Below are 115,343 nucleotides of genomic sequence, written 5' to 3'. Positions count from 1 at the left end.
GATGTTGATGCCATCCATTCCTTGAATGATTTGGACAACGTGTTTAAAACGATTAAGGACAACGAGCCCGGAGTGGTTCCGCTTGCTTCCGGTTTATCGAAAACGATGGATTTTTACAGGAGCTATGATAAGCTAGGAGACGGTAATGGCGTATTGCCGGGATTCGACAACGGTTTGAAATTAGTTAACTGGTATGAATCTGACGAATATGCACAGTTACTGAATAAAATGCACAATTGGTTTAAAGAAGGTTATGTTAATAAGGATGCTGCAACTACGAAAACGAATACAGCTGACTTGCTTAAGGCGAATAAGGCTTTTTCTTACATTACGATGAATAAACCCGAAATTAGAGCGCAGGAAGAGCGTCTTATCGGTCAAGAATTGGTGGTTGCAAATCTCGATATCGATGCGTATGCGGTCACTACTGATGTAATAGTCGGGTTATGGGGGATTGCCCAGCAGTCTGAAAATCCGGAGCGCGTCATGAAGTTCCTGGAGCTTATGTACACAGATAAAGACCTTGTCAATCTTATTATTTGGGGAATCGAAGGCAAGCACTATGTTAACGTATCGGATAATGTAATCAAATATCCAGAAGGCGTTGACATATCGACTGTCGGCTATACGATGAATGCGCTAACGACGAGCAATCCTTTCATAGCCTACACATTCGAAGGCCAAGATCCGAAACTCGGCCAAAGCGTTATGGCATTTAATGGTTTAGCGAATAAGTCAAAAGCATTAGGGTTTTCGTTTAATCCAAGCAATGTGCAAAACGAATTGACGGCAATCACGAATGTTACGAACCGGTACAAATCAGTTTTGGAAACAGGCTCGGTGGCTCCAGATTCCGTTCTTAAGGAATTTATTGTGCAATTGAAAGCGGCTGGCATTGATAAAGTGATTGAGGAGAAACAAAAACAGTTAGACGCTTGGGCAGCATCCAAATAAGCAAGGCGTTAAGCTTGAGCAATAAACCTTATAATAACAGCAGCAAAGTCGGGTCTACATGTAGATCCGGCTTTGTTTATTGGAGGTTTCCCGTGTAAAATGCGCAAGATTTAAATCGCTTAGGCGAAGGTGAGTTTGTCACTTATAATGTAAGAAAACAAATCAACGAGGAGTCGGAGAGCATGAAAAAGCTTACATTAAAGAGGCTTCACCTAAATTCGTTGCGAATTCAAATTACGTTAAGCGTACTGATTATGACGCTGCCTCTGACAGGAATGCTGCTATACAACAATTTTTACGCGATTGACGTTGTCCGCGAACAAGTGGCCGATTCTTACAAAAATACGTTATCGCTTTATATGAACCAGATTGATTCGAACTTGAATGATATCGATTCCTATATCAATACGATTGCCGGAACGGGCTATGATTTAATTGCGCTTAAACAGGCTGAAACCGATGATCAGTATTATATGTCGAAAGCCTATATTTTCAACAAATTATCGTTCGATATGGCTTTATTTAAATTATTGGGTTCTTTTTTTGTTTATGTCGAGGAAAGACGCGACTATATGGATGTATACGCTACCGGTGTTTCCTATGAGGAAAAGGAAATTGTGCAAGCTCATATCACGAACATGATCACTCAACAAAAATTACCCAAAGGAATTAGAACCAAAAGATGGCAGCATACCCAAATCGGGCAAGAGCATTACCTCGTTAATATCGTGAAATCAGGAGATGTCTACCTAGGTGGCTGGGTTAAAACGGATGAATTGCTAAAGCCTCTTAGCGCTCTAAGACTAGGGGAGGGGGGGACTACGCTGATTGCTGACGATCAAGGCGAGTCGATTACAAATCGCAGCCTCGTGGATAACGATGGAATAAACCTGCGGAAGAACTTAAATGAACATTATTTATCGGGATCGGATCGCAAGTACCTTGTCGTAGGGACAGAATCCTATAGAGGCAACTTTAGCTTGGTAGCGGTTATACCGGATCGCAACATACTAGCGAACCTTCCCTATCTTCAACGGCTTGTTTGGTTCATTACCATAAGCTCGTTCATAGTTATTCCGATTGGTCTTTATTTAATGAGGCAAGTTTTTCTTAACCCGCTTAAACGGATCCTACTCGCCATGAGCAGAGTCCGCGGGGGGGATTGGGGTGTCCGTGTGAATGCGGAACTCGGCGCTGAAGAATTTAAAATATTGGGATTTTCCTTTAATTCGATGATGAATGAAATCCAAACGCTTCGAGTCAACGTGTTTGAAGAACAATTGAATAAGCAGCGAGAGGAGCTTCAGCGGCTGCAGCTGCAAGTGAATCCACACTTTTTCTTGAATGCTTTGAATATCGTTTATAATTTAGCTAAAGTCAAAAACCACCAATTGATCATGGAAATGACCATGTCATTGATAAAATATTTCCGTTTTTTATTTCGCAGCAATACATCCTTTGTTAGGCTAAATGATGAGCTGCAGCACACTCGTCATTATTTGAGTATACAGGAGCTGCGTTTTCCCGAGAAATTGACATGGAAAGTAGATGCGCCAGATTATTTAACGGATATTCCGGTTCCTCCTCTCGTTATTCAGTCGTTTGTCGAGAATTCGATTAAACATGCGGTAACGATGGAGGAGCCTATCCATATCACGGTACATGTCGGTTTCGAAGATGAAGTAGACGGCTCTATGATGAAGATAAGCATAAAGGATACGGGTAAAGGATTTGAAGATAAGGTTCTTCAGGAGCTGCAGGCTGGCAAAAACATAGAAAATGAACAAGGCGAGCGAACCGGGATTTGGAATGTTCAACGGCGGCTAAAGCTGCTATATAACGAATCTGTCAGCATTTATTATGATAACGATAAGGATACAGGAGGCGCCGTAGTGGAAATCATTGTTCCAACTCAACCTGTAATGGAGGGGAAACGATGACTTATCAATTGTTGCTTGTCGATGATGAATTGCATGCTATTGAAGGAGTCAAAAGCGATCTGGACATGGATAAGCTTGGGCTATCCAGGTTATTTACAGCTTATAATATGAAACAGGCGAAAGCGATAATTGAAAGTGAAAAAATAGACATTATGTTGTGCGATATAGAAATGCCGCAAGGGAGCGGTTTGGAGCTGCTGTCATGGGCAAGGGAGCAATATCCGAATCTCATCACCATATTTCTGACGAGCCACGCCGATTTCAAGTATGCAAAGGAAGCTATCCAGTTAGGAAGTCTGGATTATTTGTTAAAGCCAGTGCTTGCGGACGAATTGGAAAATGTAATCCGCAGGGCCCAGGGCATCATTGACCATAACAGTGAAATGATTAGGAATAAACAATCGCATCAATTTTGGATGAAGCATAGATCACTTGTCATTGAACGGTTTTGGTTGGACTTGATTAATCACACCATTCCAAGTAATCCGGAAGCGATTCATAACCATGCCGAGTATCATCAACTGCCGGTCTTAGATGACGCGATTTTTTTCCCATTGTTGATTTCAGTGAAAAAATGGAATAAACCATTAAGTCGGCGTGATGAAAAAATAATGGAATATGCCCTTAAAAATTCGGCAGAAGAAATCATAACGGGCAGCCATCTGAATGGGGTATTCTTTTTTCTTGACCGCGGAACGATGATTGGGATTTTTGCTGCGGATATGTTGGAAGACGGGAACCTAGATCAGCTTCCACAGGCATGCAATCACTATTTAGATCTGTGTAGGGAGTTTTTTTATTGCAGTGTATCTTGTTATTTAGGAAAGCCTGTTGAAGCTCAAGGAATAGCAGGAATGGTTACAAGCTTAAAGCAACGCGATCGAAATAACGTAGCCTTTTACAATGAAGTTTTTCCTTACGTTGAGAGGATGGATACGAATCATTCGATCGGGCTGCCAGATTTGAATATGTGGTTATCTCTGCTAAAAACAGGGACAAAGGACGAGGCTATTCGCGAGGTAGAGAAGTCTCTCGATCAGCTGTTACAAAACCAAATCGTGGATGCCAATATATTGCATCAGTTTCATCAGGATTTCATGCAGGCGCTATATTCGTTTCTGAATATGAACGGCATTCAGGCTCATCAGCTATATGGGGATGAAGCGTCTAGAAGGCTGTCGGAGTTGGCGGGACATTCTGTGGCTGATTTATTAGCCTGGGTTCATCATACACTGGACAAAGCCGTACAGCAAACGAAAGCAGTAGAAGAAACCGAAACGGTCGTCCAGACCGTCCAACGTTATATCGACCTAAATATAGGCCATGACATGTCGCGAGATACGATTGCCAATCATGTCTATCTAAATCCCGATTATCTGTCCAGGATATTCAAAAAAGAAACGGGATACTCGATTTCCGATTATGTGTTAAATGAAAGAATCAACTTAGCTAAAGAGCTGCTATCGCAAACCAACATCCCGATAAGCTCGATTGCATCGGCCGTAGGGCACACCAATTTCTCGCATTTTGCTAGAATATTCAAAAAACACGCTGGGCTGGGACCAACGGAATTCAGGAACCAATTTGGAAAAAATGACAAATGAGCTGACTCAAAAATCAATGAAGCAGCTAGCCTTATGCTAGAAATGGCGGTACAGGGATTACTACCCTGGCACCGCTATTTTTTTTAACCATGATCTGTTCACGGCAATAGTCGTGAAAGTGGTAGATAAGAAGTCGGCTTAACGTTAGTTGAACTCACGTGAATTTCTTATGATAGGTCTATAAACAATAGACGAAGACAAGGATGTGAGTGTACATGAATCAGATTTCACCGGCGAATTCGACCGCCTTACCTCAAACGAAATCGGAAAAGAAAAAGAAAAAGTATGATTATCGCAGGTACTCGCCGCTACTGATCATGATGATACCAGGGTTATTGTATCTCTTAATCAATAACTATCTGCCAATGTTCGGGGTTGTCATTGCTTTCAAGGAAATTAACTTTGCGAAAGGTATTTTCGGAAGCGATTGGGCTGGATTAAAAAACTTTGAATATTTGTTCAAAACCTCGGACGCATTTATTATTACCCGTAATACGATTCTATACAATCTGTTATTTCTAGGTTTAGGAACGATTTTGTCTTTATGTGTAGCTATCCTGCTTAATGAAATTAAACAGAAGGTATTTCTAAGAACCTATCAAGCTATTATTTCAATGCCCCACTTGATCTCTTGGGTAATTATCAGTTATCTGGTGTATGGGTTTCTAAGCGTCGAGAATGGCTTGATCAATCGAACGATTCTTCCGATGCTCGGAATAGAGGAGGGAATCATGTGGTATGCCGAAGCGAAGTTTTGGCCTGTTATCTTGACTTTCGTGGATCAGTGGAAGGGAGTCGGATATGGAAGTATTGTTTATTTTGCGGCATTGCTCGGGATTAACGAAGATTATTACGAGGCTGCGAGGATAGATGGCGCCAACCGCATAAAGCAGATTATATACATTACTCTTCCAATCGTAACACCAGTAATCCTTATGATGGCACTGCTCCAGCTGGGAAGGGTGTTTTATTCCGACTTTGGTTTATTCTATCAGGTAACACTGAATTCCGGGGCACTTTTCGAGACAACGGCCACAATCGATACTTATGTATTTAACGGATTGATGGGAAGCGGCAATATGGGCATGTCTGCTGCGGCAGGCTTGTACCAATCAGTTGTAGGATTTGTTCTTGTCATTACAGTAAACTATCTGGTGCGTCGCAAAAATAAAGAAAGCGCATTATTCTAGGGGGAAACGACGTGAAAAATGAAAGCCGAGTCATAACATGGTTTAGTCATTCCGTTCTGATCGTATTAAGCGTGGTCTGTATCATTCCGTTCATCTTGCTGATCTCTGCGTCGTTGACGGATCAATCATCACTCATAGCGAATGGATATTCCCTCATTCCGAAAGTATTCAGTACCGCGGCTTATGAGTATTTATTCGACAGTGGATCAAATATTATTCGAGCTTATGGCGTATCGATATTCGTAACGGTCGTTGGCACAACGGTTGGCATATTCACCACCCTGTTGATGGCCTATCCGTTATCCAGGCCAGAAACGCCACATCGCGGAATTATCTTGTTTCTCGTATTTTTTTCGATGCTGTTCCACGGTGGGATGATTCCCTCGTACCTTATTTATGCGCAAATATTAGAACTGAAGAACACCATCTGGGTATTAATTGTAGCCGGGGTTCTCACGAATGGTTATTACATCATGATGATGCGAATCTTTTTGCAAGGATCGATGTCGAAAGATTTGATCGAATCGGCGCAATTGGATGGAGCGAGTGAATACCGGATTCTAGGGAGCATCATTATTCCAACTTCCACGCCAATATTAGCTGTAATCGGGCTGTTCACGGCAATCATGTACTGGAACGATTGGCAGACCGGGATGATCTATATTACGAAACCAGAATTGTTCAGTATACAGAATCTCCTGCAAAGGATCATGCAAGACATTCAGTTTATTCAATCGAATATGAGTGCAAACGCCGGCGATGCCATGTCTCAGATGCCTTCGGATACGGCGAAGATGGCGATCGCGGTGTTAGGATCGCTTCCAATCTTGATCGCGTACCCATTCTTCCAGAAGTTTTTTATTAAGGGCATTATGTTCGGTGCAGTGAAAGGATAGTGGTCTCAAGGTAAAGCAAAGTAAGAACGAACAAAGGACAGCAAGAATGCCAATCCGGAAGGAGAGGATGGTTCTTGCTGTCCTTTTCGGTTTACCGATAGGTAACTTCAAATATTAGATCTATTTTTTTAGATATATTAAATTCGCCTCGTTCGAGCTTCCACAATACAATGGCCCCGATAACACCAGCTATAAACGTATCCAACAATTCCTTAGGTGTCCTCGTTGAATGAATTTCGTTATTTTCGATCGCCTTTTGGATGAGATCGATGGACAAGCCTTCCGCATCGAAATAGGTATGAAAGTGCTTGCCCTGAAGTTCGAATTCCGCCAAGAGTAAGTGGTACATAAAATCATGTCCGACTTTTTCGATGATATTTGCGTAGTCCAGAGCATGTTTCTTTAAAATTTGTTTCGGAGAATCTATGTCGGGCTCTAGCATGATATGCATCCTAGCCTGTGAGGAGAACCAATATAATAGCAGATCGTTTTTACCTTCGAAATGATGATAGAAAGAACCGCGAGTGACCTGAAGCCGATTACATATCATGTTGATGCTGATGTTCTCATAGCCATGTTCTCTAAACATTTGAATAGCAATTTCGCACATGTTCTCTTTGGTCGTAATCATGTCTTTCAACTCCTCACATGCATTATAGCATACAAAGAAAAATAACTTCCGCTAGGAAGTTATTGGGGAGAGAGACGATTTACTCCAAAATTTCAGGATGAGCCCATTGTACAGGAGTAATTTTGCCTGCGCTCGAGCCAGCATCTATCGAGATAGCTGAACCGCTTATATAACGTGCCAAGTCGGAAGCTAAAAATAGAGCCAGATGTCCGATTTCTTTCGGATCGCCTAATCTTCCGCTTGGCGAGAATATTTTTGCATATTGAGTGACGATTTCTTCAGGTGTTTCTCCCCAGATTGAAGTTCTGAAAGTTCCCGGACAAATCGCGTTAACGGTGATGTTATAAGGGGCGTAATCCAGCGCAGCGCTTTTGGTTAAACCTACAACGCCGTGCTTGGCGGATGAATAAATTCCCATGGAGCTGTTTCCCAATATTCCGGCTAATGAAGCAACATTAACAATGAATCCCCCAGACGATTTAGACTTTAGTATGCCTTCGACTCCATATTTCGTTCCCAAGAATACGCCTCTCAAATCAATAGACATGAGTCTGTCGAACTCCGCGGTAGAATATTCGTGAATAGGCCTATTGTCGGCGGCGATGCCTGCGTTATTGACAAGCCCGTCTAATCGGCCAAATGTCTCGATTGTAAAGTCTATAAGGTTTTTTACTTCTTCTTCATTACTTACATCAGCTTTGAAGAATGCTGCATCTCCGCCGGCAAGTTTAATTCCTTCTACAACCTGTAATCCTTTGTCGGTATTGATATCTGATATAACGACCTTCATGCCATTGTCCGCATAACATTGTGAAATCGCTTTGCCGAGGCCATCAGAAGCACCTGTCACTATAGCAACTTTGCCCTTAACGCTTGAGAAATCCGTCATGAAAAATCCTCCTTTTTTAAAACATACATATGTATGTTTTTATAAGTCTAAATTTGATAGGCGTGCTTGTCAACAATAATAATTGCCATTCTGGCTCTCATTCCGAAATAGTCGTTAAAGTTCCATTGATGAAGTCGTCAAAACGTTAGAGCTGTGCAGTCATCTTACATTAGGATGGAATTACAGTTCCTTTGTAATTGGAATTCAGTTTCGATTCCAAACGGGCAACGTGCTGTAAATAGGATGAAAGTAGGGATGAATTTGAAGCTTACAGGGAAAGTGGCAATCGTTACCGGAGCTGCTTCTGGTATGGGGAAAGCCATAGCCGGGTTATTCGCAGTTGAAGGGGCTAAAGTGGTCGTTTCTGATCTTAATTTGGAGAATGCCACCCAAGTGGTGAAAGAAATCAAGGAAAAGGGAGGCGAAGCAATTGCCGTTCAAGCAAACGTAGCGATGGAAGATGATGTGCAACGTCTGTTCAACGAGACGACAAACTTGTACGGAACAGTTGACATATTAGTGAATAATGCTGGTATTATGGATAATTTCGTGCCTGCGGGCGATCTTACGGACGAGCTATGGGAACGAGTTTTCGCGGTCAACTCGACCGGACCGATGAGAACCATTCGGAAGGCGCTCGCCATTTTCTTGCCGAAGAGCGCGGGTGTCATTGTTAACATCGCTTCAGCTGGCGGTTTATTCGGATCACGTGCCGGTACAGCATATACGGCTTCTAAACATGCTGTAGTGGGGCTGACAAAAAACGTAGGCTTTCAGTATGCGAATAAAGGAATTCGCTGCAATGCAATTGCGCCGGGCGGCGTGATGACCAATATATCCGCTTCGTTAACGGCGCCAAATCCTTTTGGAGCGGAGCGCGCGATGGCGGGAATGGCAATCAACCCGCGGGTAGGGGATGCTGAGGAGATCGCTAAGGTGGCATTATTTCTAGCCTCGGACGAATCGAGTTTCGTCAATGGCACGATTATCACGGCAGATGCCGGATGGACGGCATATTAAGATGGATAAGGTCTTGGCTATAACCAAGACCTTATTTATATAAGACATTACAATAACTTTCAATCTTCTTGCCCAGCTGCCTATGCGATCCTAATCGGCGAAAGACTTGAGCCGTTCGTCCTCCGCTTGTAACGAAGACGGCATGTTATTCAGCCCGGTCAGCTTCATCGCGTTCGAGATGATTGCCATCATTTGCTCCCTCGTCATATTGTCAGCAGGGCGGAAGCTTCCGTCCTCGTGCTGGGTGGCACAGTCACGATCAGCGGAACAGCGAAGTACGGCGAGCAACTGACGGCAGATGGTAGTATGGCATCCGCTAGAATTTACAGATGTCGAGAAGCATTGGGCAAAAGACGCGGTTAACGATATGGGTTCCCGGATGATCTTAGAGGGCACAGGCTAAGGATTGTTTAATCCTGATCCCAAAATAACGCGTGCCGAGTTTGCCGCCATATCGTTCGTGGCTTGGGACTCAAATTGGAAACAGGCGAGGTTCCTTTCTCGGACGTAAAAGCATCGGATTGGTATAGCAGCGTGGTCAACACGGCATATTCGTACGATTTGATCAGCGGTTACGGAGACGGTACGTTCCTTCCGAATACGTATATTACTCGGGAACAAGCCATGACGATCATAGCCAAGACGATGAAAATTACAGACTTAAAAGACAAGCTTGCTGTCAAGTCAATAGACGAAATCATTCATCCGTACAAAGATGCAGCTAAAGTCTCCAATTGGGCGCTAAGCAGCGTTGCAGACTGCCTGCAGTCTGGCATCGTATCCGGCATGCCTGGTGCGAAGCTTGCACCGAAGCAGGATATTACAAGAGCTGAAGTTGCATTAATCATTCAGCGACTGCTTCAAAAGTCAGATCTGATTTAATAACCTCTATCCAAAATGGGTTATCCGACAACAGAAATGTTGTTGGATAACCCATTTTTGAATAGAACGATAATCAGCTGAAGCTTTCCGCTCCAACCATCAAATTATTGCTTTACAGGACACCTAATGGTGTTATATGATCAATTAGGACACTGATTGGTGTCCAATAATAAATGGATAAGGAAGATGACTCATATGCACATTCTAACCATCGTTCTACAAAGCTGGCTGCTGTTCTCCATGGCATTTTTTGGTGGAAGCAAGCTAGCGGGAGCCAAGCATCAGATCGAACTGTTTGATTCGATTAAGCTTCCTCAATGGTTCCGGGTCGTTACAGGCTACTTTCAAATTGTTGGATGTATAGGACTCATTATCGGCTACTGGTATCCTAGTGTTGCGGCTTGGACCGGAATAGGGATCGGCATTATGATGCTGTTGGCGTGCCTTTCGCATTTCAGAGTCAAACATCCGATCGGGAAAATCATACCTGCCTTGTTAAATCTAGCGATAGCTATTGCGGTAGTACTCTTATACGCAGACGAATTGCCCCAACTTTTTGGCTAAGACCAAGTGCAGTTTATCTAGGTAGAGAATGCTTGAATGGCATGCAAGCGGTTGGGAGTTCGATTCCGATAGGCTTCAATAATCAAACAATTCAACCACGTTCAGAAGAACACCCCCTATAAAGACATTGGTTATACCCTCTTGGGAAAACCGATGTAAGGATAGGGGGTGTTCTTCATTGTTTCGGATGTGTTTTTTTGTTATTTTATGAAGCCTAAGACGAATCAACCCTTGGTGCAGATTCTGTATGGACGTATCGAAATGAACCGTATTATTCAGAGGGAGTTATCTCCATTTGCTCAAATCCATTAATGGCCTGAAGCATCTCGATAAATGCTTCAAGCTGCCGATTATCCCATTGGGATATGCGTTCGTAAAAAAAGTTCTCTTTATCACGCAGTGCCTCAAACGTTTTTTTTCGTCCAAGCTCCGTGAGAGTGAGAAATATTGCCCGGCGATCATGGGGAGAGCTTTCCCTTCTAACATAACCTAAATGCTCAAGTTGCTTGACAAGACGGCTGACCGAGCTACGGTCCATTGCAGTTGAATCTGCCAATTCCGATGCGCTTGTTGGACCGTGAGCGTATAACCAACGGACGATATGGAAAGCCGCGGGTTGTATTGAGGAATCGAAATGGGCTGAAGTTCTGACATTTAGCGCATGCGCTGCACTAATGAGGGCATTAATCTGTTCGCCGAGCTTTAGCTCCAAAGGCCCTCTCGACATATCTTTATGTTCGGAATGCATAATGGCTACCACCTAACCTAGATTTTTAGAAAAACTCATTCATCATATAGTTGACATATATCAATTAAACGCTATATAGTTGATATATATCAATTATATGATTTTGGCATGACGATGTCAAAACACAAGGAGAATGAAGTTAATGGCAAATCCGATCATTGTAATTACTGGCGCTACAAGTGGTTTGGGGCAGCTCGTTGCATGTGAAATGGCTAATCGAGGCGCTCATCTGATTCTTACAGCGAGGAGCAAGAGCCGCGCAGAAGCAACTGAAAAAATGATAAAGGAGCGGGTGCCTTCAGCTCAAATAAACTTTTTCTTTGGGGATTTGTCCATAATGAAGGATGTCAGACGAATAGCTCAAGAAATATCAGAACAGTTTCCAAAGATAGACGTGCTACTGAATAACGCAGGTCTCCATGCATTTGAACAGCGAGTTACTTCAGAGGGCTTCGCAGAAATGATGGCAGTAAACTATTTTGCGCCATGGATATTAACGCATTCCTTGCGTCATTCCTTGCATAAATCGGGTAGCGCAACAATCGTGAATGTTGCTTCTGAAGCATCTCGCCGACATGGCAAATTTCAAATACCGGAGGATTTGCTTGATACAGCTCCTTTTACTTATAGAGGTTCTTCAGAGATATACGGAAAAACCAAATTGTTAAATATTATGTTTACTGCTGAGCTTGCACGTCAGTGGGAGGGGACGGGAATTAGCGTTCATGCGCTGAATCCAGGTTTTAACGTTACCGGTCTGGGGAGGGAACTTTGGTTTGCCTCGCTGCTCGAGCGTTTGTTGAATTTTTTTCGAATTGGTGATCCGCGTAAAGGAGCTGATATTATGATTCGTTTAATGACGGATTCGAAGTATCAGGCAAGAACAGGGGGTTATTATAATGTAGGATCCGGCAATCTCATCGTACCCATTAATCCTGGAGGAGATAAGGTCATGCAGCGTGAATTATGGAACGAAACAAGCGCCATTCTTCGAGATAAAGGATTTTTTGAAAGCTGATCGGCATTCCAAGATTCTACAACTTCCAAAACAATCGAGTTAGCGGCTTGGCTTGTGAATCTGAAGGGCAATGCGGATGCTGAACGAGTCTGAAAAACGATTGTGATGAAATACCTATTCAGTTGAATTGAAAAAAAGCTCCCTGCATGCAAAAACGAGCCATAGAAGCAATTCTATTGGCTCGTTTTGTCTAGGGTTTGAATGCTACGTATATCTTCAAAGAAATGACAGCCATCCTTGGGCTAGAAGTTAGCACCAGCCTCTTTCAGGCCAATCCTCGCCGTAAATGACTGGACCTGGATTGTCCTTCGCGCTTACCGCTCCCGTAAACGTTAGAAACAGACTGACAGCCAAAAACCCCGTAATCAAGCCTAGTCTTAATTTTCTCATCAATATTTGTCTCCTTTTATATGAATTTGGCGAGAAACCGTTAAAAACATATTTTAACAGGAATAGTTAAATGTTTACTAGAGTTAAATAGACCAGTACTTTAAACCCAGGGCTATAAAATATTTTTGCTGCAAGTGGTGAAAATTTACTATATGGAAGAGGCTCAACGGTGAGCTATCTCCAACTGGTCTACGTATTCTTTCGCTTCTTTAAGGCCAACGCCGCTCGCTTTTCTAAACTCTTTGATGGCTTGAATTCTTTTTCCCGAAGCAGTTAGCATACGCAATCGCTCATCGATATTTGCATGCGAACCCATGGAGAAATTACCTATCGCAAGCCCTTGCCGTATAAGCGCAATCGATTGGCAGATGGAAGTGGAAAAGTTTTGATAATGAGAATGATTATTACTATAATAAGAGAGTTGGAAGGTGCAAATAGATATGGAAGGTGAACAGGATGAGGTTACTGGAACAATTGCCACTATGGAATCATGCGGCTATAAGGGTGCTTGACATAAGGCGATCCATATTGCAGGCGGGCGAGAGCGTTCAAGGGTTTCGTTTGCCAGCGAGTGCATTCTTGTTTGCCGTGACTGGGGAAGCAAGGATTTTTATCGATGGAGCCGAACACCTCGCAGATCGCTGTTACGTATGCCATGCTGGCAAAGGCGCGACAATGGACATTATTCAAGTTGAAGAACCATTCGACTATTATTTTATTTTTTATAAAGCGGCTCTCGTTTTGCCATCGCGCAAGGAATTGTTACATGTATTCAAAAGCAATAATCCATTTCATATGCAATACGGTTTTGCTCCCGCCTATCCGCTGGCTCTCCTTACAAGAATCGAACAGATGCATGCCTATTGGCTGCTCGACGGCGAGCTTGAGCGGTTTCATGTAAGAGCCTTATTTCATCAATGGGTGTATGACCTCCTGCAGCAGCTCCATGCGCGGGAGGGAACAGCTGCCATACAGCCCGATTATGTGAACCAAACGATCCGCTTCTTGGAGGAGCATTATGCTGATCCGATTAGTGTGCAGGACCTTGCTCTAGCTATGCAATGCAATGAGAGAAAGCTGCAGCGGTTATTTAAAGCAAAGCTTCGGATAGGGCCAATGGAATATCTCATTCAAGTTCGGATGAATCATGCTCAAGCGATGTTATTGAACACGAACGTACCGCTTAAGATCATCGCAGAATCGGTAGGTTACGGAGATAGTTATTATTTCAGCCGCGCTTTCAAGAAGCACTGCGGCGTTTCGCCTCTTTATTTCAGGCAAAACCGTCGGATAAGTGCATCCTACATGTCGCGGTATTCCATTGGCTCGGCTAACAATGTCTCTTATAATAATGATTGTGATAATCATTATCAACAAGTTGACGGGGGAGTTATTGGAATGAATCGAAGTAAGAGATCGGTATTGGCGGTTAGTTTGATGTTGAGTGTGATTCTGTTGTTGAGCGCATGCTCGGCCGGAAACAGCGTGGGCAACAATTCGGGAGGGGCTAGTCCTACGGCAGCTTCTACCAATGTTTCTTCAAATACAAACGCGGCACCGACATCGCAGCCAGCGTATCCTGTCGTGATTAAACATATGAAGGGTGAAGAAACGCTGGAGCAGCATCCTTTAAAGATTGCGGTGCTCGATACCAAATTCGTGGATCAACTCGTTGCTTTAAACGAGCAGCCAGCGGGCAGCGTGAAAGCTGCGGCAGATAACTCGGACTTTCCTGCCTATTTGATGGATAAGCTTACGGACGTTAAAGTGCTGGGTACGAGGGATGAACCGAACCTGGAAGCCATTACGGCCATGGAACCGGACTTAATCATTTGTACGGAATTTCAGGAGGAGGTATACGAAAGCTTATCTAAGATCGCACCGACCATTATGCTGGACTTTAACGAGGATTGGCGGGATACACTCGCTACGTTCGGGAAAATCGTAGGGAAAGCAGAAGAAGCGGGTGTCGTCCTCGAACAATATAACGAGAAAACGACGAAGCTGAAGGCGGAATTAAAGGCGAAGCTTGGTGAGCAGACAGTGGCATTGATACGCCCGCGGGATGAAGGCATTCGCATCCACACGCCAAGCCACCGGGCAGCATCCATTCTTTACAATGATCTTGGCTTGTCTGCGCCGCAACAGGTGCTTGATGAGAAAGACACGGCCTATCAAGTTCCTTTAGAAGCGTTGCCGGGTGTAGGTGCGGATCATTATTTCCTCGTACAAGACGATATGTTCAAAGCAATCGTTGAGGAGTTCCAGCAGACGGAAACTTGGAAAAACATTGAGGCTGTGAAGAACAATCAAATCTATGATGTGGATTCGAATGTATGGATTGCTTATTATGGGCCGATTGCTATCAACATGGTTGTGGACCGAGTTGCGGAAGTGTTCCTAGGTACGCCATAATATGACCGTTACACTATCAGCGTCCGAATGGGGCGATTTAGGCAGCAGATATAATCTAACGTCAAGCGATGATGGTTTGCCCGCTGACCGCTTCATCGTATCGAGCGATTTGTTGGATCGGGACAAATGCGAGTCTTACTTGGATCAGCTTGCTGCGGAAATTGGCTCGCCTTCGAGAAGAGTGACTGCATCCATGCTTGCGAAGCGTTATGCTTTTCTAGCCGTTGCCCCTGTTCTTTATGCAATGACGGTATTGGATAAGGGCTTGGAGCTTGCACCGAGCCACTGCCGTTTGGTTTTCCCTAGCGATAGCGAATACCTTCAAAGCAAATCTAGGTTTCCTCATTTGAGCTTAGGCGGTTTGAACGTCACAGAACCAGAGACAGGGAAGCGCGCAGAATGGCGGGATCAAGTGGTGCGTCAACTATTCGGGGAGCATCTGTCCCCTTTATTTCATTCCTTGTCCATGGTTGGACATGTGCCTAGGGCAGTGCTATGGGAAAATGCAATGGTACGGATTATTCCTTTGTACGAGGATGGGTTAGAGGATGAAGAGGATCCGTTCATCTTAATGCGGCTGAATGATGATTTTAAGTATATAACAGAGACGGCATCACCAAGCTTATTCGGGGAACGTAGAAATCCACTAAAGACGTTTATCCGCGGAAAGAGAACCGATTATACCGGCAAACAGGCAGCCTACAAGCGCCAAACCTGCTGCTTTTATGATGAGATGTCTGCGGAATACTGCAGGGCTTGCCCGAAGGCCCATCATTGAAATGCATAGCAAATATTTGAACTCAGCACCCCCTTTGGGGTGCTTTTTCTTCGTGATGCGCTTTGGAATACCTGTCCTAACCGGATTGTGACGATCGCCACTAATCATATGACGGTAATTTGTTATACATTTGGCTAAGAAATTACAAATAGCCAGAAGGAGTGGGCAGGTTGCATAACGAAATGGAAGTAAAGCAATATAGCGTATTGAAAATACTGGGGCTATGGGCTTTAGTCGCCTTGCCGATGCTCGTCATTCGATTTGTTTTGATGCCGATTTTGGCGCCAATCGTCTCTTTTCATCCTGGCATTCTTTATTGGATGCTTATGATTATAGGCATGATGTGGCAGTTTGTATTATCGGTTATCATCTTGAAAAAAGAATTAGGCAATCTGAGCTGGGAGAAGCTGAAGCAAAGATTATGGCTAAGTCATCCGATTCATCCAATAACGCATAAGATCTATAAGCTTGCTTATTCATTCACGGTTCCCATCATTCTCTATGCCTTTTTCTTTGAAAGCTCGGGCTTGTTCGGATTTGTCGAAGAAACGATCAATCGCATCTTCCCGTTCATGGCTCCCAAAGATTATACGTTAATAGAGAATTTGGCTGTTCCTGAATTTATCGGCGCATGGTATCTGCTCGGTATTGCGCTTGCCAGTTGTTTATTTAACTATTTGCTTGGAGAAGAGCTGTTTTTCCGGGGCATTCTGTTGCCTCAGATGAAGGGAGCCTTCGGGCGATGGGACTGGGCAGCGAACGGCGTTTTGTTTGCTGCGTACCATCTCCATAAAATGTCGGAAATACCGTTGTTTATTATCGGATCATTATTTTACGGGTTTCTAAATGCTAAATACCGGAGTTTTTGGCCGGCTGTCATCATCCATGGCGTGGAAGCCATTCCGCTGCTTTTTGGCGTTACGGCGGTTATATTAGGTGTCTTCTAAAAGCGAACGAACCTTGAGGGACGTGCGGATTCATGAAAATTTCAACCGTTCATATATTAAGCAACCGTAAAGCCTCCGCTATTTTTTTCTACGGATTGGCATGCTCATATTCCATCCTGCTGCTGCTTTTTACGGCGATAACCGAGCTTAAGGGAATGGTGATCGTTGCCGTTCTGATCGGACTTTATTTATTCAGACACTCGGGGCTTATATTGAATGATCCCAAGCATCATCCGGTTGCAGCCGTATCTCCGATTGTCGAAATCGTGCTTCTGTTCGTTTTGTTTTTCAGAAACAGCACGGAAATTGAGAGTATCGTATTCGTTATTTTTGTAGCCGATCTCCTCCTGAACTACAAATCATGGTACGCCATCCCGGTTGCTTACGCCGGATTTCTGTTCTACACGTTTTCGTGGCCGTCAGAAGGAATTGATTTGTGGCAGCATCTGCTCAATATTTTAAGCTATACGCTGCTGGTCCTTCCGATCTGGAGCACCAAGCTATTATTGAACCAAAGGGATATCAATCTCCGGTTAAACGAGGCTCTGATTCAAGAGGCGAGAGCGAGAGAAGAGATTGCAGCTCTAATAGAAAGAACAAGGATAGCGGAAGATGTCCATGATACGGTTGGCCATACGCTAACGACCGCAATCATCGCGCTTGAGGGAGCCCAGGTCCTTTTCAACCACAAACCGGAAGAGGCGTATCGGAAAATTCTCGTCGCCAGAGAGCAGTTGAAGCAAGGGCTCGGCAATATCCGCCAGGTTGTCAGAACATTGAAAGCAATGGACGGATCTGTGGGGGATTTAGGACTTGAGCAAGCCATTCTGAAAATCATAACAGATACGGAAAACCAGACAGACGTTCACCTTCATTTGAGGTTCGATGGAGCGATCACGCTTATTTCCCTTCAGGAATATGTCATCTTCAACGTCATAAAGGAATCGATCACCAATGCGCTTAAACATGGGGAAGCAAGTATTATTGAGATTTCAGTCACCGGACAGCAGGAGACGATATACGTAATAGTCAAGGACAATGGGATAGGCAGCGATGCTGTCAGCTTCGGATTTGGCTTGCATGCGATCGAGGAGAGAGTACAGGCTATCGGAGGCCAACTGAGTGTTCAAAGCGAACCGGATAAGGGATTTACGCTTCAAGTCCGGATGCCCATTGCAAGAGGTGAGGATAATGGATAGCGATCGGAAAATGAATATCATGCTTGTCGATGATCAGAAGCTTATGCTCGAAGGGTTGGAAACGCTGCTGTCCATTCGGCCGGACATCGCCATTGTTGGGACGGCCCGGAGCGGCGAAGAAGCGATCGAGCAGTTACGCGCGGTTGTTCCGGATCTCATACTAATGGACATCCGTATGCCAGGCATGGGAGGCGTGAAAGCGACCAAAGCCATTAAGGAACTCCACCCACAGGTGACCATCCTCATCCTAACGACCTTCGATGATGATGAGTATATTATTGAAGCTTTAAGCTACGGAGCTTCCGGTTATTTGCTTAAGGACATTGACGGAGAAAAGCTTGTTCAATCTATCCGTGAAGCTATTTCGGGCAATTTACTGTTAACAGGGAAAGTGGCTCATAAGCTTGCCCGTAATATCCGCCTAACGCAACATCGCGTTGAACAAGCAGGAGAAGAGCTGGAGCTTACCCAAAGAGAGCTTGAATTGGCTAGATTGATTGTAGAAGGATACAGCACCAAGGAAATTGCCGATAAGATCTATTTGTCGCAAGGGACAGTTAAAAACTATTTAAGCGATATTTATGCCAAGATCGGAACGAATGACCGGACGAAGGCTGCCCTTTTATTGAAAAAGCATTTGTTCTAAGGTTCGAATGGGAGCTAAGCAAGCCGTGTTGGAACGTAGCGGTGACAGAAGGGGGCGGTACGCATAAACGTACCGCCCCCTTTTTGCCATTCCTATCGAATTCGAGTACGCATTTATTGGAACTTCTCCGGGAACTGCTTCACAATCCCTTCAGTAAGGGCGTCAGCAAGCATAATAATATGATCTTCCCCTTTGTCAAAGGCAATGATATCCGCTTTCCAGTCCTTCGATATCCTCGCCGTGACCTGATCCGTCAGCAATTGCAAATGGGTGTACAAAAGCTCTTGCAGCTCTTTCTCTGACCAGTTCGGATTGGCGCCGCTTAGGAACTTGGCGATATCGTCGGCGTTCCGGTGCCACTCTGCATTATATTTTTTCAAATCCGCTTGATTTCCGCTTTTTGCCGCATCAACGACTTTTCCTGCAATCAGGATATGCTCCTTCAACAGTTCAGCTAGCTTATTGCCCGCCTCTGCCCCGTAATAAGGCTTGATCGCGTCTCCGATGTCTTGCTGGTTTTGAATCAGTCTCGCCAGTACGTCCTGTTGATCCATTAATCCTGCAAGGGCGCTTACAATGTAACTCCTTGTCCAAATGGTATGATCAATCCATAGCTTTCTCAGGTTTTGCTGAAGCTGTACTTGTTTTGGCTGTAAACATGATCTAGCGTTATGCTCGGTTCCATTAGCGTGCGCGCTTAATGGGGCCAAGCTGAATGCAAGGAACATAAGCAATAACATGGACACTGGGAATCTTTTTTTCAAGTTGATGAACTCCTTTGTAGGTGAACTAGCCTTATTAATGTGGACAAAATCGTCTATTTTATTCCAAAGATGAAATCTAAATTGAATGTGACAAAAATGTAATAGTAGCCCTACGGTTTATCATCAGATTCGTACGACAGCGAGAGCTGCAAGACATACAATTAAGGTGTTGGAGCGGCCTGTTCGGTTGAACGGGCTGACTACAAACTTAATGCGGGCAAGGAGAGATTATGAAGTGAATAAGCATACGATTAAGAATAAGAAGCGAACCCGCCTTGGAATAAGCGTTCTAACGGCACTCCTGAGCATGACTCTTGCAGGCGAAGCTGGCGCTTACGCGCAGCAATCTACATTATCAGATCAGGCTTTCTCCGCCAGCGAGCTTAGCTCCCTCAGAAGCGTTGCTTCGGGGAATTTGACGAGCGGGCCGAAGGATGCCAAAGAAGTAGAGGCATTTCTTGACGCTTTTTTCGAACAAGATGCCATTAAAGAAAAAGCCAGTGCTGCCGTGGTATCTATCGTACAAGACGGGAAGGTTCTCGTATCCAAAGGCTATGGGGTCACTGATCAAAAGTCGAGGACACCGGTCGATGCCAGCCAATCCACCTTCCGAATTGCTTCTATCTCAAAAGTGTTTACGGCGGCTGCGATCATGCAGCTTGTCGATCAAGGGAAAATTTCATTGCAAGATAATATTGAAAAGTACCTCGATGGTTATCAAATAACGAACCCGTTCGGTACGCCTGTTACGATCGAAAATGTATTGACGCATACGACCGGCTTTGAAGTGCGTGAGCCAACAGATGCTAGCTATTTAATGGATTCATCCAGGCATCCGATTTCACTGAAGGAAAGTGTCTTCGACGTATTCCCGCCAGTGGTACGCATGCCCGGAGAGTCATATATGTACGATAATTTCGCATCGAGGCTGCAAGGGTACATCGTGCAGCAGGTAAGCGGAGAGCCTTTTCAGAACTATATGCAGAAGCATGTATTCGGACCGATCGGTATGGCCTCCAGCAGCTTTAAGCTTAATAAGGGATTGGTTGAACGGCTCGTTACTTCCTATGATATGGAAGGAGGCGCCCTGCCCGTATACGATTTCTCGCCAAGCGAGTGGCCAGAGGGCAGCATGGTATCGACCGCCTCCGATATGGCGCTGTTTATGAACACCTTTTTAAACGATGGCCTAACAGCGGATGGTACGAAGATCCTATCGCCTGCATCAGTAAAAGCGATGTCGGCTTACCATATCGCGATACATCCGGATTTGCCGGATATGACCTACGGGTTTGAATCGCCCGAGGCTCCGTCCCATGCGAATGATGAAGCCGTTATTTCCAAAGCTGGCGACATTCTTGGGTTCAGCTCCCTCATGTGGCTGCTGCCCGATCGCAAGACCGGCATTTTCGTTTCTTATAATGCGAATCAGGATTTGCGGCAGGATCTATTTGCGGCCTTTATGGACCATTATTTCGCAGCGGGTAAGACAACATTCGGATCGGATAGCTTTCAATCTCAATCCCAAGACGCACTAACCAAGTTCGACGGCTTGTATTCCGATTTGCGCATCAAATTGCTAACCAAAGTCGAAGCGAGCGGCAATGGGATTCTTACGGTAAGCGATGTTTCCGGAACTCACCAGCTGAAGCAGGTCGATCATTTATTGTTTGTAGATGAACTAGGCAAACCTCTTGCATTCAAGAAGGATGCCGAAGGTAACATTACTTATATGAAATATTCTAATTTATTCAGTTACGCGGCCAAAGTGAGGGTAGATCAGCAAGGTTTCCCTGATGTGCCGGTCGATCATCCTTATGCGAGCTATATTCTGGGCCTGAAGTCACTCGGTTTTTTGACGGATGATTTGGCTAAGCCGTTTTCGCCTGAACAAACCGTCACTCGAGGAGCGTTCATCCATGCGTTTAATGCGATATGGAGCATTCCGGAATCCGAAAATCCTTCCTCCTTCAAGGACACCGAACATTCTGTGTACCGAAAGGATATTCAAGCTGCTGTCGAAGCAGGCATGCTGAACGGGACGGGAAATGGCTTATTCGAACCGGACCGTCCGATTCTTCGCGAGGAAGCGACGGTCATCGTGTACCGCTTGCTGACGGGAACGGGAATTAGAGCACAGGGTTCCACGGCTAAGCTTATGCCGGGCACGTCGGAATGGGCAATTGTCGCCGTCAGCTCAGCAGTGAAATGGAGGCTGCATGGTCCAGAGGTGACCGAATCGAACGGCATGTTCGAATACGGCTCTCGCCGGGCGCTGAACAAGCAGGAGCTGGCGGCGCTACTGTTCACGATGCTGCTCCCAGCATAACGGCATGATTTTATGACCCTGAATGGCAATATAGCCATCTAGACAGAAACCTAGATAGAATCCTAAATAGAAACGCAATGCGGGATCGGGCTCGGCTGATCCAGGGGGGCAATTGTTGCCCCCCTTTTTGCGTGGAAAGAAGGAATGGTATGATGGGACCATGCGAGAGAAGAAAGCGGATGCGGCTTGAAATGGGCAGCATATGAAAGGAAGGGATCTGGCCATCATGGATTTGAACATATTTATTATCGAAGATGATGATGCTATCTATCATTTATTGAAAGAAAGATTGGAGCAATGGTCGTTTCACGTCACCAAGCCGGAGCGGTTCGATGATGTGATGAACTCTTTTATTAACGTGCAGCCGCAGCTGGTCGTCATCGATATTCAACTCCCGATGTATGACGGTTTCCACTGGTGCCGGGAAATTCGCGCGGTGTCGAATGTGCCCATTTTGTTTCTGTCCTCGCGCGATCATCCGCTGGATATGGTAATGGCAATGAATATGGGGGCGGACGATTATATCCAAAAGCCCTTTCATATGGACGTCCTGCTGGCTCAAATCAAAGCGATCGTTCGCAGGACATATGCATATGGGGAAGCAGCCTCCGATCTTATGGAATGGAATGGCTCTATTATTGACATGAAGCGCTGTGTGATCCGCAAGGACGGGCAAGACGTGATTTTAACGAAAAATGAATTTTTCATTCTTGTCGTACTCGTTCGGGCAAAGGATACAGTCATACCGCGCCATGATTTAATTCGCAAGCTATGGGATGATGAGCAATTCGTCAACGACAATACACTGACAGCGAATGTTACCCGATTGCGCCAGAAGCTGGCGGCTTTGCAGCTGGACGAAGCCATTGTTACAAAAAAAGGACTCGGCTATATGGCTGCTACGTTATGAGGGGAAATCACCTGCTGCTCCGTTACTTAATGGATAGGAAGAGCTGGCTTATTTTCTATCTGCTCTCCTTGCTAATCGTGGATTTGCTAATCTGGATCGACACTGGCATCGCGGTGGAGGCCGTCTCGCTATTATATTTAAATACGCTGCTCATCCTGTCCATGCTAGCCTTCCTGGGGTGGCGGTTTCAAAAAGAAACGAAATACGCGCGTGCGCTCGCGTATTCAGCGGAACAGCTAGAAGAGGGTTGGGTTGAAACGCTGCCGCCTGCTTATTATTATCACGAGGAGGCGACAAACAGGCTGCTTCGCTCGGCTGGCCGCTGGTACTCGAATAAGCTGTCAGATAGCCATGCTGCCCGTATCGTCGACCAAGAATACACGACGGCTTGGGTACATGAAGTGAAGTCGCCCTTAACTGCCATGAAATTGACGATAGACAGCGAAAGGAGCAATCCGGTGCTTCGCAAATTGGAATCGGACTGGCTGCGGATTCATCTGCTCATCGACCAGCAGTTATATCTGTCACGGTTACCGACGCTCGAGGCGGATTATGTGCTGGAGCAGGCGGGGATTCAGCAGTTAGCCGTATTGGAGGTGCGTGAGCTGGCTTCGTGGTGCATGGACAAAAATATAGCCATTGAATTTGAAGGGGAAGAGGCTGTTGTGATGACGGACCGCAAATGGTGCCGTTTTATTATAAGGCAAGCATTAACGAATGCGATCAAGTACAGCCCCAAAGGCGGAATGATCGTCCTGTCGACGGCAGCGGCGTCCGATGGGCATGTGAGCTTGCGGATTAAAGATGAAGGACCAGGCATTGCAGGGCATGATTTGCCGCGCATATTCGATAAAGGATTCACGGGAGGGAACGGAAGATTGCAAAATGCGGCAACCGGGCTCGGACTTTACTTGGCACAGACGGTTGCGCGGAAAATCGGTATTCGGCTAACGGTTCAATCTGAGCTGCGCGCAGGAACGGAATTAGGGATAACCTTCACGGTAAGCAATGCGTATGAAGCTGTCCAGAGGTCGTTTTAATGCACGGTTCACGCTGCGCTGGGAGCAGGGATACGTCGAGCGCGTATGACAATAATGTCACGTGAAAGCTTCTGCTTGTCATCTGATACAAGCGACCGGAATGACCTTTTTCTCTAAAATAAAGGCAAGAACAGAGTGGAGGTTATGGAGATGGCTGATCATTACATAAAAAAAACGGTGCTGCATGCCATGCAGATCCGCAAATCATTTGGTGTACGGGGCAATGTCCAGCAGGTGCTAAAAGGAATCGATCTGCGAGTCGCCGAAGGGGAATTCGTCGCCATTATGGGACCATCGGGGTCGGGCAAGTCTACATTGATCAATGTTCTATCTACCATTGATCAAACGACCGAAGGGAAGATATTGGTCGAGGATGTTGACATCTCCAAGATGAACAATGCGGAGCTCTCTCTCTTTCGGCGCAACAAGCTCGGTTTCATCTTTCAAGATTACAATTTGCTGGACACCTTGACGGTCAAAGAGAATATCCTTCTGCCCGTCTCGCTCGGCAAGATGAAGAAGAAAGCAGCGGAGGCTGAATTTCAGGACATTGCTGCAGAGCTCGGCATTTTGGAGATCGCGCATCGATATCCTTATGAAATTTCCGGCGGACAGCGGCAGCGGACATCCGCGGCACGTGCTTTGATTCATGGGCCTTCCCTTGTATTTGCGGATGAGCCAACTGGCGCACTGGATTCAAAGGCTGCCGCCTCCCTTTTGGGGGAAATGGAGCAGCTTAACCAGCAGCGAAGCATCACGATTATGATGGTGACGCATGATCCGGTAGCTTCCAGCTATTGCAGCCGTGTCATTTTCTTGAAGGATGGGATGCTCTATTCTGAATTATACCGGGGGACCAAAACGCGGCAGGCCTTTTTCAAAGACATTATGAATGTGCAGGCCGTGCTCGGGGGTGATCACGTTGACACTGTTTGAGCTGGTCATTCGCGGCATGCGGAAAAATATGAAGCATTATTATTTGTATTTTTTTGCGCTTATTTTCAGTACGACCCTGTATTATGTATTTGCTGCCTTGCAGCATGATTCTACGATAATGGCTGCAACCTTCGCGGATATTCAGTTTGCTTCGTTGTTTCAAGTATCAGGACTGCTGCTGCTGCTAATTGTGGTCATATTCATGATTTATGCCAACCGTATTTTTCTAAAGCGCCGCAGCAGGGAAATCGGTCTCTATCAGCTGAATGGCCTGACGCGCAGGTCCGTGTGGCTGCTGCTGATAGCCGAGAACATATTGCTCGGAACAGGTGCCCTCCTCATAGGAATTGGCATTGGTGCGCTAATGTCACGTCTTTTCCTGCTCATTCTGATGAAGCTAATAGGCATAGAGAGCGTAATAAGCCTTTCGTTCTCACTTACAGCCGCCATTCAAACGGCCATTGTATTTGCGTTTCTGATTGGGCTTACCTTGCTGCAAATTTTATTCAAAGTGTACGGGACATCGCTTCTCACTCTGTTCACAGCGGATCGGCAGGGGGAACATCCGAAACGGCCCCATGCGGCCATTTCCGCTATGGCGGGAATGCTTAGCCTTGCGCTAATCGCGACGGGTTATATCCTTTCCAGCAAAACACCCGGCCAAGAGCTGATTTTGCAAATGCTGGCTATTCTCGTTTCAACGATACTCGGCACCTATCTGCTGTTCCGCGTAACGATTGGCTGGCTGTTCTATCGGTTTCGCAGAAGCAGGGACGGACATCTCGGATTGAAAAACAGTTTATCATTGGCACCGGTTATGCATCGCATGAAGGAGAATGCGAACGCTTTGACGCTGATTACGGTTCTGTCCGCTATGACGCTGACCATGGTGGCAATCGCTTATTCGCTTTATTTCTCGGCCGAAAATGAGTCGCGGGTCATGCTGCCTTACGATTTCATTTTTGAAAATAAGGAAAACGACTCCCAAGCCTTCGGCAAGGAATTGGAGAAGGACGGAATTGAGTTTGTTCATTACCCAGTCGAAGCGATCCGTGTGACAGGCGTGTTTGGCAGCGGTGGTCAGGAAGGACGAAGCCTATTGCTGGTCGCAGCAGAGCAGCTGAAGGAGAGCGATACCAATCGTGTTATCCCGAAGCAAGGTGAGGCTATATGGTATAAGGGCCAGAAGAAAGCCATGAGCACCGAGCAGGACATGGCCGAGTACCCACAAGAGGTTCATATAGGTTCAGGCGGGTTTGACAGCGTTATCCATATTGCTGAAGGAATTGACCGTTATGCGGTTAACTTTCATTTGAACGGGCGTCAACTGGTCATAAGAGAAGCAGAACTGCATAAGATTCGCAAGCGGATGCCGGTTTCATCCGAACAGGAAGCCGTCCGAATAGACACCTTTCAGATTAAACATGAAAGCGGGCGCGCAGCGGCATCGCGTTTGTATGCGAAATATGCCAAATCGTACCCGGCATCAGCTCCCGACTTCTACTCGTATTATCAGGAGTCGCTGCAAAAATTCGGCTTAATCATTTTTATTGCCGGTTTTCTAGGACTCATCTTTCTTACCGCCACGGGCAGTATTTTGTATTTCAAGCAAATGACGGAGGCGGAGCAGGAGCGGGGCGTTTATACGATTCTAAGGCAGCTCGGATTCTCGGAGCGCGAGATTATGGGAGGCATAATTCGCAAACAGCTGTTTGTATTCGCGATACCGTTGGCGATTGGACTGGTACATTCCAGCTTCGCCGTGAAAGCGGCCTCCGCTCTTACGTTGTCGGACATCGCCTTCCCGGCGGCGATGGCCATGGCCATATACACGGTCATCTATTTCGCGTTTGCTATTCTAACCGTCGGCTATTATCGCCGTGTAGTTAGGCTGGCACTTTAGGCGCTACATAGATTTGTCACATTACGCACTCCTAAATCGTTATACAGGCACAAAAATGAATGTGGGAGTGAATGGTATGAAGACGTTAACCTGTATTGTCATTGGAGCGGGATACGCGGGTATCCATGCAATGAATGAAATCCGCAAAAACGTGAGCCAGCGAAACAAAAGCCGGTCTATGAAATTTATACTCATCGACAAAAATAAGTATCACCTGCGCAAGGTCATGCTGTTCAAGCCAGCGGTAGCGGATGAAGATATTTGCACGCCGCTTACCCAGTTGTTTCCTGACGGGGTTGAGCTTCTCCAGGGGACCGTTACGGAAATTAAAGCTACCGAGAATAAGCTGATTATGCATAGCCACGACGATGCCATACAAGAGCTGGGTTACGATATACTTGTCGTTGCAGCTGGCAGCGTGGCCCGCCGTCCGGATGAATCGCAAGGCGGTCTGACGCTTGCTTCGTTGAAAGACGCATTAAACATTCGGTTGGCATGGTCTGCTAACATGCGGCAAGCCGCCAAAGAATTAAATCCGATCGAACGAGAGCGCTTAATGACCATTGCTGTAGTGGGAGCAGGCATTAGCGGTATTGAAACAGCCGCTGAGTTAGCTTATCATGTTCGTACAGATGCCGAGCAGTTAGGGTTGAACCCCGACCAGGTGCGTATCCGATTGTATAATGCGCATGATCGATTATTTTTAGATGGTCCTGACAAGGTTGCGGCGAAACTTGAGGTTATCCTTAAGGAAAACGGCGTAGAAGTCGTGCATAAGCGGCGCGTGCTTCAAGAGGAGAATGGGAAACTTAGCTTATCCGACGGAACAGAGCTGCCGATAGGCTTGTGCGTTTGGACTTTGGGGTTAATTCCCAATCCAATCGTAAAACAATGGGGATTGCCGGTAACGCAAGGCGGATTTGTGAAGATTGACGCAAGCTACCGGGTACAGGGAGCTCGCGGCATTTATAGCATCGGAGACTGCGCGAAAGTGGTTAATCCGGCTACGGGCCAGACGGACGGCATGACCTGCAAGGAAGCCATCCCGCAAGCTGCCCGGCTTGGCAAAGTGGTTGCAGCCGATTTGGAAGGGCATGCTGCGCCTACGCATACGAGCTATATGGAAAGCTTCAGTATCGGTCTTGGACCAAAGAATGGATTGACGTGGGTAAACAAATGGGGGATGGATTTTATGATCACAGGCAAAATGGGCTATCGGATCAAGCAATTGGTATGGAATTTGGGCAGCTCCATCAAATAAACAATCCAATCCTAATAGAAGAGAGCGATGGAATGGAGCACTTATACACGCAGTACAAAAGATTGCTGCTATCGCTTGCCTACCAGCTTACCGGATCGTTCGCGGATGCGGAGGATGTGGTACAGGACGTTTTTTTAAAGGCTTTTGACGCGAAGCCGCAGGGACTAATCGAAGCTCCTCAAGCCTATTTATGCAGAATGGTAACGAATCGCTGCCATGATCTTCACAAATCAGCGACCAAGCGAAAAGAAAATTATTTTGGCGAATGGCTGCCCGAACCGGTGCCTACCTCAACCGACGAAACATTCGAAACGATTGCCCGCAATGAAATGTTATCTTACGGCATGCTGGTGCTTCTCGAGCAGCTGTCTGCTGCCGAAAGAGCCGTATTTGTGCTGCGTGAGGCATTTGGGTTCAGTTTTGCGGACATAGCGGCGGTCATCGACAAAAGCGAGGCAAACAGCAGGAAGCTGTACAGTCGTGCGAAAGGTAAAGTAGGTCCCTTCAATCGCGAAGAGGCGGTTGACCTGGAGTCTGAAAATACAGCATGGGTGAACCGTTTTCTGTCTGTACTCGAGCGGGATGACGTGGATCAGGTAATGGCGATGTTAGGCAAGGATGTGGTGTTGATCTCCGATGGCGGCGGGAAAGTGTTATCTGCCGTTAATCCGATCGTAAGTCCAAGTTCGGTTTCCCGTTTCCTTCTCGGGCTTGTTCGCAAAAATGTGCAGCAAGGCGGAATCTGGACCTTTACGCTTGGCGAAGTCAATGGTCATTTAGGCCTTATTATACATGCAGGGCAAACGGTCGATTCGGTCGTAATGTTCCAAGTGAAGGACGGTCTTATGCATCATATTTATATTGTTAGAAACCCGGATAAATTGAAGCATTTTTCATGAGGGCATCGATAAAGCGGATAGGTCTCGTTACGCTTTCTGTTTAGCTAAAAATAACATCCCCGATAAACCGTCCTTCCGTTCATGCAGCGGGAGGACGGTTTTTTCATTTATGCAGACCTAGCGGCGAATTTTGTTTAATGTGCTTGTCGTTGAAGGAGTACGTACGGTCTGAGGCGAAGAATATCATTGGTGAGCTGCTGTCATTCGTTGGGCGGATAGGGAATGAATGAATTGCGAATGAAGGCGAGAGCATGCTGCGGGAGTATTTTTATGAGGACTTCATGGTTACGGTTATCGTCGCAATGCAGAGAGTGCAGACATGGACGATCTAACCTGCTTGATTAGAATAAGGAGGAACTGTGTTGGAGAAAATGGATTTTTTAACGGAAGCGTATATTGCACAGGCGAACAGATTGCTGCGCCTGCCTCCAACGGTATTGGATGCGCTGTATGAGTCGGCCGTAATTGTACGGGGACATGAAGGATTGCTTGAGCTGCTGCGGCAATGCAAGCTCGATGCTTTATCAGAGACGGATGTTGAGGCATTTGGGGCAGCGGTGGAAGGTTATCCGACGTTTGTGGCGGATCAAGAGACATACCTAAGATCGATTATGGGAGATCATGCAGGCATGTTCAGCGTTATTCTCCTGCTCGGCCTGCTGGATTGGATGTCGGCTTATTATCGCTCAATGGGGATAGCTGAGGATGTTCAAATGGACACGTTGGACGATTTATTGATCTGGATGAAGCATCATTACGAGGAAAAAGGTGCGTGGGGCCTTAGCAACTTAGCCTGGCTGCTTAACCATATGGGAGGGAAGCTATACCGGCTCGGCCGGCTGCAATTTATTCGGAAAGCATTCGATCAAGCTGTTATCGGATTGCGCAATGTTAACAATGGCCAAGTCATCCTCCTATCCGAGCCGGGAATCGCTTATCGCCAAGACGGAAAAGTGGACGGCACGAACGGGCAGTGGGAAGCCGAGCAGGGCTGGACTTCCATTTACGAGAGGGCGCATGACAGATACATAGGAAACCCGATTCTACCAAGCGGCTTCGCGGAGAATACGGCTGTAACGCTATCTACCGACGAGTGGAGCATCGTCATTCAACGGGGGGATTCCGCGCTGGAAATTCACATTCCGGAGGGGAGTCCAATGACGCCGCAGTCATGCAAGGAATCGCTTGCGCGCGCAATTTCCTTTTACCACGATAGGATGCCGGAACAGTCGATTGCCTCGTTCGTTTGCGTTTCTTGGCTGCTAGACCCTCAGCTGGCTAAGCTCGTACCCGAATCCTCGAATATTTCCGCTTTCCAAAAGATGCTTCGCCTGTTCCCGGTGCGCTCGGATGATCGTGAAACGTATGAAAGAGTGTTCGGAACAAATAAGCTTGATCTATCCACCGCTCCTAAAGACTCAGGGCTACGGCGAGCAATCGTCCAGCATGTCGAGAACGGTCACCGTCTCCATGGGGGCGGCGGATTGCTGCTGACGGAAGAGCTCAGCGAGATTTAATAGAACTTGATCCAAACGGTACGTAGAGAGAGACTGAGTGGAGTGAAAGCATGTTTCCCCTATTAGAAACAGAACGATTGTTGCTAAGAGAGATTGCAATGGAAGACGCGGCTAGCCTATTCGCTTGTTTTTCCAATGAAAATGTGACTCGCTATTATGGAGAAGAAACGTTAACTCATATTGAACAAGCAGAAGCATTTATTGATTTTTTCGCAAATAGTTACAAGGACAAAAGAGGATTACGTTGGGGAATTGAACGAAAAGGATATAAGGGGTTAATGGGTACGATTGGGTTTAACGCTTGGTCCGCCAAGCATAAACGGGCAGAAATCGGGTATGAAATTCACCCCGAACATTGGAGAAAGGGCTATACCTTGGAAGCTTTAGCCAAGGTCATCTCATACGGATTTGATGAGCTTGGCCTTAATCGAATAGGCGCCGTTGTTTTTACTGAAAATGAAGCATCCCATCAATTGCTCGCCAAAGCCGGTTTTCAAAAAGAGGGAATACTGAGAGCTTATATGCATCAAAACGGTAAAGCTCATGACACCTGTGTATATTCGCTCCTTAAACATAATCAATAGAAAACAAGCTCCCGTTATGTGCGATTCGCAGATGACGGGAGCTTGTTTTAGTTATCCTATCAAACTTGAAAATGCAGCAGGCGCACCTTGTAACCATTGCAGGTTTGACTAACGTTCTGTAGGATACCGGCCAAACGAACCGCTTCTTTTGTTTGGCCGTGCCATCCCAATCATTTCGTTACAGCACTTGGCCATCTTGGATCAATCGTTCACGCAGTTGTCCGTATTGCACGGCCTGCACGCTGCTGCCTGCTTCGATCGCTAGCGCCGCAGCGGTTGCCGCGGATTGCCCGAGCGCCATGAATACGGGCTCCATCCGAATCGAGCCGTAAGCGATATGAGAGGAGGACAAGCAGACGGGCACGAATAGATTGACGCACTCGGATTCCTTTGGCACGATCGAGCGATAGCTTATCGGATAGGGGGCGTCCAGCCCGATTTGCACGTCGCCTTCATTCACGACGAATCCGTCTTTATTCACATGGCGCTGGACATTGTGCGAGTCCATGGTATAGGAACCCATTGCGACGCTGTCCGCAACGGGCGATCTGAGGAAAAGATGGTTTTCGTTCATTACGAAATCGCTTATCATTCTTCTGGATTCCCGGATATATAACTGCGGGGTCCAGTGGGCGTTATCCGTAAATTCATCCAGCGGAAGTCCCCACTCCTTGTAAAAGTCGCGAATGCCTTCAGGTATGCGCGGATGATTCTGCAGCGTCCAGACGAGACCTTTTTGATAGGCTTCATGGTCAGCGGCGATACATGCTCTTTCCGAATAACCAGCCTCGGGATAATCGTAATTGAAGCCGATGAAGTCGGTTGAAAAACCGTTGTCGTTGTTGGAGTCGGTCTTGCGGTTAGGCAGCATTCGCAATTTGAAAAAGACGGTTTGCCCGCATTCCGCAGCACGAAACATTAACTCGTATTGCCGCTCGTCGTACTGTGCTGGCTTATCGATCATGACGCGATTGCTCGGATCATCGGTTAGACACATGCGGTAGCAGTAGGCTTGCTGGCGATGGTCGCCTTCTCCGTCTTCACCGCCGGCATCCGGATTGACGCCTGGCAGCAGGCCGCTCGCTGGATTGCCTTTCACGACATAGGGATCGATGCCATTCGGCAATTGATTCTTCAAAGCGGTGGCTGTCTGAATGCCATTGTAAGACTCCCCATATACATGGCCCGCTTCACGGCCGGCAGCATAAGAAACTCCGGCAGCTTTCATGAGATCGCCTTCATAAGTAGCATCGATGAACATGCGGCCTTTAATCTCTTTTCCAGATTCCAACCGAATGGATTCGATGCGAGAGGCAGACGTTGCAGCGCCATTCGTTTGCAATAGCCGCTCGCGATAAAGGACCTCGATCGCTTCATTCTCTATCCAATCTAGAAACACGGCCAGCGCTATTTTGGGTTCAAACATCCATACGGGGTTTTGCTGTCGGTACTTCTGCCCAACTTGCTCGTAAAATGACAACGAAATGCCGCCGATTGCTGCCGTCTGGCCGAAGTCGGTATCGCCAAGCCCTCCGCTGCTTAACCCGCCAAGCCGTCCAGAAGGCTCGATGATGACAGAGGTTAAGCCCATTCGTTTGGCCTGAACGGCCGCAGCAATTCCCGCAGACGTTCCGCCGTAAATGACAAGATCGTAGTTCATCGTAAACATCCTCCAATTCGTTTGTACAAATCAATGATTCCAATTGAGTATTAATAGTGGTGGATCTTCGGGGAATGGAATAATTGTGCTAGAATTATTGTATACGAATCCGCTATGCCAAGACGATTAACGAATCTATTATGTTTGTATAAATCTACACTCGAAATCAAAGGGAGGCGATGAGCGCAAATGATTGCACTATTCGGAGCAGGTTTTGATGACCGGGATCCAAGCTGGAAGCGCCAACGATCAAAAACAACGGCATGCGCATTAGCGCTGATCATTTCAGGCAAGCTTGTTTATCGAATTGATGGCGTAACCCTGCAATTAAGCAAGGGAGACCTGCTTTTCATTCCTGAAGGAAGGATGAGAGAGGCTTTCCATTCGGATCAGGATCACCATCAAAAATATTGGGCTACCTTCGTGATGGATGAAGCGGGTGCGGGGATGCTGCCGATGCTTGATCAGCAAGTTCCAATAGTCGTGAAGACGGGGCAATACGAATATATGAAGCAGCGATTCGCGCAGCTCATTCAGCAATGGATGGGCAAGCTGCCCTACTACGAGCCAATAAGTGCCGCTACGCTAACCGACATGCTTGGGCGTATGAATCGCGAGCTGGATGCGAAGCAATACCCGTCTCCAATGCTGAAGATCGTTGCGCGCATTCAAGATTACGTGCTAACCCATTATCGCGAAGACATTCGGGTTGACCATCTGGCGATGCTTGTTGGCCGCTCGCCAAACTATGTATCTACGTTGTACCGAAGGCTGACCGGCAGCTCTTTGAAGGAATATATCCACCAGGTGAAGGTGTCCGCTGCGCGTGATTTGCTGTATCACCATCAGGTTACGATTGGGCAAGCAGCCGAATATGTGGGCTTTTGCGATCAGGCTTATTTCAATCGCGTATTTAAAAAGGTGTACGGGTTTCCGCCGTCGATCCTATTGAAGGAGCGCAACCGTATCATGAAGCCGAAAGGGGATATTTCAATCGAGCAGCATTAAAGGATAACGTTTGAGTCGTATTCGGAGCCAAGGCCGGTCATTTAAACAAGCGTGATGAACGAAACCATTATCATACTTAAGTAGCTATAAACGAAGTGGTGGAGCACCTATACTATTTGCAAATGGAAGCAAGGAGGGAAGTCATGAAAGCAATCATTTGCACGGAATACGGCTCGCCTGACGTTCTAAAGCTCCGGGAGGTCGAAAAGCCTGTTCCCGAGGATAATGAAATATTGGTGAGAGTATTTGCGACAACGGTAACTTCAGGGGATTGCAGAGTAAGAAGCTTCAAAAGCCCGGCTTTGTTCTGGCTGCCCATGAGAGCCGTATTGGGCTTCAGGAGACCGCGAAAGCCGATTCTTGGAGTAGAGCTGGCTGGTGAAGTCGCAGCGATTGGAAAAAATGTGACGCGTTTTAAGCAAGGCGATCAAGTATACGCCTTAACAGGGATGAGATTCGGCGGATATGCCGAATACGCCTGTCTTTCTGAATCCGGGATGGTAGCTAAGAGGCCGGCTAATGTGTCCTGCGACGAAGCGGCTGCCTTGGCATTCGGGGGCACAACCGCCCTTCATTTTTTTAGAAAAGGGAATATTGGCAGCGGTCAAAACGTCCTCGTTTATGGCGCTTCCGGCGCGGTAGGAACCGCTGCTGTGCAACTGGCGAAGCATTTTGGCGCACAGGTTACGGCTGTATGCAGCGCCACGAACATCGATTTGGCAAAGTCCCTGGGAGCGGATATAGCGATTGATTACAAAACAGAGGATTTTACGGAGAAAGGGGAGCTTTATGACCTTGTATTCGATGCCGTTGGCAAGCTTTCGCGGTCAGCTGCCAAAAAAGCCCTTGCTCCCAATGGGACATACGTATCCGTCGAGGGGCAAGGGATGGCAAAGGAGAGAATTGAAGATTTATTGTTAATCAAAGAGCTGGTTGAAAAAGGGGAGCTGAAGCCTGTCATTGACAGGCGTTACCCGTTGTCAGATACGGCGGAAGCCCATAGATATGTGGAAACAGGACGCAAAAAAGGAAATGTAGTCATTACAATCGTCCAATAGGGAGTTCGGCAATCAGGACATCGGCGCATGATCTCTTTGCCTGCTGGCGACGATGAAAGCAGCAAAGATTAGCAGGACGATGCCTGTAAATAAAAAACCTTCGGTGATGTTGAAGGGCAGCCATCCGAGCGTGGAAGATCCGGCAACCACGCCAAGCGAGAAGAAGGCGTAGAAGTAGCCGTAAGCTTTCCCGCGCAGCTCGGCGGGCACTGCATTGATAAGCATCGTATTGACCGATGGGAACAAAAAGGCGAATCCCACCCCATATAAGCCTAAAACAAAGTAAAGCGCCAATGTTGTCGTCGATTGGCTGATCAGCAGCTGGCTAACGCCCATTAATCCTATACCGATTGCCATCGTGTGCGATGAAGCAACAAGGTCAAAGATCCGGTTCGTGGGAAGCACGAAAATAAGTACGGCAATAATCCCGAACGTGCTCATGAGCGTGCCGCTTAATCTCGAATCGTATCCAAGCGTTTGAACGTGCAGGGGCAGCAAATACGCAATGACGCCTTGTGAAAACATTAAGAAAAAGGCACCGCCATAAGCCTTAAGCACGCCAGCATTGAAGAGAGAGCCTGTTGAGGCAGGTACGGCCGTGTCTTTTTCTTTCCGGGCAATGGCATATGTTCTAAGAAATATAGCCGAAAGGACCGAGAGGGAGAATCCTAGCAGGGCTACGCATGTAAAGACGAAGGGCACAGAAGTTTTACTGGCCATTATCCCGCTGAATGCCGGTCCGATTATGGCTGCAAGCCCGACAAAAGTGCCGGTAAAGGCGACTTTTTTGCCCTGCTGGTCATTCATAGTCGTATTGGCTGAGAATGTGAAAGCAGCGGGTACGATTAGACCGGCAACAAAGCCGTGCAGAATGCGAACAAGGATAAGAACGAGCGGTTGATCAACGAGCTGGTAAAGAAGCAGAGCGCCGCTTGACAGCACCAGACCGACCATCAATATTTTGAAAGGCCCAACTTTGTCGGTCAGAATGCCGGATAAAATATTGCCTGCCGTATTGGCTAGCGAATATAGGGCAATTACAAAGCCTACAACAAATGAACTGGCGCCGACGGATGCGGCGAATGTGCTCATGACCGGCAGCTGCGAGAATAGATCGAAAAAAGAGAAAAATACGATGCTGTATACAAGCAGCGCATAGTTGAAGGGCCTTACGCTATATTTGGCAAGCGCCTTCTTCAACTGCCAGTCCAGCAAAAAGTTGCCGAAAGGAACAAAAGCTGCAATAACGGCTGCGGCAGGCCAAAGGATGCTCCATTTCACCCGAATGGCTGCATAAAGAATAGCAAGCGCATAGAAGGTGAAAATGCCGCCGTGAATGCTGCCGACGATCGTTACTGCTTTCTCGATTCCCCATATATATTTCAAAGGCATGGCGATACTGAGCAATACTAATAATGAAATACCATCTAATAGACCCGTAATACGTAAAATGTTGATTGGATGTGCCCGCACTTTATATGCTCCTAGTTTATATTTTGGATGGGAATACTCTATTCTAACATGATATGAGGCGACTAAATACGCCCCGAAATGGGAACATTCTGAGAACTCCTTCTTTATGCGCGAAATTCAATTGCATCATGTGATTTCCAGCCGCTGCTTCTAGATGGTATGATAGGAAGCAGGGGGGACAAGCTGATGAATAATGAGACAACTAACGAGGAAATAAACGGCAAGCAAGAACCGATGTCCGAGGAGAAATGGGCCGAGCTGATAAAGGCTGTTCACCACAACGGCATTATCGCTTTAAAAATGCACTTTAACGAAGTTGAAGGGCAAGTGCTGAATATGGAAGCGTACGGCCCTGTTTTTGTTTTTCATGTGAAAGATGAATCGTCGAATGTATATGCCTGCGGCTTTTTTCTGCGCGAGTTGATCGCGAGATTCCAATCGGGCAACGCACCTGATGTATGGATGTCTTCCTTCTTCACCGATCTGATGGAAATCGAGGGTGGGAAACCGCTTCCGAAGCCGGCTGCGAGCGAAGATGAGGCAAAAGCAATTATCGACAACATTCTCGTACCGCAGTGCATCAAGGCAGTCCGTGAGGAATTTGCCCCTGAGCAGGTACATGCAGGTTTAGCATGGAACGAAGACCACGGTCCGGTCTTTGAAGCCGGCTTCCCAGCTATCACAGATGGAAATAACGTATGTGCAATTCCGTTACATTTATTGCTGACGCATTTGCAGCTGAACCGAGATCCAGCCGAGCTGCTGTTGCAAGGGTTGTACGGTATTCGAGAACAGCATGGTATTGAATAAAAAGATATGCAGCCGAGAAGCCATTCTCACAAACATCCCACGCAACCTTTAAAGGTTGCGTTTTTAATTGCATGCGCCCTTGCCAAACGATTTTGCTGCAAGCCGTTACCACGCAAAAGAAACGTTCCATCGTTGCCCCATTCGGTTCTGTTGTTGACGTCACAGAAACTAGGTTATTATAATCAGCTTATGAACATACCCATCATATCCACGAAATTATATATCCCGCCGCAGAGGCCTAAGACGGTTACGCGTTCCCGATTAATCGAAAGGTTGAACGAGGGTCTTCCTCGTAAACTGACGCTCATCTCCGCATCTGCCGGATTTGGCAAAACAACGCTGGCAACGGAGTGGCTTGCAACCTGTAAACAGCCTGCAGCATGGCTATCGCTGGACGAAGAAGACAATGATCCCGCAAGGTTTTTCACTTATGTATACGCTGCTTTGCAGACCGTAGGGGTACATGTCGGAGCAGGCTTGCTTGCCGTGCTCCAATCTCCGCAATTACCGCCAATCGAATCGATTCTCGCTTCCTTATTGAATGAAATCGCGCTCGCACCGCAGCCTTTTATTTTCGTTCTTGATGATTATCATGTGATTGATGCTCAGCAAGTCGAGCAGGGCCTTGCCTATTTAATCGAGCATATGCCGCCGCAAATGCATATGGTCATTGCCTCTCGACATGATCCTCGCCTCCCTTTGGCCCGGCTGCGCGCCCGTGGGCAATTGACGGAGCTGAGAGTGCCGGACATGAGGCTTACGTCCTCCGAAGCAACCGGATTTCTTACTCAAGCTATGGGGCTTACGCTTTCGGCGGCCCATATCAGCCTGCTCGAAGCGAAGACGGAAGGGTGGATTGCCGGATTGCAGCTAGCTGCGATCTCGCTGCATGGCCATGCCGATGCTGCCGGATTTATTCAATCCTTCACGGGCAGCCATCGCTTCGTACTGGATTATCTAATAGAAGAAGTCCTTGAGCGGCAATCACCGAGCATGCAAAGGTTTCTGCTGTGCACGGCGATCCTAGACCGGATGTGCGGCTCGTTGTGCGCTGCGGTGCTGAGCCATGACCCAGCTGCTCCGCAGCAGCCTATGCTGGAAGAGCTCGAACGAGCTAATTTGTTTATCGTTCCGCTGGACAACGAAGGGCGCTGGTATCGTTATCACCATCTTTTTGCCGATTTGCTGCGGAAGCGGTTGACCGATCATAACTATTCAGCTGACCGTAAGTTCGAGGTGACAGCAGCAGAGCTTCATACACGTGCCAGCGTTTGGTATGAGGAGCATGGTCTAGACCATGAGGCGTTTCATCATGCAGCCGCGGCAGGCGATACGGAGCGGGCAGCCCGGTTAGTAGAGGGAGCAGGGATGCCGCTGCATTTCCGAGGAGCTGCCGCTGCCGTACGGAGATGGTTGGAATCGCTGCCAGCCCAAGCGATGGATGGGCAGCCCTCGTTGTGGGTGACATTTGCATCGGTTTTATTGTTCGATAGTCAGATTAACGGCGTTGAAGCGAAGCTGCGGGCTGCGGAAGCTGCGCTGCGGGAGGCTGAGCCGAGTGCCGCAAACCGGGATCTTGCCGGACATATTGCTTCCATACGTGCCACATTGGCAGTCAGCCAGCATGACGCAGAAGCAATCATGAACCAATCGCTGCTGGCGCTGGACAATCTGCATCCGGGCAACCTGCCAGTCCGAACCGCGACAACGTGGGCGCTAGGGTATGCTTATCAGCTCCAAGGCGACCGTGCGGCGGCGAAGCAGGCTTATACGAATTCCCTATTAACGAGTGAAGAAATCGGGCATTTCATCATCAGCATTATGGCTGCAATCGGTCTAGGCAGCATACAGGAAGCGGATAACCAGCTCTATTTGGCTGCCCAATCTTATCGGAAGGCGTTGCAGCTGGCAGGAGAACCGCCCCTGTCGATTGCTTGCGAGGCGCATCTTGGGCTTGCCCGAGTACTGTACGAGTGGAATGATTTGGCTGCCGCGGAACAGCATGCAAGGCGCAGTGTTGAACTGGCGAAGCAGATTGAACGGACAGACCGGTTCGTTGCCAGCGAAGTGCTGCTCGCACGGGTGAAGCTTGCGCAAGGCGATGCCGCCTCAGCGATTGCTATTTCGGTTAATGCTGCCAAGCATCACTTTGAGCATCTAACGCCGCAGGTTGCCGGAATTCATGTGCTTGCACAGCTCCGCGAAGGCAAATTAGACGAAGCAGAACGGCTGGCTCAGACTCGGCATATTCCGGTTAGCCAAGCAAGAGTGCTTCTAGCTAAAGGGAACACGGCAGCTGCGCTTCCGCTGCTGGAGCGCTTACTCATGGAAGCTGAAGCAAAGGGGTGGCAGGATGATCGGCTTCAGGTCATGGTTTTGCAGTCTGCTGCCCTCTATGTTCACGGCGATACAAGCAAAGCCGTATCCATGCTGCGTGCTACGCTAGCGATTGCGGAGCCCGAAGGATTCATTCGTATCTTCGTTGATGAAGGTCACGTTATGGCAGCGCTGCTCGCAGAAGCGGCTGCCCAAGGGGACATAACTGACTATGTGAAGAAGCTGCTACCCTTTTTCGATGCGATGACCAAGGCGCAGGCGAACCGCAAGCTTAACTCCCGTGTTCGAACGAGACGGGTTGCCGCTCAGCCGCTTGTCGAGCCGCTGAGCGAGCGTGAAATGAACGTTCTTCACTATATCGCTTTAGGCCTATCCAATCGTGAAATAAGCGAGCGGCTATTCCTTGCTTTAAGCACGGTTAAAGGCTATAACCGAATTATTTTTGACAAACTGCAGGTCGAACGGCGAACAGAAGCAGTAGCCCGTGCGCGCGAGCTGGGACTTCTATAACGTAATGGCCAGTTGATCTCCATATCCATACTTAAGTATCTATCCTTGCAGCCATGACGAAGCTACAATTCTCATATATGGAGCAGCTGGAGCGGACCGTGCAGCGAACGCGTCTTGGTCGCTTTGCGCTATTCGGATTAACAAGCATCCGAACTCGCTCGTACAAGGGGGCTACATCATGAAGGCAATGGTATATTCGAAGTATGGACCGCCTGAGGTCCTGCGGCTTCAGGAGATGGCGAAGCCGGTACCTAAGGACAATGAGGTATTGATCAGGGTATACGCCACGATCGTAACCTCGGCAGATTGCTCCTTCCGCAAAAGCGATCCTTTTTTTACAAGGCTATCCACGGGACTTTTCAGGCCGAAAAACACGGTTTTGGGGACGGAATTGGCCGGGGAAATTGAAGCGGTGGGCAAAGACGTGAAGCGGTTCAAGATAGGCGATCAGGTGTATGCATCTACCGGGACCAGCTTTGGCGCATACGCTGAGTACAAATGCCTGCCCGAAGCGGGGGCTTTGGCGATCAAGCCTGACCATATCAGCTATGGCGAGGCTGCCGCCATTTGCGACGGCGCATTGACTGCACTGCCTTTCCTTCGGGACAAGGCTCGGATTCAAAGCGGGCATAAGGTGCTAGTCAACGGGGCTTCGGGATCAGTCGGGACATTTGCGGTACAGCTTGCCAAACATTTCGGCGCAGAAGTGACGGGAGTTTGCAGCGCTGCGAACTTTGGATTGGTGGAGGCGCTTGGAGCAGACAAACGGATTGATTACGCCAAGGAGGATTTCACGAAATCCGACCAGCGCTACGATATTATTTTTGACACGGTGGGCAAGAGCTCCTTCTCGAGGTGTAAAGGATCACTGAAGGAGCGAGGCGTATACCTCTCGACGGTGCCTTCGCCTGCCGTGCTGCTCCAAATGCTATGGACATCCAAGATCGGCAGCAAGCAGGCAAAGTTTACGGCTACTGGGCTTAGGCCGGCAAACGAGAAGATCAAAGATTTAATCTTCCTCAAATCGCTTAGCGAGGCGGGGGTAATTAGGCCAGCCATAGATCGAAGCTATCCGCTGGAACAGATGGCAGAAGCGCACCGCTATGTCCAGCAGGGGCATAAAAAAGGAAACGTGGTCATAACTTTATAACCGTTCAACCATGTCCGGCCTATTCATGTTACCATTATAAGGGTAACTAATTGATATGGAGGGATGGTTATTATGAACGCGTATCATGATGCATCCGATGCTGCGAACCCCCGGGGAGGGCTAAAGCTTGCCGATATTCCTGCCCATGATCCATTCGTTGTGGCAGACGGAGCCACGCAAACCTATTATTTATATACGGGCGGAAGCCCGAAGCTAAGCGGAATGGAGCGTTATGGCGTGCTCGCCTATAAAAGCCAGGATTTGGCGGAGTGGGAAGGACCATATGTCGTCTTTACCATTCCGGACGGTGCATGGGCGAATCCGCAGCACGGTGCTTGGGCTCCAGAGGTTCACGCATACGGCGGCCGCTATTATTTATTCGTGACGCTCCACAATAATGATAGGAAACTAGCCGGAGAGGGGTACGGAGGTTACCCGCTGCAATGGCGCGGCACTGCCGTTGCTGTGTCTGACTCGTTGGACGGGCCATTCGAGCTCGTGAAGGAGAATGCTCCGATTGTGTCGGAACAGTTGATGACGCTTGACGGCTCGCTGTTTATAGATGACGAAGGAAAGCCATGGATGGTTTACTGCCATGAATGGGTGCAGACGGGCGACGGCACGGTGGAAGCCGTTCGGCTGAATGCGGAGCTTACCGACAGTGAATCTGAGCCCGTTCATTTGTTTAATGGTTCGGAGGCGCCATGGGATAATGGCGAACATCCGCCTGACGGCTCGAAGTCCGTGTACGTGACGGACGGGTGCCAGCTGTACCTCACGAGCGGCAACCGGCTAGTCATGCTCTGGTCAACGTACGACAATGGCAGCTATGTCCAGACCATTGCGCGCTCCCAGACAGGCAAGCTGGAGGGGCCGTGGGAACAGTTGGAGCCGCTGGTTTACGACGACAGCGGGCATGGGATGCTCTTCCGAACGTTCCAGCATGAGTGGATGCTCATCCTTCATTCCCCGTTCCGGATGCCCGACTCTAGATGCAAGCTGTACGAAATGACCGATACCGGAGAAACGTTTACCGTGAAATCGTCAAGGCGCGATCTCGATGGAAGTGGAATTGTAAGCGCTACCGATTGAGGTGCGTTTTCGCCGAGGAACCATCTCATTTGAGATGGTTTTTTGCGTAAATATAAGACTTTATGGGTTTCACACGATAAACTATATTTCTATTTCTACGAGAAACGGATACCCTCCTCTTGCAGAGGACGGCGAAGCCGTTTTTTCTTGTTTTAGGGCTCTCATTTATTTTTTTTGTGTAATTCTGTGAAAATGTTAATCCTACAGGCACATTTAGCTGTGTTATAATTTTGCCCAGAGGTAAGCATTGGCAGTTTAGACCAACTTGTAGTGCTGGGAGGTACGCATGATCAGAGAAGGCCGAAATGTTAACAGGCTTATTATTACAATGGTTTTGGGAATGCTACTGCTTTGCAGCGGACCATTGTCTATCGTCTCGGCAGGAGAAGCGGTGCCAGCGAGTGCCGTGACGATCAAACAAAATGGCAAGATCGTGAAGATGACCGATCCTGCGTTCATGCTGAATGGGATGCTATATGCCCCTGCGGCACGCATTGCCGAATTGCTCGGAGCCACGTCGAGCTGGGATAAAATCAATGATGAAGCAAAGATACATACGGCATTAGGCGATACCATTATTATGGGTAACGGAGTACCCGTCGTATATTTTAACGAAGACCGTTACCGTCTGGACGGAGCTCCGGTCTTGAAGGATGGCAGATTATATGCGCCATTGCGCCAGCTGTCGGAATTACTGCACGCTGACGTTCAGCTGAATGCCGAAGCGGATGTTGTGGATTTGATCACCGTACAGCCAGTGGTTATTACGCAAGAATATGGGCTTGAAGACATTAGCAAGGAGCAAGGCAGCAGCAAATCAGAGCTATTGAAGCGAAATGAGCTGGATGGGAAGGCAGTCATCCAGTCCGGAACGAAGCTGAAGGTCGTCATCCCTTCCGTTTTTGACAAGCCGGTTAAGCCTTTTACGGAGTCGGATCTTCAGTTGCTTGCCAAGATTACGATGGTTGAAGCGGGCTATGAGTCCTATGAAGGGCAGCTTGCCTTGGCAAATGTCATTCTTAATCGGGTGAAGAGCGCAAGCTTCCCGGATACGATACGTGATGTCATCTATTCAGGCAAACAATTCCCTCCTGCCCATAACGGCTTGCTGGATAAGAGTAAACCGAATGCAAGCGTGCTGCGTGCCGCGAAGGATGCCCTGAACGGGAAAAACAATGTTGAGAACGCCGTCTATTTCTTTAATCCAAATGTATCCAAAGGCGCTTTCTGGTCAAGTTTGGATGTTATTGTGACAATCGGCCATCATAGCTTCGCAAGATAGGAAAAACCGTTATGGCGAATAAGCCATAACGGTTTTTTGTTTAATATATAAGGATGTATATGTTTTCACCTATACATGTGCTTATCTATCTCCGCGAAACGACTGCTTTTGCCACAGAGGACGGCGACAGCCGTTTACGCTTGAAAGATAGGAAAGTATATTCTTAGGCGATACATGCTCTATATTTCTCGGAATGAATCACGCCGCGCCGCCAAAGGACGGCGGAGCCGTTTCGCCTTGGCGTATAGGAAAGGATATGAGTTTGCTCTTCTCTATGCGTTTCGCCGAAACGGTGGCGTCCATAGAAAGGACGCCGTCAGGCGTTTCTTCTTAAATAATAATGTTAGCAGGTTGCTCTTATAATGGGCATCATTCCCTCATATATAACTATAGAGGGGGGAAAAGAAATGTGGATAACCATGCTCCTGCTGCTCGGCTGCCTGTCTGCTTTTATCGTGTTCAGGAAAAATACAATACCCGTATCGGACGAAACCGGTCATAGGTCGAGGAAGCTTTCCGTGATCATTCCGGCTAGAAATGAACAATTTAATTTGCCTTATCTGCTGGACTCCCTCCAGTCACAAACGTACCAGCCCTTTGAAGTTATCGTCGTGGACGACTTCTCGACCGATAGGACGAGAGAAATAGCGGAAAGCTACGGCGTCAAGGTCATTGCGGGCACTAGCCTGCCGCATGGCTGGACGGGAAAAAGCTGGGCGGTATGGAACGGTTATTTGCATGCCAAAGGAGACGCGTTCGCTTTTTTGGATGCGGATATCAGACTTTCCCCACAAGCGCTAGCGTTGTTAATGCGGGCAAGGGAGCGCTCTAAGGGAGTCATATCGGTCGTTCCGTTCCATCAAACGGAGAAGCTGTATGAGAAGCTTGCGCTCATTATGAATATATTAGGCATATTTGCGTTCACGTCCGTTTTCGAGAGAAGCAATCCTCAAAAAGGCGTTTATGGCTCTTGCATCCTAGCTTTAAGAGAAGACTACGAGGCGATTAATGGGCATGAGAGCGTCAAATCCGAGGTATTGGATGATTTGCTTATCGGATCGAAATTTATGGAGGCGGGCATTCCGGTCACCAATTTCATCGGATATGGCTTAGTCTCCTTCAGAATGTATCCAACAGGCATACGAAGCCAAATCGAAGGCTTTAGCAAAGGCGCTATTTTAAGCACGGGTACGCTTAGCCTTTGGACGGTCGTTCCCATCGCGATTTGGACGATCGGTCTCCTGCTGTCGAATGCGGTATGGCTGTTCATCAATACCCCATGGACGTTGCCGTTAATGATCGGCTACCTCATTTATATGCTGCAATTGTTCTATTTCGCTAAGTACGTAGGCGTTTTTGGCATTCTGATTCCAGTGTTCCATTTCATTTCTTCCCTGTTCTTTCTCATCGTAATGGGTTATTCGCTATATCAGGTCGTTGTACTCGGCAAAGTGAAATGGAAAGGCAGGTATGTCAAAGTAAGAGGCAGGCGGGGATCATGATGATCGTGCTGGCCGCATGCTTCTTTCTTTCCGGCTCCCTCATGTTCTCCTATTGGATCGCTCTGCTGCGCAAGAAAAACCTGAGAGCCGTAGGCGACGGAAACCCGGGAGCGATGAACCTCTGGAAGTCTGCCGGTTATAAATTTGGCGCTGCAGGCATTCTGCTGGACTTTCTGAAAGGCTATCTTCCGCTGCTGTTCATCACCGGAAGTGGTTACAGCGAAGGCATGCTAATCGTTCCGCTTGCATTGGCACCTATAGCTGGGCACGCTTTCAGCCCTTTTCTAAAGGGGAAGGGGGGCAAGGCGATTGCAGTAACCTTCGGAGTATGGAGCGCCATAACGGCGTTCGAGGCGGCGCTCGCCTATGCGATCATTCTCGCGCTGCTTGCGGCAGTGAAACGCTGGCTGTACCGCAGCAAGCGGCACTCAGCGCAAACGGACGGTTTACAGGTTGTCTTTGGCATGCTGCTTCTCTACTTCTATTTGTGCGCAAGGACGTTCCCAGCCGCGATACGATGGGTATGGCTTGGAAATATGGCCATTCTCGTATATACCCATAGGTTTGAAATTAGGTCAGGGCTGAAAAAAGTGCTCGCGAGGGGCAAGTGAGGCAAGTTAAGATACAAGCCAGCAAGCTTGATGATTGTTGACAGCGTAGGATGCTGTTCACCATTGCCGTCGTTAATCTGTGTATCACACGGTCATGGCAATCTATCACCGGGTACCGCCAAGCGGAATAAGGCGCGAGGCAAGAAGCGCATGAAGAATGAACCCAGGCTCAAGCGGCCTGGGTTCATTCTTCATGCGTTTGAGGTTTAAGCAGGTTTGGGTACCGTGCTAACGGTTCTGCGATACACGAGCAGAATATAGAGGATGTCCAGCATAAAAATCAAAACATACATAATCATGAGCAACACTGATTGCGGATCAAGCGCAAAGCAGATGACGGAGGCACAGAGCGTTCCTATCATTTTGAAATAAGCGATTGAAAGGGATTGCCCCTGGAGCTCGTTGGCTAGCAGCAGCTTAATAAAAAGGATGGACATCAATAGATTGATGAAAAAGGCCGAATAAATACCCATTTCGTCATCGAATTCAACCGCGCTCCCGTAATGGAGCAGAAACGAAATGACCAGCAAGCCGGCGACGGAAGCATAGATCGTGCGTTTGGGATAAGGTGCTTTGACATACATAAAATACTGGAGCAGGATGACGCAGTCGAGTAAAAACCAGACCAAGGTTACGATTTGTTGAAGCGGATGAAACGGCATGATGAAAGTAAGCAGGAACTCCCATGTGATGTTGGCGCAAATGCAAGCAAGCGGCATTCCGCAGAACTGATCCTTGAATCCTTTATAAATGACGAGAACGTAGGCAACTGTCCAGAATAAAGCAACTCCGAGAAGCAGAAGAAACGTGACGACTAGCGGCAATTGAAGCTCCATTGGGTAATGACCGCATCCTTTCCGGGCGTGCTTGTCTATGTATATGATACAAGCTATTCGAGTAGACCATGGCAGGAGGGCAATCTACGAGGTTAGGGCTAGTTGTGATATACTGTCTATCAGGTATACAATTACGCGGACGGTTCGTTTTCGGGGGGCAGGCAGTTATGCAAAACAATGAGCATATAGATCAGGAAGAACTGAAGGGTTTCCCTAATGGGGCAAAACTCAGCTGGGGAATCGTGCAGCAGTCTAAACGGGGGCCTAAAGGCGAGCTAAGCATCAAAAAGATAGTGGATGCGGCCGTTGCCATTGCCGACAGGGACGGGCTATCCGGCGTATCGATGAGCAGGGTTGCCGCTTCACTCGGTTTTACGACGATGTCCTTATATAGATATATTGCCAGCAAGGACGATCTGCTTCTGCTCATGCAGGATGCGGTATGCGATGTTCCGATCCCTCCTCAAGAAGAGGAAATCGATTGGCGCGCAAGCATGCGGGAGTATGTGAAGGTGTGCATTGCCGTTTTCTGCAATCATCCCTGGTTTGGCGATATTCCGATTTCAAGCGTCCCGATAACGCCTAACAACCTGCAGATCGTCGATTGGCTGCTTAGGTCCATGCGTGACTTTTCCTTGAACGACTATGAAAAAATGTCAATTCTCCTCCTGCTAAGTAGCTATTCGCGTTCAAGCGGAATCATTCAGCGCGACATGCAGCGGACGATTCAATCGGAAGGAACCCCGGATGCTTTTAGCGGTCTTAGCTACAGCAAGGCGCTTAAGCAGCTGGTTAAGGCAGAACGCTTTCCAAGCTTGCATCCTGTAATCATGTCAGGGGCATACACAGGAGAAAACGAGAGCGAGAATACGGTAGGTGATGATTTCGATTTCGGCCTAGAACGAATTCTTGACGGAATTGAGCACTATCTTGTGAGCAAGCAAAAGCAGCAGCTAGACTGAACGGAATTGGACATGCCAAAAGGGCAGTCCCACAAGCCGGCTTTTGAAATTACGGCTCCCTTTTGGTACAAATATCGAAGTCGAAAAAACCTTCAACTCCACTGTGAAAGCGGCGTTGAAGGTTCTTTGTGCATGTTATGGGGTTGGCCATTCGCCATTAACCTCTGGGTCAATGTTACAGTCAGCCTATCTCCGAGCCGTCTTCCGATGAAAGGCCCAATTAGACCAGATAAGGGAGATTAGAATAATGAATAAGCACCAGCCAATCGCAAACCAACCGCTATTTAGAATGGGGGTACCAGTAAGGAGTCCGCGAATCGTTTCGATGACCGGCGTAATCGGCTGATGGTTCGCGATTCCTTGCAGCCAGCTCGGCATGTTATCCGTTGGGACGAAGGCGCTGGACAAGTAAGGCAGGAAAAGCAAGATGAATCCGTAAGCACTAGCTGAGGAAGGACTGCCGGCAATCAGTCCGATTGCCGCGAATAGCCAAGTGAAGGAGAGGATGAACAAAGCGATGATGCCTATGGCTGCGAGCCATTCAAGCAAGCTTGCGGTCGGCTGGAATCCGACAAGCAGCGCAACCCCGACAACAACCCCTGTTGCGAATAGGTTGCGTGCGAGGCTCGCGATAACATGGCCGGTGACTACGCTCATGCTCCGAATCGGCATAGTCCGAAACCGATCGACGATACCGTTAGTCATATCCATGGACACATCGACTGCCGTACTGGATGAGCCGAATCCGGCGCAGAGCAGAATAATGCCGGGAACGACATAGTTAACGTAATTTCCGGTTGGATCAATGGACCCTCCGAATACATAGGTAAAGAGCAGCATGAGCATGACAGGCAGCATGATCGCCATAATCAATGCTTCAACGTTGCGTAAGCTATGCCGTATGCTGCGACCGATAAAGACGGCATTCGTCGTGGAAAAAGTAGCTCTCTTGATTGGGGTGCTTGCATTCATCATGATTGGGCACTCTCCAATTCTCGGGTAGTGAGTGAGATAAAGACATCATCCATGCTCGGTTTACGGATGCTTACGCGCATATTAGGCGAGAGGCTTTGCGTTAACTCGTTCAAGGTTTGGTTAATGTCCAGCAAGGTGCCGTTTGTAGCTGCGGTGCGGACTATTTCATCATTTTCGTTGCGAATTTCAATAACTTCGCCGCCGATGCTGGACTTTAACGACTTCGCCGTTCCGGTCGCAACTACGCGCCCGCTGTCAATCACGGTGATGATATCCGCGAGCTGATCGGCTTCCTCTAAGTACTGAGTCGTCAGAAAGACGGTGATGCCTTGTTCTTTCAGCTGAAGGATGATCTGCCACAAGGAGCGTCTGCTAGTCGTGTCAAGCCCTGTCGTCGGTTCATCGAGAAACAGAATGGGGCGCTTGACCACGAGGCTGATCGCAATATCAAGCCGCCTTCGCATGCCTCCCGAATAGGTTTTGACGCGTTTTTTAGCGGCTGCTACAAGATCGAAATAGCGCAGCAGCTCATCTGTGCGGCTTCGTGATTCCGCAGCCGTCAAGCCAGAGAGCCGGCAGATCATGCGCAAGTTTTCTTCGCCCGTTAATACTTCGTCGACTGCGGCAAATTGGCCGGTCAGGCTGATCGATTGCCTCACCATTTCCTTGTCGGTAGCGAGATCATAGCCGGCAATCTTTACATAGCCTTCATCCTGATCGAAGAGCGTGGATAAAATGTGGATCAAGGTCGTCTTGCCTGCTCCGTTAGGTCCCAGAAGAGCATAAATCGTGCCGGAGGGAACTTGAATGTCAATTCCGTCAAGCACAACCTGATTGCCGAATTTTTTGCGAAGTCCAATCGTTTCAATGGCGAGCGTACTCATATTTTCCTCCTCTTAAATAGTGTATTATATAAACAGTATATGATGCACTCAGTTATAATACAACTATTCATGAGAGGTGTTTTAAAAAGATCAGAAGGTGCTATAGGCTTGCAAATAATTGCTCCGTTTTCAATAAGCCTTGTTGGCGCTTCTCCAAGCTTCGATTCTCCATGCCGGTGAAGATATACCATTTGAGATTCCGTACTCCTATTTTACGAAAGGTACCGCGGAACATGATTTTGGTTATTGGATTTCCGAAAGCATCTCCGGAAACCGAAGTCGCCACCGATATTGTTTCCATGCTTCGCCAACGGGACAGTCGCAATCTGAGGAGAGCGCGGGATCTCATTCAGGCAGCTTTTTTTGATTAATGCGGAACAATGTATATTGAAAAATAATATTTGTATGAATTTACTAGATTTCTCAGTCATGCTATATTTGAACTCTGTTTGCTTAAAACGCAGGCAGCCAAGTGGCATGAAAGGGGAAGAAGCATGTTGAAAAAAGCAATCGCAATCTGGTTCGCGGCTATACTCGCTATATCAGGCTGCCTTTCTGCTTTCCCAGGAAGTTCGGTTAATGCAGAGAGCGGCAGAACGACCCCATCCGGTATTCCGATTTCTGGCCTGGAAGCTTTTGTCGATCAATACGTGGACGCTTATATCGGCGAATCAACGGTAGGAGCAGCTATTGTTGTTGTCAAAGACCATGAGGTAGTATTGTCAAAAGGGTACGGCTACGCAGACGTTCAGAACAAAGTACCCGTCAGCCCGGAGAACACCGTATTTGAATGGGGATCGATTAGCAAGCTTGCCGTTTGGACCGCAGTCATGCAATTAGCGGAGAATAACCAATTGGATCTTCAAGCGGATATTCGCACCTACTTGCCTGATCATTTCTTGTCCAAGCTCAAATATGACGAGCCTATTACGATGCTGAATTTAATGAATCATAACGCGGGCTTCGAAGAGTATATGTTCGATATGGCCTATCAATCCCCTGGGGAGGTTCGCCCGCTGGAAGAAGGCTTGCGGCTTGCTGAGCCTGCACAGGTAAGAAGGCCGGGCGAGACAGTCGCGTATTCCAATTACGGGACCTCTTTGGCTGGTTATATCGTTGAGCGAATTACCGGCAAAAAATTTCATGAGTATGTAGATGAGCATATTTTTTCCAAGCTCTCCATGCATCAATCGACCGCTCACCCAACGCTAGAGAACCGTCCAGATCTGATAGCTAGCAAAGCAAAAGGTTATCTGCACGCCGGCCCGTCGTCTTTTACGCCGGCTTCATGGAATTACATGTCGATGTACCCGAACGGCGGCAATAACGGCACGGCTGCAGATATGGCTAAGTTTGCACTGGCATTTATGCCGCAAGCCGGCGAGCAATCTCCTCTTTTCGCCCAGCTAGCTACGATCAGCGAGATGCTCTCTACAAGCTACGCGTCTGATGCAGATATGCCTGGCATTGCGCACGGCTTCTGGGAATACGCAGGCGCGAGTAAAGGAGTCGGGCATGGCGGGAATACCATCGCATTCTCCAGCAATTTTCAGCTTGTGCCGGAGGAGCAGTTCGCTGTCGTAATTCTGACGAACCAATCGGCCGAATCGTCTATCGTTCATGGCTTGATGAAGGAGCTGCTAGGGCAGCGGAGCTACGCGCAATCAGTCGAAGAAATGCCTGACCCGCAGGAGCTGGAAGGCAGTTACGTGACGGCAAGGCGACCATACGAAGGCTTTATGAACGTATATGCCTATCTCACGTTGCTTAAAGTGAGCCCCTTAGCCTCCAATGAAATACGGGTTTCGCTCGCGGGCATGAGCGCGGATTATAAGCAGGTAAAGCCTTACCTCTATGAAAAGGTTCGCGGCGATTCTTCGCTTGACGTGTTTATGCAGCTGCACTTCAAGGTTACGGATCATGCTGTTGACAAAATAACCGCTTACACAACCGAATACCTCCCGCTGCCCAAAGCTAAATCGACCCCGGTGCTTGCCGGTTATGCCGCACTTGCAGCCGTTTCAGTGCTTTACTTTGCCGTGGCGCCGATCGTTATGATTATCCAGTCATTGTTGTTTAGGAAAAAAAACCGATTGAAATCGCGGGAGCAAGCCTTATTCGGCAATATCGTTAGAGGGTTAACGTTGGTTGGAACCGGAATTATCGCGAATAATGTTATTCTAGCCCTTCGCATGCTAAGTAATTATGAACGCGCATATTCGGAAATCGTCGTTCACATTATCATGAATGATATATTTGCCGTTTTGGCTGTCTTTCTGGCAGGCTTATTGATTATGTATGGGTACAAAAAGCATCGGAATGTAACGTTTAAAGAAGCTGCTTTTGCAGGGCTATCTGTTATTTTACTGGCTGTTTTAATTGCCTTGCTCGTTATTTGGCAGTTTTATCGTTAAATTTGCGCATTCCTCTTTCGAAAGGGGACGATTCGTAAATGCAGATTACGTTTTGTACAAAAGGTTGTTTGCTTTTTATCCATTGTGTTGATTGTTTGCTTCGATTATATTGATAATTGTTCTCAATACAATCGATGAAGGGGTTTGACCAATGTACAAAAAACACGCTAGGCTTTTACTTCTATGCTTCTTGTTATTATCCGTTAGCGCCTTGGCTGCTTGCGGTTCAAAGGCTAACAACGAACCGGCGGCATCGAATGCGGAACAGCCTACCACTCGCGTATATAAAGATTTCAGCGGTCATGAAGTGACGATACCGACTAATCCTCAAAAAATCGTCATGCTCGGCGATATTCCGGGCGATCTTCTTGCGCTTGGCATTAAGCCGGCGGGCAACGATTGGCTAGGGGAGCCTTATGTTTATAAAAGTGAACTGGAAGGCGTAGTCGATATCGGTTACCCGCATAACATGGAGAAGATTATTGAGCTTGCACCGGATCTAATCCTTCAAGCGGGATACGGCGGGGATGACGAGGAGAAGATTTACCAGGATATGTCCAAAATTGCGCCAACGGTCGTATTCAACCGAGATGCAGTCACGTATGACCGGATTCGCGAAGTGGCAGACATCGTCGGCAAGAAGCAAGTGGCGGAAGATTGGATTACGAGCTATGAGAGCAAGGCGAAAGCGACATGGGACAAAATCGGCCTGAAGCCAGGTGAAACCGCGACTGTTTATCTAAGTCTGGCAGGCGATTTCTATGTCATGGGCCATTTCAGCCTGACGATGTCTTTGTATCAGCCGCAGGGCTTTAGCGCGAGCGAAAAGGTACAGGCGCTAATTGACAAGGCTGAGCCATTCTCGCTAATATCCAGAGAGGTTCTGCCGGATTTTGCCGGTGATCATGTGTTTCTGCTAAGTGCGCCAGGCACGGAAGACGAGAAAGCGGCGAAGGCGCTGATCGAGAGCCCGCTATGGGAATCCATACCCGCCGTCAAGAATAATCACGCTTATCTAGCCAGCATTTCTTGGAACGCCAGTGACCCGATAACGATGGAACGCTTCTTGGATGAACTGCCAAAAATAATGGGCATAGAATAAAGAGGAATGGGCAAGCGATATTTCAACGAAACAGTTGAATCGCTTGCCTTTTTTGTATACAATATTGATAATAATTCTCAATTAGAGGCAGGCATCATATGCAGCGTAATTCATCGAATTCAGCTTTATCGCTCATGTTCTCGCTTGCGGATTATCGGCTCCTGCAATGCGATAAACATCAACAGTTAACAATCAGTTGCGACAGGCATACGATTATTGCTTTTTCTTCGGGAGATGGCCTGTATCAGATTGCGGATACCAAATGGAGCTTCAAAGCGGGTACATGCCTTCTGCTTCCTCCGGGGAGCGAGATGGAGTGGCATGCAGGCGAATTTGGGATTGAAGGTTATGTGGTTTCCTTTGATGCATTCAGCTGGGGTGACCGTACGCCATTGCCGATTGTTGATAAGCAGTGGCCTTACTATCGGCCGCTCATTGGTTCGCCGGCATCCCGGCTTCTCGAGCCGATTAAACAGCTTCGCCCTCTACCGGCGCAAGCAACCCAGTCTGCGAGAATGCGGCAGCTTATTTGGCTGCAAGAAATGATTTGTCTGCTTCTGGAATCGAATGAGCAAGCGATTAAGCTATCGTCTGCTGAAGAGTCGGACAGGCTTCGGTTAACCGTGGGCTATTTGAACGAACATTTCTTAGAGCAAGTTACCGTCGACCAGCTCGCCCAAATGGCGGACATGGGACGTGCGAAATACAGTATGGCGTTTCAGTTGGCGATGGGAAAAAAACCGCTGGAATACTTGAATGATTTGCGGATCGAGAAGGCGAAGCAGCTGCTAGAGGCCAGTGAGCAGCCGCTTCGCGAGATCGCAAGGCAGGTTGGGTTTAACGACGAATATTATTTCAATAGGCGTTTCACCAAAAGGATCGGAATTCCGCCCGGCTTATACGCAAAGCTAAGCAGAACGCCAGCCGTCGATATCGGTGCTGTTCCGTCTGCGGTGCTTCCTTCCGCCAGGTCGAAACGGATCGTTGTGACCGGCTATACGCTGGGGGAGCTGCTGACGCTAGGAATTAAGCCTGTCGGCGCAGAGCTTACGGTTATTGGCAGACAAGTTGTATTCGGCGATCTTCTGCATGGCGTAGCCGATGTTGGGTTGTTGGGGGACCCTGCCATCATAGAGGAGCTTCGTCCCGATTTAATCATATTAGGCAGCAAGCTGCATCGCCATCATGAGAAGCTTGGCTTAATCGCTCCAACTGCCATCCTTGACAGCTATCAGCAGACCAATGCTAGGCTATTTGCAGTCGCGGAATTGCTAGGAATGAACGATAAGGCGTTGGCGTGGATCGAAGGTTATGAGAGACGATGGCAGTCGATGTGGGCGAATAAAGCTTCGGAAATACGGCCTGGAGAAACGGCTTCCGTCGTTCTGCTGCATATGGGAAAGCTTTATGTGATGGGAATGTCGGGCTTCGCGGCAAGCTTGTATCATCCGCAGGGTTTTAAGGCATCGACTGCTGCATCGGGCATACATGCCTGCGGCGACAGTTTCCGGAAGATCGAGGTGGACAACCTTGCGGAATTAGAAGGCGATCGGTTATTTCTGCTTTCGGATCCCCGGGAGATCAATAACAAACATATGCTTTGGTTAATGGATCATCCGAAATGGCAGTCGCTCGAAGCGGTTCGGAAGGGTCGGTTTCATATAGCTGACAGCTCTTGGAATTTCGATGATCCGGTTACGCGGGACCGGCTGCTGTCTGCCATGCCGAGCATTTTGCGCGCTCGTTCCGAAGACGGCGACAACGCCTCGAGCCCTTTGTTCGGCTAATAGGAATAGTAAGGATAACGTAAAACCAAGCTTCGACATGTTGAAGCTTGGTTTTTTGTGCAGCTTTGATTTTTGATATTTACATACGTACAGTATGTATGTTAAATTAGGATGAGAATATTATCTTTTTATAGAGGAGAATGAGAGTATGAGAATACACGGTTTCTATCCAGTTGTTTTGACTAAAAACGTAGCCCAAAGTACTGAGTTTTATCAGAAGCATTTTGAATTCCAATCTGTTTATGAATCGAATTGGTACGTTAGCCTTCGCAGTGGAAACGGTCATGAGCTGGCTTTGCTTTCGGCAGACCATCCTACGATTCCGGAGTCGTATCGCAAGAAAGCTGAGGGATTGATTCTGAATATGGAAGTTGATAATGTAGATAAAGAATATGAGCGCCTAATAACCGATGCGAAGCTATCGCTCATACAGGATATAACGGATGAAGATTTCGGGCAGCGTCACTTCATATTGTCCGATCCCGGTGGCGTGTTAATCGACGTGATAACAATGATTCCTCCTTCGGTCGAAGAGAGCTCCCATTACTTGGACGCAGTCTGGAAGAAAGAGGATTAGGTCTAGGAGCTGCTTCGGAATGCAGCAGAGGAAGTCTGAAGGAGACAGAGGCAGCGAAATGAAAAGAAATAAGCAGGATACGGCGATTACGATAAACAAGATTAAGCAGATTGCTCGTGAGCATTTCACCGATCATGGATATGCAGAATGCTCATTGGAAGAAATTTCAAGAAGCGCAGAAGTTACCCGTGGAGCGTTGTACCATCATTTCAATAATAAAAAAGGCTTGTTTCAAGCTGTGCTTGCATCCGTTCAGGAAGAAGTTGCGCAGCGTATCGAAGAGGAAGCCTCTCAAAGCGGGAATATGTTCGAGCAGCTGTACCTTGGCTGCCGTGCCTTCGTCACGTCAGCTACTGAGCCGTCTAATAGGCGAATCATGCTGATCGATGGGCCGGCCGTGCTTGGATGGGAGGAATGGCGAGAGCTGGACGCCAAGCAATCCATGAGACTCTTGCGCGGCCAGCTGGAACTGATGCAGCAGCAAGGCTCACTTAAAAGCATCCGGCTTGATGCAGCAACGCATTTGCTGTCAGGGGCATTAAATGAAGCAGCGCTCTGGCTCGCCCAGAAAACGGACGCGGAAGAAGCGGATTCGGCTTTGGATGATTGTTTGTATACGCTTAGACGGCTGCTAGACGGCTTGCGTTAATGGTATCGTAATTATTTTCCGTTAAATGAGAAATAAAGCAATAGAAATAGAAGGCTGCCTTTATAGACAAAGGCAGCCTTCCTTGCGCTAAATAAGCGGTTAACATCGTCTTGAACCGAGGGCCTTCACTTTTTTCAGCCATTTTTCCCGGAGCTCCGCGGTTGAAGGTTTGACGGGTCCGAGCTCGGTAATGCGAACAGGGGTAATGCCGCAGAATTGTAGAATGTTTCGCTTCATTACGTTAAGGCCGGCACGTCTGTAGATGAGCCTGTTGTACCAGGAGGGTGTATCGGAGGTGACGATAAGATGCGCGGATTTCCCGGTTAGCAGCTTATCCCATAGGCTGGAATTCTCGCGGTATTTGAAGGCGAAGCCAGGCAAGAAAACCCGGTCGATAAAGCCTTTTAGAATCGCGGGCATTGCGCCCCACCAGATGGGGTATACGAATACGATATGGTCGGACCAGCTAATGAGCTTCTGTGCTTCCAATAAGTCCGGCTCAAGCTCCGTTCTTTGACGGTACCCGTATTTCAAGTTCAACTCAAATTCAAGCTTGCCGAGGTCAATCCTGCGTACCTCGGCGCCGCTCCCCTGAGCGCCTCCGGAATAAGCCTCGGCAAGTGCCGAGCTGAAGCTTTGAGGATCAGGATGTCCGTTAATGATAAGAATTTTCGATTTCATATTTATTTCTCCTTTGTGTTTAGGCTATATATCGGGATGAACGCTGTCCATTATGCTTGTTTTCGATATAATATAGTGGTGCAACCCTACAATTAGCATAAAGCGATTATGCCAATAAATGAATGATCAACAGCGCAGAAATGGTGATGATTCGCGCAAAGGAGGAAAAAAGCTTGAAGAGCCACGGAGTCGCCATCTCAATGGTGTATCCAATCATGAAATCTATAGTCCACAAGGGATTCGAGACGGAGCGCTATTGCAGCTATGCTTCATTCGATGCAAGATTGCTGCAGGACGTGGAAGGGCGAATTGCGGGTGAGGAATTGGAGCGCTTAATGATTGCGGCAGCCGATTTCACGCAGGACGATTATTTTGGACTGCATCAAGGCGCTATGGCTGAATTCGTAGATTTGGGTATTCTAGGTTACGTTATGATGCATTCCGATACGATCGCCGATTCACTGGCTGCATATCAGAGATACAATGTCATTCTTTGCAGCGGTTTCAATCTGAGCTGGGAAGTTATAGGGGATGAAGTGGCTATAAGGTTGTATTTGGAGCATCCGGGAAAGATGTCTCGCCATTGCGTAGAGGATATGGCTAGCTCGCTTTACCGATTAATAGGAAGGCTGAGCAATCGGCGTATTCCGGTCTATGGCATTGCATTCGAGCACGACGCCCCGCCGGATACGGCACCGTATCTTCCCGTATTCGGAATGGTGCCCCAGTTCGGTTCGACGAGCAATGTGATTCGAATGGGGAAGGAAATACTCGATTATTCCGTTTTGTATTCCGATGCAAGATTAAGAAGCGTATTTGAGGCTATTGCGGAAGAAACACGGATCGAGCTGACCGAGGAAAGCGTGTTATCCGAGCAAATTGTGCAGTGGCTAAGGAAATCAATGCCTGCCTTTTTTCCTTCGCTGCGGCAGACTGCCGAATCGTTCGGGACGAGTACACGGACTCTTCAGTCGAAACTAAAGGATGAAAAAACGACCTTCAACGATTTATCCACTCTCGTTCGCAAAGAAATGGCGATGGGTTACCTGAAGAAACGCGAATATTCCGTTGGTGAAATTGCTTATGCCTTGCATTTCTCGGAGCCGAGCGCCTTCCAAAACGCGTTCAAGAAATGGACGGGGTTGACTCCAAGTCAATACCGTACTGCTATGGGCCAAGAGCAAACGAGCAAGAAGTAAGGAAGGAGCCGGATGGCTTGACGAATACAGGGAAGAGAAACGTAACTTGGCAGCAAGGCACGGTCAACCTAGACAATCATGCGTCTTTAAAAGGACATCGCGGCGGTGTTATTTGGCTTACGGGATTATCCGGGTCAGGGAAGTCTACGCTGGCAAGCGAGCTGGAGAAACGACTATTCAGGCATCATATACATACGTTTATACTGGACGGTGACAATCTGCGGCATGGACTAAACAGTGATCTTGGCTTTAGCCGGACAGACCGCAAGGAGAACGTCCGCAGGCTCGGCGAGGTGGCAAAACTGTTTGTTGATGCAGGCTTGGTCGTAATCGTAGCCGCGATTTCCCCGTTTCGGGTCGATCGGGAGCAAGCACGTACATTACTGCCAACGGACCGATTTTTTGAAGTTTTTCTTTCTTGCCCGTTGAAGGTTTGTGAGCAACGAGACCCGAAGGGACTATACAAAAAGGCAAGGGCAGCCGAAATAACGGATTTTACCGGTGTTTCGTCCCCTTACGAGGAACCGATCGACCCGGAGGTTATCGTAAAGACGGATGAGCTGAGCATCGATGAAACGGTCGAAACGATCTGGAGGAAAGCGGTGTTAAGGGGATTCGTAACATAAGGATAGGTCAGGCGATTTGGCGGGAATGGAACGTATTTCGCCGAAAAGCGCAGCAGCGGGGGGCCGATTCCCCTGCTTTAACTAAGCATCAGACCGTTTTTAGAAGTTGCTAAGCAAGTCAAGCGGCTTCTAAAGAAGCGGTCTTTTTTGTGTTCGGCAAGGGAACGCTTATCCATATGATGAGTTAGGAAGCGAGAAAGAAAGCCTTAATGAGGCCGCGGCATTATTAGCAATCAGCCTGTGCGCTCATGCAGCAGCGTAAGCGTAACCGTAATGGCATTGCTGATAAAGGAAGGCTCGGGGCGTGATTTCAGCAGCACGGTTAGCCCGATTAAGGCGATAAGCAGCGATTGCGCGACAGCCTGCGCGTTCAGCGTCTCGCTTAATTCCCCCGAGCGAATCCCGCGTTTAATCGTTTCTTCGAAGAGTGCGGCCAAATAGTTCTGATGCTCTCTAGTCAATATTTCAAACTTGGGATGATGGGGAGCAAGCTCGACCATCGTATTGATACAGAAGCAGCCACGCCGTCGTTCCATGCCGGATTCCTGCGCGACTACCTGTTCAAAATATCCGCGAAACGCTTCCTTTACGGAAGCGCTTCTGCCCAGCTGGGCCCGTGCAGCAGAAGCATGCATTTGCGTGTATTTGCGAAGAGCAGTCTCGAACAGCTCTTCTTTATTTCCGAATGCGGAATAAATGCTTGGCTTCTGGATGCCCATTGCTGCCGTTAAATCGTTTAATGAGGCGGCTTCGTACCCCTTCTCCCAGAACAAATGCATCGCGGCGTCGAGTACTTTATGCTCGTCGAATTCACGGATTCTCACCATAAGCTCACCTTCTTTTCATAACGATCAGTTAATAATGATTTTATGTGAATAGCTTATGATTTGTCAAACTGTTGACTAAATAATAACTAAAACGTATATTAATCAATATCATAACATACCGTTCGGTAAGTAATGAAAAACGATTAGGTTTTAGGGGAGTGTGGAGATTGGAATTTTCAAGTCAAAAGCAAAGCGAGCTTGATGTGCCGCCATCTGGCATGCGGGCGGCTGCGCTGCCGCGCATGCTGACATTTATGTTTGCATTCGCCGCCGGTCTTGCCGTATCGACGATCTATTTCGCGCAGCCATTGCTGGAAACGATGGCGAAGGAATTCGGCATCCCTCATTCTTCAATCGGGATAGTCATAACGGTGACTCAGGCATGCTACGCATTGGGACTGCTTTTACTCGTGCCTCTTGGCGATATGCTGGAACGGCGTTCATTGGTAATCGGCTTGCTGCTGTTGTCCGTCCTTGGATTATTGACGGCAGCGTTTGCCCATCACCTTATGGTCCTGCTGGCTGGGGTGGCAGTCATTGGCTTGTTTGCGGTAGTCGTTCAAGTAATTGTTGCATTCGCAGCTGCCCTTGCTGCTCCAGCCGAGCGTGGAAGAGTACTTGGCATGGTTACGAGCGGCATCGTCATGGGCATTTTGTTAGCAAGAACCTTTGCTGGCGTGTTAACCGATCTCGCGGGCTGGCGGTCTGTTTATTTGGTATCTGCGGGACTGATGCTAACGGTTGCGATCGTCATGCACCGAATGCTTCCGAGGCATCGCGAATACGCAGCCATGCCATTGTCCTATTCGAAGCTGTTGCAATCGATGTACCGTTTATTCATGGAGGAGCGAGTGCTCCGAATTCGCGCAGCACTGGCGTTTCTCTTATTTACCGCGTTTAGTATTTTGTGGTCAGCGCTTGTTCTTCCGCTTAGCGCTCCGCCTCATTCTTTGTCGCATAGCGCGATAGGAGCGTTTGGCCTTGCCGGCGTTGCCGGCGCGCTTGCAGCTGCGCGGGCAGGCCGCTGGGCCGATAAAGGGTACGGACAGCGAACAACGGGAATAGCGCTTGCCGTTTTAGCAGCATCATGGCTGCCGATCGGGCTAACCGGCCATTCCATATTTTTTTTAATTATCGGTGTTGTTGCATTGGACTTTGCGGTACAAGCGGTGCATGTGACGAGTCAAAGCATGCTTATGAATATTCGCCCGGAATCGCGCAGCCGGCTGACCGCAGCATATATGATTTTCTATTCACTCGGCAGCGCGGCTGGCTCCATATCCGCAACGGCGATTTACGCGCAATGGGGATGGATGGCGGTTTGCATTCTGGGCGCAGCCGTTAGCGCAGCGGCTTTGCTTTTCTGGGCTTGCACGAAGCAGTCTGAGTCTGACGGGTAATCGCATAAGCTGTTTTGCGCGCTGTTGAATGCCTCTCCGATTCTTATCTATGAATTAGGAATATTTAAAGTAAACGCTTACTGAAAAACAAGGAAAGAACGGCTATAATAGATCTATCAATCTATCAATCTATCAATCTATCAATCTATCAATCAATCTATCTAACTATCAATCTTCAATCTTCATTCTTCCAATCTTTCAATCTATCTATCAATGAATTAATCAATGAATCAATGAATCAATCAGCGAGTTAAACGAAATAGCAGGCTGATCATCGGAGCATCGGCCAACAAGGAGCGACGCTAATGGAAACGAAACGCAAGCTGGTTCCGGTACAGGAAGAGCCTTGGCAACTGCTCTTTCAGCCGCAAAAGACGGGAAACTATGTGAATGATCATAGCTTGGTAGCGGCAGCAGACGGCAGCTGGCATCTGTTTGGCATAACGAGCTTATCAGAAGGAATTAATCCTGAGCATGAGCGCTATTTCGTGCACGGGTGGGGGAGCAAACTGCTGGGCGGCCTTACGCATGAGGCCAAAACGATGGATCATGGGACGAGGGCATGGGCGCCGGGCGTAATCGGCCATGGAGGCCGATATTTCATGCTGTACGGGCCATCCCCGACGAAGCTTGCGGTATCAAGCGACCTTCAGCACTGGATGAACCATGAGCCGGAGCTGGTCGGAGAACCGCTCGAAGCCTGTCATCGCGACCACATGGTGATGCAGCTAAATGAAGAAACGTGGCTCATGTACGCAGTTGGGGTAAAAGATGGCCGAGGCTGCGTATCGGTCTTCGTCTCCAACAATATGATTCAATGGCGTTTCGTTCAATACGCGCTCTTAACGGAACAGACCGCTCCATTGCGCCCTGCTTGGGGGGCCGTGGAGTCTCCATTTGTGCTCAAGCATGAGGGTTATTATTATTTGTTCATTACCTATACGGATTGCAGCAAGGATAATTACAATGATACGGTTGTGTTCCGGTCATCCAATCCTTATGATTTCGGCACCTATGACGGAGCGGGCGGCGGATCGATGATGATTACCCAATTGTTTGGGCACGGTTCCGAGGTGCTTCTGAATCCGGACGACGGCCAATGGTATATGACAACCTGCGGCTGGCGAGGAATGGGTACGCCCCATGAAGGAGCGGTATCAATAGCCCGTCTTGCTTGGAGGGTGGAAGGCTGTCCGTGATTATGCAGCATGGAATGGATATGGCAAGTGAATTAGTCATTGTGGCATTCAACTAAATAGAAGTGGAACTGAAGTTCCTTGAAAAGCTGGCATCGGACTGGAATATGGAAAAAATGGAAATGATTCAACTTAAATAGAAATAGAGGAGCTGCGCGGTATGCAAAAGATTACACCGTTCCTATGGTTCAATGACCAAGCGGAAGAGGCCATACATTACTATCTGTCTATTTTCAAAAACGGGCGAATAATTAATGTGTCTCGTTATGGCGAGGCTGGCCCTGGACCTAGCGGCTCCATGATGTCGGGTACGTTCGAGCTTGAAGGCCAGACGTTCATGGCATTGAATGGCGGACCGCACTTTCCGTTCACGCCAGCGATTTCTTTATTTGTGAATGCTGAGACCCAACAGGAGGTAGATGTGCTCTGGGATAAGCTCTCCGATGGGGGTACAAAAGAGAAGTGCGGATGGCTGAGGGATAAATACGGTTTGTCATGGCAAATCATCCCGGCAGCGATGGGCAAGCTGCTTCAGGACAAGGATCCTGTCAAGGCGGGTAGGGTCATGCAGGCTATGCTGCAAATGCAGAAGATCGATTTAGACGTTTTAATGGCGGCTTACGAGGCAGATTAAAAGCATGCGAGTCAAATAGCAGCCGATGAGGCTGCTTTTTGCTTGTTGAGCAATCTTCCGGCTTTGTGTACGAATTGTCACGGCGGATACGCTTAATTATAGAGCTTTATGGCCGTTTGATTGGTAGCAAGCTCTTTTTATATTATAATACCTAGTAAGACGCTTCAGATTCAAATGGCTATGTCACGGTAATCATCATATTTATTTATAGATTGGAGCATTAAAATGATCTATCGCAATTTAGAGGAATGTGTCATCGACTTGGAGAAAAATGGGCACTTGATCCGGATTCATGAAGAGGTCGATCCTCATTTGGAGATGGCTGCCATTCATATGAAAGTGTTTGAAGCCGGCGGGCCTGCTTTATTATACGAGAAAGTAAAGGGCTCAAAGTTCCGGGCGATATCGAATTTGTTCGGTACGGTAGAGAGAAGCAAGTTCATCTTCCGGGACACGTGGGAATCGGTGCAGGACGTCATTGCCCTTCGGAATGATCCGATGAAGGCAATGAAGAACCCGTTAAAGCATGTAGGCGCGGGATGGGCTGCCAAAAATGCGCTTCCGTTGAAAAAGTCCGGCGGCCTGCCTGCTGCCATGCACGAAATCACCATTGCCGATCTGCCATTAATCAAGCATTGGCAGGGAGACGGCGGCGCGTTTGTGACGCTGCCGCAGGTATATTCAGAGGATCCGGACCAGCCGGGCATTATGAATTCGAATTTGGGAATGTACCGCATTCAGCTTGATGGGAACGATTACGTGCTGAATAAGGAGGTTGGCGTTCACTACCAGATCCATCGGGGCATCGGGATACACCAAGATAAAGCGAATAGGCAAGGGGCGCCGCTTAAGGTTAGTATTTTCATTGGCGGTCCTCCTGCGCATACGCTGTCTGCGGTTATGCCATTGCCTGAAGGGATGAGCGAGCTCACCTTTGCGGGATTGCTGTCTGGCCGCCGCTTTCGCTACAGCTACATCGATGGTTTCTGCGTAAGCCATGATGCCGACTTCGTCATCACAGGTGAAATTCACCCTGGAGAAACGAAGCCGGAGGGACCTTTTGGCGATCATTTGGGATATTACAGCCTTACCCATCCATTCCCTGTTATGCGGGTACATAAAGTGTATGCCAGGCAAAACGGGATTTACCCGTTTACGGTGGTGGGCCGTCCGCCGCAAGAGGATACCGCGTTTGGCGCGTTGATTCATGAATTGACTGGCAGTGCCATTAAGCAGGAAATTCCAGGCGTAAAAGAGGTACACGCCGTTGACGCCGCGGGCGTACATCCGCTGCTGTTTGCGATAGGCAGCGAGCGCTATACGCCGTACCAGCAGGTAAAGCAGCCCGCAGAAATTCTTACGATTGCCAACCGTATATTAGGAACGGGCCAGCTTAGCCTGGCTAAATTTCTATTCATAGCGGCGGAAGAGAACGAGAAGCTGGACACGCATCATGTCGAGTCTTTCCTCGGTTATATATTGGAGCGAATCGATTTGCGCCGTGATATTCATTTCCAGACGAATACGACGATCGATACCCTGGATTATTCCGGCACGGGCCTCAATACCGGGAGCAAGGTCATATTCGCCGCCGCGGGCGAGCGCAAACGAGAGCTATGCAAAGCCGTGCCCGATGCTTTAATTGATCTGAATGGATACGGAAAAGCTGCTTTGATTATGCCGGGCGTAGCAGCCATTCAAGGCTCAAGCTTTATAAGCTACGAGGAAGCGCTGCATGAGTTGCAAAGCTTATGTGATGCTATTGCGGAGAGAGGCGAGCTGCCTGCTTGCCCGCTGATCATTCTTTGCGATGATAGTGCGTTTATGAGTGAAACGACCAACAATTTTTTATGGGCTGCATTCACGCGAAGCAATCCCTCGCATGATATCTATGGCATCAACAGCTCTTATGCGTACAAGCATTGGGCTTGTGACAATGTCATTATCGATGCGCGCAGTAAACCGCATCAAGCGCCGCCTCTTATTCCCGATCCGACAGTTGAGAAAGGAATGGAGCGCTTGTTTGCGAGCGGAGCAAGCTTGGGCGGGATATTAACAAACTGATGCAGCCAGCAGGCTGCATGCTGTTCATTTAAAAGGGGCTATCCCATAAGTCAGTAGTTTGACGATGTACTATCTATGTTGTTCAGGTTAAACGGCAAACTGCACATTTAACTATTTATCTGGTTGCGATTGCTCAGGGATTCCTTTGAATCAACGAGGAAAGGCTGGAATCCCTTCACCAAAACAACCGCTGTTGCTTCTCCAGCATCATTTATATGCTCCGTTTAATAAAATTTGCTGAAGAAATCAGCAAGAGACCAAAATCAAAAACAAGCGTTGCGGAATAGCCCTTTGCAACGCTTGTTTTATGCGAATTTCTATTTATTTTTGGTTATGCGAGCTGCTTCGTCAGGGAGCGATCCCCTTCTGAGTCAGCCAATTTTATGTATTCTAAGGCCCATTGCAAAAGGGAATAATCCCCTATATCCCTCATAAGCGTACGATTTTATCCCTCTTCTCAGACACATTTCCCCCTGGATTTGGCAGTGAAGCAATTGTATTAGCTGCATGATTTATCTAAAATTTAGGTAACGAAGGGTAAGTCATAGATGCAAAGCAAAGACCGGCATGAAGCAATTAAGCTGCATGCCGGCCATTCTAATGCACAGTCGAGTTACTTCAACAACCATAGAGCAGGAACGTTGGCAGGCTCCCAGGTTGCAATGGCTGTATGGGCTTGACGGCATTCGTATACGGAGCCGTTATAGGTCACGAGCGTGCCGATTGCGTATGTCGTCCCTGCCGACCAAGCAGGAGCCGTAGAACCAGATGCCGTCGTGCCGTTAATGCTGCTAGCTGCCGATTGATTGTTTGCAGCGTCGATTGCATATACGCTGAACGAATAAGTCGTACTGGCAGCAAGGCCGGTAACCGTGTAGGAAGTTGCGGATGCAGGGACGGTAGCGGCCAATGTCGTACCGCGGTAAATTTTATAACCGGTTACCCCGACGTTGTCTGTCGAAGCGTTCCACATCAGCATTAGGCTTGACGATGTCGGAGCGCCCATAACATGCAGACCGCCCGGAGCTGTCGGAGCCTGATTATCAACGCCGCCAGAGGCATTCGTAGTTACCGTGACCGCGTTGCTCGCGCTTGATTCGTTGCCGGCGCCATCCACTGCTTTGACGTTGAAGGTATAAGCGGTATTCGCTGCTAAGCCGGTCGCTTGATAAGCGAGCGTCGTTCCGGAAACCGTAGCAGCAACATTTGCGCCATTATAAATTTTGTAGCCGGTTACGCCTACGTTATCCGTTGATGCGTTCCATGCCAAGGACACGGTTGTAGCTGTTTTGGCAGGGGATGTTAGGGATGAAGGCGCTGTAGGCGCTTGCGTATCTACTGGATTGGTTCCGCTGAAATTGACATCGATGACATTATAGAAGGCGTTAGCCGTGTCAGCTACTTCCCAAACGGCAAGAATGATATGATAACCGCTGCGCTGGGGTACATTGCAGCTGTTGGAGTAGGAGAACGGTGGTTGAGCGCCGCCATAGTTAACGGAACAAAATGGCGTAAGGTCGAAGGAATCGCGTGTCAGCGCGGCGTTCGGATTCCAGTTGGTTTTTGTAATATAGTATTTCCAGCTTGCCGTTGAATGGTTGGCTGTCAGCTTCCAAGTAAATGTATTCTGGCCGGAGGAGAGGTTCACCTTTGCCCAGCGGGTAGCGGATTGCTCATCGAGCTTAGGGAACGCGCCGTTTGCGCTGGCGATCTTGCCGTCAGCAGGACCAGCGGCAGGAAATCCTTTTGGTGCTTCTAGGCTTTGAGGCTCGTAAACGATTGATCCGCAGTCCGTATTTTGACCTGATTTACAAAGGGCTGCGCGGCTTGCAGGTCCTTCGACATATCCATGAGCAGAAGCGAGATTCGAGAATAGCGTTAAGCTAAGCGCTGCAATGAGTGCGATGGCACAGTAAGTAAAAAGTTGTCTAGCCTTCATTTGCTTGAAAGGGATGGTTGTCAATATCATTGCCTCCTTCGAAATGTGGAATTGCCGATTACTGACTGTAGCGACGTAACCAAACGGAAATGATTTTCGATAGCTTAGTAGCTTTGGTTAAAGGGGACATGACTCCTTTCTTCCCAATTTGTATATATAAACTCAAAGAGTTCATACCCGGGTTTGGTTTTAAAGGCAATCGTTTCGGCAGGATAGCGTTCAGGGGAGAGATAGGGAGTTCGTTCAGAATGAGAGCGTCAACGTGAAGGTCTGTGTTCAGTGTATAACATTTCCCGCAGAAATATGAGGGTACTTTGGATTATTTAATCAAATTTGTGATTTATTAGTTCAAAATTATGTATTTATTTTTCATGTAAATGCTTGAAACGAGCGCCACGCTTGAACAGTCAGTAATGTTGGCAGCACAAAAGCTTGCCGAAGCAAGCTCGAATTGGTCTTTTGATTATAGGTCTTTGGAAGTAATCCCCAGCCACCGCATGTTTAAATTGCAGGTGGCGCGGCGCTTTTTCGGTACTCGCCGGGCGATTGGCATACTTCGCGTTTGAACATGTTGTGAAAGGACGTCGCGCTCGAATATCCGACGCGTTCAGCAATCTGCTCAACCGCATCGTCCGTTGTTTGCAGCAAATGCTTGGCCGCGTCCATGCGAAGGCGGATCGTATATTGTATCGGACTCATGCCGGTTGCCTCCTTGAAGAAATGGCTTAAATACGAAGGGCTTGTCCATACCGATCTAGCGATCTCAGCCAGCGAAAGCGGTTTGTTATAATTCTCCGCAATGAACCTCTGGGCAAGTTTAACGGCGTTGTTGCGGTTGCTTTGCTCTTTGGCAGCGGCATGGGGAGCATAATACAAATGTCTGCACAATCGGGCAATTAGAATCGCAAGCTGCTGTTCGGCAATGAGACTAGACTCCGGAGCACCGCTGCTCATTTCCTCATACATCTCGCGAATTAATGTAAGCGCTTCCGATGAGTGGGATGGAATTTGAAATACGGCCGGCTTTTCAGGATCAAGCAAATGGTTATGTGGAAGTCCGGATAGCTGCAGATCGGAGAAGCTCAAGCAGAAAAACTCGATGTCTTCGTTAGGCAAGCTCCATTCCTCATGCCAAATACCTTGCTGGAAGAGAACAAAATGATGTTTTTCCGCTCCATAGCTTTTACCGTCAATTACGTATTTCGCTTGGCCGTCAACAATAAACAACAGTTCGGTCTGATCGGAATGGTGATGCAAGGGGTAATGCATGCCAGGCTGGGCGGAATACGTGAAGTGGGAAATGAATTGTAGCTTAGGCAGCTTCTCCATGATTGATCGATACATGAGAGTTCTCCTTTAGGAAAGCAAGAATGAATAGCTGAAATAGCAAGAAAGAGCATAAAAACCTTTTAGATTATAGGATATAGTAGGGATGTGAAATATGCAATATAAGAAGAGAGGAGATAGTTAGGATGCTAAACTTCCGTAAAAGAAAGCTGTCCGACGAGCGTTTCGAGGCCTGCTCGGTATTTGATGTCAATGGTGATGGCGTATTGGACATCGTGAGCGGGGCGTATTGGTATGAAGGTCCCGACTACGCGAAAAAGCATCGAATCTGCGACATTGCAGAAATAGACGGTTATCACGATGATTTTTGCGATTACCCTATGGATGTTGACGGTGATGGAAGAATGGATATTATTACGGCATCCTTTTGGAGTCTCTCCGTTCGGTGGAGAAGAAATCCGGGCAATACGGAAACGTTATGGGAAACCGTAGAAGCGGGTTCCACGGGACATACGGAAACGCTGCGTTTCTATGACATCGATGGATGCGGAGTTCCAGAAATTTTTCCCAATGCGATCGACGAGCCGCAAGCATTTTTTAAGCTTGTTCGCGATGCCTCGGGCAAGGGCATAGGCCAATTCACGAAAATAGTGATCGGCAGCGAACATGCCGGTCATGGAATGGGCTTTGCCGATATTAACGGAAATGGGAGAATGGATATCGTCCTGCAAAAGGGATGGCTGGAGCAGCCGGAAGATCCTTTTGCCGGACCATGGGTATTCCATCAGGAATTCGATTTAGGTGCTGCCAGCATTCCGATCCTGGGCTATGACGTAAACGGAGACGGGCTTTGCGATCTGATATACGGGGCGGCTCACGATTACGGGTTATTTTGGCTGGAGCAGCAGCTCGGGGCGGATGGAGCTCGCGTATGGAAGAAGCATGCTATCGATTTGGACGGATCACAATTCCACGATATGCAGCTAGCCGACATCGATGGAGATGGACAGCTTGAGCTTGTAACGGGAAAACGTTATCGGGCGCATAACGACGGGGACCCGGGCGCTTTCGATCCAATTGGCCTTTATTACTATAGAATTGAACAGGGGCGCTTTGAAAAGCATGTGATCGACTTTGGGAACGCGGAGGAAGGCGCCTCCGGTGCTGGCATTTATTTCTGGCTGCAGGATCTGACAGGCAATGGGTATTTGGATATTGTCGCGCCAGGAAAAGAGGGGCTTTTTCTGTTTGAGAATCTTGGATGGGAGGCCGGCTGAAATGGATAAGTTGAAGGTGGTTTTTGTTGGTACGGGCGGCATGGGACAGCAGGCACATCTCGCGAATTATGCCGCGCTCGACGAGCTTTGCGAAGTTACGGCGATCGTTGAGCCTCGCCCCATGCTGGCTGCGGCAGTGGCGGCCCGATATAACGTTAAACAGGTCTATCATGATTACGAAGCCTTGCTGGAGAAGGAGAGCTTTGATGCGATTATAGCGCCGCAGCAATACCGAAAGCATAGCATTATCATCCCGGATTTATTGCGAGCAGGCAAGCCGATTCTTACCGAAAAGCCGCTTTGCTTGACGGTAGAAGCAGGCGAAGAGCTTGTACGCATTGGAGAGCAGCAGCAAACGCGGCATATGGTTGGTTACCATAAGCGATCGGATCCGGCAATGGAGTACGCCAAAGCATGCGTTGAGGACTGGAAAAAATCCGGTGATTACGGCAAGCTGCGCTATATCCGTATTTCAATGCCGCCCGGTGACTGGTGGATGGGCGCAGACAAGCCGCTTATGACCGATGAACCTTACCCTGAAGGGGAGTGGGAGCCGTACTCGGCACAATTCTCTGATCAGCAAAACCTCGATTACGACAGATTTGTCAATTATTACATTCATCAGATTAACGCGATTCGGTATGTGCTGGATGAACCCTATCAATTAACGTTCGGGGATCGATCAGGAATTCTATTGGCTGGCGAAAGCGAAAGCGGCGTATGCGTATCCCTTGAAATGGCTGCTTACCATACAAGCATAGAATGGCATGAGACCGTATTCATTGCTTTCGAAAAAGGTTATATCCAAGTCGAGCTGCCTGCCCCTTTAGCAAGGCAGTTGGCAGGAAAGGTGTCGGTCATGACCGATAACGGTCATGGCCAGCCTGTATTAACCCAGCCGATAATGCCTAATGTATCGGCGATGAGAAAGCAAGCAATCAACTTTTTGGCTGCCGTTAAGGGTGCTCCAACGGGCATTTGCACGGCCAAAGAAGCGCTTGAGGATTTGAAGCTTGCAGAGCACTACATTCGACTTATGTCTGCATATTCTGCGCGTTGATCGATATACGGTGCCAATTGGCAAAACCTTATTATTTCGCTATGATGCGGCTCACCCGATGTGATACTATAAGACTAGCAGATCAATTACGAGAGAGTGGGTGCTGGTCGTGGTGTCACAAAGGATGGACAAACATAAATCCGGAGGCACGGGAGCCGAGAGATCTTTATCTAACAGCACAGCAGGCTCCCTGTCATCTGCAGCCGCGCCTATGCAGCAGGTGTCGGGGATGCAGCCAAGCGCACTTCTGCAATTACAGAGTAAGATTGGCAACCGGGGCGTTACGCAATTGATGAAAGCGCAATCGGGCAATCAAGCTCCGCATACGATTCAGAAAAAGGAAAATCGCACCGGCATGCCTGACGGTCTGAAGAGCGGTGTTGAGAGTCTTTCGGGCCTGGCCATGGATGATGTGAAGGTGCATTACAATTCCGCAAAGCCTTCGGGCGTAAACGCACTCGCGTATGCCCAAGGGTCGGATATACATATCGGGCCGGGACAAGAGAAGCATTTGCCGCATGAGGCATGGCATGTTGCCCAGCAGAAGCAAGGCAGGGTGAAACCGACCGTTCAATTGAAGGATGCCGCCATTAACGATGACGCTGGATTGGAGCATGAAGCGGACGTTATGGGAGCGAAGGCAGCCAGGGCGGACAGCGGCAATTAATTGTTCGTTAAACGTGGCCAGTAGATAGAACCGGATCTATTACATGGAATCGGTACATAGGCAAGAGTCTGGATTATGCATGCCGCAGCCAGGCTTTTTTTATGTTTAACCTATTGAATGCCAAGCAATGTTATCCAGACAATGCATAATGTTTCTATGAAAAGAAAATTATACAAATTTATACTTATAAATCTTTCATATGGTATAATTCTCCTATCTTTTTAAAAGGGGAGAACTACTTCGTGAATAAATTATTAGCATTTTGTGTCGCAATGTGTCTTGTTATTGCGATCCTGCCATTGCATGGGGGTTCCATTGCAGCTGCTCAAGAGGTTGGTATCGCGGATGTACAGAAAGATACGATCCTTCTTGATGACGGTTCGATGTGGGTGAGGAGCTTTGAAGGATATCAGTCTAGCAATCTTGGGATTTCGGCCATTTCCGTCAGCAATAACTCCAGTACGGGATACGGATTGACTCGAAAAGGAGAGCTTGTGACATGGGATTACGTTTCGAAGCCTACAATTATTTCTGCCCCGGCAGGCGTTCGCCAAATTTCAAACGGCTATTATTTAAAAGCGGATGGAACGGTATGGTCGTTTGCTGGCAAACAGGATAATAGATTAAATAACGTAGCCATTTTTTCGGCATCTAACAACGAGATGGCATACGTTACAACGGGCGGCGAAGTGAAATATACGGGATCCGCTAAGCCGCTAGGCACGATACCAAACTCCTCATCCATCGTAGCTATTGAAACGACTGGAAAAGGAGTGGTGGCGGTATTAGACCAATCGGGCAAGCTAGTGGTGTTCGATATGTACCATTTCGATACGAAAAGCGCTGCATTGGATATCATTCCTGAAACCTTAACGACCACCGCGGCTCATATTTCCTATACCGGCACCGGAGTGCTGCTTGTCGCTTTAAAGGACGGGACGGTTTGGAAGCCAGGCATGTATAACGATCGCTATAAGTTGGAAACGCAGATTACGGGCATCGGACAGGTTGCGAAAGTATCCGCGTTATCAAACGACAAGGCGTTTTACTTTCAACAAACGGATGGGAAATGGAAGATATTCGAAAATGGGGAAGCGAAAGCTGTGAGCATCCCAGGCGTATCGAGCTTGGAGTTTACAGTCTCGGAGCTTAATCCTTATGTAGGGGAAAGCATCCATGCTAAAATCACCGAAAAATACTCGAATGGCTCTACTAAAGCAGTGCCGCTGTCGCAGGCAACCGTAACGATTCAGAAGCCGCATTTGCTGAAGGCAATGAGTGACGGTACGTTCAAAGTACTCGGAGTAGGCCAAACGAAGGTAACGGTAACGTCAGGCAGTGCAGCCAAAACGCTGACCGTTTCCGCCAGCTTAGGGCAATATTTGACTGGCGCCAAACCAATCAATAACGTTACGTATTTACCCATTCAATCTGTATTCAAAGCGCTGGGGGGCACGTCAGTGTATACTGCCGCTTCCAAAAGCTTTGCTGTCAAAGTAGGCAGCACGACTATCACCTTGAAAACAGGTGATGCAAAAGCGAACGTGAATGGAAAGACAGTCACAATGAGCGGTGTTGTCAGGACTGATAACGGCAGTACATTATTTCCGGCAGCGCTGCTTGTTCAAGCATTAGGCGCCACTTTGAAATGGGACTCCCATTACAAAGAAATGAATATTTCCTTCGGAACTGCAACCATGACGGTACAATCGGCCGAGACGGCAAAAGTAGTTAAAAAAGAAGCACTTGGCAGCTTATCTAATTATATTGGCAAAACGTATTGGACTAACCGATTCCAGGACTGGGAAAGATTCGTCAAGGTAACCATTACGGACATCGTGCCTATGGATCACAATACGTTTGTGATTGTGTTCAAGAAGGCAAACGGAACGGTTATGAAGTCCTATACCATGGAAGACGATTATATCGATTCTGTACTTCATGATGAGCATTTTTTCACGACATATGATCCATATAAAAAGCATAAATGGTCGAGCACGACTTGGTCACAAATCAAAGCCGAGAAAGTAGCGATCGGAATGACGAAAGAGCAAGTGCTGCTGTCATGGGGCAATCCATCCAATACGAGTAAAATAAGCAGCAGCGGCCTTACGATAGAAACATGGGGCTTTAGCAACTTTCAGTACGTAACCTTCACAAACGGAAAAGTGTCAAGTATCTATACGGCCTAATAGAGAAGGCGGCACTAAGAATGATGGGAATGCAGCTTCCCCAAGGAATATCAAGAGATTTATCAGGCCGGTTGCAGAAGCTGTATTTATGAAATGGAAAAAGTGGTCGTACAGGCGTTAAGCCAGCACGACCACTTTTTTTGTATCTTCCGTATACGAAGCCGGTATTTATTATTTTACAAGGCCTTTTTCTTGCTTGAATTTCTCCCACTGCGCTTCTGTTTCCGTCTGGATTTTTTCTTGGCCGGAAGCAATCAGCTTTTCCTTATATTTCGGAAGCTCTTTGGCAGGATCAACGGAACCTGATTCAAGCGCAACCTGATACTCGTTGTTAACGGCTGTGATGTTCGCGATCTCCGCTTTAATCGTTTCTTCGTTTACGCCAAAGCCGCTTGTTGCTGGGACAATCGCGCTTTCATTAAGTGCGATGGTTCTCTCCCATGTATCTGCAGCCTGGCCTGGCTTCAAGAATGCATTGAATTGATTGCCGAATACCCAGTCGCCGTTTGGCGCATAACCGGAATCCTTGATCGGCTCGATGTTTTTATCGTCAACCTTGTTGTAGTGCTTGCCTTCGATGCCGTTGCAAATCAGGTTGTAAAGATAGCTGTCCGTATTTAGCAGGTTAATCAGCATAAGCGTGCGTTCTGCGTTTTTGGAGCCTTTGTTGATGACGTGCATAGCGCCGGCGATGCCTGTGAAGTAGCTGTCAGAGATTGGAACGTAGACGACCTCGTTGCCGCCGTTCACGGCCATTTCCCCAATTTCCCCGCCTGGCTTCGAGGTGAATTCTAGTGTAACAGCTACATTTCCTTTGCCTTTCAAGTCATTGATGTTTTGAATGATTGGAGCATCCTCGTTAATATAGCCGGCTTGGTACCAGCTACGCATATCATCATAATAAGCTTTTTTCTCGTCAAGGATTTGCAGGTTGCTAATGTACTTGAGCGATGCATCGTCTTTAGCGTAGCTAAGCGGAAGCCCTTCGCCAACCTTGGTGCGGTCCGTGAACAAGCCCCAAGAGTTTTGGGCAAGGCCGAGCGGAATGATGTCAGGCTCGCTTTCTTTAAGCGTTTTCAGGAATGGCTCGATATCCTTGTAAGTTTGAATCGTGCTTACATCCAAATTGTATTTTTCGATAAAGCGTTTTTGAATCGCCAAGCTTTTGGATTTGGCGGCAACCTGATAGATGGGGAAGCCGTATACTTTCCCGTCAACCGCAAGCATATCCGGCCAAAATTTATCAGGAATGTTAGCGCGGGCCTCCGGCGCGAACTCGCTGATCATCTCGTCCGTAATTTCTAGGTAAGCGCCTCTGTCGATATACGGCTGATAATTGCCGAGCCAGCCTTTGGAGCTCCATGCCAAGTCGAAGTCTTCGCCTGCAGCCAGCATTGCGTTCAGCTTAGGCTCATACTCGTCGAAGGTAAGGGGCTTAAGATCAACCGTTGCGTTAATTTTTTCTTTCAAATATTTGTTGACCTCATCGTTGACAAGCTTTTGGTCAGGACCTGGATTGGCAGAAACCGGGTAGATAAAGGTTAACTTGGCTTCGGGCAGCGCTGGCTCTTCTGAAGCTGTTGCTTCAGGAGATTTTTCGGCCGCGTTGCTCGGCTCGTTAGTGTTTGCCGGCGTATTGCCATTGTTGGAGCATGCCGCGATCATTGCGAAGCAAAGCATAAGCGCGAAGCATTTAATCAGTAACGCTGTTTTTGTTTTTTTCACGTTTGAACCCTCCGTTTATAAAATGTTTTTTTATATGGCACAATAGTCGCTCCTTAACCTTTCAAGGAACCTACTGTAATACCCTTCACGAAATACTTCTGAAAGAAAGGAAATATGATGAGCATAGGGCCGCCAGCAAGAATAGCCATAGCCATTCGGACGGATAACGTTGGGAAATTCGCGTACGCCAGCTTATCAGCGACCTGGGCAAGCGGTGAATTAGCTAAAAATTCGATTTGTGACAAAATTCGCACGAGCAGCAGCTGCAAAGGAATGTATTTGTCATTGTCGATAAATAACAGCGCATAGAACCATTCATTCCAATAGCCGAAAGAGATGAATAAGCCTAGCGTAGCTAATGCGGGAGTAGCCAGCGGCAAAATGATACGGAAGAAAATCCGGAATTCCTTGGCTCCGTCAACCTTTGCCGATTCAATGATTTCTTTGCCGATTTTATCGAGGAAACCCTTCATAATCATAATATTGAAAGGACTGAGCAGCGTCGGCAGTATGAGTGCGAGCAGGGAGTTCTTCAAATGCAGGTATTGCGTCATCATGATGTAGAACGGGATGAGACCGCCATTGAACAGCATGGTGAAAAAAATATAAAACGTAATCGGCCTGTTGTAGCGAAAGTCCATGCGTGAAATGGGATATGCGGTCATGGCTGTCAGAAGCAGCGAGAGCACGGTGCCGACAACCGTAATCAGTATCGTAACGAGATAACCTTTAATTAAGGGATCCGGCTTCTGGAAAACGATGCGATAAGCCTCGAAGCTCCATTCCTTTGGCAAAAATTGATAGCCGTTCTGGACAAGGCTGTTCTCAGAGGTGATTGATATGATGACCACGAGTACGAATGGAAGGGCAATCATCAGGCAAAGCACGATTAGAAAAACATTGATGACCCCGTTCATCAGGTTGAATTTTTTGGTAGTTGGCATAAATGATTCCTCCATTTTTAAAAGAGCGCATTATCCTTGTCTGTTTTGCGCACCAGATAATTGGCGGATACAACCGTGACCAAACCAACTACTGATTGCAGGAAGCCGACCGCCGCCGCGGAATTAATGTCGCCTAGCTTAGTAAGGGCGCGGTATACATAGGTGTCAATAATATCGGTTGTCGGGAAATTCGGGCCAACGTTGTTCGGTACGAAATAATGCAAGCCGAAGTCGCCGCGGAATATGTTGCCCAGTCCTAGAATGAACAATATAATGACAAGCGGTTTAAGGAGCGGCAGCGTGATCCGCCACATCATCTGAATGCGGGAAGCGCCGTCAAGCCTGGCAGCCTCGTAATAATCGGTACTGATGCCCGTAATGCCGGCATAATAGACGAGCGTAGAGAAGCCTATGCCTTTCCACAAAGAGACGAGCGGCAGGATGAAGATCCAAGGCGCCGTTTCCAAATACCATTTGTGAGGATCTAGGCCGAACCAGCCAATAATCGTATTGAGGTAGCCGCCTTTATGCTCGAGAAAGGCGTTCGTGATATAGCCGACGAGCACAAAGGATATAAAGTAAGGCAAAAACATCGTGGTCTGATAAATCTTGATGAGCTTGCCGCTTAGCTCGTTAAGGAGCAAAGCGAGCAGCAGGGCGGCTACGGTTCCAAGAATAATGTAAGACATATTGTAGAGCAGGGTGTTGCGGATAATACGGACGGCATCCTGCGCTTTGAATAGAAACTCAAAGTTATCGAAGCCGACCCACTTGCTGCCGAAGATGCCTTGATCATACCTGAAATACTTGAAGGCCAGAATGAGCCCGATCATAGGAATGTAGGCGATTACAAACTTGAATAATATGCCTGGCATGGCGAGCAGCAGCAGCTCCCGATTTTTTTTCAAATGCTTCCATTCCGAGCGAAGCCATCCGGGCTTGCTCTGTTTGCTTGCTGCCTGTAGACCCGGAACTCCCGGTTCTGTTTTGGCCACTTGTGATCTCCTCCATCTGATGCGTTCCTGTTATGATGCCAATCATGCCATGAAGCTGGGGCCGTGGGTAGAATAGGTTTTGCGAATTACTGTATTCCAAAGGTGTAAAATATTCGAATTTGTGAATATTCGTAGATATGGCGCCAAATGAATAGACCCTTTGCTCACTGCAGGCAGTGTGCAAAGGGTCTATTCGGCTATAAATAGCGGCTTATGAGATCGATTTCTTCATCCGGTATTCCTTCGGCGTGCTGCCGACCTTGCCTTTGAACAGTCGGAAAAAGTAGCTTTGGTTGGCATATCCGCATTTGTCCATAATTTCGGTTATCGTATAGTTGTTCTGCTCAAGCAGCATCTGTGCATGGGTGAGGCGAACCTCATTAATATACTCCGTAATGGACAGCTTATAGTTCTCTTTGAACAGCTTGCCGATATAGGCAGAGGACAGCTTGACGCTCATCGCGATGGATTGCTGGCTTAGGTTGATATCGGAAAACTTCTGCTCGATAAGCTCTTTCACCGTTTCAAGCATCATTTCGTTCCGTTCCATGTTGGCAGGGCGCTGGCCTTCGCAAATTTTGGCGCAAAGCGACAGGAGGGAGAGATACATCTCCTCTAGCGTTTCCTTCTCCTGCGTAATTTGATGGATATAATCAAGATCGACAGAAAAGTTTACGACACGGTTCTCGTTTATTTCGCTGGCTGCGTTTTTGATGACCCAGGCAAGATTGGATACCGCGCGAATCATATCGTCATATTGGAAGCCCGCGATTAGCGAAAAAGCCTTCTCCAGCTCACTGCCGGCGTTGGTCAGCTGTCCTTTCTTAAGCGCTTCGGCCAGCTTTTTCTCCGTTGCGTCTGGAAGCGAGACCTGCTTGCTAGACAGATTGCCTTTAATATCCTCCGAAGAAATAATAGCTTTATGCCCCTTTACGATCATATATTGGCTGAAACGGAGTGCCTGCGTATAAGCGGTCGACAGAAACGAATAATTGGAAATGACATCGCTAATGCCGCAGGACAATGAAATGCTGTAAAAGCGCTCGATCGTCTCTTGAATCTCTTGGAGCTTCGGCATGACTTGCTCGAACCGACTGTCCGAATCAGCCTCGTTTGGCGACAAAATAAGAACGACATGGTCACCTCTGATCTCGACGGCCTCGCATGGATAGTGGCTGCCCATGATTTCTTGCGCGATGTTGATAATGGCAAAGTTGTACAGCTTGTTGGACGCTCCTGCCATGCCGCTGCCGAAGGCTGAGTACTGATCGATCTTGAGTACGCAAACGAGCAAATGATCCTTGACCGATATGTTGAGATGATGCTTCTCGATCAGATGCTGCATGTCATGGTCGGAGAACAGCTGGCTGTCGGACAAAAACCTGCGGATATAATATTTGCTTACGATTTGCTCGGAGCTGATTTCGCTCAGCTGCTCTGACAGCTTCATATAATTGTCGCTCATAAGCAGAAGCTCATCTCCGGCGCCATTGCCGTCTTGCTTGCCGTCAGGCAGATGGGGCCGGATTCGTTTCAGCATATTTTCAATCGGATTGTACAGCTTATAGGACAATCCTACCGACAACCCGATCGCAAGCAGCAGGAACAGGCCAGAGATCAGCAAGGATTGATTGCGCGTATGGTTTACTGCTCCCATAAGCTTGTCATAGGACTGGATATATAGAATAGTCCAGGCGCCAAGGCCGTCATCCATGAAGGTAACCATTTCCTTCTCGCCGGAAAGCTGCCCTATAAAAAATCCGGAAGAGCGGGTTTCTTCTGCTTTATGAGTTTCTACAAGCGCTTTAACCTGCGTTTGAGCCTGATCGGATACAAAAGTAGCGTGAGGATCAGACGATAGCAAAGTTCCATCCTGTGTTTGAATGTAAATTTCGCCTTGATCGCGGTCGCTGGCTACGTTCATTTTTTTCAGGCTTTCGAATACCCAGTCGGATTTAATGAACAAAATTATGGCGGATTGCGTGCTTGAGAACGGTTTCAGGGAATCCGTTACGATAAAAGCAAAGGTATCGATGCGCCCTGCCTGTTGTCCGAGGCTCATCGGAATGAGGCGGTTCGTTGGCTGCGGATTTTTGCCATCCAGAAGCAGGCTCCTGATCCGCTGGTCGGTTTCGCCGCCGTCGAGCAGCAGGCTGCTGCTCGTGCCATACAGCTTCGATTGTGATTTGTTGTAGATGACCATCGAATGCAGGAAGGAAGAGCTCTCCATAATATTCGACATTTGGCGATGGCCGCGGATCAGATCCATTTTGGGCAGATCATCATTAAACATTAGCGGAATAAGAAAATGGTCGCGATAAACGAAGTTCGAAAGCCTCGTGATGATATCGTTCATGTAGGATAGATTGTACTGAATTTGCGAGAGTACCTTTAAGTTGGACTCCTCTTGAATACTTTTGACCGATTTCTCTAGAATATACGTATTGGATACCGATGATGCAACGAGTACGACTACCATGGAGCCCATGATGGAGATCATGACCCGTTGCAAATATTTTTTGGATTTATAGAATCCGAATACCTTCATCCGATCCAAGCCCCCTGTGTCTACGATCTGTTTATTGCGGACCGATCTTATCGAATTCGATATCGCTCCAACCTATAAGATAAGCGGGAGACTTCGGCTGCAGACGGTAATCAGCCTTCTCGGCAAGCATGAACGAAGGCTCCTTATGAATCGTTTCCTCGTCGTATTTGCCGTTTGCTAGAGATCGCCACTGCGCCCAGTCGTACTCCTCTCTGCCAAGAACGTCTTCGCCGCTAGCGGTAAGCGGCAGGCAGCCCGCTACCTTGCAGGGTGCGCCGTTATTCCAATAAAGGTTGCGGTCTGCAGCTGTGAATCTCACATCGCTATAGTTAACAAAATAATATAGATAGCCTGAATTGTAAATGATATTGCGCGCAATTTCGATATCCTTGTTTTCTTCGTCGGCCATTTCCTGTGATCCGATTGCCGAGATAGCTGCCGGATTCTGAACAATCAGGTTGTTAAAGATCCGATTTCCTATGCCCTTCGAGAAAATAAGCATCCAAAGCTTGCCCTCGCCTGTGCTGTATAAGCGGGTTATGACATTGTTAGTCACAGTGAAATCATCGGCTGCATCATCCAAATAAATCCCGAATCCAAAGGAGAAATGGATGCCGCTGTCATGGAGGTAATTGCTGTGGATGACGTTGCCTCGCCCAACTCCCCAGGCCTCAATCAAGCCGCCGTCCTGACTGTCTGTCATTACCTCCGAAATATCGTTGTAAGCTATGATATTGCTTTTGCTGTGCAGGAAATCCCAATGGTTCTCCCAAGTAACCGGAATGCCATATAGCTCGGCTGGCATCGCTTTATGCCGGAGACCCTTCATGGAGATGCCGTACCTAGGCATATGGGCAATGATATTGTGTTTTATTTGGTTATGTCCGCTCTGGTAAAGCAGAATCCCGCAGCCGTGACCGACGAGCTCGCCGCCATTCTCGATTCGATTATTCGTAATGGCATGGTTACCGTTGGTAAATGAAGCATCGGCGCTGTCGAATGGCCCGGTGCCAGGCGCAAAACCATTCAAGCTAATTCCGATGTACCCGAAATGGCGGATCGCGTTCCTGTCAATCGTTATGTTTTTGGCATAGCGATCCAGATAAATGCCGCAGCTTCCGGATAGCTCAAGCCTGCAGCCTGCGATTTGAATGTGCTCGGCATGATTGCAATAGACCAAGCCCTCGCGATGCGCCTCCTGCTCCACGTTGTCATCCATCATGCGGTACTCCCCGAAGAAATCGGTGCAGGTCAGGCGAAGTCCTGCAAATTGCAGATTGCGTACCGGCTCGTTGGCGCTGCTGCCATTGATGTCGAGCAGCCGCGTGATCGTCGGAGCGATAATAATCTGCTCGTTTGGATCCGTGACGCCTTCCGGAGCAAAGTAGTAAAGCGTGTTCGCAGCCGAATCCAGATGGAATTGCCCTGGCGCCCGAAGGAAGTCCAGGGAGCCTTGAAGATAGTACTGGGAACCAGCTCCGATTGGCCAGGTGGACGGGCTTTCGAACAGCAGCAGCTGTTCTTCAGGTTGAACGGAAGCGACGGGCTTCGTCTCAGAGAACCAATTCCATTCGCCTTCTCCCGGCCAGACAAACACCTGAGCACTCGCCAAGTCATAGTGGGCAGGGAGATCTTCCGAGCGATAGCGGATGCCGCTTTTGTTAGCCAGTTCATCATCAAGGGCAATAAGGCTAGCCGTTTCAAAATAACCGGCCGCGGGCAGCCTGGCCTGCTGAATGCGTTTGCCGTCGGCATACAGCGTGTGGAAACGGAAGCCCGCATCCAGCTTCGTTGACCAAACGCTTCCTTTATACGGGATCCATCCGGTTAAACGTTTGCCGCCAGCAAGAACCGCTTCTTCTCCCGGGAAAGACGCGTAGCGGATTAGGCATCCGTCTCTCCCGGAATCTCTATGGTCAAACCGGAGCGGAGAATCTAGCTCGTATAGCCCGCCCCTAATCAATACTTCTACGTCTTGGTCCATTCCATTTTGGATAAGCCGGCGCGTCTCTTCCTGCGCTTTTTTTATCGTAAGGAATGGTTCCTCTCTTGTTCCCTGCGCGTTATCGTCTCCGTTTGCCGCTACATAATAAATGATGCTCATCCTTAAAGACCCCCTATATAGAAACTGTACATTATAGTTATAAAACCGATGCAGCACTGGGTGCAAGTGCTTTCAAATAAAGTACACTTAATCGTTTTTTTCACAGTAGACTGGTGTCGGCTCCCGTGTTAACTTAACCTTCGATCGACAGAAAAGAAGGATTTCGCTTATGCCGGAGTAGCTTGCGAATGGAGGAAAAGGAAATGACAGATGGAGCAAGAAGCAGACAACATTTCGATGAAGGTTGGTATTTTCACAAAGGTGACCTGTTCATTCCTTACGCGGTTAAAGGGGGGATGACGGGCGGCTTGACCGATTGCGGGAAGCGGGAGGAAGGCGAATGGCTGGACATCGCCTATGTAGATAAGGAAGCCCAGCACATGCAGGAAGGATGGGAGAGTGTCCGTTTGCCGCATGACTGGTGTCCGGAAGGACAGTTCATCAATGATCCCGACATGGGTTCGAGAGCAGGCAGCCATGGCTATTTGCAGGCAGGAATCGGCTTTTATCGCAAACGGTTCACCATCCCGGCGGAGCAGCTAGGGAAAAAAATAGGACTCAGCTTCGATGGCGTTACGGGCAGAAGCACGGTATGGGTGAACGGTCATCTGATCGGCGAGCGTTTCGGCGGTTATACCAGTTTTGCTTACGATATAACCGATGTGCTCCGCTATGGCGAGGAGGGAGAAAATATCGTGCTCGTGAAGGTGGATGCCTCCGATCATGAAGGCTGGTGGTATGAGGGCAGCGGCATCTATCGTCATGTTTGGCTGCAAGCGACTGATACGCTTCATGTCGCACCGCATGGAACCTTTGTAACCACAACCGTCGGCCAAGGCGGAGAAGCCGTCATTTCCCTGGAAACGAAAGTAATAAACGAAGGGGAAAACAGCCGATCAATTACCTGCCGTACCGCCATTCGCGAGCGAGAGAGCGGTCGGATGGTTGCAGAGCAATCTAGCCATGCCGTTCTTATTGGATTAGAGGAAATTACGATAGAGCTTGCGATCAACATGGATGCGCCTGAGCTATGGTCGCCAGAGCATCCCTTCCTATATATAGCGACGACCGAGCTATACGAAGATGGTAAGCTGGTCGATCGGGTCGAGACGCGATTCGGGGTAAGAACGATTGCGTTTGATAAAGAGCGGGGCTTTTTACTGAACGGAAATCATTATCCGATCAAAGGAACGAGCAATCATCAGGACTTTGCGGGGGTAGGCGTTGCCATGCCTAAGGCATTGATTGCTTACAAGCTAACCCTCTTGAAGGAGATGGGCTGCAACGCTTACCGCAGCGCCCACCATCCGCCATCACCCGAGCTGCTTGATTTGTGCGATGAGCTGGGCATGCTCGTCATGGATGAGAATCGGAAGCTGGACAGCTCGGCAAGAGGCATGGATGAATTAAAAGCGATGATTGTGCGCGATCGCAATCACCCTTCCGTCATCCTATGGAGCTTGGAGAATGAAGAGGTGCTCGAAGGTACGGTCATGGGAGCCCGCATACTGCGGTCGATGTCGCAGCTTGCACATAAGCTGGATCCCACGAGACCGACGATGGCGGCGATGAACCATGGCTGGAGCAGCGGAGGTTATGCGGAAGCGATCGACATTGTCGGGTATAACTACGGTCATCGCGGAGCCGACGTGGATGGGCGGAGGAAAAATCCGGACCGGCTTATACTTGGCAGCGAATCCGCAAGCTATACAACGACTAGGGGCATATACGAGGATGACCCGGTTAAGGGCTATTGCACGGAATATGGAACGAATATCCCTTCTTGGGGCTGCAGTCCAGAGAAATCATGGACCGATGTGCTTCGGCATCCTTACCTTACCGGTATTTTTGTATGGACGGGCTTTGATTACAGAGGCGAGCCTACGCCGTACGAATGGCCGTGCATAAGCTCGCATTACGGCATGATGGATACATGCGGGTTTCCTAAGGATGTCTATTATCTGATGAAGGCGTTATGGGTCGATGAGCCAATCGTCCATTTGCTGCCGCATTGGAATTGGCCGGAGCGCGAAGGAGAGCAGATTAAGGCTGCGGTCTACACGAATTGCGAATCCGTAGAGCTGTTTTTGAACGGCAGATCGCTTGGAGAACGGACGGTGAAGCCGCATTACAGCATGGAGTGGGCGGTTGCGTACGAGCCTGGGGAGCTTACGGCAGTTGGTAAAATAGGCGGGTCAGCAGTGGCAGAGAGCAAGCGAATAACGGCGGGTAAACCGCATGCAATTCGTTTAGAAGCGAATCGTACTGCCATTAGCGGGGACGGTGCGGATGTAGCAGCCGTGAGGGTAAGCATTTTGGATATGAGCGGCAACGTGGTTCCCTACGCGGATTCATTGGTGCACTTCCAGGTAGAAGGTGCGGGTACGCTGCTCGGCGTAGGCAACGGCAACCCAAGCAGTCATGAATCAGATAAAGCAAGCAGCAGAAGGGCTTTCAATGGCCATGCGCTGGCTCTTGTGCAGGCAGGTCTTGGCAATGGAAGCATAACGCTTAAAGCAACGGCTGCAGGCCTGCATTCATCGGAAGTAGTCATTGGGGTCAGCGCCGAGTAACAGAAAACAAATGATTATTGATGCAGCAAGAGAAAGGAGAATGGAGAATGGCGGTTGAAGCGATAGAAAAATGGTTAGCAAACGTAAAGGTCGAGGCGTTCATTAGGAGATACGAGAATGCTGCGGAGCTGGAGCAGTGCAAGATGAACTTGGAGGGAGCAAACGGGAAAACAGTAACGGCCGCAGGCGCGGAATGGAGCGTAAAGCTGGATGCAAAAGGCGATCCCGAACGGTTGGAGGGACTAGAGCTGACTGCACAATTCCGATCAGCCGGCTATTCGGAGCAGACGGCTGCCTCGCTGTCGTTTCGCTTCAGCGACTGGTCAGAGCATAACTATGTGCTTGTTCCCGGTGCCGTATATAACGGCAATCGTTTCAACGTGCGCAAGCTGCCTTATGCGCCATGCTGGACCAAGCTTACGGAACGCGGTCCTGACATTCCGACGACGATTACGGATGTTCCAAGGTTATCGGCCGTGCAAGACGAAGCATCAGGGTTTCATTTGCTGACCGGTGATGCGGCGACGCCCGCAATCGGCACATTCGACGAGAAGTCCGGTACGGGCTGGTTGTTTATAACCGAGCAAGCGACGAACCTTGGCGACACCTCCATGCATATGGAGGAGAGCGAAGATCGGCATACTGCCCGAATTTCGTTCCAGGCACCGGGAGTCCGGCCTGACAGGAAGTATGAGATGACGACGACAAGCGTACCGAGCGCGGACAGAGGGCATGATTTCAAGCCTGGCGAGACCGTCGTTCTGAGAGCCAAGGTTTATCGTTTTCCATGCGATTCCGTAAACGGCTTGTTCGAGAAATTGGCTAAGGTTAGGCAGCAAGGCAAGCCGAGTTCCCCGCTTGCGCCAAGTTTGCCGCTCTCTGCTGCATGGGAAGTTCAGGAGCAGAAATATAATGCGCTGAACTGGAATGAGCAGCTTGGCTATTACGCGGTCGGGACCATCGATATGAAGCATCAGGATTGGCAGATTGGATGGGTCGGCGGCGGTATGTCGAGCTATGCGCTGCTTCTGGAGGGCAGTGAGCTTTCCGCGCAGCGGGCGCTGGACACGCTGCGGTTCATGTTCAGCAGCCAGACGGAGTCCGGCTTCTTTCACGGCGTATGTTACAAGGGACAATGGTACGGGGATGAATTCAGCGATGCTCCGGACCGGGACCATCCCGAGCAATGGCATATTTTGCGGAAGAGCGCGGATGCACTGTATTTCATCATGAAGCATTTCATTGCTCTAGGAAAGGTTATGCCTGCATTCGTCATACCTGAAAGCTGGCTTGCAGGTACCAGACGGCTAGCTGATGCCTTTGTAAAGCTCTGGAGCAGCTATGGGCAATTCGGCCAGTGGGTTCATTCTGGAACGGGGGACATGCTGGTCGGCGGATCGGCAGGTGCGGGTATAGCTCCCGCAGGCCTAGCGTTGTATGGTTCTTATTTCAAGGAGAGCGCCTATATTGCGGTTGCCGAACAGGCTGCTGAATATTTCCACCTCCAATTCACGAGGCAGGGAGTCACGACCGGCGGTCCCGGTGAAATCTTGCAGTGTCCGGACAGCGAGTCCGCGTTTGCGCTGCTGGAGTCCTATATGGTGCTGTTCGAAGAGTGCGGTGATCAGGTATGGCTCGCGCATGCGGAGGAGGCTGCGCTGCAGTGCATGAGCTGGTGTGTTTCCTATGATTTCCGTTTTCCGAAAGGCTCAACCTTCGATCGGCTCGGCATCCGCACTACGGGCTCAGTCATTGCGAACGTTCAGAACAAGCACAGCGCGCCAGGCATTTGCACATTGTCCGGCGATTCGTTGTTTAAGCTGTACCGTGCTACCGGCAAGGGGCTATATATGGAGCTGCTTAGAGAAATTGCCGGCAACATGGCACAATATTTGTCGCGGGAAGACCGACCGGTTAAAGGCTGGGATGGCGATGACATGCCGATTGGCTATATGAGCGAGCGGGTCAACATGAGCGATTGGGAAGGACCGGCATACGTAGGCGAGGTGATTCCTTATTCATGCTGGTGCGAGGTGTCTCTCATGCTCTCTTTTGCTGAGCTTCCCGGCATCCATGTGAACAAGAAAAGCGGTTATGTGACTGTCATTGATCAAGTGGATTGCAGTATTGAGGCTACGGGGCAGGATGAATTAAAGCTTACCATTCACAATAACACGAAGTTCCCAGCACACATTAAACTGCTGGTGGAATCAGAGGATGAGGCTAAGCAGCCGCTCGGCCCATGCGCCTCCGTATCATGGAAACGGATTTCCGTGCCTGCGGGAGAAACGTTAGCGCTTATCCTGTAATATTTGCGGTTATTCGAAAAATGTACAGCTGGATTATACATCGTTTGGCGAATTGTACACTTTGATTTTCAGTACGTATTGGTCATGCTGAGAGTAACTGCAGCATTCACTCGGCGAGTCGGCTTATAGCTGGAAGCCTTTCATATGAAAGGGTATCCGGCTAAGCCGGCTTCATCATGAGCAACCATCCTGCCCGTTAGCAGCCATGTCCTGTGAGCGCATGCAATCTGAAATGAGAAAGGAAGATGAATGATGCCAAGCAAGCCCAAAAGTAAACGCATTTCCAAAAATAACAAGCGGTTCATAAGCTTGTTATGTACGGCAACACTGCTGCTGCCTGCATTGCCAATCTCTACCGCTTATGCTTCTTCGTCATTAGATGTAACCGCTTACGGAGCGAGCGGGAGCGATGAGCTCGATGATTTGGCTGGCATTCAGGCTGCCATTGACGGCGCAGAGGCTGGCGATACCGTTGTTATTCCGGCAGGCACCTACTACATATCCGATACGCTCGAAAGCAAATCGGATATTAAGCTGATCGGGGAAAGCCGCGATACGACAATCATCAAATATACGGGTGATTCCGTTGGGTATTTGATATCGTTAAATGGCCGGAGCCATGTTGAGGTGGCGCAATTGACGCTCGATGGCAATGGGAACGCCAATGCCGATGGTGGCATCATCGCCGACGATACGGTTTCAGAGGGCAACGGGGGACATTACCTGCACCACAATCGCATTATGAATATGACGCGGGCCGAAGGTTTTGGTCCATTCGGAATTCTCGTAGCGCATAACGACAATGCGGTCATTACGGACAACGAATTCAATGATATTGGCGTAGACTCGATGTGGGGAGCGGGAATGCGGGTTGGCTATGATTCCAATTATCCGACTATTATTCGGAATACGATAGCGGATACCGGACGCGGCGGCATCTTCCTGAATGATGGCGTGGAAGGCGCAGTCGTCAGAAACAACGTTGTGACCGGTTCCGGGCATACGGATCATGGCTTATCGATTGAGCTTCACACCAATGTAAACCATTCTTTGGTCGAGGATAACGTAGTCGACCACTGGCTAAGCGTAGTAAGGTCTGAGTATAATGCGATTCGCCGCAATACGATTCAAACCGCCGGAGATACCGTTAAGGGCATGGGGCTGGAAATCATGTCCAATCACTCGATTACAACGGATAATCTCGTCGATGGAGGCCAGCAGGTCGGCATGCAGCAATCGCCGGGCACCGGTTATCAATACTGGGGCTTCAACACGATTCAAAACCTGGTAATGTGGGGCATGCAGCTGCAGGGCGAGGGTACGGGGGAGATTGAGCAAAACCAATACTTCTATAAAAATACGTTCCAAAATACGCAAACCGGCCATCCATCGGTCGCTTATCCGGGTTACGACGGCTACGGCGTTCGCATACATGGGAACTCGCGGAATATTACGTTTGATAGCAATATCATTCGCAATAACGGGGGAAAAGCGATAGATATTACAGGCGCGGCAGGCGTCGACCGTATTAGCTTCATTAATAATACGATTACAGGGAACGCCGGCCCTACGATTGAAACCTATCCTGAAGCGGCAGTGGATTTGGAATGGAGCGGCAATACGGTTAGCGGCAACGGGACGGATACGCAGCTGGAGTCACGCGGATTCGCAGATCCGAAGCCGACTGCTGACTTCGAGGCTCCGCTTACAGCCGAGACGGGAGAATTGGTTTCATTCGCAAATGCATCTCTGCCAAACGGCGGCACGATTGTCGAGAATCTTTGGGACTTTGGCGATGGCTTGCCTACAACGGATATTAACCCGACACATACGTATAACGAGCCTGGCACATACCGTGTAACGCTTGTCGTATGGAGCGACCTAGGCCGCGCGAGCTTGAAGGAGCAAGTGATTACGGTTAGTGCTCCGCTTGAGAAGGAAGCGCCGAATGCACCAACCGGACTAACGGTTTCGTCGAAGTCTGACACAAGCATTAGCATCGCTTGGACGGCATCAACCGATAATGTCGGCGTGACCGGCTATGATATTTTGGCAGGCGGGCAGCTTGTAGGCTCCACGACAGATGCCTTAGCTTTCACGGCTTCTGGTCTATCGGCTAACACGGCTTACAGCTTCACGGTTATTGCCAAAGACGCTGCCGGGAATCGGTCTGCGCCAAGCGCGCCGCTGAGCGTTACAACGAACGGCTCGTCGTCGCCGGTTGAGACCACGCCGACGATTCCTCCGATCAACCCTCATCCAGCTTCGTATGCCGTCAAAAATGATGAGCTTGCTTCGTCAAACGGCAATGGCACGGTTACGGTTAAGGTGGAGAAAGGCATTCAGGATATTATCCTGCCCGTTGATGCAAGCACGCGGTTAGGCAGCAATCAGCTCGAGCTTAAATGGGAGCAGATTGCATTCACCGTATCAGCGGACGTGCTGAAGCAGCTAGCCGAATCCGTTGCAGCGGCGGACCGGGCTGACAGCAAGATCGTGCTTTCGGTCAAAGAACTGTCGAAGGCCGAAGCCGATGCGCTATTGGCCAAAGCAAACGGCTCTGCCCACTTGACGGTCAAGGCTGACGGCTCCATATTTGATCTCACATTTGCGCTGCGCAAGCGCGACGGCCAATTGTCGGAGCTATCCTCGTTCACGAGTCCGATTGGCATTCGTATGAAGACGGCTCAGCAACAAAACGGCAGTAAGCCAGGCATCTATAGAATTGCTGATGACGGCAGCTTGTCCTATGTAGGCGGAGAGTCAATGAATGGCGAGCTGGCAGGGAAAACGAACCATTTCAGCAAATATGCAGTACTTACGGTATCCAAAAGCTTCACTGACGTACCGGATTCCCATTGGGCTTCCGATGCGATTCATGAGCTTGCATCCAAAATGATGATTCAAGGCACGAGCGATGCTTCCTTCGAGCCAAGCCGCGAAATAACGCGGGCAGAGTTTACGGTCATGCTTGTTCAAGCCTTGAAAGCGCAGCCGGCGCAGGATAACGACATGCAGCCGCCTTCTTTTGCCGATGAGCAGAAAATAGGCGCTTGGGCGCTTAAGGCTGTTGCGCAAGCGACGCAAGCAGGCTGGATTAACGGCTTTGAGGATGGCAGCTTCCGTCCGCAGGCGGCCATTACACGTGCAGAAATGGCTGTTATCGCGGCTAAAGCAATTGTGCTGCAACCCGTAACGGAGCAAGCAGCGCCATTTGCCGATAACGATGCCATTCCGCAATGGGCGAAAGAAGCCGTGCAGAAATTGGCGAGCAAAGGGCTAATCAAAGGGCGTGCAAACGGTGAATTTGCGCCTTCAGCAGCTTTGACGCGTGCCGAAGCAGCAGCCATGATCGCTAATCTACTGAATTATTCCGAATAGCATTGTAACGGCGACAAATCCCGTCCTTCATCCGAGGGACGGGATTTCTATGTTCATACCAATAATTAGGAGGTGAAACTTGGCCTATTCCTACTTTATCCACTAATACGTAAATTATATAGCGTTAAATTGCATGGATTAGCCAATTGTACAGTTTCAATTACGGAATAGATTTGGCATGATGGCTGTAGAAAGATGCAAGAGTGACGCCTTACTGTACATCGTTAGAAGGGGGAGGCTGGTTGATGCAATAGGTCGCTTTTTGTAAGATACCGCTATACCATTCGATAAGGGAGAGGATGTTTTAAGATGAATTTTAAAACGATGAAATCGAAGCTGCTCGGTATTTCTTTATCTATTGCGTTGGTGCTTCCTATTATTCCGTTGCCAGGCGCTTTTGCTGCAAGTTTGAATGTAACCGCTTACGGTGCGAGCGGTTCGGATGGGGCAGACGATAAAACGGCTTTCCAGAACGCGATCAATGCCGCTGTTTCAGGAGATACGGTATATATACCTGCCGGAACTTATCATCTGAGCGGCGCGGTTACCGGTAAAACAGGCGTAAAGATCAAAGGTGAAAACCGCGATACGACCATTATTAAATCCACCTCTACCGGGCAAGAAAGAATGTTCAGCTTCTATAATCTATCGAATGTCGAAATCTCCGATCTGACGCTTGACGGCAACAGCAACAATTCCGTGTTGTCCGCGGTCGTATCCGAAGGCGGCAGCAATAACAAAATGAGCCAGCTGCGCGTAAAGGATTTTACCGCTTCGGCGGGATTTGGTCCGTTTGCCCTGTATGCGATCGGTTCGCCGAATATCGAGATTAGCGATAATATCATTACAAACATCGGCGTAAACTCGGCTTGGGGCGGTGCAGTAAGAGCGGGCTGGGGCTCTAACTACGCGAAAATACTCAATAACACGATCCATGATACCGGACGAGGCGGCATATTCGCGAATGACGGCTGCTTATACGTTGAGGTTCGCGGCAATAACATTACGGGAACGGGCCATCATACGGAAGGTCTCGGTATCGAGCTTCACACGGATTGCGATTATTCGCTTATCGAGGATAATCATGTCGATCACTGGATTAGCGCCGTACGCTCCAAATACATCGCGGTCCGCAACAATGTGGTTAAAGCAACCGACGGCTCGGTAGGATACATGGGTCTTGAGGTTATGGTCGAGCACGGCGTTACGACTGGCAACCTTGTAGACGGCGGACAGCAGGTCGGCATGCAGCAATCGCCGGGAACCGGCTACCAGTATTGGGGCTACAATACGATTCAGAATATGGTCATGTGGGGCATGCAGCTCCAAGGCGAAGGAACAGGACAAACAGAGCAATATCAATATTTTTATAAAAACACGTTCAAAGACGGACCGCGTGACAATCCGCAGGCTGCTTATGCCGGCTACGGCGGAAATGCCATCCGCGTTCACGGCAACTCGCAGAACCTGACGTTCGACAGCAATCAGATCATCAACAATGGCCGAAAAGGCATCGAAATTACGACGGCTTCTGGCGTTGACCGTTTAAGCTTCATTAATAACACGATTACGGGCAACACGGGAGAGTCCATTGACCAATACCCGTCAAGCGCCGCGAATCTCGAGTGGAGCGGAAATATCGTTAGCGGCAACGGCACGAATACGCAGCTCACAAGCCGCGGGTTCTCGAATCCGAAGCCGGTAGCAAACTTTACCGCACCGGTAACCGTTCAATTGGGATCACCGATTACGTTTACGAACACGTCGACGGACAACGGTTCTATTTCCGAGAATCTATGGGATTTCGGCGAAGGTGTTCCTAGCACGACGGTAAGCCCTAGCTACACGTACCAGAAAGCTGGTACATACCACGTTACTCTCGTGGTTTGGGATAACGAAGGAAGAGCAAGCTTGAAGGAGCAAACGGTTAACGTGAATGCAGGACCGCCGGATACAACGGCACCTAGCACACCGGCAAGCCTAGCTTCCCCATCGAAAACGGACGTATCCGTCAACCTGACATGGTCGGCTTCAACGGATAACGTAGGGGTATACGGCTACGAAGTTTACCGTAACGGCACGTTGATTGGCACAACAACAGGAGTTGGCAGCACGGCATATACCGCAGCAGGGTTGACGCCAAGCACGGCATATAGCTTCACGGTCAAAGCAAAGGATGCGGCAGGCAATCTTTCGGCAGCAAGCAATACGCTGAATGTCACTACGAATGCGCCAGACACGACGGCTCCATCGGTACCGGCAAACCTAGCGTCACCGTCCCATACGGACGTAAGCGTCAGCTTAACTTGGTCGCAATCTACCGATAATCTTGGCGTAACGGGCTATGAAATTTACCGCGGCGGCGTACTTGCTGGAACGACGACTGGCGTGGGCTCCACCAGCTTGACGGTTACTGGGCTTACACCAAGCACGGCATACAGCTTCACGGTAAAAGCGAAGGATGCGGCAGGCAATCTATCCGCAGCGAGCAGCGCCCTTAGCGTTACGACGAATGCTCCGGCAGTAAATACGTACATCAGTGATTTGACGTGGTCATCGGCAACAACGGGCTGGGGCAACGTACAAAAGGATAAGAGCAATGAGTCGCGTACCATTACATTGAACGGCGTTACTTATGCCAAAGGTATCGGCACGCATGCGATTTCAGAAATCACTTATAACTTAAACAGTAACTATTATCGTTTCCAATCCGATATTGGAGTGGACGATGAAGTGTTGGCCGTGAATAACGGCACCGTTACATTCGAGGTATGGCTGGACGGCGTCAAGGCGTACGACAGCGGAATCATGAACGCCAATACGGCAACGAAAAGCATCGATCTAGATGTGACGGGCGTCTCTGTGCTGAAGCTAGTCGCAGGGGATGCAGGCGACGGCACCGGTTACGATCATGCGGACTGGGCTAATGCTAGATTATCCTCCGCTTCCGGCGGAACACCGAATCCAGGCGATACGACAGCGCCAAGCACGCCGGCGAATTTAGCATCGCCAAGCAAGACAGCAACTAGCGTGAACCTGACATGGGGCGCGTCTACCGATAACGTTGCCGTAACCGGTTATAACGTCTATAACGGCAGCACCCTTGCTGGAACGACATCGGGAGCAAGCGCGACATCGATCACAATTTCGGGTTTGACAGCGAGCACGGCTTACACCTTCACGGTAAAAGCGAAGGATGCGGCCAACAACCTGTCCGCAGCAAGCAATTCGCTTAGCGTTACGACGAATGCTGCCGCAGGAGACACGACAGCACCAAGTGCGCCTGCCAACCTAGCATCTCCTAGCAAAACAGACACGAGCGTTAATCTGACTTGGAGCGCATCTACCGATAACGTCGGAGTGACGGGCTACAACGTTTACAACGGCAGTACCCTTGCAGGCACAACAACTGGAGCGAGCGCAACATCGATCACGGTGACAGGCCTGGCTGCAAGCACGGCATACACCTTCACGGTAAAAGCGAAGGATGCGGCAAACAACCTGTCCGCAGCAAGCAATGCGCTTAGCGTCACGACGAACGCCGGCTCTGGAGGCGGTACGGGCAACGGCTTGCTCGGGCAATATTATGCAGGCAACTTCGGAAGCTTGGAGATGGAGCGTACCGATGCCACGATCGATTTCGATTGGGGCGGTGACCGCCCGACCGTCAACGTTCCAGGGGAATGGTTCACGATTCGCTGGACAGGTAAAGTACAGCCGCAATATACGGAAACGTATACGTTCTACACGCATACGGATGACGGTGTGCGCCTTTGGATTAACGGCGTACAAGTCATTAACCAATGGCAGTCTATGAACGGTGAACTAAGCGCAACGGTTTCTCTTACTGCAGGAGTGAAATATGACATCAAGATGGAATATTTGGAGAATGGCGGAAACGCGCATGCATCACTCTCATGGTCAAGCGCTTCCCAATCGAAGCAAATTGTTCCGAATGCGAGATTGTTCCTGAACTAAATGGTAGCGGGCTTTCTCAACAGTCATTCTGAAATGGGCAGCTACCGCTAAGCATGCAACACAGGGTTGAACAAGAACCTTCACCTCCACTTTTATAGTGACGGTGAAGGTTCTTTGTGCCTGTTATGGGACTAACCTACTCGAGTTCATCGTATAGGGGGGAATTTTCACGTGGGCCATGCGATAGTCTGAGTTTAGTCGGTTTGAATGAAGGGTTTAATGCTATCTATTAAAGGGGTAACCGGCCTGCCTAGCAAGTTAACTAAATCATCCGAAGTAGAAGAGGTGTCGATTTTCCGTAAGAAGGGATAGATCCAATGCTGTAGTTCTGGATCTGGATGAAGGGAGATCGTTTTTCCTGTCAGCTTCTGCAAAACGGCAGCCAGCTGATGAAAGGTCCAAGCTGCTGGAGCAGCAAGCTCATAGGTTTTATTCGCGTGTCCGTCTCCGATAAGAACGGCTGCAGCCGCGACTGCGAGATCCTCGCGCACTGCTGAGTTGAACGACCATTCCCCCGGCGGGTAACGAAGCTGCCCCGTCGCGATAGCTTCATGCAGCCCAAGCGAAAGGGCAAAGTCAGTATAGAGTGCATTTCGCAGGAAGGTGTAAGGGATGCCGGATTCCACTACTGCTTGCTCTGTAGCCAAATGAAGCTGCGTCAGTGAGATTGCAGCTTCACCGATAAACGCAAAGCTCGTATAGGCTAAATATTGTACGCCTGCTTTTTTGGCCGCATCAATGACATGCTGATGCTGGCGAAGCCGAACGGCATCATCCTGATTCGAGCTGGAGATGAGCAGGAGCTTGGTAATCCCTGAGAAGGCTTGATCTAACGATACCGGCTGATCATAGTCGGCATATCGAACGTGTATGCCTTTCTCGGCATAGTCAGCCGCATTCGCCGGTTGACGAACGCAGGCGACGATATGCTCCGCGGGCATGAAACGGATAAGCTCATCTATAAGGAGTCGACCCAATTGTCCGTTCGCGCCTGTAATGGCTATTGTCATAAGTCCTCATCCTTTTCTCTTCGGGCCATGTAGTTAAGTCCTGAACCATATTGGCAGAAAGCCCCGTCAGGGCTTATTTAATTTAGACAGCAAACTCAGCAGCATGGCTAATTCCTGTTCATTCAGTTTGCTCATTTTGTCCGTAATGCCTGCCCGGTTCTCTGGCAAATGGTTCAACAAAAGCGTTTGTCCCTCAGGCGTAATGGAAATGATGGTTTTTCTGCCGTCACTGGGATGGCTCGCTCTGTGTATAAAGCCTTCATTCTCAAGCGGAGCAAGCAGCAGCGTAATGTTGGATTTGGTAACGCCAATTTTCTGGGCAAGCATGGAGGGCAGAATCGAGCCGCCTTCCTTCATGATTTCGACCAGGATACGAATTCTTGCGCCGTTTTGCCCTTTGGAATGCCAGTATTTCTCCGAGACATCCACCAGCTTGGCGGTTGCTTCCACCAATGAGAAAAAAACCTGTGTGGGCAGAGGCAAATCATGTACGTAATCTTGAAGGTCTTTCATCGTATTTCTATCACCGCCGATAAGTAGTTAAGTCCTTAACTAAAATAAAGTTACTACGCAAGGATAGATTCTGTCAAGCCATCTTCTAATATAACGGGTTTAGATTTGAAATCATCTTTAATTTATCCTTTAACAAGATTTTGTTAGCTCATTTAAGTCGTTTTGCAAGTATTTGTTAAAGCGTTCAAGCTGTGTCAGGCCTATAGTAGAGGAAGTTGCCGAGCACCAAACCATAGCAGTCAAGCAGATAGAGGAGTGGCTAACCAGTGAATACGAACATGGAGTTTGTTCAACCGCAGAAGGAAGCAGCAAGCTTAGGGCATCGCTTAAGAGCTAGGCTTAGGAATGAAGGCAAGCTGCTGCGCAGAGATTTATTTTTGTATCTATTAGTATTTCCCGGGCTATTATATTTCCTAATTTTTAAGTATATCCCGATGTGGGGAGTGCTCATTGCCTTTCAGGAGTATTCCCCGTATCTCGGTTTCCTTCACAGTGAGTGGGTAGGAATGGAGCACTTCCAGCGATTATTCGCAAATCCTGAATTTTACCGAATATTCAGAAATACGATGGCGATTAATGCTTTAAGCCTAATCTTCTTCTTCCCATTGCCGATCTTGCTTTCTTTAATGATGAACGAGTTGAGGTTGCAATGGTTCAAAAAGACGATTCAATCGATCGTTTATTTGCCTCATTTCTTGTCATGGGTAGTCATTGTAGGCATGAGCTTTCTTATGCTTTCGCAATCGGAAGGGGTTATTAATCAGCTGCTTGCTGCGTTCGGGCATGAGAAAGTCGATTTTCTGACCAATCCTGATTATTTCTGGGTACTGCTTACATTGCAGTCGATCTGGAAGGAAGTGGGGTGGGGAACGGTTCTGTTTCTGGCAGCGATCGCAAGCGTGGACACGCAGCAATATGAAGCGGCGAAGCTGGACGGAGCAGGCAGATTGCGCCAAATGTGGCATGTCACTTTGCCTGCAATCCGCAACGTAATTATCATTCTATTGATTCTTCGTATCGGCCATATCATGGACGTGGGCTTCGAGCAGGTATACCTCATGATGAATGGCGCAGTGTCGGAGGTTGCCGAGGTGTTCGATACCTATGTCTATCGAGTAGGCATCCTGCAAGCCCAATTCAGCTACAGTACGGCAGTCGGGCTGTTTAAATCCTTTATCGGTGTGGCGTTGGTCATATTTGCGAATTGGCTTGCGAAAAAATTCGGCGAGGAGGGCGTGTATTAATGAGCAAGGTTTACAAAACGGCGATTCGGGAAAGCGGCTTTGACCGTGCCTTTGGCGCTATAAACGTAACTATTCTGCTGCTGGTAGGCGCTTTATGCTTGTTCCCGTTCTATTATGTTTTCGTCATTTCGTTCACGACGCCGGAAGAGTACCGCCAAGGAGGCTTGCTGCTATTCCCGAAAACGTGGACGCTCGTTTCCTACGAGTATTTGCTGTCAACCTCGACGTTTTTGAGGGCAACGGGCATCAGTGCGTTTCTGGCGGTCGTTGGTACGTTGTGCAGCTTGATCATTACCTCTTCCTTGTCCTATGGTCTTTCGCGTAAGCGAATGAGGGGCAGGAAACCGCTCATGTTTCTTATCCTGTTGACTACGCTGTTTAATCCAGGCATTATTCCGGGCTATTTAGTCGTAAAAGAGCTCGGAATGATTGACAGTCTATGGTCGCTAATCATACCGGTTATAACAAGCGGTTGGTATGTTCTGCTAATGAAGGGTTTTTTCGATTCAATTCCCGTCGGCTTGGAGGAGGCTGCACGCATTGACGGCTGCAACGACATGAGCGTATGGTTCCGCATCATTCTCCCGCTTTCGCTGCCTTCGCTCGCCGCATTTGGTTTATTTTACGCCGTTTCGTATTGGAATACGTTTTTTAATGCGGTGCTGTTCATTAACGATACAGCCAAATGGCCGCTGCAGATATTGCTGCAAAACATGCTGATCGATTCCTCAACGGCGATGGGAGGGGCGGCTGCCAGCGATACCGGCATGGCAAGCATCCCGTCTGAAACGAAAAAAATGGCGGCTGTCATCATATCCACCATTCCTATTCTTCTGGTATATCCATTCCTGCAGAAGCATTTTGCAAAAGGGGCCATGGTTGGCTCTGTCAAGGAATGAGAGATATAATAAAAAGACCGATCAGGGAGGCAAAAGGTAATGATTAGAAAGAGAAATTGGTTTGCGGGTTTAACGGCTTTGCTAGCTTTAACGCTCGTCATATCCGGCTGCGGGGACAATGGCAACGCAGCTCAGAACAACAAGGGCAGTGAGGGAGCAGACAAGGGTCCGACTGATTTGAGCGTGCTGACGATCTATTATCAGAAGGAACCGCCGGCGCCAGACAACCGGATTTTGAAGGAAGTCGAAAAGCGCACGAATACGAAGCTGGACATCACGTGGGTAACGCCAAACAATTTCAATGAAAAGGTAAACGTAACGCTTGCTTCCGGAAAGCTCCCGGATCTCATGCTTGTTACGGACACGAGTAATGCCGCATTTCAGAACATGGCCAAGCAGGGCGCGTTTTGGGATTTAACGGAGCTGATCAAGGATTATCCGAATCTAATGAAATTTCCAACGATTACGTTTACAAACAACCTAGTTGAAGGAAAGCTTTATGGCGTGCCGCGCGTCCGGCCAACTGAAGGGAATGCCCAGCCGCTGATACGGACGGATTGGCTAGAGAAGCTGAACCTGGCAGTTCCAACGACGATGGATGAATTATATGCGGTTATGAAAGCATTCAAAGACAATGCTCCTGACGGCCAAAAGGATACAGTAGGATTGTCCGGTTACGTCAATCAAGCCGATATGGGTCAGTTTACTTTTATTCAGGAAGCATTTACGGGTACGGGCGGCAAGTATAAAGCCGTTGACGGCAAGCTCGTCGATATGACGTTTGACCCATCCATGCGTGACGCGCTGGAATGGCTGAAGAAAGCATACGATGAAAGTCTCATTCCGAAGGACTTTGCCTTGCTTAAGCATGATCAAGCCAAGGACTTAGTGTATGCTGGCAAAGCGGGCATTTTTCCGGATAAACCGAATCAAATACCAACGATGGTCAAAGAGCTTCAAGCTGCCGGCAAAGCGGATGCCGATTTGGAATGGACACCTTATTTGGAAGGGAATAACGGAAAGTATGCAGCAAAGGGAACCGGCCATTTCGGGATGTTCGTCATTTCGAAAAGCGTTAAAGAGGAGAAAGTTAAAAAGCTGCTTGCATTCCTCGATTACGGTGCGTCCGATGAAGGGCATGAGCTTGCTGCATATGGCATGGAAGGCGAGGATTTTACTAAAGAAGGCGATGATTATGTGCTGACTGAGGCCGCTACTAACGATCTGAGCTTCCAGTTTATGCAGAACATATTTATGAAATATGATAAATACGGGAATTTGGGTACTGGCTTGCCTGCGGATAAGCTGAAACATGAAAGAACACTGATTGATCAAGCTGCAGATGCGAGCGTATCAAACCCTGCATCGGGATTAATTACGGAGACGGGTTCGAAGCTAGGCAGCGATTATGATAAAAAGATTCAAGACTTGAAAACAAAGATCATTATGGGCAAAGCCACGCTTGAGGATTGGGATGCTTTCACAGCTGAGCTCCAAGCGGATCAAACCTATCAACAAATCATTGCAGAAATGAATGCAGCTTATCAAGCAAGAAATAACACAAAATAATGACAGCGCCCTCAACTGCTCCCCGGAGAAGCTGAGGGTATGCTGCATTTGGTTGCCAGGAATGCAAAATGGAACTGTTTTCGGGGGTATGAAATTGAGCAAGAGATGGACGTTGCGGGCCAAAATGGGGATGCTGCGGGGGGAATATTTTCGCAAAAGCTTAGTGCTCGTCCTGCTGATTACATGTATTCCTTCCATTATTATCGCGGCGAGCAACTATGTGATCGGCAAAAACGAAATCGAGAAGCAGGTATTCAAGACACATACGCTCCGGATTGCGCAATTTGCCGATATGATGAATAGTCAGTTCGACCAGATTTCCATCGTAATGAGCCGTTGGTCGAACAATCCGATGTTCGGGAGTTATTTGGAAAATTATACATTTCTGGACCATATCGATGAAGTCCAGGAGCTTATGCAGACGATGACGGTCGTAGGCAGCTCAAGCCTGCTTGTGAACGATGCGTATTTGTTTCTAAACGAGCAGCAGGCGCTTTTGTCGGCAGATGGCATTGAATACTTGGAGCCGAGCAGCTTAAAGGCTTATCACGATGACCTTAGTCAAAACACAGGTTTGTTCTTATCGTATAACCTTGCGATTAGTGCTCGGGGCAATATATCGCCGGTCTCGATTATCTTTAAGCTGCCTTGGCATTCCAAGCATCCGTTTGGGGCATTTGTCCTTGCGATCAATCCGGCTGAAATCGAAAGAAACGTAGCTTATTTGCAGGCGGGCGATAAAGGAACGTCATTTCTGCTGCAAAGGACGGGACAGTTTGTACTTGAGCCCTCTGCGGGCCAAGCGGGGTTGTCGGCTGCTTTGAAGCAGCATGTGCTTGAGCATCATCCCGATCAGGGAACGTTCGCCTTCAAATGGAAAAAAGAAACGTATATCGTCTCGTTTGGCGAGGTTGAGCTTGCTGGATGGACCTACGTAACCGCAACGCCTTTAAGCGAATTGACGGAACCAGTCGTCGTCTCGTCTAGATGGATTTTAATATGCAGCCTTGCTGGCTTGCTGCTTGCCTTGCTGCTGTCATGGTATGCGTCGCTTCGGCTATACAAGCCAATTGGAAGGCTGCTCGCATTGCTTGGCACGGATAAAAACGGTGAGCCTGCCGCAGAGCGCGAAATGGAGTTTTTGGAACAGAAATGGATGACGGTCATGAATGAAACGAGAACGTTAAAGGAGAGGCTACAGCAATCGGTGCCGTCCCTGCGCGAGGGATTTCTGCTACAGCTTGTGCAAGGCCATTTGTATGCGAGCAATGAAGCGAGCTTGAGGCAAAGAATGGATCAACTAGGTTGGCCATCCGAGGATCGGCAATTCTCACTGCTCTTAATTCAATTATCGGGCCTTCATGAAAACGGAGCTCGGTTTCGGGAAGATGACCGGCAGCTTATCTCTTTCGCAGCGGGCAACATCTCCGAAGAGCTGGCTTCGAGCAGAGGCATCGAAGCGAATCTCATTAATTTCCAGGACATGTCCGTCGGCCTGCTGTGCGCAGCCAGCATCCATATGGCCGCGAAGGAACGCAAGGACATGCTGCAGGATATATCGCAGGCTTTAATCTCAACGCTTTCGGATGTGCTAAGGCTTCGCGTAACGGTTATCATTTGTAGATGGTCAGATGAGATCGGCCGCATTCCTGAGCTTCTGGAGCAGACGAGGCAAGCGATCAGCTACCGTGCCTTGCAGGAAACCCACCAGATTATCGCTATGGAGGATCTTATCCCGCTGCCACTAAACGATGCGCAGTATCCATTCGTACAAGAAAAGGAGCTGCTGCATGTTATGCGCCTTGGTCTGACCGAGGAATCGGCCTTGCTTTTTACGGATTATATGAATGAGCTGGAGCGGATCAGCATGCGTGAGCTGAGCGTTCGGCAAGGGCTTTTGCAGCTGCTTGGGAGCGTAAGACATATGCTCATTGAGCTCGGTTTCGTGTCACATCCGCTGTTCAAGGAAGGGAATTTGTATGGCGATCTGTTGGCGTTGCCGGATATACTCGCCATGCGCGGGTGGTTTATGGACAAAATCATTACTCCGTACTTGGATGAGTTCAACCAAGCGCAAAATATAGGCGCTAGACGTGTTGTTGAAGAGGCGGTCCAGTTGCTGAAAAATGAATATATGCGGGATATATCGCTTGAAGAATGCTCGGAGCGGTGCCATACGAGTCCATTTATGCTGAGCAGATCGTTCAAGCAAGTGACAGGCTTTCATTACATCGATTACATTATGCGGCTTAGAATCGACAAAGCAAAGGAGCTTATTTCAACAACGCCGCTGAAAATCAATGAAATTGCGGATAGCGTCGGGTACCAGCATTCGTATTTCAATAAAGTTTTTAAAGGCGAAACAGGCATGACCCCTACCGAATACCGGAAAAAATACAGCCATATCGAATAGGAGAATAGCCAATGACTAGACTTTTCCAAACAAACGAGCTTCGAGAGGTGCAATCGCTGGACGGCAGCTGGGATTTCGTAACAATCGGCGAAGGTGAGGTGAGGTTGAACCAGCTTACTTATACGAATACGCTTATTGTTCCAGGCTGCTGGGAGATGCACCCCGATTTTTTGACCTATAGAGGAAGAGGCGCCTATCGGAAGCGAATTAGCCTAAAGAAAAAAACATCGCTTCGCTTCGTATTCAAAGGCGTGAGCCACACTGGGCATGTCTATTTGGACGGACAGATTCTGACGGAGCATTATAACGCTTATACTGCATTTGATGCCATTGCAAGGGACGTTGAGCCAGGCGATCATGAGCTTATCGTCATCGCAGACAATCGGTTCGGTCCTGATTCCTCACTTCATATTCCGAATGATTATTATACGTATGGCGGGATTAACAGACCCGTTACAATGGAGCAGCTAGACGAGCTTTATATCGAGAGGATCGCATTCACGCCGATCTGGGAGGATGGGAAGTGGAAAGCACGCATTCAAGGCTTTGTCCGTCATTTGCGCGAAGGCGGTCATTCCTATCACTTGCGAATCGAGCTTTGCGGCAGGAAGCTTGAGCTGGACACAAGTTCGCCAATCGAAGCAGGCATTACCAGAATGGAAGGTACGTTTGATTTTAACGAAGCGCAAGCTTGGTCACAGGAAAGTCCGGTTCTATATGAGCTGAAGTCGCAGCTTGTAGTGGACGATGTTGTTGTCGATGATCTGATCGAGCGTGTCGGATTCCGAGTCGTGACAACCGAAAAGGGGAAAATACAGCTTAACGGCAAGGATATTGTATTTAAAGGGGTTAATCGGCATGAAGACCATCCGATGGTCGGTTCGGCTTTGCCGCTTCAGCTAATGGCGTTAGATGCTGATTTGATAACAAATATGGGCTGCAATTCGGTTCGGACAAGCCATTATCCAAACGATGAGCGGTTTCTAGACTTATGTGATGAACGAGGCATTCTTGTGTGGGAGGAGAATCACGCGAGAGGGCTTAGTCTGAGCCAAATGAAAAACCCGAATTTTCACTGGCAATGCAAGCAGGTAAACCGCGAAATGGTGGAGCAGCATTACAACCACCCATCCATCGTCATTTGGGCGATCCTAAATGAATGTGCGAGCGATACCCCGGAGGGACGGGAAATGTATAAGGAGCAGCTGGAGCAAATTCGAGGGCTTGATGGCAGCCGTCCGCTTACCTTCGCATCCCATCATAGGGACAAGGAGCTTTGTTTTGATTTGGCGGATATCGTTTCCTTTAATTTATATCCGGGTTGGTATGGGGATGAAGATCCAGGCGAGCTCTGCGATCTTGCCAGAGAATGGGCAGACGCAAGCGGCGGTTTAGGTAAACCGATGATCATGAGCGAGTTTGGCGGTGACGGCTATTACGGACATCGCGATGCCAGCAGGGTGCGCGGAACGGAAGAGCGTCAATCCGATATTATTGAAGCCAATTTATCCGCTTATACGTCGAGAGAACATATTTCCGGCATGTTCATCTGGCAATATTGCGATTGCAGGGTCACTGAAGGAACGGATTGGCTCATTACGAGAGCGGGTACGCAAAATAGCAAAGGAATCGTTGACCGTTACCGGAGGCCGAAGCTGGCTTATGCGGCCGTGCAGAAATATTTTAAAAGGTAATCGGCATAGTTTTATTTCATATCTACGTTTACCGTTCCATGGGACAAAGCATTAACGTCAAGGGGTCTTATTTTTCCGAGCGACCCGCTAACATTCAAAGCAGATGATTGCATTCATGCATGAGGCATGCAGGCAATGAGCAATCACATGATCTGTACCGCGGATTTATCGCCGGATTCCTTGAAGGGACTTGAATCCGCTATCATTTTTAGGCTGATTTTCGAGGATTGATCGGTAGAACACGCTTCAGCAAAACCATGCAAACAGAAGCTGGATAAGCGATAAAAGGGTACCTTTATACTGGACACTATGAAAATAGTGTTTAGCGAAAGGGTACCCTTTTCAATGATTAGAATAAACAAATTTATGCCTTAGATTACTTTCAAGTAACTATATAACTCCAAAGTGCGTACTTTTTATTCCTCCCCGCAGCATGCACAATGAGGTGGAGACCATAACGGATGAGGAGAGAAAACGTATGAAGGTACAGGAAAAGCTGCCGCGCAAAACGGCACTCGTCGTTGGAGCCAACGGAGTTATCGGGAGGAATCTGATCGATTATCTCGAGCAGCTTCCAGAGTGGGATATTATCGGCTTATCGCGGCGTGGCGGAGACGCGAGAGGTAATGGGAGAACGCGGTACGAAGCTGTCGATCTGCTAAATGAGAGTGATACGCGCGAGAAGCTCGGCCGATTGACGGAAGTCACCCATATCTTTTACGCTGCTTATCAAGACCGACCAACTTGGGCCGAGCTGGTTGCCCCAAACCTCTCCATGCTCGTCAACGTCGTCGATGCAATCGAACAGGCCGCGTCTAGCCTTCAGCACGTCAGCCTAATGCAGGGCTACAAAGTATACGGCGCACACCTGGGTCCATTCAAGACACCCGCCCGTGAAACGGACGCCTACCATATGCCGCCGGAGTTTAATGTCGACCAACAGCAGTTCCTCGAGCAGCGGCAACGGGGAAGCAGCTGGACCTGGTCTGCGCTCCGGCCTTCCGTTGTATGCGGGTACGCACTTGGCAATCCCATGAATCTGGCAATGGTAATTGCCATCTATGCGTCCATTTCGAAAGAGCTTGGTCTGCCGCTTCGGTTTCCCGGCAAGCCGGGTGCCTATAACAGCCTGCTTGAAATGACCGATGCCGGCTTGCTGGCCAAAGCCACCGTCTGGGCAGCCACGGATGACCGCTGCGCCAATCAAGCGTTCAACATCACGAATGGCGACTTGTTCCGATGGAATGAGCTTTGGCCTAAGATTGCCGCAAGCTTTGGCATTGAGACCGCGCCTCCCCTGCACATGTCATTGGACGTAGTTATGGCCGATAAAGAGGAGTTATGGAAGAAGATGGTGAAGAAGCATGGATTAGTGGATAACGCCTATAAGGACGTTTCCTCCTGGCGGTTTGGGGACTTTGTCTTTTCCTGGGATTATGATTTTTTTGCAGACGGCATGAAGGCTCGCCGTTTCGGCTTTCATGAATTTATGGATACGGAAGCCATGTTTTTGAATATCTTTGAGGATTTGCGGCAGCGTAAGGTCATTCCATGAACCATTGCTGCTTACAACGAAACCGGCCGCTGGCATCCAGCGACCGGTTTCTATTATCTAGCGAATTAATTTTCATTCGATCGAGGCGCTCCAGACAAAATTTTGATCTTATCGCCATAAGCGCGCTCGGCATGCCGATCACCCCATCTGCACATGAGATGAAGAATCTCTTTTAGGCTCCAGCCGTACTCCGTCAGCTCATACTCGACCTTAGGCGGGACTTGATTGTATGAAATTCGGTTAATGATTCCATCATCTGCCAGTTCCTTCAACTGCTGGGTAAGCACTTTTTGCGTTACCGCAGGCAGCAAGCTACGCAGCTCGCCGTTGCGTTTCTTGCCGAATGTTAGATGGAAAAGTATAACCTGCTTCCATTTGCCACCGATGACCTCGAGCGTTACCTCGACTGCCGTATTGTATGTTTTCCCCGGTTCCAGCATAGGTTCACATCGCCTCCCTGACCTCTACGATATCGTCTTAATCCTACGGGCGCAAGTATCGCCAATACCGCATTCGTTCGAGTTAGCCGTTGTTGCTCCGATTGAGCGAAGTAAGCCGGGTTATGGAAGGGGGTCACGTTTATTCGCCCTGCACCTGCTGCATGGCACTCCATACATCCCGATAATGCGGGCTGTGAATCAAGCCGATAATGTTGCCGAACGGATCCACCACCGACGCCGTGAACCAATTCACGCCTCGCTCGGTCAGCGGTTCGTATTCCGTGGCGCCGAGCTCTTTCAACTTCTCGAGCATGCCGGCTACGTCATCCACGTGCCAGTAAAGCGTCGCGCCACCCGCCCCAGCCATATTAGCCGCCGAGGGCGCGTACTTTTTATCGATAATGCCGAGCTCGTTCTGATAATCGCCGATCCGGTACTCGATATACGCAGGAGTTTTCGGATTCGGGGCTTGAAAATAGGGCTCCGCTCCGAGAAGCTTCGAATACCAAGCTTTCGCTTCATTCACGTCCTCCGCCCAGAAGCTAACGTTGGCCATTCCTCGTAAAGTCATTGCGTTCGTCATTGTTCATTTCTCCTTTAAATGTTAAATTGGATGGAATATACCGATTGTAGGTGATGTCATGGGTACCGTTTTACAAAAATCCGCATCCGGCTACAAATCCCTCGGGCAACTGGATCCCGCCGGGTTCGCGCAACGCATCGCGTTCGATACGTATCAGCCGCCAGACGGCTTAACGCCGTTCGTCCTCCATTTCTGGACGATTCAATGGAACAACACGCAGGGCCAGCCCTACATTTCCGAACAGGTCATGCACCGCCCTTACGTGGACGTATTCGTTTCCATGCCGGAGTCTGGCATCCAGTGCACGTACCGGAATCGGCGAGACTACGAAGCGGCTGACAGCGGTCGCATTATCGGCGCAAGGCTTCATCCCGGCGCGTTCCATGCATTCTGGAACGGATCGCTGGCGGGTCTGCACAATGGGACGATCGCTTTGCGGGACATGTTCGAAGAAGCCGATCAGGCTTTCGTTGAACGCACGGTTTCCCTGGACGATGCCGCTGCCGTAGGCGCGCTGGCCGATCTCTTGCAAGACCGAAACCCGCAAGACGACCCTCAAATCGCAATCGTGAGCCGCGTTATCGAGGCCATCGAAAAGGATGGCATGCAGACCGTGAAGGAAGTGGCGCAATGGTCCGGCATGAGCGAGAGGTGGCTCCAGCAGCTATTCCAGGAATACGTCGGCATCGGGATCAAGTGGCAGCTTCAAAGGAATAAACTGCTGGAAGCGGCTTCGTCCATTCGCAAATGCGAGGCCCCTAATTGGGCGGATATCGCTTACCAACTCGGATACAGCAGCCAGCAGCACTTCATCTCAGACTTCAAGCGCGTTCTAGGCAAGACGCCGGCGCAATACAAAAGAGAACTCCGCGACACTGCAACGATCATGCGCGATCAAGATAAATGAGCCTCTTCCAGCTTAGCGATCGCTTTCCGCAGACGAGTCGATCGAACGTCTGACGTGGCTGCTTTCAGGATAGGCAGGAACAAGGCATATTGGGCTGTCTTGTCGAGCTTGTGGAATGACTGTTTCGCTTGCGTATGCTCCTCTAGCGCGGCCGCGAGATCCGGTGGAATCGCCGCCGTCTTCTGCGATTCGTACGCGGCATTCCATCGCCCGTCTGCCTTCGCAAGGCGAATCTCCGCGTATCCTGGCTCCTTCATTTGTCCGGTCTCGATCAACTGCTCCGCTTTCTTCACGTTGACCAAAGACCAAGGGCTCTTCGAGCGCCGCGGAGAATAGCGTTGCAAATAATATCGCTCGTCGAATGACCGCCGGTGACTGTCGATCCAGCCATAACAAAGCGCGCTATCGAGCGCCTCCTGAATCGTGATCGACGTGATTCCCGAGCCTTTTTTGGCAATTCGAAGCCATGCCTCGCCTTGCCGGCCGCAATGAGCCGCCAGCCATGACTCCCACTCCTTGGCGTTGTTGAAATCGATAAAATCCATTGCATCCGATGTAGCCATTTGTCGCATGCCCCTTTCCTGCTCGTTTCGTTATTCATCTGTCTACCCTCAGGATACCAACATTCATGCACGGCGTATTACAAAAAACCGCAGCGCACGGCGAAACATCAACAAGCCGCCGAAATCGAGAGCGCGGAGTGATCATACTAAGATTTGCAGCAGAACAGGGCGAATTGTGAGGAGAAATAAACCGCTATATTCGTTTTGGCAGTCACCACCGAAATCAAAGGGGAATAAAAAAAGATGACTCCTGTTCAACATCAGGAATCATCTCTTAAGCGTGGCTTAACATTCATTTTTAGAAGCGCGGCCAGTTACGAGCGACCGCGATAGCTTCTATCTTATATTTATTTCACGGAGAGCAAGCTTTCCGTAATGAATTTAAATTGCGCTTCGAACGTAACCGGATCATTGTACGTGTCTGCTTCCGCATTCAATTGGAATACGTTACCTGCTTTGACCGCAGGGAGGGCTTTCCAAATGGCGTTGTCATACACGATTTGGGGATCGCTGGTATCACCAGACCATGGCGAAGTGAAGATAATGTCCCCTGAGAACTCTGGAAGTTTCTCGAGTGAAATAGAAGCCCAGCCAGTTCCGCTGTCTATCGCTTCCTTTTGTGCCTCAGGCGGAGCCTTGAGGTCGAATTCACCATAAATGATATCGCCTCCGCGGCCGTAGTTATGACCAAAAACATAAAGTCCTTTCGCATAAGGATTTAGAATCGAAACGGTTTTGTCGCCAACAGCGGCTTGAATTTGCGGTTTTATATCGCTGATTTTTTTCTCCCATTGCTCAACCCATGCTTCGGCTTCCGTTTCTTTGCCTGTGAGCTTACCGAAGTCGAGCATTTGTTCTTTATAGTCTTTTTTTCCATATTCGATAGCGACTACAGGGGCGATCTCCTCCAGCTTTTCAATGCCCTCCGTACCATTAAAGACAATGATGAGGTCAGGATTCAGTGAAAGGATTTTCTCGGGAGTCGGTACATCGCCCAAGTTCTCGACGCCGTCGAGCATTCCTTCAAAGTAAGGATTGTTCATTGCATTTTCCTGGATGCCAACCGGAGTGGCTCCAAGCTGCAAAAAATAACCGGTATAGAATGCGGTCGTGTCGACGATCCGCTTCGGATTTTTGGGAACTTGTATGTCTCCGTTGCCAGCTTGGAACGTAAACGTCTCGCCATCACTTGCGGGTTCAGCTTCAGCCGTTGAAGCAGGGGCAGGAGAGGAGGTATTCTCTGTAGCGGTGCTCTCTGACGCGTTATTCTTGGCTGCTTGTCCGCAAGCCCCGAGTAGCAAGGAAAGCATTAAGGTGAGGACGAGCAACGGGTAAAATGATTTGGACTTTTGCAATGAAATTCCACTCCCAATTCTTTGATATTGATAATCGTTATCAATATAGCATGGCGTTAGCGGGTTGGCAATGCTTTTTATGAATTATTTAATCAGGCTTGGCATAATGCAACAGATAGAATATGGCTGTTTTTTGTATTTGAGGCGTATTTATGATACAAATCTATGTGGAATGGGTAGTATATTGCTGTAACGGTGCACATCCAAATACATGTATGGTATGATAGAAGTAACGATTAAAACAGGCCAAAAGCAAAGCTGCCATAATGAAGGAGTTTTTATCTTGAATGATGCGATGATCATGTTGAAGAAAACGAGTCGAACTTTTTATATTCCCATCAGCCGATTGAAAGCAAGTTTGAAAGAAGCCGTCGCATCCGCCTATCTATGCATGAGGGCAATTGATGAAATTGAAGATCACGAGACGATATCCGACGATTTGAAAGTCGACTTGCTGCAGGGCATTCATGAAGCGTTTCAGTCTGCGGACGTTATAAACGAATCTCAGAAGGTGCTTGCCCCTTACGGTGACGTGCTTGCGGACGTGACCATGCGAATTCATGAATGGGCTCAGCTTTGCCCGCCAACAGTCAATGAAGTCGTTTATCGCCATATTGCCAAAATGTCCAAGCAAATGTCGGAATGGGTCCATGTCAGTTGGATCATTAAAACAGAAGAGGACTTGGACAACTATACGTATAGCGTAGCAGGCATGGTCGGCGAGATGCTATCGGAGATTTGGCTATGGTTCGACGGCACGAAGACCGATCAGCACAAAGCAGTCGCTTTTGGCAGAGGACTGCAAGCCGTTAATATTCTACGCAACCGCACGGAAGATTTGGAACGGGGCGTAGACTTTTATCCGGATGGCTGGGGATCGAAGGAAATGATCAAATACACGCGTCGCAATTTAAAAATCGCTGATTCCTATATTGCGGACTTAAAGGGCGGTCCTGCTCTTGATTTCTGCAAAATTCCTTTAACGCTTGCTCATGCTACGGTCAACCTGATTGCCGCTGGCGGAAACAAGCTTACAAGGGATGCTGTTATGAAGCTAGTCGGCAGCATCAATTAATAACGGAATAGAACCCGCGAGGCTTAATGAAATGCACCCCTTATAGTAGACATTGGAAAAGCCCATATGGGGAAACCGATGATACTTTAGGGGGTTTTTTTATGAGGAAAAGAGAACAAATGAATAAATTGTAGTCAGATGAAAGGAGGAAAGAAGCGGTACGCTACGAGGAGTTATCGGATCTTTATCGAGTGAACCTACTATGTGATTTGCTTAAAATTAAAAAGAATATAAGCGTAAGGAGTAGATTATGGAATATCAAGTCTGGGAAATCCACATAACAGATTATCCAGACATATACTTATTGAATCGAGATTTTAACCCCAATCTCTCAAGCTTTACCGAAGAAAAAGTCAAAGAAAAAATTGAAATCATAACTCGGGAGACAAAAGATAAGATTTTTGTATTCGAACTCAACAAGGAGATTGTTGGATATATCCATGGAAGTCGCTATGAGTTGCTTTTTGCCGATCCTTTGATCAATGTTTTAGGCTTTGTAGTAAAAGAATGCTACAGAAATCAAGGTATTGGCAGCAAGCTAATAAATGTTTTAGAGCACTGGGCGCGGGAAAAGGGGTATTCCGGCATAAAGCTGTTGTCGCATCCGAGCCGCGAGCAAGCACATAGATTTTACCGCAAAAGGGGATACCGTTTTACGAAGGATCAGAAAAATTTTATTAAGCCTTTTAATTAGCATCAAATGAAAACTGAAGCATTTCTGGCATCGCCTGTAACGGCTAGGAGCTTTGACAAAGCGGTTGTCCCATAACGGAACAGCCGTTTTTTTGTATGTAAAGAACATATTAAAGCGCTTTCAAAAAAAGTAAACAACGGGTAAGCAAGTAAAGAGTTGCCCATTGTTGCCCATAGATCTATTACATATAATGAAAGCGTATACAATGGGAGCTCCTGGAAGACTATTTTAATTTAGGGGAAATTCACGCATGGAAAAACACGGGAGAAGCCGAGCGTCGAAGGGCTAACGATTCTGTTGCTTGCTTGGCCTTACGATTACTGCCTGCTCGAGCGGCAATGAGACGCCAGATAGGACCGCCAAACCGACGGGGACAACCCAAATCGGGACCTAGAACAACGAGGGCACCACGAATACGGATGAGGCGACGAATGATGGCCCGTTAGGCAAATACGACGATCCGCCGATCGAGGTATCATTCGTACGTCATCAAAGCGACGTGGGGGGGTGATTAAGTTGGTTTTCTTTTTGTAGGCAATAATCATGTCGTCAAATTGCAATGAAAGGGAAAGAGACTAGGAATAAGAGAGGAGTTGTAGGTAATGCGTAAAATAAGATTAGTGGTGGCTCTCTTGGTTTGCTACATTATGGTATCAGGTTTCAACCTACCCCAGACCAAGGCGGAGGCAGCGCCGGAACCAAACGACACGTGGAGGCAGGTCGACCCTGCTGATGTCCAGATTGGCAGAAGCTATCTCATCGTGTCCGAGCACGGCGCGCTTGCAAACGCTCAAGCGACAATCAACACACCCGGCGACGTCACCGGCGACACTCAGATTGGCATGGCGTCTAAGCCCGTGACGATTGAAGAGGGCTTAATCACATCCGAAGTGACGGACGACATGATCTGGCAGTTTGGCCTTGGCGCAAACACTGCGGCGGCATCCGGCGGTCTTGGCGAAGGCCCGGGCTACTATGTATTGAACAACGCTCCCGGCGCAGGCGGAGGCACGGAACCACTGAGAAGGGAATCCAGCTTCAACGCGCAGCATGCGCCCCTCAACACGAACGGCGCAGCCATCAATGGCAACCAGCAGAGCCTGTTGCTGCATGTTCTGGATGAAAAAGAAGACACAGTGTCCCTGTACATTTGGGGCGGGAACAACCAGTTTAACTTTGCCCTGACGAGTACGGAGGACGGCTTCACCGCAAAGAGCAAGGCGACGAGCACGACGAGCGCGGCTCAGCTGCTTGAGCAGATGCAGGAGTCACCGTCATTGCGGCTGTATGAACCGAACGTGACCGTCGGCGTTCAGCACTATGTCATGGCGTCATCCGGCGAGAACGGAAGTATAAGCCCGTCCTCCCTGGCAGGCCATGTATGGGTTAACGATGGCGAAGACGTGACCTTCACGTTAAACCCTGCATTCGGCTTTGAAGTGGATAAGGTCACGGTTAACGACGAAGAAGTGGCTGTTACAGACAACACATACACAATAAACAACGTCACCGCAAGCGGCACAAGCATCCACGTGACATTCAAGCCTATTTCAAACGCAGCGGATTTACCGTTCACAGTGTATAACGACATATTCTCTGTCGGCAACGTCACTACAGCGGCGATCATTGACCTTGGCGAAGGCAACGCGGCAAACCTTGCCGACCTGAGCGCCGACATGTTCACGGCGGCCGCCAGGAACACAAGGCTTGATGGCTCGACCGTGATTTTCGACGGCTTGCGCAATATCACCAGAGTATATGTAAACAATGCTCCCGAGCCGCTTGGCTATACTTCGCCCGCACCGGGATCCGATGACCTCGTAACAGATATACCCGCGAGCGGACGCTACATCATCGTTGAATTTGAGTTCTGGAATGCCAATGGCTATACATCCGGCGCAATGGTTTCGGGCACCTTGCAAAACGCATTCTCGGCGCTCCTCAATTACCGCGTCAACGTGGATCGTGAGATCAAGCTGACAGACGGCACTACCATAACCCCGAGTTTCACTCAGGCAGCAGTAGTAAACCCGACGCTCGACAAGTTTGTCCCAGACAAAACCAATCCGGACGGTACAGGCAGCATGGACATCCTGATTTCGATCGACGAGTCCTGGGAAGAACTCGGACCTCTCCCGCTTTTCATCTACAACCATGGCGGCGGCCGCGGCGGCCCTTCGGGGGACTACTTTGCACCTATGCAAACAGCGAACGGTGCAGCCGTGCTTTCCAAGCGCCAACTGGAGAACCCCGGCATGTACAACGCGCACATCATAGCTACGCAGAACCATTCGAACAATCAGGCCAACAACGAGGCCCTTATGACATACGTGGAGAAACTGGCCGCTGAGGGCAAGGTGGATTTGAGCCGTATCTACATGTCCGGCTTCTCGATGGGCAGCATGTACACAATCGGTTTCTATAACCGCAATCCTGAGTTCCTCGCTGCAATCGTTCCGCTTGCAGGGGGCACCTTGCCAACCGTGGAACAGCTTACAGCGAACCCCGAGCTCACAAAAACTGCCCTATGGGCGCATACACATAAGAATGACGGCGCTGGTAATGCATGGACACAGTATTTCTCAACAGGCGCTGGCGCCAGCGGCTTATATTCAGAAGCCAACGTGAATGTTCTGGAAACCAACCAGGCCTTTAATTTCCCGTACTACGGCTTTGACTGGACGCCGCATGAAACCGAAGCCCAAGTGTTCAGCAACCTTCTCGGCCAATCAAATGCCAGCTTTAGGTATGGCGCAAGCCAAGAAGAGTACGGAGATAAGAACATCTTTGATTGGATGTTCGCGCAGTATAGAAACAAGACTACTAGCTCAAGCACTTTGTCTGGTCCAGCTTTAGTGCAGTTTGGTGATACATTCGATGTGACCTACGGTCTTGAAAGCTTAAAACAGGAAGTGTATGCACAAGACATTACAATCGAATACGACGCTAATAAGCTAGAGCTTGTTGGTCAGCCAGTATCCGTGGATTCTGGGAAGTTTGTTATCGTAGGCACAGACAGCCAAGAAGGAAGCATTCGAATTTTGGGCACTCATTTGAATGACAGCGTAAATAATCCGAATCAGAAGCTCTTTAAGCTTAGCTTCAAGGCAAAGAACACAGCTGGTATTGCGGATATCGCAGTAACGCTTGTCGTGCTTGCAGACGGCGAGGGAGTAGAGGCGGATATTGATGGAGCTACGCATTCAGTTGAGATTCGCAAACCTGTGGTACCAGGTGACGTCAACGATGACGACAGAGTAAGCGTTGGTGACTTGGCTCTAGTTGCGAAAGCTTATGGCAAATCTTCAGATAGCCCAGATTGGAATCAAGTGAAGAAATACGATATTAATAATGATGGAACAATCGACATTGAAGACCTTGCCGCATTGGCTCGTCACATTCTGACTAAGTAATTGAGGTATGTGAAACGCCCCCTCTACTGGAAAGAGGGGGCGAATCAATATTTAAACGCCTTAACGAAACTTTCAATACCTAGCTAGTGGCCATGCATGGCGCAAAAAAAAGAATCCGCAGAGAAAATCTACGGATTCTATGAAACGTAGGTCGGCGACTCTGGTATGGGTGCCCTTACTTAATTGTCGTTAAATGGAAAGTAAACTTTTTTATTAATCATACGAATGGAGTAAAATGTATGATTTAATGATGGTAATCTTAAGGTCATAGCGTTATGTTAACGGGCAACAATAGTTCATTGAAACAGCGACAGACTATTTTCGCATCCTTGGCTATCGCTGTTTCAATTTCTGAGGCCAGGTTAAAAATTATTTTGTGAAGTTTGACATTATTACGATAGAGAATCCACTCGGAATAAAGATACCCAGTCTAATACTTTATTTTGTTTCGGCAATTACCGCTTTTTCTTACCATGGAATTGAAAATCTATGACGTGTGCTTTTCCAATTCAACGTACCGGTCACGACTAGAGCAGCCAAATAAATAAACAAGGAACAGATGATTGAAATGGTTACGCACCATAACTGCAGCATACCATGGCTGGATAGATGGTTATAGGTCAAGTGCCCGCATATTGCCATTAGCATCATGCAGATCCCAACCTTAATATAAGGACGAATACTCCCATAAAACCCGATCGAACTCGAGATGGAAAAAAAGTTCAATAATGTTTGCATCAGTATGCCAATTCCGATGCCGTACGCAACACCAACGATTCCTGTTTGACTGCCTAACACAAAGACTGAGACACCCTTGATTACAGTGGCTAATACGTAATTCCATAATGCAGCTTTCGCACGGCCGAGGCCAAGCAGAATTGCATGAAGTGGGGCGTCGAAATAATGCAGAAAAAACATAGGTGCAAGTATTTTTAAAAGCAGTCCTGCTTCTGGCGCATTATAGACTTGTGTCGTTAGTGGAGTTGCCCATTCGTACAGGATAACTGTCGCTGGCGCACCGATTAGAAGTCCTAATATCATAGCCTGATTCATCCTCTTATGTATGAGCAGACTATTCTTGTTCGCCGTGGCCTCACTAATCGCGGGAATAAGAGCGGTGGATAAGGATTGCGTGATGAAGCTTGGCATGAACAATAGCGGAAACACATAGCCGGCCAGTAGTCCGAATTGCTTTGTGGCTAAAGCTGTTCCTATGCCGTACAGGCCCAGGCTGGTTGTAATAAGAAGCGGCTGGAACGCGTTGTATAACGAGTGAATGATACCGTGGCCAGTCGTCGGAAGTCCGATTTGCAGAAGCTCGCCGAGTGTGCTTCTTCCATGTTTCAGATGGCTCGCCCAAGTCTCGCCCGATACCTTAGATTCACCATATAGTTTATAGCTTGTCATCAGAAATAAGAGGCTTATCGCTTCGCTTACTACAGAGGCAGCCATAGCGCCAGCAGCTGCATAAGCAATTCCGTAAGGCAGTAATAGGTGTACCAGCGCTAGCACACAAGCGATTTGAACCGTATGCTCCAGCACATCAGAAGCAGCAATGGTCTTCATCTGCTGCATGCCTCGGAAATAACCCTTTAATACAGCTGAAACTGCGATAATCGGCGCGATCGGCGTGATCGCTAGCATGGCGTAATAAGCCCGCTGATCACTTAACAGAATAGACGCGATCCACTCTGATCCAAGTAACGATATGGTCGTGAGAGCTACGCTCAAGACGCTAGTGACAGCGAGCGAGACATACAGAATGCGCCTTACTTTCATCCGTTCGCCGCGAACTTGGGCCTCTGCGACCAACTTTGAAATTGCCACCGGCAATCCAAGCTCAGTAATCGTAATAACGAGCGGGACAAGCGGATGCGCCATCATCAAGATGCCGATTCCCTCTGCGCCTAGTACGCGAGCAATATACATGCCGCTGATAAAACCGAGAATACGGTTGATGAAAGCAGCAACTGACAAAACCAAAGTACCTCTCATAAACGAGTGCCCGAGTTGTGACATGACTTGTGTCCTCCTGTTAATCGAATACATAAATGTATTCAAAAATTGGAAAAGCATGCGAACAAGCTCTTCACGCTAGTCAGGTACCGTTGGTGATATCAGGAAGAACCAGGTGTGTACTAGTCTAGGTAAATAAGTTGTAGACTCAGAAAACCAGCTAATAGTTGTCAAGCTGCAGTGTGTAATATGTTTTGAAAACTGCTATACTGTTTTTTAAACACAACAAATAAACCTTCATTGGCGTGAAGGTTTATGGAT

At 48.5% G+C, this 115,343-nt stretch carries 89 protein-coding genes (1 of these 89 running past the window's edge); 62 read left to right on the top strand and 27 right to left on the bottom strand.

The annotated features are described in order from the left end of the window. The 5 genes from AC0YN3_RS28415 to AC0YN3_RS28395 form a co-directional block, all read left to right on the top strand. Nucleotides 1-954, top strand: the 3' portion of a protein-coding gene (locus AC0YN3_RS28415) for an ABC transporter substrate-binding protein (protein WP_475778274.1). The gene continues 597 nt to the left of window position 1, outside the view; 954 of the gene's 1,551 nt are visible here — the last part of the coding sequence; the start codon falls outside the window, past its left edge; its stop codon occupies nucleotides 952-954. Between the two features lie 182 nt (nucleotides 955-1,136). Next, nucleotides 1,137-2,894 carry a sensor histidine kinase gene (locus AC0YN3_RS28410; RefSeq protein WP_475778273.1) on the top strand — a complete coding sequence of 586 codons (1,758 nt, stop codon included), beginning with the start codon at nucleotides 1,137-1,139 and terminating at the stop codon, nucleotides 2,892-2,894. Then, on the top strand, nucleotides 2,891-4,498 hold the full coding sequence (locus tag AC0YN3_RS28405; RefSeq protein ID WP_475778272.1) for a response regulator: 1,608 nt from the start codon (nucleotides 2,891-2,893) through the stop codon (nucleotides 4,496-4,498). Before AC0YN3_RS28410 ends, AC0YN3_RS28405 begins: the two co-directional genes overlap by 4 nt. Before the next feature lie 215 nt (nucleotides 4,499-4,713). After that, the gene (locus AC0YN3_RS28400) at nucleotides 4,714-5,688 is read left to right on the top strand and encodes an ABC transporter permease (RefSeq protein WP_475778271.1); all 975 of its coding nucleotides are present in this window, start codon (nucleotides 4,714-4,716) and stop codon (nucleotides 5,686-5,688) included. Nucleotides 5,689-5,699: 11 nt separating this feature from the next. Next, nucleotides 5,700-6,584, top strand: a complete 885-nt coding sequence (locus AC0YN3_RS28395; protein WP_475778270.1) for a carbohydrate ABC transporter permease — start codon at nucleotides 5,700-5,702, stop codon at nucleotides 6,582-6,584. A 91-nt stretch (nucleotides 6,585-6,675) separates the two neighbouring features. On the opposite strand, the gene AC0YN3_RS28390 is transcribed toward AC0YN3_RS28395, so the two are convergent. Together AC0YN3_RS28390 and AC0YN3_RS28385 are read right to left on the bottom strand one after the other, a co-directional pair. Then, nucleotides 6,676-7,215: a TetR/AcrR family transcriptional regulator gene (locus AC0YN3_RS28390; RefSeq protein ID WP_475778269.1), complete on the bottom strand. Its 540-nt coding sequence runs from the start codon at nucleotides 7,213-7,215 to the stop codon at nucleotides 6,676-6,678. 79 nt (nucleotides 7,216-7,294) lie between these two features. After that, complete coding sequence (locus AC0YN3_RS28385; protein ID WP_475778268.1) at nucleotides 7,295-8,104, bottom strand: SDR family NAD(P)-dependent oxidoreductase; 810 nt, start codon at nucleotides 8,102-8,104, stop codon at nucleotides 7,295-7,297. Between the two features lie 255 nt (nucleotides 8,105-8,359). On the opposite strand from AC0YN3_RS28385, the gene AC0YN3_RS28380 reads away from it, so the two are divergent. The 3 genes from AC0YN3_RS28380 to AC0YN3_RS28370 all read left to right on the top strand — a co-directional run bounded on the left by AC0YN3_RS28380 (nucleotide 8,360) and on the right by AC0YN3_RS28370 (nucleotide 10,570). Then, a complete protein-coding gene (locus tag AC0YN3_RS28380) occupies nucleotides 8,360-9,124 on the top strand; it encodes an SDR family oxidoreductase (protein ID WP_475778267.1) in 765 nt (254 codons plus the stop codon). A 477-nt stretch (nucleotides 9,125-9,601) separates the two neighbouring features. Continuing rightward, nucleotides 9,602-10,006, top strand: a complete 405-nt coding sequence (locus AC0YN3_RS28375; protein ID WP_475778266.1) for an S-layer homology domain-containing protein — start codon at nucleotides 9,602-9,604, stop codon at nucleotides 10,004-10,006. Nucleotides 10,007-10,201: 195 nt separating this feature from the next. Continuing rightward, nucleotides 10,202-10,570 (top strand): DoxX family protein, encoded by a 369-nt coding sequence (locus tag AC0YN3_RS28370; RefSeq protein WP_475778265.1) that lies wholly within the window; start codon nucleotides 10,202-10,204, stop codon nucleotides 10,568-10,570. Between the two features lie 271 nt (nucleotides 10,571-10,841). Here AC0YN3_RS28370 and AC0YN3_RS28365 read toward each other — a convergent pair whose 3' ends face one another. Beyond that, a complete protein-coding gene (locus AC0YN3_RS28365; protein ID WP_475778264.1) occupies nucleotides 10,842-11,318 on the bottom strand; it encodes a MarR family winged helix-turn-helix transcriptional regulator in 477 nt (158 codons plus the stop codon). A 142-nt stretch (nucleotides 11,319-11,460) separates the two neighbouring features. Here AC0YN3_RS28365 and AC0YN3_RS28360 point away from each other — a divergent pair, with 142 nt between their 5' ends. Beyond that, nucleotides 11,461-12,336, top strand: a complete 876-nt coding sequence (locus AC0YN3_RS28360) for an SDR family NAD(P)-dependent oxidoreductase (protein WP_475778263.1) — start codon at nucleotides 11,461-11,463, stop codon at nucleotides 12,334-12,336. A 249-nt stretch (nucleotides 12,337-12,585) separates the two neighbouring features. Here the strand turns inward: AC0YN3_RS28360 and AC0YN3_RS28355 are convergent, their stop codons facing one another. Beyond that, nucleotides 12,586-12,726 carry a hypothetical protein gene (locus tag AC0YN3_RS28355; protein ID WP_475778262.1) on the bottom strand — a complete coding sequence of 47 codons (141 nt, stop codon included), beginning with the start codon at nucleotides 12,724-12,726 and terminating at the stop codon, nucleotides 12,586-12,588. A 163-nt stretch (nucleotides 12,727-12,889) separates the two neighbouring features. Next, nucleotides 12,890-13,006 (bottom strand): ribosomal protein L7/L12, encoded by a 117-nt coding sequence (locus AC0YN3_RS28350; protein ID WP_475778286.1) that lies wholly within the window; start codon nucleotides 13,004-13,006, stop codon nucleotides 12,890-12,892. Between the two features lie 176 nt (nucleotides 13,007-13,182). Between AC0YN3_RS28350 and AC0YN3_RS28345 the strand changes: the two genes are divergently transcribed. From AC0YN3_RS28345 to AC0YN3_RS28325, 5 genes are all read left to right on the top strand, one after another. Next, nucleotides 13,183-15,141 (top strand): ABC transporter substrate-binding protein, encoded by a 1,959-nt coding sequence (locus AC0YN3_RS28345; protein ID WP_475778261.1) that lies wholly within the window; start codon nucleotides 13,183-13,185, stop codon nucleotides 15,139-15,141. A gap of 1 nt (nucleotide 15,142) precedes the next feature. Then, nucleotides 15,143-15,919 carry an IucA/IucC family C-terminal-domain containing protein gene (locus tag AC0YN3_RS28340; protein ID WP_475778260.1) on the top strand — a complete coding sequence of 259 codons (777 nt, stop codon included), beginning with the start codon at nucleotides 15,143-15,145 and terminating at the stop codon, nucleotides 15,917-15,919. Between the two features lie 170 nt (nucleotides 15,920-16,089). After that, complete coding sequence (locus AC0YN3_RS28335) at nucleotides 16,090-16,866, top strand: lysostaphin resistance A-like protein (protein WP_475778259.1); 777 nt, start codon at nucleotides 16,090-16,092, stop codon at nucleotides 16,864-16,866. Nucleotides 16,867-16,898: 32 nt separating this feature from the next. Beyond that, nucleotides 16,899-18,065 carry a sensor histidine kinase gene (locus AC0YN3_RS28330; protein WP_475778258.1) on the top strand — a complete coding sequence of 389 codons (1,167 nt, stop codon included), beginning with the start codon at nucleotides 16,899-16,901 and terminating at the stop codon, nucleotides 18,063-18,065. Next, the gene (locus AC0YN3_RS28325; protein ID WP_475778257.1) at nucleotides 18,058-18,711 is read left to right on the top strand and encodes a response regulator transcription factor; all 654 of its coding nucleotides are present in this window, start codon (nucleotides 18,058-18,060) and stop codon (nucleotides 18,709-18,711) included. Before AC0YN3_RS28330 ends, AC0YN3_RS28325 begins: the two co-directional genes overlap by 8 nt. 113 nt (nucleotides 18,712-18,824) lie before the next feature. Here the strand turns inward: AC0YN3_RS28325 and AC0YN3_RS28320 are convergent, their stop codons facing one another. Beyond that, nucleotides 18,825-19,475, bottom strand: a complete 651-nt coding sequence (locus tag AC0YN3_RS28320; protein ID WP_475778256.1) for a glycosyltransferase — start codon at nucleotides 19,473-19,475, stop codon at nucleotides 18,825-18,827. Nucleotides 19,476-19,710: 235 nt separating this feature from the next. Between AC0YN3_RS28320 and AC0YN3_RS28315 the strand changes: the two genes are divergently transcribed. The 9 genes from AC0YN3_RS28315 to AC0YN3_RS28275 all read left to right on the top strand — a co-directional run bounded on the left by AC0YN3_RS28315 (nucleotide 19,711) and on the right by AC0YN3_RS28275 (nucleotide 30,854). Continuing rightward, a complete protein-coding gene (locus tag AC0YN3_RS28315) occupies nucleotides 19,711-21,804 on the top strand; it encodes a serine hydrolase (protein ID WP_475778255.1) in 2,094 nt (697 codons plus the stop codon). A 226-nt stretch (nucleotides 21,805-22,030) separates the two neighbouring features. Beyond that, nucleotides 22,031-22,714: a response regulator gene (locus tag AC0YN3_RS28310; protein WP_475778254.1), complete on the top strand. Its 684-nt coding sequence runs from the start codon at nucleotides 22,031-22,033 to the stop codon at nucleotides 22,712-22,714. Beyond that, nucleotides 22,711-23,754, top strand: coding sequence for a sensor histidine kinase (locus tag AC0YN3_RS28305; protein ID WP_475778253.1), 1,044 nt, complete (start codon nucleotides 22,711-22,713; stop codon nucleotides 23,752-23,754). The genes AC0YN3_RS28310 and AC0YN3_RS28305 overlap by 4 nt, the downstream gene beginning before the upstream one ends. A gap of 150 nt (nucleotides 23,755-23,904) precedes the next feature. Continuing rightward, nucleotides 23,905-24,690: an ABC transporter ATP-binding protein gene (locus AC0YN3_RS28300; protein ID WP_475778252.1), complete on the top strand. Its 786-nt coding sequence runs from the start codon at nucleotides 23,905-23,907 to the stop codon at nucleotides 24,688-24,690. Continuing rightward, nucleotides 24,668-26,593 (top strand): FtsX-like permease family protein, encoded by a 1,926-nt coding sequence (locus AC0YN3_RS28295; RefSeq protein ID WP_475778251.1) that lies wholly within the window; start codon nucleotides 24,668-24,670, stop codon nucleotides 26,591-26,593. The genes AC0YN3_RS28300 and AC0YN3_RS28295 overlap by 23 nt, the downstream gene beginning before the upstream one ends. 76 nt (nucleotides 26,594-26,669) lie before the next feature. Further along, the gene (locus tag AC0YN3_RS28290; protein ID WP_475778250.1) at nucleotides 26,670-27,854 is read left to right on the top strand and encodes an NAD(P)/FAD-dependent oxidoreductase; all 1,185 of its coding nucleotides are present in this window, start codon (nucleotides 26,670-26,672) and stop codon (nucleotides 27,852-27,854) included. 32 nt (nucleotides 27,855-27,886) lie between these two features. Further along, complete coding sequence (sigJ, locus tag AC0YN3_RS28285) at nucleotides 27,887-28,753, top strand: RNA polymerase sigma factor SigJ (RefSeq protein ID WP_475778249.1); 867 nt, start codon at nucleotides 27,887-27,889, stop codon at nucleotides 28,751-28,753. Nucleotides 28,754-29,124: 371 nt separating this feature from the next. Continuing rightward, nucleotides 29,125-30,270, top strand: coding sequence for an acyltransferase domain-containing protein (locus tag AC0YN3_RS28280; protein WP_475778285.1), 1,146 nt, complete (start codon nucleotides 29,125-29,127; stop codon nucleotides 30,268-30,270). 50 nt (nucleotides 30,271-30,320) lie between these two features. Beyond that, complete coding sequence (locus AC0YN3_RS28275; RefSeq protein ID WP_475778248.1) at nucleotides 30,321-30,854, top strand: GNAT family N-acetyltransferase; 534 nt, start codon at nucleotides 30,321-30,323, stop codon at nucleotides 30,852-30,854. 178 nt (nucleotides 30,855-31,032) lie between these two features. Here the strand turns inward: AC0YN3_RS28275 and AC0YN3_RS28270 are convergent, their stop codons facing one another. Next, the gene (locus AC0YN3_RS28270) at nucleotides 31,033-32,514 is read right to left on the bottom strand and encodes an FAD-dependent oxidoreductase (protein WP_475778247.1); all 1,482 of its coding nucleotides are present in this window, start codon (nucleotides 32,512-32,514) and stop codon (nucleotides 31,033-31,035) included. A gap of 189 nt (nucleotides 32,515-32,703) precedes the next feature. On the opposite strand from AC0YN3_RS28270, the gene AC0YN3_RS28265 reads away from it, so the two are divergent. After that, complete coding sequence (locus AC0YN3_RS28265; RefSeq protein WP_475778246.1) at nucleotides 32,704-33,522, top strand: AraC family transcriptional regulator; 819 nt, start codon at nucleotides 32,704-32,706, stop codon at nucleotides 33,520-33,522. Nucleotides 33,523-33,665: 143 nt separating this feature from the next. Next, on the top strand, nucleotides 33,666-34,580 hold the full coding sequence (locus AC0YN3_RS28260) for an NAD(P)-dependent alcohol dehydrogenase (RefSeq protein ID WP_475778245.1): 915 nt from the start codon (nucleotides 33,666-33,668) through the stop codon (nucleotides 34,578-34,580). 12 nt (nucleotides 34,581-34,592) lie between these two features. Here the strand turns inward: AC0YN3_RS28260 and AC0YN3_RS28255 are convergent, their stop codons facing one another. Then, nucleotides 34,593-36,053 (bottom strand): MFS transporter, encoded by a 1,461-nt coding sequence (locus AC0YN3_RS28255; RefSeq protein ID WP_475778244.1) that lies wholly within the window; start codon nucleotides 36,051-36,053, stop codon nucleotides 34,593-34,595. 186 nt (nucleotides 36,054-36,239) lie between these two features. Between AC0YN3_RS28255 and AC0YN3_RS28250 the strand changes: the two genes are divergently transcribed. The 7 genes from AC0YN3_RS28250 to AC0YN3_RS28220 all read left to right on the top strand — a co-directional run bounded on the left by AC0YN3_RS28250 (nucleotide 36,240) and on the right by AC0YN3_RS28220 (nucleotide 45,347). After that, entirely contained in the window at nucleotides 36,240-36,863 is a 624-nt protein-coding gene (locus AC0YN3_RS28250; RefSeq protein ID WP_475778243.1) for a hypothetical protein, read from the top strand. 189 nt (nucleotides 36,864-37,052) lie between these two features. Next, a complete protein-coding gene (locus AC0YN3_RS28245) occupies nucleotides 37,053-39,710 on the top strand; it encodes a winged helix-turn-helix domain-containing protein (RefSeq protein ID WP_475778242.1) in 2,658 nt (885 codons plus the stop codon). A gap of 178 nt (nucleotides 39,711-39,888) precedes the next feature. After that, a complete protein-coding gene (locus AC0YN3_RS28240) occupies nucleotides 39,889-40,860 on the top strand; it encodes an NAD(P)-dependent alcohol dehydrogenase (protein WP_475778241.1) in 972 nt (323 codons plus the stop codon). A gap of 72 nt (nucleotides 40,861-40,932) precedes the next feature. Beyond that, nucleotides 40,933-41,952 carry a glycoside hydrolase family 43 protein gene (locus AC0YN3_RS28235; protein ID WP_475778240.1) on the top strand — a complete coding sequence of 340 codons (1,020 nt, stop codon included), beginning with the start codon at nucleotides 40,933-40,935 and terminating at the stop codon, nucleotides 41,950-41,952. 286 nt (nucleotides 41,953-42,238) lie between these two features. Next, nucleotides 42,239-43,234: a cell wall hydrolase gene (locus tag AC0YN3_RS28230; protein ID WP_475778239.1), complete on the top strand. Its 996-nt coding sequence runs from the start codon at nucleotides 42,239-42,241 to the stop codon at nucleotides 43,232-43,234. Nucleotides 43,235-43,641: 407 nt separating this feature from the next. Further along, entirely contained in the window at nucleotides 43,642-44,736 is a 1,095-nt protein-coding gene (locus AC0YN3_RS28225) for a glycosyltransferase family 2 protein (RefSeq protein WP_475778238.1), read from the top strand. Further along, nucleotides 44,733-45,347 (top strand): glycerol-3-phosphate acyltransferase, encoded by a 615-nt coding sequence (locus AC0YN3_RS28220; protein WP_475778237.1) that lies wholly within the window; start codon nucleotides 44,733-44,735, stop codon nucleotides 45,345-45,347. Before AC0YN3_RS28225 ends, AC0YN3_RS28220 begins: the two co-directional genes overlap by 4 nt. A 206-nt stretch (nucleotides 45,348-45,553) precedes the next feature. Here the strand turns inward: AC0YN3_RS28220 and AC0YN3_RS28215 are convergent, their stop codons facing one another. Then, a complete protein-coding gene (locus AC0YN3_RS28215; protein ID WP_475778236.1) occupies nucleotides 45,554-46,183 on the bottom strand; it encodes a transmembrane-type terpene cyclase in 630 nt (209 codons plus the stop codon). Between the two features lie 167 nt (nucleotides 46,184-46,350). Between AC0YN3_RS28215 and AC0YN3_RS28210 the strand changes: the two genes are divergently transcribed. Beyond that, the gene (locus AC0YN3_RS28210) at nucleotides 46,351-47,145 is read left to right on the top strand and encodes a TetR/AcrR family transcriptional regulator (RefSeq protein ID WP_475778235.1); all 795 of its coding nucleotides are present in this window, start codon (nucleotides 46,351-46,353) and stop codon (nucleotides 47,143-47,145) included. A 186-nt stretch (nucleotides 47,146-47,331) separates the two neighbouring features. Here AC0YN3_RS28210 and AC0YN3_RS28205 read toward each other — a convergent pair whose 3' ends face one another. Together AC0YN3_RS28205 and AC0YN3_RS28200 are read right to left on the bottom strand one after the other, a co-directional pair. Further along, entirely contained in the window at nucleotides 47,332-48,120 is a 789-nt protein-coding gene (locus tag AC0YN3_RS28205) for an ABC transporter permease (protein ID WP_475778234.1), read from the bottom strand. Then, nucleotides 48,117-49,004 carry an ATP-binding cassette domain-containing protein gene (locus AC0YN3_RS28200; protein ID WP_475778233.1) on the bottom strand — a complete coding sequence of 296 codons (888 nt, stop codon included), beginning with the start codon at nucleotides 49,002-49,004 and terminating at the stop codon, nucleotides 48,117-48,119. The genes AC0YN3_RS28205 and AC0YN3_RS28200 overlap by 4 nt, the downstream gene beginning before the upstream one ends. A 494-nt stretch (nucleotides 49,005-49,498) precedes the next feature. Between AC0YN3_RS28200 and AC0YN3_RS28195 the strand changes: the two genes are divergently transcribed. From AC0YN3_RS28195 to AC0YN3_RS28175, 5 genes are all read left to right on the top strand, one after another. Next, entirely contained in the window at nucleotides 49,499-51,418 is a 1,920-nt protein-coding gene (locus tag AC0YN3_RS28195; protein ID WP_475778232.1) for a serine hydrolase domain-containing protein, read from the top strand. A 151-nt stretch (nucleotides 51,419-51,569) separates the two neighbouring features. Beyond that, nucleotides 51,570-52,520, top strand: a complete 951-nt coding sequence (locus AC0YN3_RS28190) for an ABC transporter substrate-binding protein (RefSeq protein WP_475778231.1) — start codon at nucleotides 51,570-51,572, stop codon at nucleotides 52,518-52,520. A gap of 98 nt (nucleotides 52,521-52,618) precedes the next feature. After that, nucleotides 52,619-54,307 (top strand): helix-turn-helix domain-containing protein, encoded by a 1,689-nt coding sequence (locus AC0YN3_RS28185; protein WP_475778230.1) that lies wholly within the window; start codon nucleotides 52,619-52,621, stop codon nucleotides 54,305-54,307. A gap of 148 nt (nucleotides 54,308-54,455) precedes the next feature. Beyond that, on the top strand, nucleotides 54,456-54,884 hold the full coding sequence (locus AC0YN3_RS28180) for a VOC family protein (RefSeq protein WP_475778229.1): 429 nt from the start codon (nucleotides 54,456-54,458) through the stop codon (nucleotides 54,882-54,884). 19 nt (nucleotides 54,885-54,903) lie between these two features. Beyond that, complete coding sequence (locus AC0YN3_RS28175) at nucleotides 54,904-55,533, top strand: TetR/AcrR family transcriptional regulator (protein WP_475778228.1); 630 nt, start codon at nucleotides 54,904-54,906, stop codon at nucleotides 55,531-55,533. A gap of 99 nt (nucleotides 55,534-55,632) precedes the next feature. Here the strand turns inward: AC0YN3_RS28175 and AC0YN3_RS28170 are convergent, their stop codons facing one another. Then, nucleotides 55,633-56,214 carry an NAD(P)H-dependent oxidoreductase gene (locus tag AC0YN3_RS28170; protein ID WP_475778227.1) on the bottom strand — a complete coding sequence of 194 codons (582 nt, stop codon included), beginning with the start codon at nucleotides 56,212-56,214 and terminating at the stop codon, nucleotides 55,633-55,635. A gap of 173 nt (nucleotides 56,215-56,387) precedes the next feature. Between AC0YN3_RS28170 and AC0YN3_RS28165 the strand changes: the two genes are divergently transcribed. Further along, on the top strand, nucleotides 56,388-57,413 hold the full coding sequence (locus AC0YN3_RS28165; RefSeq protein ID WP_475778226.1) for an AraC family transcriptional regulator: 1,026 nt from the start codon (nucleotides 56,388-56,390) through the stop codon (nucleotides 57,411-57,413). Nucleotides 57,414-57,430: 17 nt separating this feature from the next. Further along, complete coding sequence (gene cysC, locus AC0YN3_RS28160) at nucleotides 57,431-58,039, top strand: adenylyl-sulfate kinase (protein WP_475778225.1); 609 nt, start codon at nucleotides 57,431-57,433, stop codon at nucleotides 58,037-58,039. A gap of 233 nt (nucleotides 58,040-58,272) precedes the next feature. On the opposite strand, the gene AC0YN3_RS28155 is transcribed toward cysC, so the two are convergent. Beyond that, nucleotides 58,273-58,866: a TetR/AcrR family transcriptional regulator gene (locus tag AC0YN3_RS28155; protein ID WP_475778224.1), complete on the bottom strand. Its 594-nt coding sequence runs from the start codon at nucleotides 58,864-58,866 to the stop codon at nucleotides 58,273-58,275. A 218-nt stretch (nucleotides 58,867-59,084) separates the two neighbouring features. Between AC0YN3_RS28155 and AC0YN3_RS28150 the strand changes: the two genes are divergently transcribed. From AC0YN3_RS28150 to AC0YN3_RS28135, 4 genes are all read left to right on the top strand, one after another. Next, complete coding sequence (locus AC0YN3_RS28150) at nucleotides 59,085-60,266, top strand: MFS transporter (protein WP_475778284.1); 1,182 nt, start codon at nucleotides 59,085-59,087, stop codon at nucleotides 60,264-60,266. Between the two features lie 305 nt (nucleotides 60,267-60,571). Continuing rightward, nucleotides 60,572-61,465 carry a family 43 glycosylhydrolase gene (locus tag AC0YN3_RS28145; RefSeq protein ID WP_475778223.1) on the top strand — a complete coding sequence of 298 codons (894 nt, stop codon included), beginning with the start codon at nucleotides 60,572-60,574 and terminating at the stop codon, nucleotides 61,463-61,465. Between the two features lie 157 nt (nucleotides 61,466-61,622). After that, nucleotides 61,623-62,096: a VOC family protein gene (locus AC0YN3_RS28140; RefSeq protein WP_475778222.1), complete on the top strand. Its 474-nt coding sequence runs from the start codon at nucleotides 61,623-61,625 to the stop codon at nucleotides 62,094-62,096. A 225-nt stretch (nucleotides 62,097-62,321) separates the two neighbouring features. Then, a complete protein-coding gene (locus AC0YN3_RS28135; RefSeq protein ID WP_475778221.1) occupies nucleotides 62,322-64,160 on the top strand; it encodes a UbiD family decarboxylase in 1,839 nt (612 codons plus the stop codon). A 613-nt stretch (nucleotides 64,161-64,773) separates the two neighbouring features. On the opposite strand, the gene AC0YN3_RS28130 is transcribed toward AC0YN3_RS28135, so the two are convergent. Continuing rightward, complete coding sequence (locus AC0YN3_RS28130) at nucleotides 64,774-66,123, bottom strand: lytic polysaccharide monooxygenase (protein WP_475778220.1); 1,350 nt, start codon at nucleotides 66,121-66,123, stop codon at nucleotides 64,774-64,776. 477 nt (nucleotides 66,124-66,600) lie between these two features. Further along, nucleotides 66,601-67,443, bottom strand: coding sequence for a helix-turn-helix domain-containing protein (locus tag AC0YN3_RS28125; protein WP_475778219.1), 843 nt, complete (start codon nucleotides 67,441-67,443; stop codon nucleotides 66,601-66,603). A gap of 128 nt (nucleotides 67,444-67,571) precedes the next feature. On the opposite strand from AC0YN3_RS28125, the gene AC0YN3_RS28120 reads away from it, so the two are divergent. The 4 genes from AC0YN3_RS28120 to AC0YN3_RS28105 all read left to right on the top strand — a co-directional run bounded on the left by AC0YN3_RS28120 (nucleotide 67,572) and on the right by AC0YN3_RS28105 (nucleotide 72,582). Next, nucleotides 67,572-68,663, top strand: coding sequence for an FG-GAP repeat domain-containing protein (locus tag AC0YN3_RS28120; protein WP_475778218.1), 1,092 nt, complete (start codon nucleotides 67,572-67,574; stop codon nucleotides 68,661-68,663). Nucleotide 68,664: 1 nt separating this feature from the next. Continuing rightward, nucleotides 68,665-69,723 carry a Gfo/Idh/MocA family protein gene (locus AC0YN3_RS28115; protein ID WP_475778217.1) on the top strand — a complete coding sequence of 353 codons (1,059 nt, stop codon included), beginning with the start codon at nucleotides 68,665-68,667 and terminating at the stop codon, nucleotides 69,721-69,723. Between the two features lie 124 nt (nucleotides 69,724-69,847). Beyond that, nucleotides 69,848-70,390, top strand: a complete 543-nt coding sequence (locus AC0YN3_RS28110; protein WP_475778216.1) for an eCIS core domain-containing protein — start codon at nucleotides 69,848-69,850, stop codon at nucleotides 70,388-70,390. 242 nt (nucleotides 70,391-70,632) lie between these two features. Beyond that, on the top strand, nucleotides 70,633-72,582 hold the full coding sequence (locus tag AC0YN3_RS28105; protein WP_475778215.1) for a stalk domain-containing protein: 1,950 nt from the start codon (nucleotides 70,633-70,635) through the stop codon (nucleotides 72,580-72,582). A 171-nt stretch (nucleotides 72,583-72,753) separates the two neighbouring features. On the opposite strand, the gene AC0YN3_RS28100 is transcribed toward AC0YN3_RS28105, so the two are convergent. From AC0YN3_RS28100 to AC0YN3_RS28080, 5 genes are all read right to left on the bottom strand, one after another. Further along, on the bottom strand, nucleotides 72,754-74,307 hold the full coding sequence (locus AC0YN3_RS28100; protein WP_475778214.1) for an ABC transporter substrate-binding protein: 1,554 nt from the start codon (nucleotides 74,305-74,307) through the stop codon (nucleotides 72,754-72,756). 53 nt (nucleotides 74,308-74,360) lie between these two features. Beyond that, nucleotides 74,361-75,251, bottom strand: coding sequence for a carbohydrate ABC transporter permease (locus AC0YN3_RS28095; RefSeq protein ID WP_475778213.1), 891 nt, complete (start codon nucleotides 75,249-75,251; stop codon nucleotides 74,361-74,363). Between the two features lie 17 nt (nucleotides 75,252-75,268). Beyond that, nucleotides 75,269-76,246 carry an ABC transporter permease gene (locus AC0YN3_RS28090; protein ID WP_475778212.1) on the bottom strand — a complete coding sequence of 326 codons (978 nt, stop codon included), beginning with the start codon at nucleotides 76,244-76,246 and terminating at the stop codon, nucleotides 75,269-75,271. 211 nt (nucleotides 76,247-76,457) lie between these two features. Then, complete coding sequence (locus AC0YN3_RS28085; protein WP_475778211.1) at nucleotides 76,458-78,794, bottom strand: helix-turn-helix domain-containing protein; 2,337 nt, start codon at nucleotides 78,792-78,794, stop codon at nucleotides 76,458-76,460. A 31-nt stretch (nucleotides 78,795-78,825) separates the two neighbouring features. After that, complete coding sequence (locus AC0YN3_RS28080) at nucleotides 78,826-80,898, bottom strand: right-handed parallel beta-helix repeat-containing protein (RefSeq protein ID WP_475778210.1); 2,073 nt, start codon at nucleotides 80,896-80,898, stop codon at nucleotides 78,826-78,828. Nucleotides 80,899-81,101: 203 nt separating this feature from the next. Between AC0YN3_RS28080 and galA the strand changes: the two genes are divergently transcribed. From galA to AC0YN3_RS28060, 4 genes are all read left to right on the top strand, one after another. Beyond that, nucleotides 81,102-83,471 (top strand): beta-galactosidase GalA, encoded by a 2,370-nt coding sequence (gene galA / locus AC0YN3_RS28075; RefSeq protein ID WP_475778209.1) that lies wholly within the window; start codon nucleotides 81,102-81,104, stop codon nucleotides 83,469-83,471. A gap of 47 nt (nucleotides 83,472-83,518) precedes the next feature. Next, nucleotides 83,519-85,780 carry a hypothetical protein gene (locus AC0YN3_RS28070; RefSeq protein WP_475778208.1) on the top strand — a complete coding sequence of 754 codons (2,262 nt, stop codon included), beginning with the start codon at nucleotides 83,519-83,521 and terminating at the stop codon, nucleotides 85,778-85,780. A 249-nt stretch (nucleotides 85,781-86,029) separates the two neighbouring features. After that, a complete protein-coding gene (locus tag AC0YN3_RS28065; protein ID WP_475778207.1) occupies nucleotides 86,030-89,161 on the top strand; it encodes an S-layer homology domain-containing protein in 3,132 nt (1,043 codons plus the stop codon). A gap of 309 nt (nucleotides 89,162-89,470) precedes the next feature. Further along, nucleotides 89,471-93,139: an NPCBM/NEW2 domain-containing protein gene (locus AC0YN3_RS28060; protein ID WP_475778206.1), complete on the top strand. Its 3,669-nt coding sequence runs from the start codon at nucleotides 89,471-89,473 to the stop codon at nucleotides 93,137-93,139. A 194-nt stretch (nucleotides 93,140-93,333) separates the two neighbouring features. Here the strand turns inward: AC0YN3_RS28060 and AC0YN3_RS28055 are convergent, their stop codons facing one another. Continuing rightward, on the bottom strand, nucleotides 93,334-94,149 hold the full coding sequence (locus AC0YN3_RS28055; RefSeq protein ID WP_475778205.1) for an NAD(P)H-binding protein: 816 nt from the start codon (nucleotides 94,147-94,149) through the stop codon (nucleotides 93,334-93,336). Between the two features lie 66 nt (nucleotides 94,150-94,215). Next, complete coding sequence (locus tag AC0YN3_RS28050) at nucleotides 94,216-94,662, bottom strand: MarR family winged helix-turn-helix transcriptional regulator (RefSeq protein ID WP_475778204.1); 447 nt, start codon at nucleotides 94,660-94,662, stop codon at nucleotides 94,216-94,218. Between the two features lie 278 nt (nucleotides 94,663-94,940). Between AC0YN3_RS28050 and AC0YN3_RS28045 the strand changes: the two genes are divergently transcribed. The 6 genes from AC0YN3_RS28045 to AC0YN3_RS28020 all read left to right on the top strand — a co-directional run bounded on the left by AC0YN3_RS28045 (nucleotide 94,941) and on the right by AC0YN3_RS28020 (nucleotide 104,036). Next, entirely contained in the window at nucleotides 94,941-95,906 is a 966-nt protein-coding gene (locus AC0YN3_RS28045) for an ABC transporter permease (RefSeq protein WP_475778283.1), read from the top strand. After that, nucleotides 95,906-96,805 carry a carbohydrate ABC transporter permease gene (locus AC0YN3_RS28040; protein ID WP_475778203.1) on the top strand — a complete coding sequence of 300 codons (900 nt, stop codon included), beginning with the start codon at nucleotides 95,906-95,908 and terminating at the stop codon, nucleotides 96,803-96,805. Before AC0YN3_RS28045 ends, AC0YN3_RS28040 begins: the two co-directional genes overlap by 1 nt. Nucleotides 96,806-96,844: 39 nt before the next feature. Beyond that, nucleotides 96,845-98,374, top strand: a complete 1,530-nt coding sequence (locus tag AC0YN3_RS28035; RefSeq protein WP_475778202.1) for a type 2 periplasmic-binding domain-containing protein — start codon at nucleotides 96,845-96,847, stop codon at nucleotides 98,372-98,374. A 94-nt stretch (nucleotides 98,375-98,468) separates the two neighbouring features. Next, entirely contained in the window at nucleotides 98,469-100,787 is a 2,319-nt protein-coding gene (locus AC0YN3_RS28030) for an AraC family transcriptional regulator (protein WP_475778201.1), read from the top strand. 11 nt (nucleotides 100,788-100,798) lie between these two features. Beyond that, complete coding sequence (locus tag AC0YN3_RS28025; protein WP_475778200.1) at nucleotides 100,799-102,481, top strand: glycoside hydrolase family 2 protein; 1,683 nt, start codon at nucleotides 100,799-100,801, stop codon at nucleotides 102,479-102,481. A 478-nt stretch (nucleotides 102,482-102,959) separates the two neighbouring features. Further along, nucleotides 102,960-104,036, top strand: coding sequence for an SDR family oxidoreductase (locus AC0YN3_RS28020; RefSeq protein WP_475778199.1), 1,077 nt, complete (start codon nucleotides 102,960-102,962; stop codon nucleotides 104,034-104,036). A gap of 65 nt (nucleotides 104,037-104,101) precedes the next feature. On the opposite strand, the gene AC0YN3_RS28015 is transcribed toward AC0YN3_RS28020, so the two are convergent. Together AC0YN3_RS28015 and AC0YN3_RS28010 are read right to left on the bottom strand one after the other, a co-directional pair. Beyond that, on the bottom strand, nucleotides 104,102-104,476 hold the full coding sequence (locus tag AC0YN3_RS28015; protein ID WP_475778198.1) for a winged helix-turn-helix transcriptional regulator: 375 nt from the start codon (nucleotides 104,474-104,476) through the stop codon (nucleotides 104,102-104,104). A 139-nt stretch (nucleotides 104,477-104,615) separates the two neighbouring features. Further along, a complete protein-coding gene (locus AC0YN3_RS28010) occupies nucleotides 104,616-105,059 on the bottom strand; it encodes a VOC family protein (protein ID WP_475778197.1) in 444 nt (147 codons plus the stop codon). Between the two features lie 58 nt (nucleotides 105,060-105,117). Here AC0YN3_RS28010 and AC0YN3_RS28005 point away from each other — a divergent pair, with 58 nt between their 5' ends. Further along, on the top strand, nucleotides 105,118-105,966 hold the full coding sequence (locus AC0YN3_RS28005; protein ID WP_475778196.1) for a helix-turn-helix domain-containing protein: 849 nt from the start codon (nucleotides 105,118-105,120) through the stop codon (nucleotides 105,964-105,966). On the opposite strand, the gene AC0YN3_RS28000 is transcribed toward AC0YN3_RS28005, so the two are convergent. Both AC0YN3_RS28000 and AC0YN3_RS27995 read right to left on the bottom strand, forming a co-directional pair. Then, nucleotides 105,954-106,529, bottom strand: a complete 576-nt coding sequence (locus AC0YN3_RS28000) for a YdeI/OmpD-associated family protein (protein ID WP_475778195.1) — start codon at nucleotides 106,527-106,529, stop codon at nucleotides 105,954-105,956. The genes AC0YN3_RS28005 and AC0YN3_RS28000 overlap by 13 nt on opposite strands. Before the next feature lie 347 nt (nucleotides 106,530-106,876). Continuing rightward, nucleotides 106,877-107,884, bottom strand: a complete 1,008-nt coding sequence (locus tag AC0YN3_RS27995; RefSeq protein ID WP_475778194.1) for an ABC transporter substrate-binding protein — start codon at nucleotides 107,882-107,884, stop codon at nucleotides 106,877-106,879. 295 nt (nucleotides 107,885-108,179) lie between these two features. Here AC0YN3_RS27995 and AC0YN3_RS27990 point away from each other — a divergent pair, with 295 nt between their 5' ends. From AC0YN3_RS27990 to AC0YN3_RS27980, 3 genes are all read left to right on the top strand, one after another. Then, the gene (locus AC0YN3_RS27990; protein WP_475778282.1) at nucleotides 108,180-108,959 is read left to right on the top strand and encodes a squalene/phytoene synthase family protein; all 780 of its coding nucleotides are present in this window, start codon (nucleotides 108,180-108,182) and stop codon (nucleotides 108,957-108,959) included. 250 nt (nucleotides 108,960-109,209) lie between these two features. After that, the gene (locus AC0YN3_RS27985) at nucleotides 109,210-109,653 is read left to right on the top strand and encodes a GNAT family N-acetyltransferase (RefSeq protein WP_475778193.1); all 444 of its coding nucleotides are present in this window, start codon (nucleotides 109,210-109,212) and stop codon (nucleotides 109,651-109,653) included. Nucleotides 109,654-110,255: 602 nt separating this feature from the next. After that, nucleotides 110,256-113,066, top strand: a complete 2,811-nt coding sequence (locus tag AC0YN3_RS27980; RefSeq protein WP_475778192.1) for a cohesin domain-containing protein — start codon at nucleotides 110,256-110,258, stop codon at nucleotides 113,064-113,066. A 468-nt stretch (nucleotides 113,067-113,534) separates the two neighbouring features. Here the strand turns inward: AC0YN3_RS27980 and spoVB are convergent, their stop codons facing one another. Continuing rightward, on the bottom strand, nucleotides 113,535-115,085 hold the full coding sequence (gene spoVB, locus AC0YN3_RS27975) for a stage V sporulation protein B (protein WP_475778191.1): 1,551 nt from the start codon (nucleotides 115,083-115,085) through the stop codon (nucleotides 113,535-113,537). Nucleotides 115,086-115,343 lie beyond the last annotated feature (258 nt).

The sequence above is a fragment of the Paenibacillus sp. J22R232 genome, from assembly GCF_056269165.1.
Note: the sequence above shows the minus strand (reverse complement) of the source record. Positions and strands in the feature narration are given on the sequence as shown.

Excerpts from the sequence above, each read along its gene's own strand:
- AC0YN3_RS28350 (WP_475778286.1), bottom strand. The coding sequence starts at position 13,006 with ATGCTAACTGCTTCGGGAAAAAGAATTCAAGCCATCAAAGAGTTTAGA.
- AC0YN3_RS28070 (WP_475778208.1), top strand. The coding sequence starts at position 83,519 with ATGGCGGTTGAAGCGATAGAAAAATGGTTAGCAAACGTAAAGGTCGAG.
- AC0YN3_RS28305 (WP_475778253.1), top strand. The coding sequence starts at position 22,711 with ATGAGGGGAAATCACCTGCTGCTCCGTTACTTAATGGATAGGAAGAGC.
- AC0YN3_RS28015 (WP_475778198.1), bottom strand. The coding sequence starts at position 104,476 with ATGCTGGAACCGGGGAAAACATACAATACGGCAGTCGAGGTAACGCTC.
- AC0YN3_RS28385 (WP_475778268.1), bottom strand. The coding sequence starts at position 8,104 with ATGACGGATTTCTCAAGCGTTAAGGGCAAAGTTGCTATAGTGACAGGT.
- AC0YN3_RS28405 (WP_475778272.1), top strand. The coding sequence starts at position 2,891 with ATGACTTATCAATTGTTGCTTGTCGATGATGAATTGCATGCTATTGAA.
- AC0YN3_RS28370 (WP_475778265.1), top strand. The coding sequence starts at position 10,202 with ATGCACATTCTAACCATCGTTCTACAAAGCTGGCTGCTGTTCTCCATG.
- AC0YN3_RS28410 (WP_475778273.1), top strand. The coding sequence starts at position 1,137 with ATGAAAAAGCTTACATTAAAGAGGCTTCACCTAAATTCGTTGCGAATT.
- AC0YN3_RS28270 (WP_475778247.1), bottom strand. The coding sequence starts at position 32,514 with ATGAACTACGATCTTGTCATTTACGGCGGAACGTCTGCGGGAATTGCT.
- AC0YN3_RS28215 (WP_475778236.1), bottom strand. The coding sequence starts at position 46,183 with ATGGAGCTTCAATTGCCGCTAGTCGTCACGTTTCTTCTGCTTCTCGGA.
- AC0YN3_RS28235 (WP_475778240.1), top strand. The coding sequence starts at position 40,933 with ATGAACGCGTATCATGATGCATCCGATGCTGCGAACCCCCGGGGAGGG.
- AC0YN3_RS28240 (WP_475778241.1), top strand. The coding sequence starts at position 39,889 with ATGAAGGCAATGGTATATTCGAAGTATGGACCGCCTGAGGTCCTGCGG.
- AC0YN3_RS28045 (WP_475778283.1), top strand. The coding sequence starts at position 94,941 with ATGGAGTTTGTTCAACCGCAGAAGGAAGCAGCAAGCTTAGGGCATCGC.
- AC0YN3_RS27990 (WP_475778282.1), top strand. The coding sequence starts at position 108,180 with ATGATCATGTTGAAGAAAACGAGTCGAACTTTTTATATTCCCATCAGC.
- AC0YN3_RS28080 (WP_475778210.1), bottom strand. The coding sequence starts at position 80,898 with ATGAGCATCATTTATTATGTAGCGGCAAACGGAGACGATAACGCGCAG.
- AC0YN3_RS28275 (WP_475778248.1), top strand. The coding sequence starts at position 30,321 with ATGTTTCCCCTATTAGAAACAGAACGATTGTTGCTAAGAGAGATTGCA.
- AC0YN3_RS28230 (WP_475778239.1), top strand. The coding sequence starts at position 42,239 with ATGATCAGAGAAGGCCGAAATGTTAACAGGCTTATTATTACAATGGTT.
- AC0YN3_RS28155 (WP_475778224.1), bottom strand. The coding sequence starts at position 58,866 with ATGGTGAGAATCCGTGAATTCGACGAGCATAAAGTACTCGACGCCGCG.
- sigJ (WP_475778249.1), top strand. The coding sequence starts at position 27,887 with ATGGAGCACTTATACACGCAGTACAAAAGATTGCTGCTATCGCTTGCC.
- AC0YN3_RS28210 (WP_475778235.1), top strand. The coding sequence starts at position 46,351 with ATGCAAAACAATGAGCATATAGATCAGGAAGAACTGAAGGGTTTCCCT.
- AC0YN3_RS28225 (WP_475778238.1), top strand. The coding sequence starts at position 43,642 with ATGTGGATAACCATGCTCCTGCTGCTCGGCTGCCTGTCTGCTTTTATC.
- AC0YN3_RS28110 (WP_475778216.1), top strand. The coding sequence starts at position 69,848 with ATGGACAAACATAAATCCGGAGGCACGGGAGCCGAGAGATCTTTATCT.
- AC0YN3_RS28310 (WP_475778254.1), top strand. The coding sequence starts at position 22,031 with ATGGATTTGAACATATTTATTATCGAAGATGATGATGCTATCTATCAT.
- AC0YN3_RS28085 (WP_475778211.1), bottom strand. The coding sequence starts at position 78,794 with ATGAAGGTATTCGGATTCTATAAATCCAAAAAATATTTGCAACGGGTC.
- AC0YN3_RS28340 (WP_475778260.1), top strand. The coding sequence starts at position 15,143 with ATGACCGTTACACTATCAGCGTCCGAATGGGGCGATTTAGGCAGCAGA.
- AC0YN3_RS28035 (WP_475778202.1), top strand. The coding sequence starts at position 96,845 with ATGATTAGAAAGAGAAATTGGTTTGCGGGTTTAACGGCTTTGCTAGCT.
- AC0YN3_RS28170 (WP_475778227.1), bottom strand. The coding sequence starts at position 56,214 with ATGAAATCGAAAATTCTTATCATTAACGGACATCCTGATCCTCAAAGC.
- AC0YN3_RS28040 (WP_475778203.1), top strand. The coding sequence starts at position 95,906 with ATGAGCAAGGTTTACAAAACGGCGATTCGGGAAAGCGGCTTTGACCGT.
- AC0YN3_RS28290 (WP_475778250.1), top strand. The coding sequence starts at position 26,670 with ATGAAGACGTTAACCTGTATTGTCATTGGAGCGGGATACGCGGGTATC.
- AC0YN3_RS28025 (WP_475778200.1), top strand. The coding sequence starts at position 100,799 with ATGACTAGACTTTTCCAAACAAACGAGCTTCGAGAGGTGCAATCGCTG.
- AC0YN3_RS28365 (WP_475778264.1), bottom strand. The coding sequence starts at position 11,318 with ATGCATTCCGAACATAAAGATATGTCGAGAGGGCCTTTGGAGCTAAAG.
- AC0YN3_RS28325 (WP_475778257.1), top strand. The coding sequence starts at position 18,058 with ATGGATAGCGATCGGAAAATGAATATCATGCTTGTCGATGATCAGAAG.
- AC0YN3_RS28400 (WP_475778271.1), top strand. The coding sequence starts at position 4,714 with ATGAATCAGATTTCACCGGCGAATTCGACCGCCTTACCTCAAACGAAA.
- spoVB (WP_475778191.1), bottom strand. The coding sequence starts at position 115,085 with ATGTCACAACTCGGGCACTCGTTTATGAGAGGTACTTTGGTTTTGTCA.
- AC0YN3_RS28020 (WP_475778199.1), top strand. The coding sequence starts at position 102,960 with ATGAAGGTACAGGAAAAGCTGCCGCGCAAAACGGCACTCGTCGTTGGA.
- AC0YN3_RS28330 (WP_475778258.1), top strand. The coding sequence starts at position 16,899 with ATGAAAATTTCAACCGTTCATATATTAAGCAACCGTAAAGCCTCCGCT.
- AC0YN3_RS28145 (WP_475778223.1), top strand. The coding sequence starts at position 60,572 with ATGGAAACGAAACGCAAGCTGGTTCCGGTACAGGAAGAGCCTTGGCAA.
- AC0YN3_RS28175 (WP_475778228.1), top strand. The coding sequence starts at position 54,904 with ATGCAGCAGAGGAAGTCTGAAGGAGACAGAGGCAGCGAAATGAAAAGA.
- AC0YN3_RS28150 (WP_475778284.1), top strand. The coding sequence starts at position 59,085 with ATGCGGGCGGCTGCGCTGCCGCGCATGCTGACATTTATGTTTGCATTC.
- AC0YN3_RS28245 (WP_475778242.1), top strand. The coding sequence starts at position 37,053 with ATGAACATACCCATCATATCCACGAAATTATATATCCCGCCGCAGAGG.
- AC0YN3_RS27985 (WP_475778193.1), top strand. The coding sequence starts at position 109,210 with ATGGAATATCAAGTCTGGGAAATCCACATAACAGATTATCCAGACATA.
- AC0YN3_RS28250 (WP_475778243.1), top strand. The coding sequence starts at position 36,240 with ATGAATAATGAGACAACTAACGAGGAAATAAACGGCAAGCAAGAACCG.
- AC0YN3_RS28200 (WP_475778233.1), bottom strand. The coding sequence starts at position 49,004 with ATGAGTACGCTCGCCATTGAAACGATTGGACTTCGCAAAAAATTCGGC.
- AC0YN3_RS28300 (WP_475778252.1), top strand. The coding sequence starts at position 23,905 with ATGGCTGATCATTACATAAAAAAAACGGTGCTGCATGCCATGCAGATC.
- AC0YN3_RS28280 (WP_475778285.1), top strand. The coding sequence starts at position 29,125 with ATGGATTTTTTAACGGAAGCGTATATTGCACAGGCGAACAGATTGCTG.
- AC0YN3_RS28180 (WP_475778229.1), top strand. The coding sequence starts at position 54,456 with ATGAGAATACACGGTTTCTATCCAGTTGTTTTGACTAAAAACGTAGCC.
- AC0YN3_RS28065 (WP_475778207.1), top strand. The coding sequence starts at position 86,030 with ATGATGCCAAGCAAGCCCAAAAGTAAACGCATTTCCAAAAATAACAAG.
- AC0YN3_RS28055 (WP_475778205.1), bottom strand. The coding sequence starts at position 94,149 with ATGACAATAGCCATTACAGGCGCGAACGGACAATTGGGTCGACTCCTT.
- AC0YN3_RS28390 (WP_475778269.1), bottom strand. The coding sequence starts at position 7,215 with ATGATTACGACCAAAGAGAACATGTGCGAAATTGCTATTCAAATGTTT.
- AC0YN3_RS28135 (WP_475778221.1), top strand. The coding sequence starts at position 62,322 with ATGATCTATCGCAATTTAGAGGAATGTGTCATCGACTTGGAGAAAAAT.
- AC0YN3_RS28185 (WP_475778230.1), top strand. The coding sequence starts at position 52,619 with ATGCAGCGTAATTCATCGAATTCAGCTTTATCGCTCATGTTCTCGCTT.
- AC0YN3_RS28125 (WP_475778219.1), bottom strand. The coding sequence starts at position 67,443 with ATGTATCGATCAATCATGGAGAAGCTGCCTAAGCTACAATTCATTTCC.
- AC0YN3_RS28345 (WP_475778261.1), top strand. The coding sequence starts at position 13,183 with ATGAGGTTACTGGAACAATTGCCACTATGGAATCATGCGGCTATAAGG.
- AC0YN3_RS28360 (WP_475778263.1), top strand. The coding sequence starts at position 11,461 with ATGGCAAATCCGATCATTGTAATTACTGGCGCTACAAGTGGTTTGGGG.
- AC0YN3_RS28140 (WP_475778222.1), top strand. The coding sequence starts at position 61,623 with ATGCAAAAGATTACACCGTTCCTATGGTTCAATGACCAAGCGGAAGAG.
- AC0YN3_RS28005 (WP_475778196.1), top strand. The coding sequence starts at position 105,118 with ATGGGTACCGTTTTACAAAAATCCGCATCCGGCTACAAATCCCTCGGG.
- AC0YN3_RS28000 (WP_475778195.1), bottom strand. The coding sequence starts at position 106,529 with ATGGCTACATCGGATGCAATGGATTTTATCGATTTCAACAACGCCAAG.
- AC0YN3_RS28355 (WP_475778262.1), bottom strand. The coding sequence starts at position 12,726 with ATGAGAAAATTAAGACTAGGCTTGATTACGGGGTTTTTGGCTGTCAGT.
- AC0YN3_RS28195 (WP_475778232.1), top strand. The coding sequence starts at position 49,499 with ATGTTGAAAAAAGCAATCGCAATCTGGTTCGCGGCTATACTCGCTATA.
- AC0YN3_RS28380 (WP_475778267.1), top strand. The coding sequence starts at position 8,360 with ATGAATTTGAAGCTTACAGGGAAAGTGGCAATCGTTACCGGAGCTGCT.
- AC0YN3_RS28010 (WP_475778197.1), bottom strand. The coding sequence starts at position 105,059 with ATGACGAACGCAATGACTTTACGAGGAATGGCCAACGTTAGCTTCTGG.
- AC0YN3_RS28060 (WP_475778206.1), top strand. The coding sequence starts at position 89,471 with ATGAATTTTAAAACGATGAAATCGAAGCTGCTCGGTATTTCTTTATCT.
- AC0YN3_RS28265 (WP_475778246.1), top strand. The coding sequence starts at position 32,704 with ATGATTGCACTATTCGGAGCAGGTTTTGATGACCGGGATCCAAGCTGG.
- AC0YN3_RS28260 (WP_475778245.1), top strand. The coding sequence starts at position 33,666 with ATGAAAGCAATCATTTGCACGGAATACGGCTCGCCTGACGTTCTAAAG.
- AC0YN3_RS28220 (WP_475778237.1), top strand. The coding sequence starts at position 44,733 with ATGATGATCGTGCTGGCCGCATGCTTCTTTCTTTCCGGCTCCCTCATG.
- galA (WP_475778209.1), top strand. The coding sequence starts at position 81,102 with ATGACAGATGGAGCAAGAAGCAGACAACATTTCGATGAAGGTTGGTAT.
- AC0YN3_RS28095 (WP_475778213.1), bottom strand. The coding sequence starts at position 75,251 with ATGCCAACTACCAAAAAATTCAACCTGATGAACGGGGTCATCAATGTT.
- AC0YN3_RS28050 (WP_475778204.1), bottom strand. The coding sequence starts at position 94,662 with ATGAAAGACCTTCAAGATTACGTACATGATTTGCCTCTGCCCACACAG.
- AC0YN3_RS28205 (WP_475778234.1), bottom strand. The coding sequence starts at position 48,120 with ATGATGAATGCAAGCACCCCAATCAAGAGAGCTACTTTTTCCACGACG.
- AC0YN3_RS28120 (WP_475778218.1), top strand. The coding sequence starts at position 67,572 with ATGCTAAACTTCCGTAAAAGAAAGCTGTCCGACGAGCGTTTCGAGGCC.
- AC0YN3_RS28115 (WP_475778217.1), top strand. The coding sequence starts at position 68,665 with ATGGATAAGTTGAAGGTGGTTTTTGTTGGTACGGGCGGCATGGGACAG.
- AC0YN3_RS27980 (WP_475778192.1), top strand. The coding sequence starts at position 110,256 with ATGCGTAAAATAAGATTAGTGGTGGCTCTCTTGGTTTGCTACATTATG.
- AC0YN3_RS28190 (WP_475778231.1), top strand. The coding sequence starts at position 51,570 with ATGTACAAAAAACACGCTAGGCTTTTACTTCTATGCTTCTTGTTATTA.